Origin of the sequence: Mucilaginibacter sp. Mucisp86 (assembly GCF_047324315.1) — a bacterium.
Lineage (GTDB): Bacteria > Bacteroidota > Bacteroidia > Sphingobacteriales > Sphingobacteriaceae > Mucilaginibacter.
Genome location: NZ_CP168503.1, coordinates 3,629,704 through 3,745,046 on the forward strand (window position 1 = coordinate 3,629,704; position 115,343 = coordinate 3,745,046).

General features: G+C 42.3%; 88 protein-coding genes, 2 tRNA genes and 3 rRNA genes (2 of these 93 only partly in view). 45 read left to right on the forward strand and 48 right to left on the reverse strand.

Annotated elements, in window-relative coordinates; translation table 11 throughout:
• A protein-coding gene (locus ACEN9X_RS15375) for a hypothetical protein (RefSeq protein WP_413665981.1) crosses the window boundary here: on the reverse strand, positions 1–84 show its 5' end (the start). 1,719 nt of this gene lie to the left of the window's left edge; the window shows 84 of its 1,803 coding nt (coding positions 1–84); the start codon lies at positions 82–84; its stop codon lies beyond the left edge, outside the window.
• Between the two features lie 242 nt (positions 85–326).
• On the opposite strand from ACEN9X_RS15375, the gene ACEN9X_RS15380 reads away from it, so the two are divergent.
• The 6 genes from ACEN9X_RS15380 (at position 327) to secG (ending at position 6,453) form a co-directional block, all read left to right on the forward strand.
• The gene (locus ACEN9X_RS15380) at positions 327–1,178 is read left to right on the forward strand and encodes a hypothetical protein (RefSeq protein WP_413665982.1); all 852 of its coding nucleotides are present in this window, start codon (positions 327–329) and stop codon (positions 1,176–1,178) included.
• A gap of 152 nt (positions 1,179–1,330) precedes the next feature.
• The gene (gene miaB, locus ACEN9X_RS15385; protein WP_413665983.1) at positions 1,331–2,794 is read left to right on the forward strand and encodes a tRNA (N6-isopentenyl adenosine(37)-C2)-methylthiotransferase MiaB; all 1,464 of its coding nucleotides are present in this window, start codon (positions 1,331–1,333) and stop codon (positions 2,792–2,794) included.
• A gap of 105 nt (positions 2,795–2,899) precedes the next feature.
• Entirely contained in the window at positions 2,900–4,159 is a 1,260-nt protein-coding gene (locus ACEN9X_RS15390) for a sigma-54 interaction domain-containing protein (protein WP_413665984.1), read from the forward strand.
• A 98-nt stretch (positions 4,160–4,257) separates the two neighbouring features.
• On the forward strand, positions 4,258–4,689 hold the full coding sequence (locus tag ACEN9X_RS15395; RefSeq protein WP_413665985.1) for an LptE family protein: 432 nt from the start codon (positions 4,258–4,260) through the stop codon (positions 4,687–4,689).
• A gap of 21 nt (positions 4,690–4,710) precedes the next feature.
• The gene (locus tag ACEN9X_RS15400; protein ID WP_413665986.1) at positions 4,711–6,075 is read left to right on the forward strand and encodes a hypothetical protein; all 1,365 of its coding nucleotides are present in this window, start codon (positions 4,711–4,713) and stop codon (positions 6,073–6,075) included.
• Between the two features lie 9 nt (positions 6,076–6,084).
• Complete coding sequence (gene secG, locus ACEN9X_RS15405; protein WP_413665987.1) at positions 6,085–6,453, forward strand: preprotein translocase subunit SecG; 369 nt, start codon at positions 6,085–6,087, stop codon at positions 6,451–6,453.
• Positions 6,454–6,765: 312 nt separating this feature from the next.
• Here the strand turns inward: secG and ACEN9X_RS15410 are convergent, their stop codons facing one another.
• From ACEN9X_RS15410 to galB, 6 genes are all read right to left on the reverse strand, one after another.
• Entirely contained in the window at positions 6,766–7,104 is a 339-nt protein-coding gene (locus ACEN9X_RS15410) for a hypothetical protein (RefSeq protein WP_413665988.1), read from the reverse strand.
• Positions 7,105–7,193: 89 nt separating this feature from the next.
• Entirely contained in the window at positions 7,194–8,063 is an 870-nt protein-coding gene (locus ACEN9X_RS15415) for an aldose 1-epimerase family protein (protein WP_413665989.1), read from the reverse strand.
• Positions 8,064–8,174: 111 nt separating this feature from the next.
• Positions 8,175–10,622 carry a bifunctional YncE family protein/alkaline phosphatase family protein gene (locus tag ACEN9X_RS15420; RefSeq protein ID WP_413665990.1) on the reverse strand — a complete coding sequence of 816 codons (2,448 nt, stop codon included), beginning with the start codon at positions 10,620–10,622 and terminating at the stop codon, positions 8,175–8,177.
• Positions 10,623–10,727: 105 nt separating this feature from the next.
• On the reverse strand, positions 10,728–11,618 hold the full coding sequence (locus ACEN9X_RS15425; protein WP_413665991.1) for a helix-turn-helix domain-containing protein: 891 nt from the start codon (positions 11,616–11,618) through the stop codon (positions 10,728–10,730).
• 360 nt (positions 11,619–11,978) lie between these two features.
• Entirely contained in the window at positions 11,979–12,797 is an 819-nt protein-coding gene (locus ACEN9X_RS15430) for an SDR family NAD(P)-dependent oxidoreductase (protein WP_413665992.1), read from the reverse strand.
• 241 nt (positions 12,798–13,038) lie between these two features.
• Positions 13,039–15,468: a beta-galactosidase GalB gene (gene galB / locus ACEN9X_RS15435; RefSeq protein WP_413665993.1), complete on the reverse strand. Its 2,430-nt coding sequence runs from the start codon at positions 15,466–15,468 to the stop codon at positions 13,039–13,041.
• A 412-nt stretch (positions 15,469–15,880) separates the two neighbouring features.
• On the opposite strand from galB, the gene ACEN9X_RS15440 reads away from it, so the two are divergent.
• Positions 15,881–16,204 carry a hypothetical protein gene (locus ACEN9X_RS15440; protein ID WP_413665994.1) on the forward strand — a complete coding sequence of 108 codons (324 nt, stop codon included), beginning with the start codon at positions 15,881–15,883 and terminating at the stop codon, positions 16,202–16,204.
• A gap of 313 nt (positions 16,205–16,517) precedes the next feature.
• Here the strand turns inward: ACEN9X_RS15440 and ACEN9X_RS15445 are convergent, their stop codons facing one another.
• Together ACEN9X_RS15445 and ACEN9X_RS15450 are read right to left on the reverse strand one after the other, a co-directional pair.
• The gene (locus tag ACEN9X_RS15445) at positions 16,518–16,808 is read right to left on the reverse strand and encodes a putative quinol monooxygenase (RefSeq protein ID WP_129568643.1); all 291 of its coding nucleotides are present in this window, start codon (positions 16,806–16,808) and stop codon (positions 16,518–16,520) included.
• Positions 16,774–17,412, reverse strand: coding sequence for an NAD(P)H-dependent oxidoreductase (locus ACEN9X_RS15450; protein ID WP_413665995.1), 639 nt, complete (start codon positions 17,410–17,412; stop codon positions 16,774–16,776). Before ACEN9X_RS15450 ends, ACEN9X_RS15445 begins: the two co-directional genes overlap by 35 nt.
• Positions 17,413–17,512: 100 nt before the next feature.
• On the opposite strand from ACEN9X_RS15450, the gene ACEN9X_RS15455 reads away from it, so the two are divergent.
• On the forward strand, positions 17,513–18,415 hold the full coding sequence (locus ACEN9X_RS15455; protein ID WP_413665996.1) for a LysR family transcriptional regulator: 903 nt from the start codon (positions 17,513–17,515) through the stop codon (positions 18,413–18,415).
• Between the two features lie 465 nt (positions 18,416–18,880).
• On the opposite strand, the gene ACEN9X_RS15460 is transcribed toward ACEN9X_RS15455, so the two are convergent.
• Together ACEN9X_RS15460 and ACEN9X_RS15465 are read right to left on the reverse strand one after the other, a co-directional pair.
• On the reverse strand, positions 18,881–20,017 hold the full coding sequence (locus ACEN9X_RS15460; protein WP_413665997.1) for an acyltransferase family protein: 1,137 nt from the start codon (positions 20,015–20,017) through the stop codon (positions 18,881–18,883).
• A gap of 81 nt (positions 20,018–20,098) precedes the next feature.
• Positions 20,099–21,760, reverse strand: a complete 1,662-nt coding sequence (locus tag ACEN9X_RS15465; RefSeq protein WP_413665998.1) for an alpha-L-fucosidase — start codon at positions 21,758–21,760, stop codon at positions 20,099–20,101.
• Between the two features lie 869 nt (positions 21,761–22,629).
• On the opposite strand from ACEN9X_RS15465, the gene ACEN9X_RS15470 reads away from it, so the two are divergent.
• Positions 22,630–23,430, forward strand: coding sequence for a CPBP family intramembrane glutamic endopeptidase (locus ACEN9X_RS15470; protein ID WP_413665999.1), 801 nt, complete (start codon positions 22,630–22,632; stop codon positions 23,428–23,430).
• 681 nt (positions 23,431–24,111) lie between these two features.
• Here the strand turns inward: ACEN9X_RS15470 and ACEN9X_RS15475 are convergent.
• The gene (locus ACEN9X_RS15475) at positions 24,112–24,504 is read right to left on the reverse strand and encodes a DoxX family membrane protein (protein WP_413666000.1); all 393 of its coding nucleotides are present in this window, start codon (positions 24,502–24,504) and stop codon (positions 24,112–24,114) included.
• A 115-nt stretch (positions 24,505–24,619) separates the two neighbouring features.
• Between ACEN9X_RS15475 and msrA the strand changes: the two genes are divergently transcribed.
• From msrA to odhB, 5 genes are all read left to right on the forward strand, one after another.
• Entirely contained in the window at positions 24,620–25,165 is a 546-nt protein-coding gene (gene msrA / locus ACEN9X_RS15480) for a peptide-methionine (S)-S-oxide reductase MsrA (RefSeq protein WP_413666001.1), read from the forward strand.
• A gap of 142 nt (positions 25,166–25,307) precedes the next feature.
• A complete protein-coding gene (locus ACEN9X_RS15485; protein ID WP_413666002.1) occupies positions 25,308–26,114 on the forward strand; it encodes a 5'-nucleotidase, lipoprotein e(P4) family in 807 nt (268 codons plus the stop codon).
• 255 nt (positions 26,115–26,369) lie between these two features.
• On the forward strand, positions 26,370–27,665 hold the full coding sequence (locus ACEN9X_RS15490; RefSeq protein ID WP_413666003.1) for a DASH family cryptochrome: 1,296 nt from the start codon (positions 26,370–26,372) through the stop codon (positions 27,663–27,665).
• Positions 27,666–27,837: 172 nt separating this feature from the next.
• Complete coding sequence (locus ACEN9X_RS15495; RefSeq protein WP_413666004.1) at positions 27,838–30,654, forward strand: 2-oxoglutarate dehydrogenase E1 component; 2,817 nt, start codon at positions 27,838–27,840, stop codon at positions 30,652–30,654.
• A gap of 61 nt (positions 30,655–30,715) precedes the next feature.
• Positions 30,716–32,272: a 2-oxoglutarate dehydrogenase complex dihydrolipoyllysine-residue succinyltransferase gene (odhB, locus tag ACEN9X_RS15500; RefSeq protein WP_413666005.1), complete on the forward strand. Its 1,557-nt coding sequence runs from the start codon at positions 30,716–30,718 to the stop codon at positions 32,270–32,272.
• A gap of 142 nt (positions 32,273–32,414) precedes the next feature.
• On the opposite strand, the gene ACEN9X_RS15505 is transcribed toward odhB, so the two are convergent.
• From ACEN9X_RS15505 to uvrA, 5 genes are all read right to left on the reverse strand, one after another.
• Positions 32,415–34,055, reverse strand: coding sequence for an ABC transporter substrate-binding protein (locus ACEN9X_RS15505; RefSeq protein WP_413666006.1), 1,641 nt, complete (start codon positions 34,053–34,055; stop codon positions 32,415–32,417).
• A gap of 89 nt (positions 34,056–34,144) precedes the next feature.
• Complete coding sequence (locus ACEN9X_RS15510) at positions 34,145–34,942, reverse strand: Fic family protein (protein WP_413666007.1); 798 nt, start codon at positions 34,940–34,942, stop codon at positions 34,145–34,147.
• A 90-nt stretch (positions 34,943–35,032) separates the two neighbouring features.
• Positions 35,033–35,626 carry a glycoside hydrolase family 19 protein gene (locus ACEN9X_RS15515; protein ID WP_413666008.1) on the reverse strand — a complete coding sequence of 198 codons (594 nt, stop codon included), beginning with the start codon at positions 35,624–35,626 and terminating at the stop codon, positions 35,033–35,035.
• A 189-nt stretch (positions 35,627–35,815) separates the two neighbouring features.
• Positions 35,816–38,104 carry an IPT/TIG domain-containing protein gene (locus ACEN9X_RS15520; protein WP_413666009.1) on the reverse strand — a complete coding sequence of 763 codons (2,289 nt, stop codon included), beginning with the start codon at positions 38,102–38,104 and terminating at the stop codon, positions 35,816–35,818.
• Between the two features lie 214 nt (positions 38,105–38,318).
• A complete protein-coding gene (gene uvrA / locus ACEN9X_RS15525; RefSeq protein ID WP_413666010.1) occupies positions 38,319–41,213 on the reverse strand; it encodes an excinuclease ABC subunit UvrA in 2,895 nt (964 codons plus the stop codon).
• Positions 41,214–41,717: 504 nt separating this feature from the next.
• On the opposite strand from uvrA, the gene ACEN9X_RS15530 reads away from it, so the two are divergent.
• From ACEN9X_RS15530 to recA, 4 genes are all read left to right on the forward strand, one after another.
• Positions 41,718–42,302, forward strand: a complete 585-nt coding sequence (locus ACEN9X_RS15530) for an RNA polymerase sigma factor (protein ID WP_090534404.1) — start codon at positions 41,718–41,720, stop codon at positions 42,300–42,302.
• 263 nt (positions 42,303–42,565) lie between these two features.
• Positions 42,566–42,760: a hypothetical protein gene (locus ACEN9X_RS15535; protein ID WP_413666011.1), complete on the forward strand. Its 195-nt coding sequence runs from the start codon at positions 42,566–42,568 to the stop codon at positions 42,758–42,760.
• A 250-nt stretch (positions 42,761–43,010) separates the two neighbouring features.
• Positions 43,011–43,769 (forward strand): endonuclease III, encoded by a 759-nt coding sequence (gene nth, locus ACEN9X_RS15540; RefSeq protein ID WP_413666012.1) that lies wholly within the window; start codon positions 43,011–43,013, stop codon positions 43,767–43,769.
• 140 nt (positions 43,770–43,909) lie between these two features.
• Positions 43,910–44,929 carry a recombinase RecA gene (recA, locus tag ACEN9X_RS15545; RefSeq protein ID WP_091219222.1) on the forward strand — a complete coding sequence of 340 codons (1,020 nt, stop codon included), beginning with the start codon at positions 43,910–43,912 and terminating at the stop codon, positions 44,927–44,929.
• A 118-nt stretch (positions 44,930–45,047) separates the two neighbouring features.
• Here recA and ACEN9X_RS15550 read toward each other — a convergent pair whose 3' ends face one another.
• Together ACEN9X_RS15550 and ACEN9X_RS15555 are read right to left on the reverse strand one after the other, a co-directional pair.
• Entirely contained in the window at positions 45,048–45,605 is a 558-nt protein-coding gene (locus ACEN9X_RS15550; RefSeq protein ID WP_413666013.1) for a hypothetical protein, read from the reverse strand.
• Positions 45,598–46,953, reverse strand: coding sequence for an AAA family ATPase (locus ACEN9X_RS15555; RefSeq protein WP_413666014.1), 1,356 nt, complete (start codon positions 46,951–46,953; stop codon positions 45,598–45,600). Before ACEN9X_RS15555 ends, ACEN9X_RS15550 begins: the two co-directional genes overlap by 8 nt.
• 245 nt (positions 46,954–47,198) lie before the next feature.
• Here ACEN9X_RS15555 and cfa point away from each other — a divergent pair, with 245 nt between their 5' ends.
• The 4 genes from cfa (at position 47,199) to ACEN9X_RS15575 (ending at position 51,641) form a co-directional block, all read left to right on the forward strand.
• Positions 47,199–48,314: a cyclopropane fatty acyl phospholipid synthase gene (gene cfa / locus ACEN9X_RS15560; RefSeq protein WP_413666015.1), complete on the forward strand. Its 1,116-nt coding sequence runs from the start codon at positions 47,199–47,201 to the stop codon at positions 48,312–48,314.
• Positions 48,315–48,442: 128 nt separating this feature from the next.
• On the forward strand, positions 48,443–48,802 hold the full coding sequence (locus ACEN9X_RS15565; protein WP_413666016.1) for a Bor/Iss family lipoprotein: 360 nt from the start codon (positions 48,443–48,445) through the stop codon (positions 48,800–48,802).
• A 2-nt stretch (positions 48,803–48,804) separates the two neighbouring features.
• On the forward strand, positions 48,805–50,313 hold the full coding sequence (locus tag ACEN9X_RS15570) for an FAD-binding protein (protein WP_413666017.1): 1,509 nt from the start codon (positions 48,805–48,807) through the stop codon (positions 50,311–50,313).
• 14 nt (positions 50,314–50,327) lie between these two features.
• Positions 50,328–51,641: a hypothetical protein gene (locus ACEN9X_RS15575; protein ID WP_413666018.1), complete on the forward strand. Its 1,314-nt coding sequence runs from the start codon at positions 50,328–50,330 to the stop codon at positions 51,639–51,641.
• Here the strand turns inward: ACEN9X_RS15575 and ACEN9X_RS15580 are convergent.
• Complete coding sequence (locus ACEN9X_RS15580; RefSeq protein ID WP_413666019.1) at positions 51,638–52,117, reverse strand: DinB family protein; 480 nt, start codon at positions 52,115–52,117, stop codon at positions 51,638–51,640. The genes ACEN9X_RS15575 and ACEN9X_RS15580 overlap by 4 nt on opposite strands.
• A 150-nt stretch (positions 52,118–52,267) precedes the next feature.
• Between ACEN9X_RS15580 and ACEN9X_RS15585 the strand changes: the two genes are divergently transcribed.
• The 3 genes from ACEN9X_RS15585 to ACEN9X_RS15595 all read left to right on the forward strand — a co-directional run bounded on the left by ACEN9X_RS15585 (position 52,268) and on the right by ACEN9X_RS15595 (position 55,906).
• Positions 52,268–53,989 carry a glycosyltransferase family 39 protein gene (locus tag ACEN9X_RS15585; RefSeq protein ID WP_413666020.1) on the forward strand — a complete coding sequence of 574 codons (1,722 nt, stop codon included), beginning with the start codon at positions 52,268–52,270 and terminating at the stop codon, positions 53,987–53,989.
• 10 nt (positions 53,990–53,999) lie between these two features.
• Complete coding sequence (locus tag ACEN9X_RS15590; RefSeq protein ID WP_413666021.1) at positions 54,000–55,025, forward strand: hypothetical protein; 1,026 nt, start codon at positions 54,000–54,002, stop codon at positions 55,023–55,025.
• A 155-nt stretch (positions 55,026–55,180) separates the two neighbouring features.
• Positions 55,181–55,906 carry a DUF2490 domain-containing protein gene (locus ACEN9X_RS15595; RefSeq protein WP_413666022.1) on the forward strand — a complete coding sequence of 242 codons (726 nt, stop codon included), beginning with the start codon at positions 55,181–55,183 and terminating at the stop codon, positions 55,904–55,906.
• A gap of 351 nt (positions 55,907–56,257) precedes the next feature.
• Here the strand turns inward: ACEN9X_RS15595 and ACEN9X_RS15600 are convergent, their stop codons facing one another.
• The 7 genes from ACEN9X_RS15600 to ACEN9X_RS15630 all read right to left on the reverse strand — a co-directional run bounded on the left by ACEN9X_RS15600 (position 56,258) and on the right by ACEN9X_RS15630 (position 65,341).
• Positions 56,258–57,097: a DUF2911 domain-containing protein gene (locus ACEN9X_RS15600; RefSeq protein WP_413666023.1), complete on the reverse strand. Its 840-nt coding sequence runs from the start codon at positions 57,095–57,097 to the stop codon at positions 56,258–56,260.
• A gap of 54 nt (positions 57,098–57,151) precedes the next feature.
• Positions 57,152–58,177, reverse strand: a complete 1,026-nt coding sequence (locus ACEN9X_RS15605; RefSeq protein ID WP_413666024.1) for a proline iminopeptidase-family hydrolase — start codon at positions 58,175–58,177, stop codon at positions 57,152–57,154.
• A gap of 175 nt (positions 58,178–58,352) precedes the next feature.
• The gene (locus ACEN9X_RS15610; RefSeq protein WP_413666025.1) at positions 58,353–59,096 is read right to left on the reverse strand and encodes a head GIN domain-containing protein; all 744 of its coding nucleotides are present in this window, start codon (positions 59,094–59,096) and stop codon (positions 58,353–58,355) included.
• 274 nt (positions 59,097–59,370) lie between these two features.
• Complete coding sequence (locus ACEN9X_RS15615; protein ID WP_413666026.1) at positions 59,371–61,035, reverse strand: M1 family metallopeptidase; 1,665 nt, start codon at positions 61,033–61,035, stop codon at positions 59,371–59,373.
• Between the two features lie 12 nt (positions 61,036–61,047).
• On the reverse strand, positions 61,048–62,718 hold the full coding sequence (locus tag ACEN9X_RS15620; RefSeq protein ID WP_413666027.1) for a M1 family metallopeptidase: 1,671 nt from the start codon (positions 62,716–62,718) through the stop codon (positions 61,048–61,050).
• Positions 62,719–62,736: 18 nt separating this feature from the next.
• Positions 62,737–63,363, reverse strand: coding sequence for a M949_RS01915 family surface polysaccharide biosynthesis protein (locus ACEN9X_RS15625; RefSeq protein WP_413666028.1), 627 nt, complete (start codon positions 63,361–63,363; stop codon positions 62,737–62,739).
• Between the two features lie 121 nt (positions 63,364–63,484).
• On the reverse strand, positions 63,485–65,341 hold the full coding sequence (locus tag ACEN9X_RS15630; protein WP_413666029.1) for a CocE/NonD family hydrolase: 1,857 nt from the start codon (positions 65,339–65,341) through the stop codon (positions 63,485–63,487).
• Between the two features lie 454 nt (positions 65,342–65,795).
• Here ACEN9X_RS15630 and ACEN9X_RS15635 point away from each other — a divergent pair, with 454 nt between their 5' ends.
• The 5 genes from ACEN9X_RS15635 (at position 65,796) to ACEN9X_RS15655 (ending at position 69,949) form a co-directional block, all read left to right on the forward strand.
• A complete protein-coding gene (locus ACEN9X_RS15635) occupies positions 65,796–66,722 on the forward strand; it encodes an outer membrane protein assembly factor BamD (RefSeq protein ID WP_413666030.1) in 927 nt (308 codons plus the stop codon).
• A 30-nt stretch (positions 66,723–66,752) separates the two neighbouring features.
• The gene (locus ACEN9X_RS15640; RefSeq protein ID WP_090529735.1) at positions 66,753–67,085 is read left to right on the forward strand and encodes a DNA-directed RNA polymerase subunit omega; all 333 of its coding nucleotides are present in this window, start codon (positions 66,753–66,755) and stop codon (positions 67,083–67,085) included.
• A gap of 128 nt (positions 67,086–67,213) precedes the next feature.
• A complete protein-coding gene (gene coaBC / locus ACEN9X_RS15645) occupies positions 67,214–68,407 on the forward strand; it encodes a bifunctional phosphopantothenoylcysteine decarboxylase/phosphopantothenate--cysteine ligase CoaBC (RefSeq protein WP_413666031.1) in 1,194 nt (397 codons plus the stop codon).
• Positions 68,404–69,297 carry a DUF4835 family protein gene (locus tag ACEN9X_RS15650; RefSeq protein ID WP_413666032.1) on the forward strand — a complete coding sequence of 298 codons (894 nt, stop codon included), beginning with the start codon at positions 68,404–68,406 and terminating at the stop codon, positions 69,295–69,297. Before coaBC ends, ACEN9X_RS15650 begins: the two co-directional genes overlap by 4 nt.
• A 58-nt stretch (positions 69,298–69,355) precedes the next feature.
• Positions 69,356–69,949 (forward strand): hypothetical protein, encoded by a 594-nt coding sequence (locus ACEN9X_RS15655; RefSeq protein WP_413666033.1) that lies wholly within the window; start codon positions 69,356–69,358, stop codon positions 69,947–69,949.
• 5 nt (positions 69,950–69,954) lie between these two features.
• On the opposite strand, the gene ACEN9X_RS15660 is transcribed toward ACEN9X_RS15655, so the two are convergent.
• Together ACEN9X_RS15660 and ACEN9X_RS15665 are read right to left on the reverse strand one after the other, a co-directional pair.
• The gene (locus ACEN9X_RS15660) at positions 69,955–71,625 is read right to left on the reverse strand and encodes an ArnT family glycosyltransferase (protein WP_413666034.1); all 1,671 of its coding nucleotides are present in this window, start codon (positions 71,623–71,625) and stop codon (positions 69,955–69,957) included.
• Between the two features lie 32 nt (positions 71,626–71,657).
• Positions 71,658–72,638, reverse strand: coding sequence for a glycosyltransferase (locus tag ACEN9X_RS15665; protein WP_413666035.1), 981 nt, complete (start codon positions 72,636–72,638; stop codon positions 71,658–71,660).
• 665 nt (positions 72,639–73,303) lie between these two features.
• On the opposite strand from ACEN9X_RS15665, the gene ACEN9X_RS15670 reads away from it, so the two are divergent.
• A complete protein-coding gene (locus tag ACEN9X_RS15670) occupies positions 73,304–73,855 on the forward strand; it encodes a hypothetical protein (protein ID WP_413666036.1) in 552 nt (183 codons plus the stop codon).
• A gap of 5 nt (positions 73,856–73,860) precedes the next feature.
• Here the strand turns inward: ACEN9X_RS15670 and ACEN9X_RS15675 are convergent, their stop codons facing one another.
• The 3 genes from ACEN9X_RS15675 to lpdA all read right to left on the reverse strand — a co-directional run bounded on the left by ACEN9X_RS15675 (position 73,861) and on the right by lpdA (position 76,437).
• A complete protein-coding gene (locus ACEN9X_RS15675; protein ID WP_413666037.1) occupies positions 73,861–74,301 on the reverse strand; it encodes a sterol desaturase family protein in 441 nt (146 codons plus the stop codon).
• A 2-nt stretch (positions 74,302–74,303) separates the two neighbouring features.
• Positions 74,304–74,924, reverse strand: coding sequence for a TlpA family protein disulfide reductase (locus tag ACEN9X_RS15680; protein ID WP_413666038.1), 621 nt, complete (start codon positions 74,922–74,924; stop codon positions 74,304–74,306).
• 109 nt (positions 74,925–75,033) lie between these two features.
• Positions 75,034–76,437 carry a dihydrolipoyl dehydrogenase gene (gene lpdA / locus ACEN9X_RS15685; RefSeq protein WP_121234164.1) on the reverse strand — a complete coding sequence of 468 codons (1,404 nt, stop codon included), beginning with the start codon at positions 76,435–76,437 and terminating at the stop codon, positions 75,034–75,036.
• Positions 76,438–77,609: 1,172 nt separating this feature from the next.
• Here lpdA and ACEN9X_RS15690 point away from each other — a divergent pair.
• The 8 genes from ACEN9X_RS15690 to ACEN9X_RS15725 all read left to right on the forward strand — a co-directional run bounded on the left by ACEN9X_RS15690 (position 77,610) and on the right by ACEN9X_RS15725 (position 86,959).
• Positions 77,610–79,130: ribosomal RNA gene (locus ACEN9X_RS15690) — 16S ribosomal RNA — on the forward strand.
• A 232-nt stretch (positions 79,131–79,362) separates the two neighbouring features.
• Positions 79,363–79,437, forward strand: a tRNA-Ile gene (locus ACEN9X_RS15695).
• Between the two features lie 95 nt (positions 79,438–79,532).
• Positions 79,533–79,606, forward strand: a tRNA-Ala gene (locus tag ACEN9X_RS15700).
• 287 nt (positions 79,607–79,893) lie between these two features.
• Positions 79,894–82,771: ribosomal RNA gene (locus ACEN9X_RS15705) — 23S ribosomal RNA — on the forward strand.
• 325 nt (positions 82,772–83,096) lie between these two features.
• Positions 83,097–83,208 (forward strand): 5S ribosomal RNA (gene rrf / locus ACEN9X_RS15710).
• The 16S, 23S and 5S rRNA genes sit together here with 2 tRNA genes alongside, the layout of an rRNA operon.
• A 613-nt stretch (positions 83,209–83,821) precedes the next feature.
• Positions 83,822–84,061, forward strand: coding sequence for a hypothetical protein (locus tag ACEN9X_RS15715; RefSeq protein WP_091212647.1), 240 nt, complete (start codon positions 83,822–83,824; stop codon positions 84,059–84,061).
• 399 nt (positions 84,062–84,460) lie between these two features.
• Positions 84,461–85,528, forward strand: coding sequence for an AAA family ATPase (locus ACEN9X_RS15720; RefSeq protein ID WP_413666039.1), 1,068 nt, complete (start codon positions 84,461–84,463; stop codon positions 85,526–85,528).
• A 699-nt stretch (positions 85,529–86,227) separates the two neighbouring features.
• Positions 86,228–86,959, forward strand: coding sequence for a hypothetical protein (locus tag ACEN9X_RS15725; protein ID WP_413666040.1), 732 nt, complete (start codon positions 86,228–86,230; stop codon positions 86,957–86,959).
• A gap of 218 nt (positions 86,960–87,177) precedes the next feature.
• Here the strand turns inward: ACEN9X_RS15725 and ACEN9X_RS15730 are convergent, their stop codons facing one another.
• From ACEN9X_RS15730 to ACEN9X_RS15750, 5 genes are read right to left on the reverse strand one after another with little or no spacing between them, the layout of a single operon-like run.
• Positions 87,178–88,653 (reverse strand): N-6 DNA methylase, encoded by a 1,476-nt coding sequence (locus tag ACEN9X_RS15730; protein WP_413666041.1) that lies wholly within the window; start codon positions 88,651–88,653, stop codon positions 87,178–87,180.
• 11 nt (positions 88,654–88,664) lie between these two features.
• On the reverse strand, positions 88,665–89,120 hold the full coding sequence (locus ACEN9X_RS15735) for a hypothetical protein (protein ID WP_413666042.1): 456 nt from the start codon (positions 89,118–89,120) through the stop codon (positions 88,665–88,667).
• The gene (locus ACEN9X_RS15740; protein WP_413666043.1) at positions 89,113–90,270 is read right to left on the reverse strand and encodes an AAA family ATPase; all 1,158 of its coding nucleotides are present in this window, start codon (positions 90,268–90,270) and stop codon (positions 89,113–89,115) included. The genes ACEN9X_RS15735 and ACEN9X_RS15740 overlap by 8 nt, the downstream gene beginning before the upstream one ends.
• 58 nt (positions 90,271–90,328) lie before the next feature.
• Complete coding sequence (locus tag ACEN9X_RS15745) at positions 90,329–92,176, reverse strand: restriction endonuclease subunit S (RefSeq protein WP_413666044.1); 1,848 nt, start codon at positions 92,174–92,176, stop codon at positions 90,329–90,331.
• Between the two features lie 11 nt (positions 92,177–92,187).
• On the reverse strand, positions 92,188–94,986 hold the full coding sequence (locus ACEN9X_RS15750) for a DEAD/DEAH box helicase family protein (protein WP_413666045.1): 2,799 nt from the start codon (positions 94,984–94,986) through the stop codon (positions 92,188–92,190).
• 28 nt (positions 94,987–95,014) lie between these two features.
• On the opposite strand from ACEN9X_RS15750, the gene ACEN9X_RS15755 reads away from it, so the two are divergent.
• Positions 95,015–95,407, forward strand: coding sequence for a hypothetical protein (locus ACEN9X_RS15755; protein ID WP_413666046.1), 393 nt, complete (start codon positions 95,015–95,017; stop codon positions 95,405–95,407).
• Between the two features lie 329 nt (positions 95,408–95,736).
• Here ACEN9X_RS15755 and ACEN9X_RS15760 read toward each other — a convergent pair whose 3' ends face one another.
• From ACEN9X_RS15760 to ACEN9X_RS15775, 4 genes are all read right to left on the reverse strand, one after another.
• Positions 95,737–97,305 carry a hypothetical protein gene (locus tag ACEN9X_RS15760; protein ID WP_413666047.1) on the reverse strand — a complete coding sequence of 523 codons (1,569 nt, stop codon included), beginning with the start codon at positions 97,303–97,305 and terminating at the stop codon, positions 95,737–95,739.
• Positions 97,302–99,155: a glycosyltransferase family 2 protein gene (locus tag ACEN9X_RS15765; RefSeq protein ID WP_413666048.1), complete on the reverse strand. Its 1,854-nt coding sequence runs from the start codon at positions 99,153–99,155 to the stop codon at positions 97,302–97,304. Before ACEN9X_RS15765 ends, ACEN9X_RS15760 begins: the two co-directional genes overlap by 4 nt.
• A gap of 196 nt (positions 99,156–99,351) precedes the next feature.
• Positions 99,352–101,439, reverse strand: coding sequence for a cellulose biosynthesis cyclic di-GMP-binding regulatory protein BcsB (locus ACEN9X_RS15770; RefSeq protein ID WP_413666049.1), 2,088 nt, complete (start codon positions 101,437–101,439; stop codon positions 99,352–99,354).
• Between the two features lie 12 nt (positions 101,440–101,451).
• Positions 101,452–102,798 carry a sensor histidine kinase gene (locus tag ACEN9X_RS15775; RefSeq protein WP_413666050.1) on the reverse strand — a complete coding sequence of 449 codons (1,347 nt, stop codon included), beginning with the start codon at positions 102,796–102,798 and terminating at the stop codon, positions 101,452–101,454.
• A gap of 111 nt (positions 102,799–102,909) precedes the next feature.
• Here ACEN9X_RS15775 and ACEN9X_RS15780 point away from each other — a divergent pair, with 111 nt between their 5' ends.
• Positions 102,910–103,983 carry a glycoside hydrolase family 5 protein gene (locus ACEN9X_RS15780; RefSeq protein ID WP_413666051.1) on the forward strand — a complete coding sequence of 358 codons (1,074 nt, stop codon included), beginning with the start codon at positions 102,910–102,912 and terminating at the stop codon, positions 103,981–103,983.
• Positions 103,984–104,038: 55 nt separating this feature from the next.
• Complete coding sequence (locus ACEN9X_RS15785; RefSeq protein WP_413666052.1) at positions 104,039–105,019, forward strand: acyl-ACP desaturase; 981 nt, start codon at positions 104,039–104,041, stop codon at positions 105,017–105,019.
• Positions 105,020–105,462: 443 nt separating this feature from the next.
• Here ACEN9X_RS15785 and ACEN9X_RS15790 read toward each other — a convergent pair whose 3' ends face one another.
• Together ACEN9X_RS15790 and ACEN9X_RS15795 are read right to left on the reverse strand one after the other, a co-directional pair.
• The gene (locus tag ACEN9X_RS15790) at positions 105,463–107,073 is read right to left on the reverse strand and encodes a mechanosensitive ion channel family protein (RefSeq protein ID WP_413666053.1); all 1,611 of its coding nucleotides are present in this window, start codon (positions 107,071–107,073) and stop codon (positions 105,463–105,465) included.
• Between the two features lie 643 nt (positions 107,074–107,716).
• The gene (locus ACEN9X_RS15795) at positions 107,717–108,043 is read right to left on the reverse strand and encodes a hypothetical protein (protein WP_413666054.1); all 327 of its coding nucleotides are present in this window, start codon (positions 108,041–108,043) and stop codon (positions 107,717–107,719) included.
• A 304-nt stretch (positions 108,044–108,347) separates the two neighbouring features.
• Between ACEN9X_RS15795 and ACEN9X_RS15800 the strand changes: the two genes are divergently transcribed.
• Positions 108,348–109,367 carry an aldo/keto reductase gene (locus tag ACEN9X_RS15800; protein ID WP_413666055.1) on the forward strand — a complete coding sequence of 340 codons (1,020 nt, stop codon included), beginning with the start codon at positions 108,348–108,350 and terminating at the stop codon, positions 109,365–109,367.
• A 192-nt stretch (positions 109,368–109,559) separates the two neighbouring features.
• Here ACEN9X_RS15800 and ACEN9X_RS15805 read toward each other — a convergent pair whose 3' ends face one another.
• From ACEN9X_RS15805 to ACEN9X_RS15815, 3 genes are read right to left on the reverse strand one after another with little or no spacing between them, the layout of a single operon-like run.
• On the reverse strand, positions 109,560–110,318 hold the full coding sequence (locus tag ACEN9X_RS15805; RefSeq protein ID WP_413666056.1) for a DUF4846 domain-containing protein: 759 nt from the start codon (positions 110,316–110,318) through the stop codon (positions 109,560–109,562).
• The gene (locus ACEN9X_RS15810; protein ID WP_413666057.1) at positions 110,315–111,040 is read right to left on the reverse strand and encodes a M23 family metallopeptidase; all 726 of its coding nucleotides are present in this window, start codon (positions 111,038–111,040) and stop codon (positions 110,315–110,317) included. The genes ACEN9X_RS15805 and ACEN9X_RS15810 overlap by 4 nt, the downstream gene beginning before the upstream one ends.
• Positions 111,041–111,083: 43 nt before the next feature.
• Positions 111,084–111,650 (reverse strand): pentapeptide repeat-containing protein, encoded by a 567-nt coding sequence (locus ACEN9X_RS15815; protein WP_413666058.1) that lies wholly within the window; start codon positions 111,648–111,650, stop codon positions 111,084–111,086.
• A 106-nt stretch (positions 111,651–111,756) separates the two neighbouring features.
• Here ACEN9X_RS15815 and tnpA point away from each other — a divergent pair, with 106 nt between their 5' ends.
• Together tnpA and ACEN9X_RS15825 are read left to right on the forward strand one after the other, a co-directional pair.
• Positions 111,757–112,044, forward strand: a complete 288-nt coding sequence (tnpA, locus tag ACEN9X_RS15820) for an IS200/IS605 family transposase (RefSeq protein ID WP_413666059.1) — start codon at positions 111,757–111,759, stop codon at positions 112,042–112,044.
• Between the two features lie 528 nt (positions 112,045–112,572).
• Positions 112,573–112,941 (forward strand): hypothetical protein, encoded by a 369-nt coding sequence (locus ACEN9X_RS15825; protein ID WP_413666060.1) that lies wholly within the window; start codon positions 112,573–112,575, stop codon positions 112,939–112,941.
• On the opposite strand, the gene ACEN9X_RS15830 is transcribed toward ACEN9X_RS15825, so the two are convergent.
• Both ACEN9X_RS15830 and ACEN9X_RS15835 read right to left on the reverse strand, forming a co-directional pair.
• On the reverse strand, positions 112,942–114,048 hold the full coding sequence (locus ACEN9X_RS15830) for an acyltransferase family protein (RefSeq protein ID WP_413666061.1): 1,107 nt from the start codon (positions 114,046–114,048) through the stop codon (positions 112,942–112,944). It abuts the gene before it with no gap.
• 163 nt (positions 114,049–114,211) lie between these two features.
• On the reverse strand, positions 114,212–115,343 hold the 3' portion of the coding sequence (locus ACEN9X_RS15835) for a beta-galactosidase (protein WP_413666062.1). It continues 953 nt past the right edge of the window; only the last 1,132 of its 2,085 coding nucleotides appear in the window; its start codon lies beyond the right edge, outside the window; it ends in the stop codon at positions 114,212–114,214.

The window sequence follows — 115,343 nt, forward strand, 5'->3', positions numbered from 1 at the left end:
CAGTAGTAATATTGCTATAACCGGTATCAGCACAAATTTAAATGTCCTTTTTTGCCACTTGTGCTTTAAAAAATTTAGTGCCATTTACCGGTGGTTACTTTTTACTTGTGTTTTAATGCTTTAACAGCAAGTTAGTAACTTTTGTTATAGTGCGGTGGCGGTGTATGTTATTTTTTGTTAAAACTCATACTTGATTCATCATCGACAGGTTTATATGTTGATGTTTAACTTAAATAAAGGTTTTCCTTAACTGCAAAGCAACCCCGGGGAAAATGATGGCGTTATATCTGTACATAACCATTATTAACATCTAATTCAGACTCCCGATGAAAACAAAAATGTACTTAGCCCTGACGGGCGCAATTGTGTTTACTTTATTAACGGTATCGTGCAAAAAAAATCACGATAACAATCCAAACACACCTAAAGCTGTTACCGGCGTACAGCTTACCTCAAACGCAACCTTTGGCAGTATCATAACAGATAATAACGGTCGCGCGCTTTACTTTTTCTCTGATGATGCAGCTAATGTTTCAACCTGTACAGGAGGATGTGCTGTGATTTGGCCTGCCTTTTATAAAGAAAATCCATCCATAGGCACCGGCTTATCTGCAACTGATTTTGGTGTTATCACCAATGCCGACGGCAACAAGCAAACCACTTATAAAGGCTGGCCCTTATATTACTATGCAAAAGATGTTGCTGCTACCGATGTTAACGGCGATGGCGTTGGCAAATCATGGTTTATAGCAAAAGCCGATTATACGGTAATGGTTTCTTACGCACAGCTGATAGGGCACGACGGTAACCAGTATACCAGCAAAGGAATAGCCGGTACTGAAAACTCACAGTACATTACAGATGCCAACGGGCGCACCTTGTACCTGTTTACTAAAGACGCCTCTAAAACAAATAAGTTTAGCACCGGCGTGGCTGCTCATGACGCCAACTGGCCAATTGATGGGGTAACAACAGTTCAAAGTGTTCCATCTGTTTTAAACAAGGGCGATTTTGATGTGATCACCGTGTTCGGGCAAACACAGTTGGTGTACAAAGGGCACCCGCTGTATTACTTTGGCCAGGATAACGGCGTTAAAGGCAATACCAAAGGTGTTAGCTTCCCGACGCCGGGCGCGGCTATATGGCAAATCAACAACACCAGTACTGTGGCTTTGTAATAAACTTAAAACTGAGACCGGATTTAATGGACGGGTAATACAACTGTATTGCCCGTTTTTTGTTAAGTAGAGCATGTTTTTATTTAATACTGACAATATGTCATTTGGGTATTTAAATTTTGTTTATTTTTGCAAACTAATTTTTTATATAAATGATGGATTTGCTTATTCCGGATAAAACACATGATGAGAGCAGGCAGGGTGAGGCGCTAATGTTAAAAGCCGAAACAGCTAAAAATAATGGCCGTAAGCTTTATATTGAAAGTTATGGCTGTGCCATGAACTTTTCTGATAGTGAGATTGTGGCTTCTATTTTGGCCGAACGTGGTTTTGAAACTACGCCCGATTATAGCATTGCCGATGTTATTTTCATCAATACGTGTTCTATCCGTGAAAACGCTGAGCAACGTGTGCGTAACCGTTTAAAGGAGTTCACCGTTGCTAAAGTGAAAAATCCGGGTTTGGTGGTAGGTGTGTTGGGCTGCATGGCCGAACGTCTGAAATCAAAATTCCTGGAAGAAGAAAAATTAGTAGACGTTGTTGTTGGCCCGGATGCGTACCGCGATTTGCCAAACCTGATTGATCAGGTTGACGATGGTCAAAAAGCGGTTAACGTATTGTTATCGCGCGAGGAAACTTATGCCGATATAAGTCCGGTACGTTTAAACAGTAACGGCATTAACGCATTTGTATCAATTATGCGTGGGTGCGATAACATGTGCTCGTTTTGTGTGGTGCCATTTACCAGGGGGCGCGAACGCAGCCGTGATCCGCAATCAATTGTAGCCGAATGCCAGGACTTGTTTGATAAAGGTTACCGCGAGGTAACTTTGTTAGGCCAAAATGTGGATTCATATAAGTGGAAGTCGAAAGCTGAAGGTTCTGAGTCGGATGCCATAAGTTCAGTATCAGAAGCTGAAACTAATTTCGCCAACTTGTTGGAGATGGTAGCCTTGATCAGCCCTGATCTGCGGGTTAGGTTTTCAACCTCGCATCCAAAGGATATTACCGATGAGGTGCTTTATGCTATCAATAAATACGATAACATCTGTAATTATATCCACCTGCCGGTACAATCGGGCAACAGTCGTATTCTTGATCTGATGAACCGTACATATGATCGTGAATGGTATATCAACAGGATCGACGCTATCCGCCGCATCATTCCGGATTGTGCAATTTCCACCGATGTAATTACTGGTTTTTGCAGCGAAACAGATGAGGAGCACAAGGAAACCGTAAGCATGATGGATTATGTGAAGTATGACTTTGCCTACATGTTTAAGTACAGTGAAAGGCCAGGAACTTTAGCTGCAAAACGTTATGCCGACGATATCCCGGAAGAGGTAAAGCAGAAGCGCTTAACCGAAATAGTTGCCAAACAACAGGAGTATTCTTTTTACAGGATGCAGGCCCGTATTGGCAGGGTAGAGCGCGTACTGATAGAAGGTTTCTCTAAAAAATCAGACAAAGACTATTGCGGCCGCAGCGATCAAAACGCGATGGTGATTTTTCCGGTTGGCGAAGGCTACAAACCAGGAGAATACGTTAACGTACTTATCGAGCGCAGCACAACGGCTACTCTAATCGGCAAAGTTATCCCCCAAACCCCCTAAAGGGGAGTTACATCCTGATGGATCGGGGTGTAGCATACAAAGGGGATATGATAAACAAGAATTATAAACATTTACAATAACTCCCCCTTTAGGGGGCCGGGGGGCATGGAAGTACAGGAAATAAAACAACGCTTCGGGATCATTGGCAATTCGCCATTGCTTAACCGGGCTATAACTATAGCAAACCAGGTTGCACCTACTGATATCTCGGTATTAATTACCGGTGAGAGCGGTAGTGGTAAGGAGGTTTTTTCGCACATCATACACCAGATGAGTCCGCGTAAACATGGGCCTTTCATCGCGGTAAACTGTGGTGCCATACCTGAAGGTACTATCGATTCGGAGCTTTTCGGTCACGAAAAAGGTGCCTATACAGGTGCAGTTGGCGAACGAAAAGGTTATTTTGAGACCGTAAATGGTGGTACTATATTTTTAGACGAAATTGCTGAAATGCCGCTGGGTACCCAGGCGCGTTTGCTGCGGGTGCTTGAATCAGGGCAGTATATTAAAGTAGGTTCATCTAAAGTAGAAAAGACGAACGTACGCGTTATAGCTGCCACTAACGTTGATGTATATGACGCGGTGAAGAACGGGAAATTTCGTGAAGACCTTTACTACCGTTTAAATACGGTGCCCTTAAAGATCCCGCCATTGCGCGACAGGAAGGAAGATGTATTTCTGCTGTTCCGCAAATTTACGGCCGATTTTACCGATAAATACCGTACGCCACCTATTCAACTGGATGATGACGCCCAGCAGGTATTGACAAATTATTCGTGGCCGGGTAACGTAAGGCAGTTGAAAAACATGGCCGAACAGCTGGCCGTACTTGAGCGCGACAGGATCATTACTGCTCAAACACTGCTTACCTATATACCGCATGAGGCTGGTGCCCGTAACCTGCCTATGCGCCTCGAAAATCAGCCTAAAGAAGATTTTTCGGAGCGTGATATCCTGTATAAAGTATTGTTTGATATGAAGCGTGATATGGTTGAGTTGAAAAAGCTCGTAGCCGATATTATTGAGCATGGTGGTGTTTCACCGCATTATGCCAACAATCCGCAAACTTTAAACCAGCTTTATCGCGATATTGAACTGCATGGTAACAACGACTCACAATTTACCTTGCAACAACCCGTTAATACCGTTACAAACAGCAGCGGTAATAACAACAGCACTATCGATGGTTTTAATATAACGCATGATGCTGAAGAGGTTGAGGAATCACTTTCGCTGATTGAAAAGGAATCGGACCTGATCCGTAAGGCTTTAAAGAAGCATAAAGGCAAACGCAAGCTTGCTGCAAATGAATTAGGGATTTCTGAGCGTACGTTATACAGGAAAATAAAAGAACTAAACTTATAAAATTGATGAAAAAACTTTTGGGAATTATTTCAGTGTGTGTGCTGGTGCTTATGTGTCCATCATGTTACACTCTCAAAAATCAATCAATCCCGCCCACTTTGAAGACCCTCAATGTTCAGTTCTTTGAAAACAATGCTGCGCTGGTGGTTAATAACCTGAGCCAAACCTTCACCGAAGCGTTAAAAGACAGGGTCCGTACACAAACCAGCCTAAGCTTAGTCCGCGGCGAAGCCGATGCAACCATGTCGGGCGCTATTACCGGTTATTCTATTGCTCCGGCATCTATTCAAGCCACTTCAAATAATGTGGCCCCAATTGCTGATGCTAACAGGCTTACTATTACCGTTCGGGTTAAATTTTCATTTGATGCCGCGAAAACTCCGGCAGATAAAAAACTAAGCTTTGAAGAAAGTTTTACTAAGTTTGCTGATTACCGGGGGGATATTTCTTCGCAGGAACAGAACCTGATACAGCAAATTAATAAGCAGTTAATAGACGATATTTTTAACAAGGCCTTTTCTAATTGGTAGGCAATTTGTATTTTCAACCACGTGGATCAATATTTGAATAGCAGGCAGTACGAAATATTAGATGAGCTGTTGGCCAATCCGGCCGAGACAGGTTCGTTTTATGGTTATAACCTGCAGCAGTTGGTTGATGCCTATCCGCAGAGCGGTATTTTGCGTGCTTTGCTTGCCCATGCAGGTTCAGCTAAAGATGTGCAAAAGGCAGCCGTTTATTACAAACCTGTTTTATTACACAAGCTAATTCACGAACCGGAGGGCTTAGGTCAGGTAAATGCATCGCAGTTAATCAACCTGCTTGACCCTGCAGTTGTAAACAATACTCCGGCTCCCGAAAACTATTTCAATATAGGCCCTGCAGTTGATGAGGTTCACGATACTTTGCCGCCTGTTCCGGAAGGTTTAACTATTGGCGCGGATCAGGAAAAAGACAGCTTTGATTTTATCGCTACCGATGACTATAAGCCTGAAACTACAGATGCAGAACTGATAGCCGGGGTTATTGATCATGAACCATCAACTACAGAGCCTACCACGGAAGCAGTGACATCTACCCATGATATTGAGGATGAGGTTTATGATGAAATTGTTGGCATTGAAAATATAAGTATAAGTAAGGCTGATGCTAATGAGCATGTTGCTGATATTGATACGCTTCCTGAAAACCATGAGGTTACCCCATCTTCGGTTAGTGTTAACGAAGCTGAGGACGTAAAAGACGATGTAACTGAAAAATGGATTATCAGTAACATTGCTTCAACCGATTATTTTTTGTTTGATAATTCTGTTGCGGATACACGAACTGAAGATAAAAATGCCCTGCAGGAACCTGATTTACTACAGGCAAAAAGTGAGATTGCCGAGCAGCACGAGGTATTATCGAAGTACAACGACGAGAAAATGCCTTATACCTTTATGTGGTGGCTGGATAAAACCCGTAAAGAATATGCATCAACTTATCAGCCCTATAATATTGAAACAGTAGCTCCGCAAGTTGCGCCTGATACTGCTGATAACCAAACTGCCGATGCTTTACAGCATCAGTATTATGAAAATATCTTCCATTCGCAATCTCTTGAGGAGTTGGAGAAAACACCTCAGCCCGATGTACCGGAGATAAAAAGAAAGGAAGACCTCATTATTGATAAGTTTATCAGGGAAGAACCACAGATCAGGCCGCCATCTATTGATAAGCTCGATAATGAAAATAAAGCAAAGAAAAGTTCGGAAGACAGAAATGACTTGGTAAGCGAAACTTTAGCGCAGATTTACATCGATCAGATGTTATATCACAAAGCTATTGCAACTTACAAAAAATTGATCTTGAAATTCCCGGAAAAAAGCCGTTACTTTGCGAGCCAAATTGAGCAGTTAGAAAAGAAAACTAATTAATATAAAGAAATGTATATCGTTTTAATCATTGTTACCGTAATTGTATGCGCTCTGTTAGGGCTTATCGTACTTATCCAAAACCCTAAAGGCGGTGGTTTGGCATCAAATTTTTCAAGCTCATCACAATTAATGGGTGTACAAAAAACCGGCGATTTTTTAGAAAAAGGTACCTGGGCATTAGCTATCACCCTTATGGTATTGTCATTAGCTATTAACGTAGCTGTAAAAGGTGGTTCATCAACAAATGCAGATAACCCTGCATTACGTGAGCAAATTGAAAAGGCTTCAAAACCAACTAACTCGGTTCCATCGGCAACTCCGGCATTAACGCCGTCTGCTACACCGGCACCTAAAGCAGCTGATAGCAGCAAAAAATAATAAAATAATTAATTAAGATATATTGAAGGCCTCCGGAATGATCCCGGGGGCTTTTTTGTTTTAAATGGAATGAAAAAAAATGTCATTTCGATAGAGCGGGGATAGTCACGAGCACAGGGGCGAAAGAGAAATCTTATACACCATGCAAGCCGCTATGTAGGGTGTATAAGATTTCTCTTCACTTCTCCCTCGCAGCCCCGGGCTGTTCGTCGAAATGGCAACGCTGTTATTATTCAAATAATAGAAGATAACCCCAACAAAAAACGCCCCCGATTTTCGTCGGAGGCGTTTTTGTTATACAATGTGCCCGGATTATAATATCAGGATCAATACCAAAATAATAATGATGATAGCGCCTACAGAAAGGTAAATACCACCACCGCCAAGGGCATTGGCCTCTTTTTTCATTGATTTTAATTCGGTACGCAATTCTTTTCGCTCAGCTTTTGTAAGCTCCGATTTATCCATTGCCTTAATCTCATTAACACGGGCTTTGATCTCCTCAACACGGGCTTGTTTTTGCTCGGTTGTCATGGTTGCTATTTCTTCCTTGCTTAGCGGGGTAAGCGCGTGGGTGTCGGCAGCAAAAGTATTTAACGCTGTAAACGACAGCAACAAAGTAAGAGCTAATAAATAAACTTTAGTTTTCATAGTTTTAATATTTAAGTGATTCTTTCTATGAAAGAGAAAAAGTGTGAAAAATGTTTTACCTAAGTATAAAATTATTGTAACCTAAATGTTTATAAGCAAACAAAATAAGCCGATTCAAAAACATGCCCCACGCTTAATTTCAGGATAGCCTCTTTTTCTTTAATATCTACATGTTTGCCCTGCGTGTCGGCGCAGCCAAGCCATGGTTCTATGCAAACAAAATCGGCTCCTGGTTTGGCCCATAAACCAACATAATTGAAATGTGGAAACTCAAGTGCCAGGGTTTGATCATGCCTGTCGCTTTTAATGGTTATCATGCGCGATTTTAAATCTTTAAAAACCAGGGCATCGTCATTAAACAGATCGCGGGTTAAATAAAGTTTTTTATTAGGAGTTGGTACGGGATGTGTTACGCCGTTAAAAAAACCATCTTTTGATAAAAGATGTGTATCAAAATGTTCTTCAGTTTCAAACTCCAGGTAATAGTCCTCATAGTTTTCGCCTTTGTTAAAAGGAACATTAAAGGCCGGGTGTCCGCCAACAGAAAAATATATCGATTTTTTATCAAGGTTGATCACTTTATAGGTAATGCGGAGCGCATTATCGATAAGATGGTACAAGATCTGGAAATCAAATTTAAAGGGATAAACCTTGAGCGTATTCTCGCAGTTGGGTAACGAGTAACTTGCCGATGTTTCATCCGACTCCAATAAAAAAAACTCCGACTGCCGGGCAAACCCATGCCGTGACATCGCATATTTTTCACCATCAACTAAAAGCTCATTATTAATTAAGCCGCCAACTATTGGAAAAAGGTTTGGAGCATGCCATGGCCAGATCTTTTCATCGCCCTGCCACATGTGTTCAATGCCTGTGGCCTTATTGATAAATGAACTAAGCTGCGCGCCTCTGGTGTCGATAGCTACTTTAATGTGCTCGTTTTCTAAATGAGTGATCATAGGAGTATAATTAATGTGAAAGCCCGGCTAAAAAAAAAAATAGCCGGGCTTTAAACCAATATATAAAGGATTCGTTAATTGGACAACTTCCGGTTAAACGAAGTTAACAAATCAATCATCATCCTGTTCTTTTTTAGGTTCTAAAATTACAAATGCACTCCTTTTTGGCGCGGGCATGACAGATGATTCGCCTTTTACGTACTTCCAAACCACTTCATTCAGGTCGATGTCGGGTGCTGCATCTTCTTTAGCAAAATTGAATAGTTCAGAACGTTTGCTGCTTTCATTTACTGCTATGTTGCGCTGTTCTAAATCAACCTGTGCCGGTTTGGCTGTATAGGGTGTAAGGTCGGGTTTGCTGGTAAAGCAATCATATAGCGGCATGGCGGCGGCATCATACTGGCTCATCGGCGGAAGGCCTAAAATAAGCTCCATGGTACGCAAAACGCCGGATGTAGAATACATGCCATGGATCACCGCGTTGCGCTTTACATAAGGGCCAGCTACAAATACCGGTGAGCGGTGCGCGTCGATATGATCGGGCCCGTTTTGGGCATCATCTTCCAGGATAAACACTACGGATTCTTTCCAGATAGAGCTATGTGACAGGTGCTCGATAAACTGACCTATGGCAAGGTCATTATCGCCAACAGCTGCAATAGGAGATATTGCGCCCTTGCGCTGTCCGCTGGTATGATCATTTGAAATACGCACTGTATTAAAATGCGGTACAGCATTTATAGTCAATAACGAATCAAAATCATGCGCCCAGATCTCAGTACGTTTTACATCTTTAACGCTTAAATCAAAGCCCGGCGATTGCTGGCAAAAATGTCCTTCAAGCGATTTTAAGTTTGCCTTGCCGGGGTTATCATCACTTACAAATTCACCATAAGTACGGTAGCTTACACCGGCGCGTTTACAATAATCCCATATAAAACCATCGCGTGGGTAGGCTGCTTTACGGGTTCCTTCAAAATCATAATTACCCCCACGGCCGCCATAACTGGTTGGCCATGTTTTTTCCACAAAATCGGTAGCGTAGGCGGCCATGCTCCAGTTGTGCCCGTCGGCACTTACTTCGGCATCAACGTAGAAGTTATCAAGCAACACAAATTCGTTGGCTATGGCGTGGTGGTTAGGTGTTACCTTATTACCGAAGATACACAGTGAAGTATCGCCGTTGCCCTGCGGCATATCGCCTAAAACCTGGTCGTAAGTGCGGTTTTCTTTAATAATGTAGAATACATATTTAATTGGCGATTTTTCGCCTACCCGGCGGGGGATAGGATTGCCTTCTTCGCCTTTGGCTGTTTTTTCAACTTTAGCAGTAAACGGTGTGTTGGCATAAACCTGTTTGGTATAAGTTTTCAGTTCCGCATCAGTTGGTGTATTGATAAATGACAGCGTACCTTTAAATAAGCCGCCGATATATTGCTCACGGCTGTTGATGGCACCTTGTTTATATCCGCTGTTATCGGTTTTTTTAACCGGCTGCGGGCCTCTTGGGTTGGCCATTGATGAAAAGCCCTTGCCATTTGACACCAGGATTTTATCGCCCAATACTTTTGCATTGGTAGGGTACCAACCTACGGGGATAAAACCTTTGCTTTTGCTGCTGCCCGGTACCGTTACATCAAATACAGCAAGGCAATTGTTGTCGGCATTGGCTATGTACAATGTTTTTCCGTTTTGCGATAGTGCCAACCCATTACTGGTTGAACCGGTAAGGCGGGTAGGGTAAAGGGCTGTAGAAATAGTTTCTATTATTTTATGCGTAGTAGTATTTACTACCGATACTGCATTGTCATTAGCATCGGCCACATACAGGAATTTTCCTTTTTTATCCAAAAGCAGCTCATTAGGATGGCTGCTGGTTTTGATAGTGCTGAGTGTTTGTTTTTCAATGTTGTAAAAGCCGAGCATATCTCCTCCCCACAAAGAAATGTACAGTGTTTTTTCATCGGGCGATAAAATACAGCTGTAAGCTTCGGCAGGTAGTTTTACCTGTTTAAGGACGTCTTTTTTTTCAGGATCGATAATATAAAGGGTGCTGTCTTCTTTAGTAACCGAATAAAGACGACTGTTGCTTTTGTTGGTTACCATACCTGTGGGGCATACCTTATTTTTAGGCCATGCATTTGGGGCTAACTTAATGGTATCGGGTGTGCCGAGTTTGTTATTGGCGATGTTAAATACCAAAATCCAGTTGTCATTGCCGCCTGATGCATACAGTTTTTTTTCGTCGCGGCTGAAGGCAAGTCCGTACCACGATTTTTTAACTATTACCTCATCAAGCAGTTTTTCGCTTTTAGGATCAATTAATTGAACCGACTGGGTGCTTTGACCGTTGTTAGTAACAGCTAACAACTTACCTGATGATGAAAGCTGCATATTAAGCGGCAGATCGCCCAGAGGTAAAGATGTTCCGGCCGGACTAAGTTTCCATCCGTTAGGCAATAACACCCGTCCTGTTTGCTCGATTTTACCCGGAGTTTGGGCGAAGGATTGTAGCGCAGCACTTAGAAATGCAATGCCGGCGATGAGTTTTAGTTTCATAAGAAAACGATTGTAGTCAAAATTACAAAAACGTTTTATCCTGAAAGGTGTGTTAACGGAAACTTAATATAGAATTGGACTTTTCCGTGTTAGGTTATCCGATTGTTAATTAAGCAATTGCTTTTTGAACTGGTTGGGGCTGATGCCTGTTTCCTTTTTAAACAACCGCGAAAAATACGGCAGATTTTCAAAGCCGAGTTCATAGGCTATTTCCGAAACGCTTTGATAATCACTTTTAAGGCGGTTTTTTGCTTCGTTTATAAGGTAAATGTGTATCAGTTCTATAGCCGTTTTTCCTGTTTCCTGCTTAAGCATGTCGCTCAGGTAACGGGGTGATAAATTAAGCTGCGACGCTAATGCATTAACAGAGGGCAATCCCTGGGTTAGCAGCAACCCGTTTTTAAAATAGGCGGCCAACACTTCATTAAATTTCGATACCGTTTTACCCGAAAGCTCCATACGGTTAATAAACTGGCGTTTGTAAAACCGTTGCGAGTATTTCAAGATCGAATCAATATGGGTGAGCATAATATCGCGGCTGTATTCGTCGGTATTATTGTGGTATTCGGCCTCTATCTTATAGTAAAGGTCCCACATGATCTGCTCTTCCGACGGCGAAAGGTGCAGCGCCTCGTTGGCTTCGTAATCGAAAAAGGCGTATTTATTGATTTCGTTATGCAAAAAGTGACCATTCAGGAAATCCTCGTGAATGAACATGATAAACGCGTCCTCATCATACTCCACACTGTTAAACTGGATAACCTGTCGGGGCTTGATGAACATCATACTGCCGTTATCATGGTCATATTTGGTACGACCATACATGATTTGGCCGGCTTTAAGTTTTTTAAACCCGATCATGTAAAAATCAGATGTAAACTCCCTGTCGCCAAATCCGCAGGTATGGGTGCACCTGTACAAACTGAAAAGCGGGTTCTCCGGCATTGGGAAACCATTAGACCGGTGCATGTCGGCCAAATTTTTAAAATGCTGCATGATTAATAAAGTTAAACAAATCTACGCCGGATTGCGGCGTAGATTATGTCAGTAGAATACCATTTATTATAGAGGTTAAAAGCAAAATGCACAAAGCTTAAAGCCAATAACTAAGAGGCTCTATATATGGTATTAATTATTTACCCTGAGTTCGGGATAGAAAAATTATCTTAATAATAAAAAATGTCATTTCGATAGAGCAACGGGGACTGAGGTATGGAGCGAAAGAGAAATCTTCTACGCATGCAAATTGACTATGCATTAGTTAAACATGGCGTTGAAGATTTCTCCTCACCCTTCTTTCGCAAACCCTCCTTGTTCGTTCGAAATGACATCGTTTTTTCTTATCCTAAACTCACATTATTTACCATGTGCAGCGTTAGCTACTTCGCTCCAGCTATCCCATTCGGCAGCACGGCCTTCATAGGTTTGTTTAACCCATGGGTGTGCATATTTTCCCAGGAATAAACGTAACGGAGGGTTTTCGCTGTCGATCAATTTAAGCACGGCATCTGTAGTTGCTTCAGGTACACCGAAAATTTCATCAGTTAAACCAGCCTGGAAAGCGGCACGTACACCGTCATATTCAGGCATCGCAGTGGTTTGCGCGGCAGAAGCACCAGCCCAATCAGTTGCAAAGCCGTTTGGTTCAACCAGGGAAACGTTTATTCCGAAGCCTTTTACTTCGGCGGCCAGGGTTTCACTTAAACCTTCTACCGCAAATTTAGATGCGTTATAGATACCCAATACAGGCAGGGTGATGAGGCCCAATACGCTCGAAAGCTGGATGATATGACCATAGCCTTGCTCACGCATTACAGGTAAAACAGCTTGTGATAGCCATAATAAGCCAAAAAAGTTGGTTTCCATTTGTTCGCGAGCTTCTTTTTCGGTGGTCTCCTCAATACTGCCGAATAAACCGTAACCTGCGTTATTGATCAGTACGTCAATACTGCCGAAGTGTTCTTTTGCTTTATTAATTGCTGCAAAATCCGCAGCGCGATCGTTTACGTCCAGTTGCAGTGGTAAAATATTGTCGCCATATTTATTTACCAGGTCATCCAATGTGCTCAAATCACGAGCAGTTGCTACTACTTTATCGCCTCTTTGCAATAATGCTTCGGCCCATAATTTACCGAAGCCACGTGATGCACCGGTAATGAAAATTGTCTTTGCCATTTTTGTTGTTTTTAAATGATAAGACAAAATTAGCGGGCCTTATGCAAGGCGATTTATACAGAAGTAGGGAACACTGATACATTTTTACGCTGAGGCTTGTAATTGGTAATCAGCGTGTCATTAGAAATAAAATGTCGACAGAAATTCGTTATACATTAAAAAATAAAACCCACCTCAAGGAGGCGGGTTTTATTTGTATATACTTCAAACTCCCTCTCCAAAGGAGAGGGCCGGGGTGAGGTTACTTGCTTTTCAATACTAATGTACTGCTTTGTAAACCATCAGCCGAAGCGGTTAAAGTTATCGTTCCGGCTTTTTCTTTTGCCTGAACAATGGCTAAGGCCAGGCCGTGGAATGCTTTGCGGTAATCTGCTTTGAACGGATCATGACTAACCGGATCGCCGTTATCAACGCTGGCGATGAAACCTTCGCCGTTGATCTTGAAGTTTACCTTATTATTCGCATCCGGCACAACGTTACCGTCTTTATCCAATATTTTTATGGTAACGAACGAAAGGTCTTTGCCATCGGCCTTGATTTGCGAACGGTCTGCCGTAAGTTCAATTTTTGCAGGGGCACCTGCGGTATGGATCTCGCGGGTTAATACTGTTTTGCCGTTTTTGCGTGATATTGCTTTTAAGGTGCCCGGTTCATATTTTACGCGCCACATTACGTGCAGGTCGTCGCCTGTTTTCTTTTGGATACCTAATGATTTACCGTTCAGGTATAGTTCAACTTCATCGGCATTGTTGTAGTATGCCCAGATATCAATCATTTTGCCTGGTTCCCAGTTCCAGTGCGGGAAAATGTGGAGCACATCTTTATTGGTCCACTCGCTTTGGTACATATAATATACATCCTTAGGGAAGCCGGCCAGGTCAATGATCCCGAAGTAAGAACTGCGCGATGGCCATGAATATGGAGTAGGCTCGCCAAGATAATCGAAACCTGTCCAGATAAACATGCCCGAAAGAAAATCATACTTTTTCATCACTTTCCAGGTCATTTCATGGGTTGATCCCCATGGTGGTCGGGTGTTGTCATATGCCGAAACGTTGTTGCCTTCCCTTACAAAAGGTTTATCATCGTTGGTAGGCCAAACCCTGATGCTATCTGAAGGCATTTCATAATAACCACGAGTTTCCAAACCCGAAGTAGTTTCGGTTGCAATGAACTTTTTACCCGGGTAGCGGTCATGAAATTTAGCATAATCAAACTGGTGATAGTTATAACCAATCAAATCAATAGCTCCCGATTTTACAATTTTGTTTGTGGTATCCGGGCGATCATTAGCCGTAGTAAGCGGGCGGGTTTTATCCAAGCTGTGAACAATGGCAGCCAGTTCGGGCGCAATACGCAATGCGCTGCTATCGGCCTGTTGAGGGATCTCGTTGCCGATACTCCAGATCATAATACTGGGGTGATTGCGGTCACGTTTTACCTGGTCTTCCAGATCGCGTTTATGCCATTCTTTAAAATACAGGTGATAGTCATAAGTAGCCTTTTTCCATTCCCAGCAATCAAAAGCTTCATCCATTACTATGAAGCCCATTTTATCGCAAAGGTCAAGCAGTTCGGGGGCCGGGGGGTTGTGCGAGGTGCGAATGCCATTACAGCCCATCGCCTTTAGCATTTGCAGCTGGCGTTCAAGCGCTCGCGTGTTAACAGCAGCACCAAGGCTGCCAAGATCATGGTGATCGCAAACGCCTAAGATTTTCATTGGCTTGCCATTCAAACTGAAACCTTTATCAGCATCAAAATTAAAATAGCGGATGCCTACGGTAGTAGTGTATTCATCAATCACATTTTTGCCTTCCAGAACTTGTGTTACCGCTTTATACAAATAAGGTTTCTCAACCGACCATAACACAGGATTTTTCACCGTAAGCGCATTATCAGTTGTTAGTACAGCGTTTTTAATCCGTGCTTCCAATGTAGCTTGTTCGCTGATTGCAACAATTTTACCGGTGGCATCATAAAGTTTAGTGCTGATAAATAATGATGGCGAAACTTCATTATTACGCAGTTGTACCTGTACATTAACTTTAGCTGATGATGCGCTTACATCGCTTGTAGTTACATAAGTACCCCAATGATCAATAGCGATTTTGTTGGTGGTTTCGAGCCACACATGGCGGTAAATACCCGAACCTGAATACCAGCGCGAATTTGGTTGTACAGAGTTGTCGACTTTAACAGCGATAACATTGCTACTGCCAAAATTCAGGTAAGGCGTAAGCTCGTACCTGAAAGAGATATACCCATTTGGCCTGAAGCCAAGGTGATGGCCGTTGATCCACACATCACTTTTTTGATATACGCCATCAAAATCAATATAAACCAGCTTGCCTTTTGACGAGGCCGGAACAGTAAATGTTTTACGGTACCAACCGATGCCGCCTGGTAAGGCACCGCCCTCGGGAGTGGCAGGATTATCTTTTGAAAATGTGCCTTCGATACTCCAGTCATGGGGCAGATTAAGCGCGCGCCATTTACTATCATTCAGCGTTACCTTTTCGCCGTTTTCAACAGCGCCAAGGTTAAAGCGCCAGCTTTTATCAAAATCGAGTTTTTGGCGGGTTTGGGCAAAGGGTTTTAGTGTAGCCAGCATCAGGATAGCCAGCATTGCATACTTATAAACCTTAGCCCCGGGTGATTTTATTGATGACATAATATCGTTTTGGGATTAATTGTATTTTGGACACTAAATTATAAATAATAGCTCAAAAGCAAAGGAATGCCGTAAATAAGTAGATGCGAAAACTTAATCCCTAAACAGGGAAATTAAACTTATGAGTAGCAACTCCATAGCCGTCAACTTAGCCAGCGGCGAGTGGGGTGATAGGGTTAACATAAATTCGATTATTTGTTTTTATATTATTGACAATCAATTTATTAAATATCTGATAAGGTTGCCTGAATCCGCGCTTAGTTGACCGGGTACCGGGTTTAATTGAACAATATGAGCAGGCTATTGATATGCTGAAGGATGAATAGTGGCCGGATGGAGGTTTATGTATAGTCGAAAAATTAATTTCAAATCATCTCATACTATTTTCGCAAATATTCCGTTTCAGGATTCAATGAAAGCAATCGCCTTTATCATGTTAATTTTTATGGTGCTCATTTCCACTATACAAGGGAAAGCGGAGCCAATGAATAACATGTCGAAAGAATGCTGTCATCATATGGCTAATATGCCGCAGAAACACCATGGCGGGCAAAAAGGATGTGACGGTGGTATGTGCATGACCATACTGTCATGCAATAATTGCTGTTTCTTAAAAGCTGAAACTATCAGCGCTGAGGTTGTTGCTGTTTCTGTTAATAGCAAAGCCGCTTTGCCTTACCTGGTGGGCAATTTATCCGATTACGCAAACGCCTGCTGGAACCCTCCGAAAGTTTGATAAAAAGAACATCTGCCTATTTTCAATAGTGTATCTTTTTATTAAACATTCAATTTAAAAATCATGAAAAAATTTCTTTTCATCACTACTGTGATGTTGTTTACTATATGTAATATTTCGTTTGCTAATACGCCTTGCTGCAATAACAAAATGAACCACTGCACTAAATGTGCTAAGTCATGCACCAAGCCAACATGTTTAGATAATTGCAGCAAATCATGCAAAGCCTCGGGCGATTGCAATAAAACCTGCAGTAAATAGCAAAAACTGCCCCGGGGTGAAAACCGGGGCAGTTTTTGTTAAACAGGTGTTTTTAATGAACCCTATCCGTTTTATATATTCCAAGCGGGCCATCTATAATATCAGCTATTTGCTTACTGAATAGTTGAAAATGCTCCTGCTTAACGTGCTGATCAAGCCCCTCCTGACTGGCCCAGGTTTCGTGAAAAATAAACTGGGTTTCATCTGTGGTTGATTGATACAGCTCGTATTGTAAACATGCTTCTTCCTGGCGGGACGCTGCTACCAGCTTATCCAAAAAATCTTTCATTTGGGCAGTGGTGCCGGCCTTACACTTCACTAAGGCTGTTAAGTAAATTTTCATGGTTTGGGTTGTTTTGAGTAAACAGATTATTTAAATGTTCCTGGTAGCGTTGCAGGTTCTCCTCAATATTAGCGTTTTTCATCACATCATAAAAGTGGATACTTTCTAAAGGTTGCATGCCGGTAAAAGCATTCATGCGATGAAAACCAAACATCGGCCCTTCGTCAACACTATGCTCATTGAAAAATTCGCCTGGTAGGGTGAAAGCTGTAAGCGGTGCATTCCACGAGGTTGTAAGCATATACTTTTTGCCGTGCATCAGTCCGCCGGTGCCATAATTAATACCAGGGTTTTCGGCAGTACGGCCGTCGCTGCGGTAGATACCGTTTTGATAGCCTGCGGTGAAAACCTCATCTATATACTTCTTTAAAGCATGTGGTACCTGGAACCACCAAACCGGGGTATGGTAAATGATCACATCGGCCCATTTATAGTTTTCGGCCTCCTGCATAGGATCATAAGCGTTATTAACATCTGTTGAGCGTACCTCAAAATCGGGGTGTTCAGTGAAATATTGTACAGTGGTATCTAATAATGTTTTGTTAAATTTTCCGCCGGAGTGGCCGAAGATCTGCCCGCCGTTTATTACAAATATGTTTGTCATTTATTTTCGTGTTTTAATTTTTGTCAAAATTACTGCTGGATTATCTACTATTAAAATAGTATAATTTATACTTTTGTATTATAATTATAATAGATTGGCTATGATTAATTTTGAATGGTTCCGTACGTTTAAGGCGATATATGAAACTGGTTCGCTAACCGGCGCGGCCGAGGCCTTGTTTATTTCTCAGCCGGGAGTGAGCCTGCATTTAAGCTCATTGGAAAGCTATGTAGGCTATAAACTGTTTGATCGTACTTCGCGCAAAATGGTATCTACCGAGCGGGGAAAGATCCTGTACAATTATATCCAGGAGTCTATCAGCAAGTTGGAAGAAGCCGAGCGGCATTTTCATAAAAGTACCGAAAAGGATGTGCCTACCATAAGTATAGGCATGTGTTTTGAAACGTTTCAGTTTACGCTTGAATCCTATCTGCCCACGCTGCCTTTTAATGTGATCATTAAATTTGGTGAATATCCCGAAATGCTGGCCGACCTGGACGGTGGCATCCTGGATATGATTGTAACACCGCATAAAGGTGATTATAAGGGGCTTGAATATAAGCCTTTCTTTAAAGAACGGATAGTGGTGCTGGCCGGGGCACAAACGCCCACCGATGAATTTAATGAACTTTTGAAAACTAAGGACCTTAATCAGATTCAAACCTGGCTCAAAGCTCAAATCTGGTATGGCTCATCGGGCGATATGGAACACCTTCGGCGCTTCTGGCACATCAACTTTGGCAAGAGGCCCGATTTTAAACCCAATTTTATTGTGCCCAACATGGGGTCAATTCTGCGCTGCCTGAGCGACGGTAAAGGAATTGCAGTGATCCCTGATTTTCTTTCAAGAAAAGAGCGGGATAGCGGCAATATCAAATTGCTTTGGGAGGGATATAATAAGATAGAAAATACGTTGTACTTCGGCACCCGCAAAAAATCAATTTATGCAGAACAGATAGCCATGGTGCAGGAGATTTTTGAACGGGAGATGGGGCCGCGTTAGGGATTGCAGCGGAAAACCCACAGCCCGCTCAGGCCTTCGAGCGCAGTGCCGGGGCGAGGATTTGCAGCGTAAAGCCCGGGCCGCAGGCAACGCCCATGTTTATAAATCGATCAAAGAAAATATACTTAACAATCAATGATTTGCAATTACGTTGCCATAAGCGTGGTGCGGCAACCTCGTAGCCAGTACATACCCGCCCTGTATAGCTACGGGATTGCCGCGTCGCCCCAAGTGCTTTTGCCGATGCCGCTCCTTGCAATGACATGGATTTTTTGACCAGGATTTCCAACCGATCTTCATCTTCCGAATACCTGTAGGCACCACCCACAAGCAAAATCTTCTATAACGCTGCCCATGGCAAGTAGTCGAATCCAGACTTACGAAGTTTTTAAAACTTCGTAAGTCTTTTTCTGCTTTGTCATTTCACCCTTCAAAGTCCGCTGGGTTTTATTATTTGCGATGGCGTTAATCCCTTGACGGAATGATCGTAAATCTCTTTTTTATTCGCAGAAACGGTTTTTCGAAAAAATTATATGACAATAGTGATATAATAACCGTTACAAGAAATGCGATAACGAAACCAACGTTGTTTTTCCATTCGTATAAACCAATCATGGTGCTAAAAGAAGCAAGTTCATCTTTAAATACCTGATACACCAGCCAAAAAATAGTGATGTGAAACACATACATCCCGTAAGATATGCGACCGAGGTACGCTAACGGGGCCGGCATGTTTTTTGGCTGGCTCCCATACAAGGAAAAAAAGAACAGTATAACGCCGGCAAGGATCAACAGCCAGCCACCTATTGCCTGCGGAATGGTTTCGAGGTGCGGCGAATCCGCATGAACTTCGCATACCATTGAGGCCAACAGCCAGCATATGAGCCCGGTTATAAATAAGGCAACCCGTGCAACCACATGCAATTGAGGCTGCCAGCCTTTTAAATAAACGGATAAAAGGATTCCTGCCGCAAAAAATTGGAATTGCACAAAACTGTTTGTCCATTCACCACTAAATCCGGCTGTTGGCTTTTGCGCATAATAGATAATAGTTGAGTAAGCTGCCAAAAGTGCAAGAAATGAAAACAATTTTAGCCCTCGTTTGCCGGTATAAAATACCAGCAAGGGGAGTAAAATATAAAGCTGTTCTTCGAAAGAAATGCTCCAGAGCGGGTTAATAGGATATGATGGAAGCCAGCCATTGAAAGTAATATACCAGTTACCGGAAAATAAACTAAATGCCATTTGAGTGCCTGACGAAATATACCCGAATTTATCTGAAAGGTGGGTAACTAACACCATTCCAAAAAAGAAGGTAAAGTACAATGGCCAGATACGAAGTATTCTTCTTGTGTAAAAAGCTTTCACATTAATTTTACCCGAATATTCTTGTTCCCTTGAAAGCAATTCTGTTATTAAAAATGCGCTCAGAAAGAAAAATAGCGGGACACCAAATACTCCAACTAAGCTTAAGTGATAAGCCCAATAGTTTTTCGCGGGATCGATGGGGGCAAGATCCATTCGGTGAGTAAAAAAAACGAAAAGAAAGGCACAAAGCCGGAGTACGTCCAGCTCTGGCTTATAATATCGTTGTGGTGTCATAAAAGCTTTTTATTCCTTACCTGCAGTTAACAGAGATCACTCGTTCAGCGTATTTTATGCTATGTAGTTAGTTTAAATGCTTCACGAAAAAATCTTTACCGCATTTGCGTAAGTTAAATCATTAGCTGTTTTTTCGGGCAAAGAAATAAGTAAACCATTTTCATTTCTTTCAAAGTTTAAAGATTGTTTTGTTGGCAACCATTCTATCTTTTGAATTTCCTTTGTAAAACGACTGCTGCCTTTTGCCAGGCTTTTAATTACCAGTTTTCCGTCTTCAGGCCAGCCCATCGCGGTAGCATAAAGTATATCGCCTTTGGTTGCAAAGCGAATATCTTCATGTGTAAACTGTTTCCCCTTATCTTCATTGAAACCCTGGTCGCTCAGGTGGGCTGCCTCTTCCAGCGCCGGTCCTTCACCAAATATTTTCCATGGTCTTGTAGCAAAAATGCTTTCACCGTTTACTTTCATCCACCGGCCAATATCTTCAACTATTTTTCTTTCTTTTTCATCAATGGTACCATCACCCCTTACCGGAATGTTTAGCATCAGGTTTCCATTTTTACTTACGATATCAACCAACGTTTGAACGATTGTTTTGGCTGATTTGTATCCGTCGCGTTCATACAATGCCCGATCATAATGCCAGCCGCCAATGCAGGTATCGGTTTGCCATGGCAAGGGTTGAATTTGGTTGGCTTGCCCTCTCTCAATATCCCAAACCATCGCTTTGCGTTGTTTTTCATTTAGCTTTTTTCCGTTAAGGACTGCGCGGAGGTCTCCGTGTTCTTTAATGCTTTTATTGTAAAGATGAGCAGCAATGCGTAAGCCGGTATCACTAACCGGCCAAAGCGGAAGCTGGTCATCATCGAAATAAACAACATCCGGGTTGTACTTATCGATGAGCTCTATAGTACGGTTATAAAATTTTTCGATATATGCATTGGACGGCGGACATACGCCATTGGTCCAGTCCCATTGCTCAACGTTGAAATTATCGTCTAAACTATCCTTGCTCAACGGGTGATTTTGTGCGTACAGTTCCTGCGGGTCCAGGTCATCCCACCATTTTCCTTTTCCACTTGCTTTTGTGAGCTTTCCGTCATAAGGAATATCCTTGTAGGGGCCCGCCTTATCTGAGCGTTGTGCCACTTCATACCAGCGCCATGCGTGCGAGGCATGGACACTTACTCCAAATGGCAGTCCGTTATTTCGCGCAGCCTTTGCCCATCCGCCAATCAAATCTTTTTTTGGGCCAATTTTAGTTGAGTTCCAATACGCTTGATATTTACTATCGTATAAATCAAAATTGTCGTGATGATTGGCAAGCGCCATAAAATATTTTGCACCTGCGCTTTTATACAAACTCACCAATTCTTCGGGATTCCAGTTTTCAGCCTTCCACTCATTGATCACGTCTTTAAATCCGAATTTTGAAGGATGTCCGTATTTTTCAAGATGAATTTTATATTGCGGCGACCCTTCCTGATACATGTTTCTTGCATACCAGTCGCCGGCTTCGGGCTGGCATTGAGGCCCCCAGTGTGCCCATATGCCAAACTTGGCATCACGAAACCAGGTTGGGGTTTTATAATTTTGCAACGATTCCCATGTGGGTTTGAACGGGCCATTTGCGATTGGTTCATTTAAAGGCTGGCCTTCAAAAAAGCTATTGCCTAATGCCCGCGTTAACCATAACGATGGTAGAGTGGTGGCCAGTCCTTTAATTAATGTTCTGCGTTTCATTCTTAAAATTATGTCGGTTTATAGAAGCCCGCCTGGCGGATTCGGCTTTATGTATTATTAAAATCTACTGTCACACATCGCAAGTCATTACAACAATTGCGGAACTGCCGCATCAATTGTTTCCATCCTGATGATTTTTATAATAAAGTCAGGTTTATGTGTAAGTTGCTGATTAGTATTTTAAAGTTTCGAAGATATTGTTATCAGAATGGATATTTTTTACATTTAACGACCAATTTTTGTACATAACAGACTTTTTAACGGTTATAAGCCTGTTTCAGCCTATAACCCGGCCACAAATTAAAATGGTTTTAGGAGCTGCTAATTCAGACAAAAAAGGACGGGGATATGCGATCCCCCTTTCTTTCGAGAGTTTAAGTTTGCCCATAAAATTTATCAGCCTGAAATTTCAATAGAAGGCACCTGCCGAAAAACGTGCCCTTTTAGAGTTATAAACACGTGGCCCCGCTGGGGCCGGTAATATTTATAATATAATCAGTATGCCCGGTCTGCCATTAGGCTTCAGAGAGGCCTCCTGTTTATAGATAAAATTTAAAGAAATAGTCGACTCCAGCGAAGTCTCCTAATCGTAAACTTTTAGTGTGTATTTAGACTTTGCGGATTAACTTAAGCTCTTGAGAGGGGTGGAGGGGCGTGTTTAATAGTGCGATAATTAACATAGCCACAGGTTAAAATGAAAGTTTTTTGTAACAATTGATTTTATCCGGAAACTAATATAAGTGCAAAATAGTTTGTGATGCTGTTCAAACAATATTTGAGAAAAGTATTTAGATTCGTAACGCCAGACGCAGTATTTATCTTGTCAGGACAGGGATCCAAAGGTATAATAAATCAATAATTTACTGCCTGTGAAACACAAAGAACAATACCCCAAAAACTGGAAATATACACTGTTAAGGGCAATACTGTTCTGCGTTTTCTGTGCGGCTATTCTTATCATCTGCTCTATCCTTTTTAAGGGGATTTCGGAGCCTTGGGGCAATATTTTGCTAACAGGCACGGCGTCCGTTTGGGTCTTTTTAATAACAATCCCTTTTTCAAAATGGGAAAAATTATCACTTAGCAATATAGGTGTAATCCCTTCTAAGAGATCATTTTTTAAAGTTGTGCTGGGATTGATAATTGGATTGTTGATTTCCGGACTTCATATGGCTACTGTTGTTTTTTTTAGCCACATCTCGTTAAGACCACTTAAAGGCGCCTCGTTTGCTATAGCAATAGCCATGTTCCTTTTGTATTTATTGATAGCCCTTCGTGAAGAACTTGCGTTCAGAGGCTACCCCCTGCGCAGTCTTGCCTACTCTATTGGCAATTGGAAGGCCCAGGCGATTATTGCTGTATTTTTTACTTTAGAGCATTTGGCCGGGGGATATACTTGGGTACAGGCAATTTTTGGTGCTGCCATAGGCGCTATATTGTTTGGTATTGCTGCCCTTCGATCCAAGGGTATCGCACTGCCTCTTGGGATACATACGGCCTGGAATTTTAGTCAATGGTATATGGGGTTTAAACTTGAAAAGGGGATGTACAACGCCATAGTTCCGGAAGCATTTCAATCTTCAAATCAAATGGTAGTTCAGGTTTCGTATGTAGCAATTATGTTAGTAGCCATAGCAGCCTTTTATTTTTATAAATCACCTCAAAATTAAATTTAACCCCTTTTGCATTGAATCCCTCGTAAAAAAGACAGGCAGGGATTCACTTGCCTTTATTTGAAAACATATTCACTTTTATAATTATCTATAGCGATAAAGTAGTTCAGATAATCAATCATTCAGCGGGAGGTCAGCGTGATAGTGCCGCCCCCGCTAAATGCAATGTAAACAATCTCTGGAGTTTTTGCTTGTGGTTGGTGTTATTCACTGCATCAGTTGGCCGGAACTTTTATAAAAAAGCGAATTTACCTCTCTCAGGTTGATTGCTTTAATTACGAAGCCAAATCAAAATAATGGTGGCACCGTGCTGTCAGTACAATGATCACCAACAGTGTGTATTTCGAAAAAACTCAAAAAAAATCACCAAAAAGCAAGTAAAAAAATCCAGATAAAATGCCTGGATTTGAAACGTTGAATTTATGCTCAAAAAAACTTTTATTGCTTGATAATCAGTTGTTTAATAATGTTTCAGGTGCAATTTTAAATTGCTGATTACCAGTATGTTTCATAATTTATCCGTTTCGGTGTTTCACACTCAAAAAATGGAACACTTTTCATTTACAGAAAAAGAAACACCGGTGCTTTTTTTATTTTTTTTCGGGAATCAAAAAAATGGGACACACGCTTTGTTACATTGGATATTGTTGTTTTGAGCCTTTAGTGCTTAATTAGTGCTTAAACCGTTGGCTTAGCTGTAAAAATGCTTGTGTAATATTTACGGTAAGCAAACAACAAAAACACCTGTAAAACCATCACCGCCAATCCCAAAGGTATACCCGCTGGTGCCAAAATGGCATGGAACAGGAATATATTAAGCGAAATAGGCAGTAGTATCAATACAAACAATGCAGTATAGCGATTTATAAGCAGGAAGAGACCACTTGTTATTTCTATCACTTTCATATACTGGAAAAAATAGCCTGAACCAAATAACCCGCCGCTAAATGCCTGGGCCTTATCGGTCATGGGCGGTTGAGCCATGTGCAGAAACTGGAAAAAGAAGTTTAAACCAAATACCACGAAGATGAGGCCCAGCAAAACGCGGGCAATTAATGCTGCAATTCTCATAATTAATAGGTTTAATATAAGGTTAAACACTAAGTTTAGTAATTTAATTGACATATTCAAATCGGCCTCATACCTAACCGTTTAAACAGGCATTACTTTTGATAAAACAGGACATATGAACATTCAAAAAATAACTTTCGGCAACGGTTGCTTTTGGTGCACCGAAGCCGTTTTCCAATCGCTTAAAGGTGTAACATCGGTAACTTCCGGTTATATGGGCGGTAAAGTTTTAAACCCAACTTACGAGCAGGTTTGTACAGGCGCTACCGGTCATGCAGAAGTGATCCACCTGGAGTATGATGCCGATGTGATCTCATTTGATGAATTGTTATTGGTTTTCTTTAAAACCCATAACCCAACTACGCTTAACCGCCAGGGTAATGACATAGGTACACAATATCGGTCGGCTATTTTTTATTATAATGATGAGCAAAAGCAGGCTTCAGAAGCTATGATCAAAACGCTTACCGCTGAGCATGTTTATGACGATCCGATTGTTACCGAAATAACCCCTGCAAGTGAGTTTTACAGTGCCGAAGATTATCATCAGAACTATTTCAACGATAATCCTAACAAGTCGTATTGCGCGTTTGTTATCCAGCCAAAACTCAATAAATTTGCCAAAGAGTTTAAGGATAAAATAAAACCGGAGTTGTTGTAAAGTATATAATGGTCATCCCGAATTTATTTCGGGATCCCATTTGCTAAGTCAACGCTATGGCTGATGGGCGTGTAGGGTGCTGAAACAAGTTCAGCATGACATATAGTTTAAGTTTATCCGGAAACATCTCCCATCAACCAACATGAAAAAAAGCTATAACTATCTACTATCGGGCCTGTTATTATTGAGCGCTTGTGCACCCGTTAAAAAAACAGCAAGTTCAAATACCAGCATCACCAACGATGGAAAGATCTGGGCCTCATTATGGCAGCAGCGGGCGGCAGAATACAAAGCATTATGTTTTCAGGCCTATAACATAGCTAAGCTGAGGGTTGATGAAGGAATTAAGAATCCGGGTGATAAGCCCTTAGCTATTGTGACCGATATTGATGAAACCTTACTGGATAACAGTCCATATGATGTTCATCGCGCTTTACAAAATTTAGATTACAGCGATGCCACCTGGAAACAGTGGACAGACAAAGCCGTAGCCGATACGGTACCGGGAGCCCCTGCCTTTTTTAAATATGCAGCATCAAAAGGGATCACTATATTTTATATTACTAATCGTAATGAAAATGAGCGGGCCTCTACACTTAAAAACCTGCAGCTGTATGGTTTGCCCAATGCTGATGATGAGCACCTGCAGTTGAAAACCACCTCGTCAAGCAAAGAGGCACGGAGGCTTAACGTTTTAAAAACACATAATATTCTGCTGCTTTGCGGCGATAACCTGCCCGATTTTGACCTGCTATATGATAATCACCCGGCCGAAGACAGCAGGATCGCGACTACCCAAAAGCTCCAAAAAGAATTTGGCAGCAGGTACATTGTTATTCCTAATCCCTCATACGGAGATTTTGAAGGTGCCCTATTTCAATATAATTACAAGCTTGCCCCGGCTCAAAAAGATTCGGTGATCAGAGCAAAGATTAAAGCAGATCAATAAGATTTTCTGTTACTGAGCGGTTGATAAGGAGTTGGCAGGGGAAGGATATGCAACTTAATTGCCTGTATTTGCGTATATTTACATGATAATACCTCCGCTGTTTTAATTGTTTTTTTGGCTAAAAGGTTTTTTACTTAGTTTAATAAAATAATTAAATGTTTGGTCGGTGTCATAATGTTGTGGCAAAATGTGCATAAAACGCAAATAAATTGCAAATTTGCATACTGCATTATTCAGTTAACCCCCTGTTTAACTATGAGTGATAGAACTATTCTGGTTTGGTTTAGAAATGACTTGCGTATTCATGATAACGAAATATTGTTAGAAGCCGTGCGCAAGGCTGATAAAGTACTGCCGGTTTATTGTTTCGATCCTTACTACTTCCAGCACACCGAAACAGGAGCTTCAAAAACGGGGAATTTCAGAGCGCGGTTTCTGTTAGAGGCCGTTGCTGATCTCCGCAAAAATTTACAGGGCTTTAACGCCGAACTCATCATCAGAATAGGTAATCCGGCAGAAGTTATTCCTCAGCTTGCCGAAGAATACCATGTAAATGAAGTTTATCATCATCGTGAGGTAGCCTATGAAGAAACCAGGATTTCTGAGGAGGTTGAAGCCGCACTTTGGAAGATGAGGCTTAATCTTAAGCATTTTATCGGGCATACCATGTACCACAAGGAGGACCTTCCTTTTCCGATTAAAGATATTCCTGATAGTTTCGCAGTTTTTAAAAAGAAAGTTGAACGCGACAGTAATGTCAGGCAATGCGTACCAACACCCGATCACATCACCGTTCCGGAAATTGCTGATGCCGGCGAATTGCCAACTTTACAGCAATTAGGTTTAAATGAACCTGTTGATGATATGCGCGCTACCGAATATTTTCAGGGTGGCGAAACCGCGGCTTTGGTGCAACTGCATAAATGTTTTGCCAATATTGACCAGGTGACTAAGCAAAAAAATGCCCGCAACGGCGTTGATTGCTCTTCAAAACTTTCTCCCTGGATCTCGATTGGATGTATTTCGCCCAGGCAGGTTTATTGGGAGATTCAGAAATATGGCAATAACGGCAACCTGTTAAAGCTTGAATTGCTTTGGCGCGACTATTTCAGGTTTATGTTTAAGAAGCACGGGCAAAAATTTATCAAAGCTAAAGACGCAGTCCAGGACCTTGCTCCGGATGCCGACCTGCTGCTACAAAAATGGAAAAATGGCGAAACCGGGGTGCCCCTGATAGATGCTGCTATGCATGAGCTTAACGCTACGGGCTTTATCAGCAATCAAAACCGGCAAATCGTGGCGGGCTATTTGGTAAATACCCTTAAAGCCGACTGGACACAGGGGGCTGCTTACTTTGAAGAAAAACTGATTGATTATTCACCGGCCAGTAACTGGGGCAACTGGGCTTTTATTGCCGGTGTTAACGATGCCAAAGAAAGCAAATATACTATAGCCACCAGGCTCCCCAAAGAGCTTGAAGCCAAAACCGATTTTGTGAATACCTGGCAGCCATCATCCATTGATGAGGCGGGGGATTTGGTTAGGGCTTAAATATTATCAGCACTAAAATATTTTGTATCTGCTGTAAAACAACAACCGATAATTTGAGTTTTCACCTCAATGGGTAAAATAAGCCTAATAATGGTTAAATTTCTTTACAATTAATTATGAAGTATATAGCGGTATATCATTACTTTTGTACCGTTTTAAAGATCAGTTTCACATGGATCGTCTCAATTATATAAATAGCGGAAACGCTGCCTACATATCTTCCCTATACGAACAGTACAAACAGGAACCGGAATCGGTTGATTACGGATGGCAAAAATTCTTTGAAGGATTTGATTTTGGCAAGGATGCTGACGCCGCCGGAGCAATTGCGCCTGCTGCAGTTGGTGAAGCTACTCCTGAACATTTCTTAAAGGAGATCAATGTATTAAACATGATAGATGGTTACCGCTCGCGCGGGCACTTGTTTGCAAAAACAAACCCTGTTCGCGAACGCCGCCATTATTACCCAGGCAAGGAGCTCGAAACTTTTGGGTTGAGCGAGGCCGACCTTGATACCGTTTTTAACGCTGGTGTTGAAGTAGGCCTTGGCGCTGCCAAATTGCGCGATATCCGTCAGTTGCTTGAAGATACTTATTGCCGTTCGATAGGTACCGAATATAAATACATTCGTAACCCCATTAAAATAAAATGGTTTGAAGAGCGGATGGAAAGCCATCGCAATACACCTTCTTTTACACTTGATGAAAAGAAGGAAATGCTTAACAAGCTAAATGAAGCTGTAACTTTCGAAAACTTTTTAGGTACCAAATTCCTTGGTCAAAAACGTTTTTCATTGGAAGGAGCCGAAGCCCTGATCCCATCGATGGATTCGGTAATAAAAAAAGGTGCCGATTTGGGTATCGAGGAGTTTATCATCGGTATGGCGCACCGTGGTCGTTTGAACGTATTGACCAACATCATGGAGAAAACCTATAAAGAGGTATTCTCTGAGTTTGAAGGTAAAAATTATGATTCTGAATCACCTTTTGGTGGCGACGTGAAATATCATTTAGGTTTTTCAACCGATGTGCAGACTAAAAGCGGTAAAAAAGTTCACCTGAGCCTTTGCCCTAACCCATCGCACCTGGAGGCTGTTGACCCGGTTGTAGAAGGTATCACCCGTTCAAAAATCGACTTTAAATATGGTGGTGATCATTCAAAAATCGCTCCTATCCTGATCCACGGCGATGCTTCAATAGCAGGCCAGGGTATAGTATATGAAGTTTTACAAATGGAAAAACTGGATGGCTACCGCACTGGTGGCACCATTCACCTGGTTATCAACAACCAGATAGGTTTTACCACCAATTATAAAGACGCACGTTCAAGCACCTATTGTACCGACGTTGCCAAAACTGTGCTTTCGCCGGTTTTTCACGTAAATGGCGACGATGTTGAAGCTTTGGCTTATGTTGTAAACCTGGCTATGGAATACAGGCAGGTATTTAATGAGGATGTATTTATCGATATCCTTTGCTACCGCCGCTATGGACATAACGAAGCAGATGAGCCTAAATTTACCCAGCCGTTGTTGTACAAAGCCATCGATGCACATCCCAACCCGCTTAAAATTTACAACCAAAAACTGATAGATGAAGGCAGCATTGATGCTGAATTCCTGAAATCTATTGAAAAGGCCTTCAAAGATGAGTTACAGCAAAAGCTTGACGAAGTAAAATCTGAAGAAAGGTTTACCGATACCATTGCCATGTTTGAAGGTGCCTGGAGCGGATTGCACCTGGCCAGCCATAAAGAACTGGTAAAAGCTATTGATACTTCTGTAGCCGAAGAAACCATATTAGAGATTGGCAATAAGATCACTGTGTTGCCGCCAAACAAAGAGTTCTTCAAAAAAATTGAAAAACTGTTTGAAGACCGCAGCGCTATGGTGAACAAAACCAAAGTGTTTGACTGGGCTATGGGCGAATTGCTTGCTTACGGTACTTTATTAAAAGAAGGCTACCCGATAAGGTTAAGCGGTGAGGACGTAAAACGCGGTACTTTCTCGCATCGTCACGCGGTATTAACGCTGGTTGATTCGGAAGATGAATTTACGCCGCTTGCTGCTATTAATGCCGATGTTAAACTGAGCATCTATAACTCTTTATTATCTGAATATGGTGTTTTAGGTTTTGAATATGGCTATGCCCTTGCAAACCCTAACGCTTTAACCATTTGGGAAGCCCAGTTTGGTGACTTCTTTAATGGTGCCCAGATCATTGTTGACCAGTACATTGCCAGTGCCGAAACTAAATGGCAACGTGGTAATGGTTTGGTAATGTTATTGCCTCACGGTTATGAAGGCCAGGGCCCTGAGCACTCGTCTGCACGTGTTGAGCGTTTTATGGAGCTTTGCGCCGATGATAATATCCAGGTAGCTAATTGTACAACTCCTGCTAACTTCTTCCATATTTTAAGGCGTCAGATGCACCGCGATTTCCGCAAGCCATTGATCATCTTTACACCAAAGAGCTTGCTGCGCAGTCCTAAATGTGTATCGCCAATTGAAGATTTTACAAACGGTAAATTCCATGAGCTGATAGACGATACCTACGTTGATCCTAAAAAGGTAAAACGCGTGTTACTATGTACCGGTAAGGTATATTATGACCTGCTTGACAAACAACAAGCTGATAACCGTAAGGATGTTGCTATTGTGCGTGTAGAGCAGCTTTACCCTACTCCGGTTACTCAAATCCTGAAAATTAAAGCTAAATACGAAAAAGCTGAATTTATCTGGGTACAGGAAGAGCCTGAAAACATGGGTGCATGGCCATACATTTGCCGCAAGTTCCATAACGATAAATTGATTAACCTGAGCGTTATATCAAGGATTGAAGGTAGTAGTACTGCAACCGGTTTTGCTAAACAGCATGCCGCTCAACAGTTATACATAGTTTCAAAAGCTTTTGAAGCTCCTGCGGGTAAAACGGTTAAAGAATCGGTTAAAAAAACAACAAAGAAGATGGCTGATGCCGGAGCTGATTGATTTATCAATTAAAGATCCTGGCATAATCCATTAAAAAATATAAAATCTACAATACTACAATATGAGCTTAGCGATTAAGGTGCCTACCGTAGGCGAATCAATTACTGAAGTAACCCTTTCGAGCTGGAAAAAGAAAGACGGAGACCACGTTGAAATGGACGAGGTTATTGCCGAACTTGAGTCAGACAAGGCTACTTTTGAGCTTACTGCCGAAAAAGCCGGTACTTTAAAAATCGTTGCCAATGAAGGCGATGTACTATCAATTGGCGCTATTGTTGCCAATATTGAAGACGGAGGCGCTGAGGCTGCTGTACCAGCAGCACAACCACAGCCAGAAGTTGTAGCAAACACTCCTGCTCCGGCCCCTGTTGCTGCCGCATCAGCATCTGTTGAAATTAAAGTACCACCTGTTGGTGAATCCATCACTGAGGTTACTTTATCACGCTGGATAAAAAAAGACGGCGAAGCTGTTACTATGGATGAAGCCATTGCCGAACTGGAATCAGATAAAGCTACTTTTGAACTTACTGCCGAAAAAGCAGGTACATTAAAAACAATCGCTAAAGAAGGCGATGTATTAGCTATTGGTACCGTAGTTTGTACTATTGAAGGTGCTGGCGCTTCACAGCCTGCTGTTACCCCGGTAACCCCGGCTGTAGTTAGTGCTGCCGATGAATCACCGCGTGGTGGTGCAGTTGCCGAAAGTGCTAAAACTTATGCATCTGGTACACCGTCACCGGCTGCTGCCAAAATATTAGCTGAAAAAGGTGTTGATCCAAAATCAGTATCAGGTTCAGGCGTTGATGGCCGTATCACTAAAGGCGATGCACTTGGCGCTCAGGCTCCTGCAGCTAAACCTGCTGCGCCAGCTCCGGCTGCTCAAAATGCTGCTCCGGTAGCGGTTGCCGCAAGTGGTGTCAGGGACGAGAAACGCGAAAAAATGACTTCGCTGCGTAAAACTGTTGCTAAACGTTTAGTATCGGTTAAAAATGAAACGGCTATGCTTACCACCTTTAACGAGGTTGATATGCAGCCGATCATGGAATTGCGCGCTAAATACAAAGATAAATTCAAAGAAAAACACAACGTTGGCTTAGGCTTTATGTCGTTCTTTACCAAAGCTGTTACTGAGGCTTTGAAAGACTGGCCAGCTGTTGGGGCTCGTATTGAAGGTGAAGAGATAGTATACAGCAATTTCGCTGATATCTCCATCGCTGTATCTGCTCCTAAAGGTTTGGTTGTTCCGGTTATCCGCAATGCTGATAGCATGAGCCTTGCCGAAATTGAGAAAGCTATTGTAGTGCTTGCAGGCAAAGCTCGCGAAAATAAACTGACCATCCCTGAAATGACCGGCGGTACATTTACCATTACCAATGGTGGTGTGTTCGGTTCAATGTTATCAACACCGATCATTAATGCGCCTCAATCGGCCATTTTAGGTATGCATAATATCATTGAGCGTCCTGTTGCAGTAAACGGCCAGGTTGTTATCCGCCCGATGATGTACCTTGCCCTGTCATATGACCACCGTATCATTGACGGCCGCGAATCGGTAAGCTTCCTGGTAAGGGTTAAACAATTGCTTGAAGATCCTGCAAGGTTGTTGTTAGGTGTATAACCCTGCAAAAACTTTATAAAAGAGATCCCGGTTGGTTTTCCCTCCGGGATTTTTTTGTGACTGATATTTTATCAGAATCAAACCATGAATGGGGTGATAATAAGCAGTTGAAGGACTTGTATATAAACCTAACCTCTAATCTCTAAAACGAACTCTTCACCACCCTTTTAAGCACCAACAGGTTTTGCCCGTTGAGGCTGTAACCGCTGATGTTGTTTTGATATAGATTTACCAGTTTATCGTAATATAACACCACAACCGGCGATTGTTCCATCATCAGGTTATCCATTTGGCGGTAGATGGCAAATCGTTTTTCATCATCTTTTACCTGGTAGGTTTGTTCAAAAAGTTCATCAAACTTTTTATTGTTGAAGCCGGTGTAATTGGGGCCGAAAGGGATCTTGTTTTTGGAGTAAAAAACTGAAAGATAATTTTCAGCATCGGGATAATCGGCTATCCAGGAGCCATAAAAAAAATTGATGCCATTTTTGGAGATCAGCTCGCGTAAGCTTGCTCCCTGGGTTATCTCCACATTTGTTTTTATGCCGATGCGTTCCAGCTGGCCTTGTACATACTCAATTAAGCTGCGGTAACCAATAGTTGTAGCCAGCGTAATTTCGGGCATGTTTTTACCGTTTGGATAACCTGCGTCACGAAGCAGGCAGCGTGCTTTTTCAGGATCGTAAGTATAGCCTTTTACGCCTGTGCCGTTAAAGCCGGGCATGCCTTCGGGCACAAAGCCTTCGTATCCCGGTGTGCCCATGCTGTTGCGCAGGTATTTGATCATCTTTTCGCGGTCGATAGCGTAATTGATGGCTTGCCTGATTTTTAATAGTTTTAAAGGGGATTTTTTTACGATGGGCAAGGTGGTATCCACCAGCATGCCCAGGTAAATGGTGTTTAGGTATGGCGCGGTATTCAGTACGAACTTTCCTTTATATTTTTGAGTTATTTTGCCGGCCTTGGTAAGGATATCATCTCGATAGCTGCCATCTATATCGTTCAAAAAATCGATATTCTTTTTTACAAACTCCAGGAACGAGGTTTGCTTATCTGCAATAAAGGTAGAGCGAATAGCATCAAGATAGGGGAGGCGGTTACCTTTCTGATCTTTTTCCCAATAATGGTCGTTTTTTAAAAATACCAGTACTTCGCCCTCTTTCCAGTATTTAAACCTGAAGGGGCCGGTACCTACCGGATGACTCCTGAAATCCTTGCCGTAAAATTCAACTACTTCTTTGGGTACTACAGAGCAATATTGTGCTGTAAGCAGACTTAAAAATGGCGCGAAAGGTTGTTTTAGCCTGATTTGAAAAGTACTGTCATTAATGGCCGTGAACGCGCTTTTGTCTTTCACTTTATCGCTGAAGATCCATGAGCCGGATGATGCTACTTTAGGATCGATCAACCTGCCAAAACTATAAACAAAGTCTGAAGCAACTGCCCGGCGACCTGTACCGTTTGCAAAATGAGGGTCGTCATGAAAATAAACATCATTGCGCAGGTGAAAGGTATAAAGCAAACCATCTGCCGATGTTTCCCAGCTTTTGGCGATACAGGGGATGGTTTTTAAACTATCGTTGATCTGCACCAGCCCATTGTAAAGCTGGTTATCCATCCATATGGTATAATGGTTACGGCAAAAAGCAGGATCAAGCGAAGTAAGGCCTTCTTCCAGGTTGATGTTAAAAACTGTTTTATGCTGATTGGAAAAGGTATCGGTATGGCAGGAACAAAGCTGAATGGAGTATAGTACAAAAAGGTAAGTGATCAGCTTATTCATTCATGCTAATATATCAATTATTGAAGTAGCAGGATAATTGAATAGCTGATTATTGCGCAGGGATGATTGATTACCGGCTATAACTAAAATTAAAACAGGAAAGTAAAACCATTTCCTTTTGATGGCTTTTTCATTTCTTCAAATTTCCCAATTTCCTGGTTGAGTAAAAAAGCGTATTCGCCGGCCATGAACTCGCGGAATATATCAATGTTTTCTTGTTGGCGGGTGTCAATTAAAGCTTGAATATAAGCTGCTTTATTTTCACTTCGTACAATTGCTAAGGGAAGATTGAAATAAGCCTGGATATAATTCATTAATAACCGTGACGTCCGGCCATTGCCATCATAGTACGGATGTATGCTGACAAGATTAAAGTGAGCATCAAAGGAGAGATTCAATTGCTCAGAAACAGATAGAGGAGAGTTAATAGACTCGTTCAGTTTTTTTACGAGTTCAGTCGTTAGGCGTTCTACCTTATCAAAGTTTGGAAAATAAGAGATCCTGGCAGTGACATTGCCTTTTCTAAATGCGCCGGTACTGGAATCTATGGTGCCAAGCATGGTATTGTATACCTTACCTGTGTTTTTCATTACTAACGCGTTGATGTTTTGTAGCAGAGCTACAGATAAAGGCTTTTTTTCTTTCGCGTTTGCGATTGCGAAAAGAAGAGCTGCATGATGATCTGTTACCATCAGGCTTTCCTCTAATGGTTTTCCGTTAGGGGTACGGCCTTCGTTGATCAATACCTGGGCTTCTACCTCTGTCAATGTCGATCCTTCTATCCGCGTAGAGTGATGGTCGATAGAGATCAGGTTAAACCGGTCGTGATCTATCACATCGGCTATGCCAAGATCATTATATTTTTCTATCAGGTTAAGTATTTCCATTGTTCCTACAACGCGAAAATACTTATAAGTTTTTATATAGTGATTCAGTTGCCCGAAGCTGATAAACCTGGGCAACTGAATTTAACTTTACTACGCATCAACACCAGTCAATCCCTTATAAAAATGCTTTGCATATCCTGCTATTAAAACATCCTGGTCGTTACCATTAATGATGCGGCGGGCATTGATCCAGTCGGCATGTGTGTCGTCAAAATATTTGCCTAAGCCAACACCAGTAAACATGCCTTTGGTCATGCCGTCAATCATGATCTTTGCTGCTATATCGGGTTGCAAAGCCAGCTCCGGATGATTGAGCAGATCGACATTTAAATGTTTGCCAAAAGCTTCATAGTTCTCGTACCAGGTTAGTTGTACAAAACCGCGACCATAATATAACTGATCGGGCGTAGTGTAAGGTACCCGGTGACCGGGGCCTGCACCCATTTTAAACTTTTCGCCATAAGGATGGCCTTTGCCTTTGCCGTTTTCATTTACCGGCTGCATGGTTCCGGCACATTCATGGTAAACTGTGCCCAGCATGTAGGCTACTTTGCGCTGATCAGTAATGCCGGCATCAGCTGCGGCTTTTAAAATAGTTTCGATGCCATCAATCTGGCTTTGTGAAATGTGACCTTTAAATATGGTGTCACGAATGGTGTCATAAAATTCTTTTGTACCTGGCATAATAGTAAAAATTAGGTTTTATTAATAAAAATCAATTGCTGTAAACGAACGTTTCAGATTAAATAGGTGTAGAAGAGTTTGATAAAGATAGATATTCGTATTTGGAATATCAACGAGCTAAGGTGCTCGTAATGAGAATTAAAAGCCCTTTATAGGCTAAAGGGCTTTTAATTTTTTATGAAAGAAGAATTACCAGCTTGAGCGGAATATTTTATGTGCACCAGATGCATTATAGGCGCTGATGTAGATCCATGGGCCTAATTCTATACCGCCTAAGGTGTAACCGGCGGGCAATGCAAAGCTTTTAAAAGTAGTGCCGTCATTGGTTGATAAATTGAAAGTTCTGCTGCCATAAGCCACACGTAAGCCGGCTGTTTTTACAACATTACATGCTTCATTGCTCACCAGGGTCCAGAACTCACCTTGATACATAGATCTATACAAACGTTGATTGGCTATGTCAGGAGTTGATACAGGACTAAAAGCGCAATAAACACTATAATCAGTTATCTTGAAGAAGTCTTTGTAACCTTCGTCGAAATGATAGATCCCGGTAAAAGAACTGTTTGAAGGATACCAGGATGTCCCTTTATCAATTGACGTGTAAAATTTAGTAGCGTTGTGCGATGCGGTGTTTTTAGCAGTATCAATAGCGAACATATACTTGCTGCCGGGAAAACTAATAAAGTAATCCAATTGAGTGGATTGAGAATTGGTTGTCGCGGTCCAGACTCCCCCTGCATCTAATGAAGTGTACGTAGTTGAGCCGGAAACCAGCATAAGCCTTTCACTGGTGCTTACAATACCGGTGAAGCCTTTATCCGGGTTGCTTTTATCCGGGTTAAGTTTTATCCAGTTTATACCATCTGTTGACTTGGCTACACCAAGGTTACTGGTTACATAGAATGCCGTTCCGTCCTGGCTTAATAAGTTAATCACCAGTTTTTTACTTTTGTTAAAAGGCAGGTTGTTATAAACGTTGGTGAATGTTTGGTTGTCACTACTGTAATAAAGATAGGCGGAGTTTAAACTGCCGGTGAATAATAAACCAGTCCTCAATGAGGCCATTTGATTAATGTTTTGAAGGCTTGAAGAAGAATAAATCTCCTGCCATTGAATATTAGGATATGGCTCGTTAACAGTAAACGGCGCATTATCAGTTGATGTTTTGCCGCTAACAGTTACTGTAACCCTGCCGGAAGTAACACCCTGTGGTACAATTACCTTAAGCGCTGTTCCTGCAGCAGTAAGCACATTTGCCTGTATTCCGTTAAATCTTACAATGTTGGCAGCTGGTGTACCGGCAAAATAATATCCTTGAATAATGATCGTGTCGCCGGTCCTTCCCTGGTAAGGCAAAAGGAATTGTACCTGCGGAGTGTTCAGGTAAGTAAATACCGGGCCTGTAACCGGTGCAGACGAACCTACGGCCACCGTTACGTTACCTGTTGAGCCATCCAACGCCGCTTTAACCTTAATTTTTGTTGGAGTTGCCGAAATAACAACAGCTCCTGCATTGTTAAAGCGGACTCTGTTGCCGTCAATTGAGCTGTTGAAATTGGTCCCGTTAATGGTAACAGTATCACCGGCCCTGCCGCTGGTTGGGCTGATAGAAGTTATTGTTGCCGGCGATGAAATTGTAAATACAGGCCCGGTTATTACCTCATTGTCTTTTACTTTTAAGGTTACTACACCTGTTGTAGCCCCGGCGGGTACTATTACTTTAATAATGGTAGCTGTGGCCGATGCAACTTTTGCATCGGTTCCATTAAATTTAACAACATTGTCTGTTAAAGCGGTGCTGTAATTGGTACCAGTAATGGAAACCGTATCGGCAACGTATCCGCTTAGCGGAGTTATATTTTCAATAGTCGGTTTGCTTACAACAGGTGTTGGATCGGTGATTTGTGATTTTGGTTTTGTATTGGTTGTGAAATCGTTTATGGTGTATGAGCCGGTAGCCGTGAATGATTTACCTGCGGCGTCCATAAAAGTAACATTGAATTTTATGGTAGCTGTATTACCGCTTAAAGAAACAGTGATACTCCCCGAAACAGCATAATAAGTATTGCCCCCGGTTATATATTGCACATAGCTTTGTACTACGGAGTTAGTAACAGCATTGACTTTTAAACGAGGGTTGCCCGGATTTGATGAGGTGCCGGTTTTTTTGTTGATAACAGCAGTCCCTGATTTAAAATCGTTAACAAAAAAGATGATCTTGCTTCCATTGGTGTTTAAAGTTGCCGTGGTGAGTAGGGCCTTTATATCGTCGCCGCTTGTGGTGTAGTAAATTGAAGAAAAATTAGTAGCATCAAATGCATAATCAGTATTATCAATTTTTGCGGTAAAATCTGCTGTAGGCTTGGTTGTTATATCGTCTTCTGGTTTTTTGTATTTGGAGCAGGATACGCCTAATACAACAAGTAAAAGCAAAAGGCATGAAGCTTTGAAATAGTTTTGTAGAGATATATTCATATTTGTGATATTTCGATAATTAATAAGGGTTAGGTTGGTAAGCTTTGGGAAGATTACCGCAACTATTTAAATACAAATAGCTGATATTGCTTATGGTACGTAAAAGCGCGGTCACATGTTACAAGAGCAAAGCGTACCGAAGGTGTATTGTACGCTTTGCTCTTGTGTTTGTAAGTATATTTTACAGAAATTTAATTAAGATATAATATTGATGTTAATCATCAAATCGCTCTTTTAAGAACTTGCCGGTGTAGCTATCCTTTTGTTTCAAAAGATTTTCGGGCACACCTTCAAATACAACTTTACCGCCACGGTCGCCGCCTTCGGGGCCGATGTCTATCACCCAGTCGGCACATTTGATCACGTCCATATTGTGCTCAATAACAATGATGGTATTGCCATGATCAAGCAGGGCATCAAATGATTTCAACAGTTTTTTAATATCGGCAAAATGCAGACCGGTAGTAGGCTCGTCGAAAATAAATAACGTTTTGTTGGTATTGTTACCTTTCACCAAAAACGACGCCAGTTTAATGCGCTGAGCCTCGCCACCTGATAAGGTATTTGACGACTGTCCCAATTGCACATATCCTAAGCCAACATCAACCAATGGTTTTATTTTAGCGATGATCTTAGGCTCTTTGGCAAAAAATTCAACGGCTTCATCAATGGTCATGTTAAGGATATCCGATACATTTTTTTCTTTGTACTGGATATCTAAAATATGCTGCTTGAAACGATGGCCTCCACAGGTTTCGCAGGTAAGGAAGATATCGGCCATAAACTGCATCTCTATCTTAACTTCACCTTCGCCCTGGCAAACATCACAGCGACCGCCTTCAACGTTAAATGAAAACGCAGATGGTTTTAACCCCGCAGCTTTTGCTGCCGGTTGGCCGGCATACAAGTTCCGAATCTCATCCCAGGCTTTAACATAAGTAACCGGGTTTGAGCGTGATGAGCGGCCTATCGGGTTTTGGTCAACCAGTTCAACCTGTTCAATTTTGCCATAATCGCCATCAATAGCATCGTATGAGCCTGTTTGCTCACCCGAATAATTGCCCAATGCCTTTTGAATGGCAGGGGCAAGGATCCGTTTTACCAAACTGGTCTTACCTGAGCCAGATACACCGGTAACAACAGTTAGCACACCTAACGGGAACTTGGCATTTACATGCTTAAGATTGTTTTCGCGCGCGCCTTTTATTTCAATAAAATCATGCCATTTGCGGCGGCTTGCGGGGATGGCTATCTCCTCCCGGCCGCTCAGGTATTTGCCGGTTAAGCTTTTATCATCCTTTATAATTTCATTATAAGTGCCGGTGAAAACCAGTTCGCCACCATGGGTACCTGCTTCGGGGCCAATATCTATGATATGGTCTGCCGCCTTCATGATCTCTTCCTCGTGCTCAACAACCAATACAGTGTTGCCTACATCGCGGAGAGATTTTAATACGGTGATCAATCGTTGGGTATCGCGGGGGTGTAAACCGATACTTGGTTCATCCAATACATAAACCGAACCTACAAGGCTGCTGCCTAATGAGGTAGCCAGGTTAATACGCTGCGATTCACCACCCGATAATGTGTTGGATAAACGGTTGAGCGTTAAATAGCTCAAACCTACATCATTTAAAAAGCCAAGGCGGTTAGTTATTTCCATCAGCAGGCGTTTGCCAATTTTGGCATCGGTTTCGCTCAGTTCAAGTGATTTAAAAAACTCGAATGCTTTATCCAATGGCATCAATACCACGTCGGTAATTGATTTTTCGCTGATCTTTACGTAGGAAGCATCTATCCGTAAACGGCTACCTTTGCACTCGGGGCAGGTAGTTTTACCCCTGTATCGCGATAGCAAAACACGATACTGGATCTTGTATGTTTGCTCTTCCATCTCCTTGAAAAACTCATCAAGGCCACGGAAAAACTTATTACCAGTCCAAAGCACTCGTTGTTCTTTTTCGGTTAGCTGGTTATATTGACGATGGATAGGGAAGTCGAACTTTAAGGCATGTCTTACCAGTGCATCGTTCCATTCGCGCATTTTTTCACCGCGCCATGGGGCAATAGCACCCTCGTAAATGGATTTGCTTTTATCTGGTATTACCAAATCTTCATCAATGCCAATTACCTTGCCGTAACCTTCGCATTTTTTGCAGGCGCCATAAGGGTTATTAAAGCTGAAGAAGTTTGGAGTTGGTTCTTCAAACTTAAGCCCGTCAAGCTCAAAACGGTCACAAAAAAAGCGCTCATGCTCGGTATCTTCGTCGGGTGACTGGAAACGCACAAAGCAATCGCCTTTGCCTTCAAAAAACGCAGTTTGTATAGAGTCGCCTAAACGGCTAACGGTTTCGTCTTCCTCGTTTTTGGTAACACGGTCAACAACAATGCGTACAACGGTTTGCTGATCGGCCTCTGTAGTTTCTGCTATAGCTTTTTTTGCTTTAGTCTTTTTGATTTCAACTACGGGCTCGGCAGCCATCAAAGGAACGTTTTCTACCGTTTCGTCCTCTAACAATGATTCGATGCGTGAAAGTTTACCATTATATTCAACACGCACAAAACCTTTTTGCATCAGCACCGCAAGCTCCTCTTTAAGGCTCCGGTTATTGTGCGGGTGCAATGGGGCAAGAATAGTTACCTGGGTTTCATTGGGCAACGAAAGCACAAAGTTCACCACATCGGTAACCGAATCTTTTTTTACAATATTGCCCGAAATGGGCGATATGGTTTTACCGATACGTGAAAAAAGCAACTTCAGGTAATCGTAAATTTCGGTTGATGTACCAACAGTTGAGCGTGGGTTTGAGGTGATTACCTTTTGCTCAATGGCTATGGCAGGTGCAATACCTTTAATATAATCAACATCGGGCTTATTCATTCGGCCCAGGAACTGGCGGGCGTATGATGAAAGGCTTTCCACATAGCGGCGCTGGCCTTCGGCATATAAAGTATCGAAAGCGAGCGATGATTTGCCCGAGCCCGACATGCCTGTAACTACCACCAGTTTATTTTTGGGGATAGCCACATCAAGGTTTTTAAGGTTGTGTACCCTTGCGCCTTTTATGATAATATGTTTTTGCGGATCTTTTTCTGCTTCTTTACTCATTCTGTTGCATTAGTTCGTAGTTCATGGTTGATAGATCATAGCTTGTTTGTGGGGTTCACAACAAATAAAATACCATGAACTATGATCCGTTATCCATGAACTTTTTGCGAATGCAAAAATCCTAAAAAATTTAGCAGAATCCAAATGAGTTTTGATTGTTTATTGGATTAAACTACGTGAGATATTGGAGTTTACAGTTGGCTGACTTTTGAAAGTTTAATGTTGTTTTAACAACTACTTTTTAAAAAATTTATTTTGGTGAATGATTAAACCTTCGGTATTAAAAGTCAGTCTAAAGAGAGCTAACCAAATAAATGATTGTTTATTCACTGGTTTTGCCGATTAAATAGTAAAGTTGAGCTTTTAAAAAAAATTTTATTTGTTTTTTTGCCAATAATTTATTTTATTTGGAGAAACAAATCTTTAACCCCTAAGGAGCACGCTATAGAATACACTTTACTTTAAAAGGTTTTAACTAAAAATTAAGTTTAAGTAGTACTTTCTATGGATTTTCAATTGAAAAGTGATCAGGATCTAATCCATCTTTACGTAGCCGGCGACGAAGCCGGTTTAGTAGAATTGATAAGGCGTTACCAATCAAAAATATATACCTCAATTTACCTGCTGGTAAAAGATGAATACCTTGCTGAAGATATTTTTCAGGATGCATTTATAAAGGTGATCAATACCCTTAAAGCCGGTAAATATAACGAAGAAGGTAAATTTTTGCCCTGGGTAACCCGTATTGCACATAACCTGGTGATTGACCATTTTCGCCGTGAAAAACGTGCGCCAATGATCAGCAATGGCGATGATTTTGACATTTTTGAAGTACTTGGCAACTACGACGAAAGTACCGAAGATAAAATGGTAAGGGATCAAACCCATAAAGATCTTAAAGCGCTGATTCAGTTGCTTCCGTCCGAACAGAAGGAGGTACTCATTATGCGCCACTTTGGTGATATGAGCTTTAAAGAGATTGCCGATATTACCGATGTAAGTATCAATACTGCACTTGGCCGTATGCGTTATGCGCTTAATAATCTGCGCAAAATGATGCAGAGCAAGGAGCTTAGTCTCAAAAATTAAGGTTAACCAAGCCTATATAAAAGGTTAGGGTATTATTGTTTAGGTTAAATTGAACAATAATATGCTAACCTTATTTTTTGCACCAAATTTTGATAAGTTTTCATTAACTGTTGATATAAAGTCGCTTACTGTTGCAAAAGCGTGATCCCGGCCTCTCAGGCCTGAATTTCCCGAAATAAAAATTTCATTTAATTTTCATTTAACAAAATATTATCTTTAAGCCACCGTTATAAACCATATAAAAATTATAGTAAAATAAGCTTATGGATGAAACCTTTACAAAAACGTTGAATGCATTAGCTAACGAAGCTGAAATGAACAGGAATGCACAAGAAAATCTGGACGCCGACGAAGTGATTTTTTACAATTCAATTCGTACTGATTTAGACCTGCTGATCAGGAAACCTAAAGTGCAAACCATACACCAGATTCTGGATTATTCAAAAAGCTTACGTTAGTATTTATTGCAGATTCCCCTACTGGTTCATAGATCATAATTGTTGAGAAGGTTGCCGATGCGAATCGTAAGAGCCTAAGCCCAATGAATGATTTATGAACCTTTCTATTTTTAAGGTAGCCTATAGTTGATAGATCATAGTTCATGGTTTTTTATTGCAGTTAATATCTATACTTTTGGAAATGGATTATGATTGCATCAAGCCTGAAGTATTTTGCTATGATCCATGAACTATCAACCATGAACTAAAAATGCTAAAAGCCGAACGCTACCGCCATTTTGTTGATTATTTTTCTAAAAACCAGCCTAACCCGGTTACCGAACTTCATTATAATAACCCGTTTCAGTTATTGGTAGCTGTGATACTTTCGGCACAGTGTACCGATAAGCGAATTAACCAGGTAACACCTGCATTATTTGAGCGTTTCCCAACTGCACAGGATCTGGCGGCCGCAACATCCGACGAGGTTTTCTCTTACATCCGGTCTGTAAGTTATCCTAATAATAAGGCTAAACACCTGGTGGGCATGGGTAAAATGCTTATAGAGGTTTTTAACGGCGAAGTACCTGCCGGGATAGAAAATCTGCAGAAGCTTCCTGGTGTAGGCCGTAAAACAGCCAATGTTATTGCCTCGGTTATTTTTGAAGAACCGGCTATGGCTGTTGATACGCATGTTTTCAGGGTGGCTAACCGCATTGGCTTAACCAATAATGCGCGAACGCCGCTGGCTGTTGAAAAGCAACTGGTTCAAAATATTCCCAAAGAATACATAGCAGTGGCGCACCACTGGCTGATATTACATGGCCGGTACATTTGTTTGGCGCGTAGCCCTAAATGTGATGTTTGTCCGCTTACCTGGTTTTGCCGGTATTATGAGCGTAACAATACAGAAGCCGCGCTGCAAAGAGCCGAAGCCGCTAAAATTAAAAAAGCCAAAGAAGCTAAAAAGAAAAAGGAGCTTAATACTATAGCTAAGGAGTTAAAGAAGAGGAGTGTGGAGAATGGTTGATTAGGTGAATAGTTGCTTGTCTTTACCTATGCTAACCTGATCAACTACTCACTTAATGAACTATTCACCATAGAAATAAATTACTAAAAAAATTAGTAATTGTAAAAAATGTAATTATATTTGCTTAAGAAAATAAAACGATGGCTAATACAGATAAAAACAGCGATAAATTAAAGGCATTACAGCTTACGTTAGATAAGCTGGAAAAATCATACGGTAAGGGCACCATCATGAAACTGGGCGAATCCGTAGTGGAGCAAACTGAGGTTATATCAACAGGCTCATTAGGCCTTGATATTGCTTTAGGTGTTAATGGCTTACCTAAAGGAAGGATCATTGAGATCTACGGTCCGGAATCATCGGGTAAAACAACCCTGGCTATTCATGCTATTGCCGAATCGCAAAAAAATGGTGGTATTGCCGCATTTATTGATGCAGAGCATGCTTTCGACCGCTTTTATGCCAAGAAATTAGGGGTAGATGTGGAAAACCTGTTGATCTCTCAACCGGATAATGGTGAGCAGGCACTGGAAATTGCTGATAACCTGATCCGCTCGGGTGCTATTGATATTTTAGTTATCGACTCTGTTGCGGCGTTGGTTCCTAAAGCCGAGATAGAAGGTGAAATGGGCGATTCAAAAATGGGCTTGCATGCACGTTTAATGTCACAGGCGCTACGTAAGTTAACCGGTACCATCAGCAAAACCGGATGCTGCTGTATTTTCATTAACCAGCTGCGCGATAAGATTGGTGTTATGTTTGGTAACCCTGAAACTACAACCGGTGGTAACGCATTGAAATTTTATGCTTCGGTACGTTTGGATGTACGCCGGATCTCACAAATTAAAGATACTGATGAGGTTTCTGGTAACCGTGTAAAAGTTAAGATAGTTAAAAATAAAGTTGCACCTCCGTTCCGTGTAGCCGAATTTGATATCATGTTTGGCGAAGGTATTTCAAAAGCGGGTGAGATCATTGATCTGGGTGTTGAATATAACATCATTAAAAAGGCAGGTTCATGGTTTAGCTATGGCGAAACCCGTTTGGGCCAGGGCCGTGATGCTGTTAAGCAACTGATCCTTGATAACCCTGAATTACAGGAAGAACTGGAAAATAAAATAAAAGAAACTGTAACCGGCGAAAGCATGGAAGAAGTGTAAGCAGTGATATATATATTAAAGTGATTTAATAAACAGAAAAGGGTTTCCGATTGGAAACCCTTTTCTGTTTATCTTAGTTTTTGTATTCAAATACAATACTGTATTATATAAATTTTAATCAATTGTTATTCTTGAATTGTGTAAAATGGCAATCTACATCGTCAAGCAGGTCGATAAAATACTTAAATGATGCAGATGTTTTATACATAATTGACGGATTATTTTTTATAAATAAATCTACGCCATCAGCACGCTTGTTATAAATTCCTTTAACTTTTTTTATCATGCTTGTCCCATTTATTCCGTCTGTTTCAGAAGGCTTTTTCGACTTGTTAAGACAAAATGTTTTCCAATCTGATATAATCCAATTTTCTATCATTCTGTCCGCAACTCCTACCCTGATATCATCATTTTGAAAATCTTTCTTTAGACCAGCTGTTACTTGTGATGCAAAATCTTTGAATGAAATATCTCTGTCTTCTTTGTCAATAAGAATTACTATGGGATAGTATCTATTGTTCAGTATCCTAATTAGACTTGATATTTTTGAACAAATAGCATTAACCGTTACAGATCTACCGTTTAAATCTGTTCTTTGTACAGGACTTCCAGGACAAAGCCTCTGTACAATTTTTAATTCTGTAAAACCGTCAACTATAAATGCTGGTCTACTCATGAGCTAGGCTGTTGTTAAAATAGAAATAGCCAATCCCAAATCCGGAATTTGCTATTTCGTCTTTATAAATGGATATGTTTTTGATTCTCCGGGCTATTGTTCTGCCTTCTTTTAAATCGACAATTATTATTTCTTCCGGTTTAGCATGGTTTAATAATGACTCACTATGAGTCGTCATTAAGACAAAGGACTTAGTCTTTTTTTCGTCAATATGATCTCTCATTATGTTGGCAATTTCTGCCTGCATCCACGGATGCAAAAAATTTTCGGGCTCCTCTATTGAGAATATTGTTTTAGATGTAAGTATCCCTGTAATCAGTGTTAGCCATTTAATTGTGCCATCAGACATCGAAGATAAAGGAAGAACGGCCTCGTATTCACCTGTCTTAATACTGATTTTAGTGACCAAGGTATTATTAAAGGGATCATTGTCTACCTCTAAAGCAGTTATAGTAGAGTTTGCTAATTTTAGGAATGAGATGATTTTATCTAATGTTAGATGGCTATATTGGTGTTGATCTTCGCTGAAAAGTATATATGGGTCGTAAATGTCGACCTTTCTATTTGATCGATTTTTTTTCATCGCATATAATGTAGTAGCCAACCCTGAGCCATCCTTTTTTATCCCAGGAGGGGTGGCTGAATCTTCCAATTCCCTTACTTTGCTAGGAACAATGTTAAATGTCTCTCCACCCTTTAGGTCAGTCATTATGGCGTGTTGAAATTCACTAAACATAAGAGCGCCACGAATTAGACAGTAGAATAATGGTTTTTGATTAGTTACAAAGCTTCGGTATCTTTGTAAATCCTCGCCGGCTAGTAAGTTTTTGCTAGCAAAAATTCTTGATCTCATTTTCTTTGGGTTGTAACTCTCAATTTTTAGCGTTGTTTTCAAATCATCATCTGAAGTGAAACCGATATCCAAGTCCCATTTAGGGATGTCTTTAATTTCTGATAGATCATCGCTAAGTTTATTTGTTATATATGTTTTTACGTGTTGATTAGTGAAATACACATTGTCTTTTTCAAAAGAAATTTTTATTGTGAACGAATACTCATATATTACAAATAATCTCTTTTCGACTTGGTAAAATCCATTTACTGTGGCGGTTATTGACTTTCTATAATCCTGTTTTCCAACCTTTTGAAATATGGCTCCTGCCCCACCTACTGAGCTCACTGCTTGACCAACCTGATAATTTGCGATATAGGAAAGAAATTCAAAAAATAAAACAATATTGGTTTTCCCAGCACCATTGGGCCCTACAAGGATATTTAACCCTTGTTTAAGTTCTAAATTAAAATCACTAAGGGATTTAAATCCGTCGACTTTGATATGAGTTATCATGATTGATTTAGTTTAGAACTAAATATATTACTAAATTTTTCAACTTAAAAAATGCAATATCAGATTCTATTTCGAAACATGCAATCGGTGTTTTCACCGTATTTATCACAACTAGTAGATACTTGGCAATATCTAAGACGAAATTCTAATTATTTATAAATAAAGACCTAAAATCTTTGAGTAAATTGATATATACTATCTTTAAGCCGTCAAAATAAATCGTTTTTTAATTATTAATATAAACTATGGGATCATCGAAAGAGATTGTTACGAATACGTTTGCCGCAGGAGGTATTACCATGAATGGTACTAATCCCTGGGATGTACAGGTACACAATCCTAAATTGTATGATCGCCTGCTTGCCGGTGGCTCATTGGGTTTTGGCGAAGCTTATATGGAAGGCTGGTGGGATTGTGACGCGTTGGACGAATTCTTTTTCCGCGTGCAATATCACCGGGTTGATAAAGCAATTCCCCGCGATTTAAACACCCTTAAATATTTCCTAAAAGCAAAATTTACCAATCAGCAAACTAAGTCGAAAGCAAAAGAAGTTGCTTACAAGCATTACGATATTGGTAATGATTTGTTTGAACATATGCTTGATAAGCGTATGATGTATTCTTGTGCTTATTGGGAGAACGCTGAAACGTTGGATGAAGCCCAGGAAGCCAAGCTTGATCTGATCTGCCGCAAACTAAAGTTGGAGCCTGGCATGCGTATGTTGGAGATTGGCTGTGGTTGGGGCGGTTTTGCCAAATATGCTGCTGAGAAATATGGCGTATCGGTAGTAGGCTTAACTATCTCTAAAGAGCAGGCTGTCCTCGCGCGCGAAATCAATAAAGGCTTACCCGTTGAAATACGACTGGACGATTACAGGGATATTAATGAAAAGTTCGACAGGGTGGTATCCATTGCTATGCTGGAAGCTGTAGGCTATCGTAATTACAGAACCTATATGGAAACAGTAGCCAGGAACTTAACCGACGATGGTATCTTTCTGCTGCATACTATTGGGGGCAACTACTCTACCAAAGTTACGGACCCCTGGATTGATAAATATATTTTCCCTAACGGCATGTTACCATCTGCCGCGCAGCTTTCAACCGCCTGGCAGGGTTTGTTTGTGCTTGAAGACTGGCATAACTTCGGCGTGTATTACGACCGTACCTGTATGGAATGGCGTAAAAAATTTGAGCAAAGCTGGCCGCAGCTTAGTGCTAAATACGGCGACACCTTTTATCGCATGTGGCGCTATTACCTCAGCGCCAGCGCAGCATCTTTCCGTTCAAGAAAAAATCATTTGTGGCATATCGTTTTAACTAAACCTCAGCATTTGGGCATGTATAAATCTATCAGATAAGGCTGCCTCTTCTACATTAAATAAATGGCGTAAAAATACGTATTCAATAAACGTGTTTTTACTTACCTGAAAATCAAGTATTTGGATTTACTTTAATTTATTTCAGTAAAATCCTAAGTACTAGCCTTATGTTGCCATCATACCTAAAGTGGTCTGTCTGTTTTTGTCAAAAAGGCATACCGGTTTTATTCCTTTCATTATTATTAAGCGGCTGTTATACAGCGCGGGTTGAGACTAAAGCCCAGGCCGGCACGGAAGTATCATACCAAAATGTAAATTTCTTTTTTTGGGGAGCTATTCAAAGTCCTAAGCGGATTGTTACCCCTATATGTGATTCGCTTGGCGTTAATGGCATGGCTGAGGTTACGGTGAAAAATAACTTTGGTTATTCGCTGCTTACAGTGATCACGTTGGGTATCTGGAGCCCTGCAAGGGTTGAGTGGAAATGCGGTAAACCTTGTGCCAAAGAAGGCGTAATTGGTAAATAGCTATGAAAGTTATTAAAACAGGAGTGAGCAGCTGGGAGAACCGGCACGAAACTTTTATTGAGCAAATAAAAGATTTGTATGAACTGGGTAATGAAGACAACCTTGATGCGCTTGACAGTTACAATGATGCCACCAAAGGGTTGCAAAATATTATAAAGGAAGCGATAGAAACCGATACTCCACTACGATCATTGGGAGCAGGCTGGTCATGGACAAAAATAGCCACCGTTAAAAATGGTATAATGCTGGATACCAAACCACTTAATACAAAGTTCACTGTGGCGGACACCGCCGTAAGCCCCGCTTACGCTGGTAATAAGGAGCATTTACTTTTTGCACAAAGCGGTAACGGCATTTGGGAACTTGGCGCTTTTCTGAAAAACAGGGGACTGTCACTTAAAACTTCCGGGGCCAGTAATGGGCAAACTATAGCCGGTGCGGTTGGCACGGGAACTCATGGTTCGGCGTTTGACTTTGGCGCTACGCCGGATTTTGTGGTAGGGCTACATATTGTTGTAAGTCCCGACAGGCATATCTGGCTGGAAAGAGCTTCGGCTCCCGTTGTGGCACAACGGTTTGTTGATCTGCTGCAAACCGAACTGGTACAGGACGATGAGCTTTTCAATGCCGCGTTAGTGAGTTTCGGCAGTTTCGGGATTATACACGGTGTACTAATGGAAACTGAGCCATTGTTTTTATTAGAAACTTATGTGCAACGATTGTCCTATGACGCAGAATTGCAGGGTATGATGGAAACGCTGGATTTTAGTAACACTGATAAATTGCCACGTGGTAATGAGCGCCCTTTCCACTTTTCGGTATTACTTAACCCGTATGACCTGGATAAGGGAGCCTTTGTAACTACGATGTACAAGCGGCCTTATCGTACCAACTATCAGCCACCTGTTGATAACGCGGCGGGGATTGGGCCGGGCGATGATGCTGCCAGCTTTATAGGCACTATTACCGATGCTGTGCCTGCTTTAATTCCTGTTGTAGTTACCAAGGTATTAAATGCCAGTATGACAACGAATAGTGATCCTCACTTTGGTACGCTCGGCGAAATTTTCAATAATACCACTTTAAGAGGCAAGTTGCTAAGTTCGGCCATAGGCTTCCCGGCCGAACTTTCGCCCAAAGTTGCTGATTTGATGCTGAAGATCAATAAGGATATAGGGCCTTTCAGCGGCGTGTTTTCGTTCAGGTTTGTTAAGCAAACAAAAGCCACACTGGGCTTTACCAGGTTCGATCATACCTGTATCATGGAGCTGGATGCGCCACTGTCCGACAAAGCATACAACTTTTACACCCAGGTATGGCTGATGCTTGAGCACGAAAATATCCCCTTTACATTTCATTGGGGTAAAGCCAATGAAGTTACACCGGAGCGCATCGAAAGAATGTACGGAGAAGCGGCAACCCGTTGGATTAATGCCCGGAAAACCCTGCTCAACGCTGATTGCCAAAAAGTTTTTACCAATCAAATTACACAGCAATGGGGGCTGGCCTGACATATCGAATTTGTTTGAAGGCGGTAACCTGTTACCTGTTGTTTTCGTGCTGCACAACGGAGGGGGCGAAAGCCCAAACCACGAAACAGATCATCGATGAGATAAAGGCGATAAACAGTAAAGTAACCAATTGGCCTAATAATAACGGGCAGGGGATGCTGATCTCCAACAAGGCCATGAACATTTTCCTCTCCAATAAAGTGAGTTCTTACCTCTCGGGTAATGAAGATCTTTCTTTGTACAAAAACTATGTTGTTATCAATGCCGCCGAAGGTGCGATCAGCATCAACCACAATTTTCATCAGCCGGTGGATAGTGACGATTGGGTGAGATCGTTTGTAATAGTAGGTGCACGGGTAAATATTGCAAACGCTTATTCGGCAAAAACTGCCAACAGGTATTATGATAATCAGTTGGGTTTTACCATTCAGAAAACATGGATGGGAAAACCCAGAACTTACTATGCCGCCAATGGCAATTTTAAAAAAGAAATGGACGCTGCCCGCGCGTTGATAGTAAATACACTTGCCCAAAGTGTCAATAAAAAAGCTGAAGAGTTTGAGCGATCCCTTAGTGCTTTGAAACAGGATGACGTGCCGGGACAAAATATCAATGAGGTTAAAAACAAACTCCGGAAAACTTTTTATGCATCGCTCCGGGCAGATTATCTGCAGCAGTTTTCCGAACAGCAGTCGGAGCTGATGGTTAATACCGGCAATTATAATCTGATAACCGATAACTGGACAAGCTTAGGCATTTACATCCCTGTTATTCCACAAAAGTATATGGTAAGCGATGATGTTAACGCGCGGGTTAACAAACATTATAACTACCCGTTCGAATTATTTGTAAGTCATACCCGCTTTTGGGAAAGCCCTAAATTAGGCAGGTTATTTTTAACTTTTGCCGGTAAGGGCTTTGTTAATAATTCAGTACAAAGCGGGTCACTATTCAGCGCTGATGTAACAGGGGAGCAGGGAATGGACGGAGCAAATACGGTCACCATCAATAAAGGTGACCGGTACGTAGGCCAATATAAAAACTTTGTGACACCTGTTGCGTCAGGTAAGCTGGTGTATATCCCTTCAACATCGCATGTTGGCATCAGTTTCCGCATCGAAAAAAACTGGGGGACTTATAAAACGTTAAACTCTATTATAGGCATCCCCATTGTTTTGATAGATAAAAAAGGTGTGCCCGCCATAAATTTTGAGGCACAACTCTTACTTCAGGACATGAATAATTCCTTAAAGGATACCCGCCTGCCTTATAATAAAACAGCAATCGGGTTAACTGTGGGGATTCCGTTTAGTAAAATAGTTTATTAAACCGGTTTGCTCATCTCCTCCAGCACCGCTCTTTTTAATGCCCAGATATAGCCGGTATGCAAGCCATCATGAAATGGAACAAAACGGACGGCTTCTTCAATATTACTAAGTGTGACACCATAACGGGTAGTCATTGGTTGATAATTTGCGAAAACGCCTGCGTGGTAATCTTCTTCTAACTTATCGATAGTTGAAATAAGCAGTTCTTTAACCTCGGCAATATCATCGGCATTGACAAAGCCCTGTGGTTTGGTTTCGGGGCGGTAAGGAGTGTAATATTTGTCATCTACCGCGATAGGTACTCCCGCACGGGTATAGCAAATGCCCTGCTGGCCCGAAATCATATGCGCCAGGTTCCAGATTAGGTTGTTGACATATCCGGTAGGGATATAGTTAAGTTGTTCGGGGCTAAGGTCTTTTATAACGTCAAGCAGTGTCAGACGTGGTTTTTTAATAACCTCAAATTCTTGTTTCATTTTATATTGGAAGGGTTAAGGCTTTACAGCTGCGCTAAATTATGAAGATTGTGGTATGTTTTTCGTCAAATTATCACATCGCAACCGTCAACGTTTTATGGCTTATATCTTTTATTATACCTTTGCCCATTCATTTACTCATCCATTTTAATGCAGGATACCTCTTTAAATACCGCGCCGGTAAAATATAACAAACCCATCATTTATTTTTTACTGTTGTGGGCTTTGCTAAATGCCGTACAGGCTTTTACGCTCGAGATTCATGCCGATGAAGCTTACTACTGGGTTTACTCGCGTTTTTTAGATTGGGGATATTATGATCACCCGCCTATGGTGGCCGTTTTCATTAAAGCAGGCTACAGCCTTATGCATAATGAGTTTGGTGTAAGGCTTTTTACGGTAATCAGCACCACGGCATCCTTGTACCTGATGTGGATGATGTTAAAGCGTTACAGGGTTGATGCAATTAGCTTTATACTGGTGGTTTCGGGCATCTTTGTATTCCACATCTATGGCTTTACAACCACCCCGGATGCGCCATTGCTTTTTTTTACTGTACTGTTCCTTTATTTTTATCAGCAATATATTGAAGAGGATAGTTTAAAACTTGCCCTTATTTTGGGTGTTGTGATTGCCTGCCTGCTATACAGCAAGTATCATGGCATTTTACTGGTTGCTTTCACGCTTGCATCTAATATTAAATTACTCAGGCGCGGGTCTTTTTATGGGATCGTGCTGCTGGCGCTGGCTTTGTATGCGCCGCATATTCTGTGGCAGGTAAACCACGACTATCCTTCAATAAGCTATCACCTTAGCGAGCGCTCGGCTGACGATTACCAATTGGACAACACTTATCTATATCCATTGGGGCAGTTGATAATGGCCGGACCGCTGATTGGCTGGTTTCTTTTTTATAAGGGGTTTACGGCCAAAATACAGGATGTTTTCACCCGCACCCTGCTCGTGAACAGCATCGGCATTTTAGCATTCTTTTTCCTTACTTCCTTTAAAGGCGAAGTACAGCTTCATTGGACACTGATTGCCTATGTACCACTAAGTATGCTGGTACTTATCAGTTTTGCCAGGTCAGCGGGCAAACCTTTATGGTTTAATCGTTTGGCTGTTATAAATGTAAGCCTGATTTTGCTTGTACGTATCTGTATTATCTGGGGGCCGCCCTTTTTGCTGAAGATTGATGCCATGAAAAGCTTCTTTGGCTTTAAAGACTGGGCACACCAAATTCAAAAAAAGGCGGGGGATAATTATGTGATATTTTATGAAGGTTTTCAGGATCCTTCCAAATACAATTTTTACAATAATACTACTCGCGGGCTGGCCTATGATTCACGCCATTATCGCCGTACCCAGTATGATATATGGCCTATAGAAGACAGCCTTCAGCATAAAAAAACTTATTATGTGCTGGACGTCTGGCTGCCAGGCGTTACAACCGACTCGATCAATGTATTTGCCGGCAAATGGTACGGAGGCTGGGTTGATGATACGCGCACCTATCAGCGGGTTGAATTTGAGACGCTTGCTCCTAAAGAAGCCGTTAGTCCGGGGCAAAAAATAGATTTCGATCTTACGGTTAAAAACCCTTATCCATTCGCCATTAATTTCAGCAATAAAGATCAAAAGCACCCTGTGTTTTTTGAAGCCTGCTTTTTTAAAAAGACCGATCAGATCACTATTCAAAAAGCAGACGAATCTTTTCACAATATTTCGCTGAAGCCGGGCGAAAGCACTCATTTTAAATTTAACGTAACAGCACCAGAGCAACCTGGCAGATATCAACTCATTTTTTCATTGCGTACCGAACCTTTTTTTGGCGGACGTAACAGTAAGAGCATCAACATTACAGTAAAATAATAAATCAACTATGTTTAAACGGATATATCTTTTAGTCTTTTTCTCGATCATAACCACCGCTGCTGCTCTTGCACAGGGCAGTCTTGATATTCATTTTAATGGCTTAGGTTTCATGGATAACCGTGAGTACAAGGATTTTGTTGCCCGCTCGCGTACTTATTCGGGCGTACGTACAGCGCTTGACCTTGGCCTAAACGTGGATAGCCTGAACCACTTCATTGTAGGTGTTAACGGTATTCACGAATTTGGCGCTAAACCATATTTTTTAAAAGTGAACCCGGTAGCCTATTACAGTTTTACCGGCAAAAACTGGCTATTCAATGCCGGTGCCTTTCCGCGTGAAGGTTTGCTGGATGATTATCCACGGGCCTTATTGAACGATACTTTACGCTACTATCGCCCCAATGTTGAGGGCTTGTTAACACGCTTTCATAATGATCATTTTACAGAAACTGCCTGGATTGACTGGGTGAGCCGCCAAACAGTTACCGACCGTGAACAGTTCCTGTTTGGTTTTTCGGGTAAGTACCGGCCGAGCCTGACCGGGCCGTTTTATGTATCGCATTACTTTTTATTGATGCATGATGCCGGGGCGGAAGTATTGCTGCCTAATGACCATATTCAGGATAACGGCGGCGGACAAATAAGATTAGGTTTAGACTTCAGTCATAAAACCATTTTAGATTCGTTATCTATTGAAGCGGGTGCCATGACATCATTTGAGCGGGTTCGTGGTGTTGATGGTTTCAGGACACCAACCGGCTTTGTGGCCAATGCCTATTTAAGCTGGAAACGTTTTGCGTTGTTTGATGAGTTTTATAAGGGCCAGGGCAGCCATATTATTTATGGCGACGCGTTTTTTGAAAAGAAAACTTATAACCGTTTGGATATTATTTACACGCCGTTTTTATACAAGCGTGTAAAAGGACAGTTCATATTGAGCCTGCACCAAACGCCGGGCTACAGTAGCAACCAGGAAGCCTTCAGGGTAACGGTTGACCTGGGCCGGCAGACTTTGGTAAGGTTTAAAGATTAGTGAGTGGAGAGTAGGTTGATTAGGTGAATGGTTGCCTGTCATCTGCTACTCGTAAGTATTTTTAAAGGACAGATCCTGCAACTTCTGTCCTGAAGGAGACGCATGTGATGCGTCTCTACAATAATGTTAACCTTTATAACACACATATATCATCCATGCAATTAAAAAAACAACTATTAATTTTTGCAGTACTATTGCTTGCGGCACCTGCAAAGCTGCTTGCACAGGACAACCAGTTTTCGGGCTGGGCGGCTATTTTCCACAGCCAGAAATTATCCGAACATTGGGGCTATTCGTTCGACGGGCAATTGCGCTCACACGATGAGGTAAGTTATCTGAAACACATCCTGCTTCGCCCTTCGGCTAATTATTACTTTGCTAAGAATAAGGTAGGGGCATTAGGCTATGCCTACATAGCTACCTATGGTCGTACTCCTGACAATGAAACAACTTTTCGTCCGGAGCACCGCATCTGGCAGCAATATACCTACACCCATAAATTGACCAAACATATACAACTGGCACACCGTTTAAGGCTGGAGCAGCGCTTTTTAGGAAACACAGCCGATAATAAGAACGATCGTTATTTCGCCCAGCGTTTCAGGTATTTTGCCCGAGCGGTGATCCCTATGAAACCAGATTCGGACGTGTTTACTGAAGGTACTTTCCTCGCCCTGCAAAACGAGGCCTTTGTAAATGTGCAAAACAAAAACAAAGTGAATAAACACTTCTTTGATCAAAACCGTGCTTATGTGGCCGTTGGGTACCGCTTTAGCAAAGCATTTGATGCAGAGGCGGGATATTTGAATCAATATATAAAACAAGCCGATGCCTATGTGGTAAACCATGTAGCACAGTTGGCTTTTTATACAAGGTTTTAACCTCAGCTAAATCCTCTCCAAAGGAGAGGACTTTAAAAAGTCGGTCAAAGGATTGCTTGACAAACAAGAAAACCCCTCGTGAGAAATTATTGTGTAAACGCCTTAAAAAGAAATGTCATTTCGATGAACCAGTGGGAGGGTTTGTGCGCCGGAGGTGAGGAGAAATCTTCTACGCCCTGCTTTTACAAGTATAGTTATAGAGCCGGATGTAGAAGATTCTCTTTCGCTCCATCGCTCAGCCCACACTACTCTATCGAAATGACATTTTTTAAGATGTATGCATAAAAAAACCTTGCCAATATCACTGGCAAGGTTTTTTTGTGAACAATGATGGGCGAGGCGATTAACACATCATTTCTTCGCCTGCGCAATTACCTCGTTATTTAAACGAACATACTCATTTGTTTTCATATCGGTGGCCATTTTTACACCTTCCTGGGCTGTGGTTATGGCAGCAGCTTTATCACCTTTTCTTAATAGGATCCGCGCTTTCCATAATTTAGGGACAAACGGAGGGAAATTCTTGTCTTTCTCCAGTTCAGTTGCCCAGGTTAAAGCTTTGTCCATGTCTTTATTGTTGTTGTAATAATAAATCAAAGCTTCATAGTATGGCTTTTTATCTGTATTCATGGCCGAATCAATTCGGGCCATTACTTTGGCATCGATATCGGTGGTCATGTGAACCGTGAAGCCGCTATGCTCCCACATCATTTGTAAATCGCAGGTTGTTGTTGTTACGTTTGTAAAGGCGAGGGTCATGGTTTCTGTTAAAGCCTTAAGGTGTTCGGTTTTAACTTTGAAACGCACAAAGTCATCAGCTTCTTTATACATGTACGCGCCCCATTGCTTAGGCTGTTTGCTGAGGATGATTGTCCACTCGTTTTCGCCGGGGATGCTGAACAGGCCGTACTCGCCTGCCGGTATTTTGTTGCTTTCCATACTTACATCATCGGTAAATTTAATTACCGTGGCCGAATTAGCACCCGTGCGCCAAACTGTTCCGTAAGGCTCCATGCCTCCAAATATTTTGCGGCCTCTTACATCGGGGCGGGAATAAGTCAGGCTGATTTTTCCGAGGCCAAAGTCCTGTACAATACTTTGTGTTGAGCTGGGTTGAGGGGTTAACTGCGCATAGGTATTCGTCGCAGTAAGGGCCATCATGGCGATGGCACAGATCAGTAACTTTTTCATGATTTTCGGTTTTAGTGGTGGTGGAATATAAAACGCTGTATTATAATTGGTATGCTATTTTTTATCTGCGGTAAATGTGCCTGCGTCAACATCCTTCAAAAAGGCGATGAGGTTCTTGAAATAATTTTGCTGATCATCATACATGCTCATATGGCTACCGTTGGGGCACAGGTAAGTACGGCTGTTAGGCAATAAACGGCCCTCTTTTTTCATATCTTCCGGGTTCATTTCATCATGTACCCCGCCTAAAACAAGGATTGGGGTTTTTATATCCTGCAGTTTGTCCCAAAATTCCCATCCTTTAAAATTGCCGGTTACGTGAAACTCGTCAACGCCCTGCATTTGTATGTATATGGTATGGTTAGCTTTTTTAAAGGCACGCCATAGTGGTTCCGGCCATTTATCTAAAGGAATCCGGCAGATCACCTGCGAATATAGCTTGTTCATGAGCAGGTCATTGTATTGCGGCGAGTCGTATTGTTTAAGTTTATCCAACGAATCAAATACTGCGATATCGCGCTGGGTGAAGAATTTCTTTTTCAACGCTGCAGCATAGGTAACATAGCCTTTAATTCCGGCTGTCATGTTTGATAGCACCGCTCCCTTAACGTGCGACTGGTATTTATGCAGGTATTCCATAGCCAGCATACCACCCCATGAATGGCCAATGAGGTAAAAATTATCCAGTCCCAAACCCTTACGCACTTCCTCCACCTCCTCAACATAGCGGGGAATGTTCCATAAAGAGGTATCGGCAGGTGCATCAGAATTACCGCAGCCCAACTGATCATAGTAATAAAACTCGATACCTTCCTTGGGCAAAAAGTCTTCATAGCATTCCATATAATCGTGCGAAAAACCCGGGCCGCCATGCAATAGCAATACTTTTATTTTGCCATCGCCAACTTTTTTCGTCCATACATTATATTTTCCGGCAACTTTGATCATTTTACTGCCCCCGGTTTTTACTTCGTAGGGAGTGTTTGATGGTTCGGCGGAGGTGTCTGCCGCTGTTGGTTTTGATGGATTATTGCATGCGCAAAAGCAAGCAGCAATCATAATGAAGAATAGCTTTTTCATGGTTAGCGATAGGAATGGTGGAGTGTTTCTTTTGTATAAAGATACTAAGAAGCGGGATAAAAATAGTTTCACAAATACTGTAAAATAAAAAGCGTCATTGCTCTGTTACTGCAATGACGCTCCCTATTATTTTTTAATTGTTTTTACTTTCTGCCGGATAGAATTTAGCCGGAATCTATATCCTCTCAATATCCCCGCTGCCGGCTTTTGAGCTTGAAATATTTTTAGCCCCGCCGGTATAATGAACATCGCCTGAGCCACTTACTGAAGCATCAATTTTATTGCTGGCGTTGATGGTAGCATCGCCCGAACCGGCTATGTGTACCTCGGTATTAATGGTGATCAGGTCGCGGGCGGTGAAATCACCCGAACCTACAACATTTACTCTTGAATTATCCGCACGGCCCGAAAGTTTCATGTCACCAGAGCCCGAAATGCTGCTATCCAGGTTTTTTACGCTTAATTTGCCCAGCATATCACCCGAGCCAACTACTTTTAGTTTTAATGAATTGGTGGTGATCCCTTCTTTAAAATAAACATCGCCCGAACCGGCAACGTTAATGCTGGTCATATCTTTAGCTACAACGTGAACAATCATTTTGCGGTTGCGGCCAAAACTCCAGTTATCCCAACTGGTGCCTTTTTTACTGTATATCTTCAATACGCCGCCCTGCACTTCGGTAATGATCTTGTCGATAACATCTGAAGGCGCCTCAACTTTTACCGATTCATTTGATCCCTGCGTAAAGTAAACATCAAATGAGCCGGCCAGGTCAATAGCGCTGAAGCCAGATAAATGACGGTCTTGCGTGGTTTGATCAGCATGTTTAACAATTGGGTGTGATGGTTTCGCGATGGTGTAACTTGTGGTTGCTGCTGCCAACACTGTGGCTAATAATATTTTTGAAATCGATTTCATGACGGTTGTTTTAGTTTCGTTTTCAAATTAGACGCCGGTGGGGTACGGAAAGTTGCACGGGATTTGGATTTTTTTGTGGAGTTGGTTTCGGTGAGTAGTTGATTCGGTTGATTGGGTGAGTGATTGGTTTGATTAAGTGAGTAGTTAAAGCGGACACCGGCTTTACAGATCAACCTTAATAAAAACAAAAGACTTCCGAAGTTTTTAAAACTTCGGAAGTCTGAATTCTAAAATTTCTCATTCGGGTAAACCAACCACTCACCCAATCAACCATTTACTCAACTTTAATATAATAATTGAAAGTATCCACCTCCACATTGTCCTTGGTTATACCGTCAATCTTAACCGGAGTAAACTGGGTAGTTGGTTTAATAAAGATATACCCGCCGCCTTTAACGCGTACCTTTACCGGCATGTTAAAGCCTTCGGCATTGGCGATCCATTTGGAATAAAGCTTGCCGTCTTTAACTACAAACTGCAGGGTGGGGATATCTTTATAGTGCAGGTACTGATCAAATACCGGGGCAAGGTTCATACCTGCCTGTTTGCAGATGTATCCTACGATATCATCGTAAGTAACCGTTTTATGGTAGAAGGTTTTGTTTAGTCCGCGGAGGATGCTGCGCCATTTATCATCGTTGTTGATGATGGTGCGTACCATGTTTAACAGGTTGCCGCCTTTATAATACATATCGCCTGAGCCTTCCATGTTTACACCATATGGGCCTACAATTGGCTTATCATTACGGATGTTTTTACGGGTACCATTCACATATTCCTGCCCGGCTTGTTTACCATAATAGGTTTCAATGAACAATGATTCGGAATAGTTAGTGAAACTTTCGTGGATCCACATATCGGCCACATCTTTTGACGTGATGTTATTGCCAAACCACTCATGCCCGCTTTCGTGTACTACGATGAAATCCCATTTCAAGCCCCAGCCCGTACCTGAAAGGTCGCGGCCCAGGTAGCCGTTTTTATAGTGGTTGCCATAGGCGGTGCCGCTTTGGTGTTCCATACCTAAATGTGGGGTTTCAACCAGTTTGTATCCATCTTCATAAAAAGGGTAGGGGCCAAACCAGTATTCAAATGATTTAAGCATCCGCGGTGCATCAAGCTCCCATTGCTTTTTGGCTTTATGAACGTTGTAGCTTAAAGGCCAGTAATCAAGCGTAAGCGGACCTTTTTCGCCCTGGTAGGTGCCTTCAAAGTGAGCGTAATCGCCAATGTTGGCTTCTATATCATAATTATTAATAGGGTTGGCTACAAACCAGTCGAACCGGGTGTAACCGTTATTCAGGTCGGTCACCTTGCGCAGCCTTCCGTTTGAAACGTCTTTTAAACCATTAGGTGCGCTGATGCTGATCAGGGCGCTGTCCACTTCGTCGTACTGATGATCTTTAGTAGGCCACCAGATGCTTGCACCAATACCCTGGCAGGCAGTTGCCACCCATGGTTTGCCTAATGAATCGGTAGTGTAAACTACGCCGCCATCCCAGGGGGCACGTTTGGCAATGGTTGGGTTACCCGAGTAATAAACGATAAACTCATCTTTACTGCCTTTTTTTATGGTTTTAGGAAAGGTTACAAACACCGCGTTAAACTCGCGGGTAAAAGGTATTTCGGCGCCCTCGTAAACTACTTTCTCTACTTTTAAATTGTCAAACAGATCAAACTGAAGTTTGGTGAAATTTTGGGTAGCCGTAAACTTGAACAGGTTGCTGCCGCTAATAAATTTTTTATCGATATCAAACTTCACATCAAGGTGATAGTAATTGATATCATAACAAGTGCGTAGTGGTGTTAAGCTGCCTCTAAGCGAATCGGCACGGGTAAACGTTTGTCTGTTGGTGCCTAATTGCGCCTGTGCGGTTCCTAAGCCGGTTATTGTTAACCCTAAAGCAATTGCGCAAATATTTAAAAACTTATTTTTCATTTATATTGGGGATTAATCCATGAGCGCACCCACGTAGTAGTTTAAATAGTCAATTTCAATATTATCCTTAGTAGCTCCGGGAATTTCAACGGGGCTCAGCTGTCTTGTTGGGGTGATGAATTTATATTCGCCGCCCTTTACGCGCACCCTGATGGGCATGTTGAAATCTTTAGCCTCGGCAATCCAGCGGCAATAAAGTTTGTTTTCGTGGCTGGTAAATTCCAATACCGGAAGGCTACGGTAATGCAGGTACTGATCAAATATTGCCGAAAAGTTCATGCCCGATTGCGTATTGATGAAACCTACCACATCATCATAAGTAACCGTTTTATGGTAAAAAGTTTGGTTGAGCCCACGCAGGATGCCGCGCCATTTTTCATCGTCGTTAATAATCGTACGGATCATATTAAGGAAAACAGCGCCCTTGGAATACATATCGCCGGAGCCTTCTTTATTTACATTGTAAATGCCAACTATAGGGCTGTCATTATTAATGGTGAGCCTTAAGCCGTAATTATATTCCTGCCCTGCTTTTTTACCCCAGTTATCCTCAACAAAAAGCGATTCGGAATAACAGGTAAAGCTTTCATGGATCCACATATCGGCAAGGTCTTTATCGGTTATGTTATTGCCAAACCATTCGTGCCCGCTTTCATGAACAATGATATAATCCCATTTGCTGCCCCAGCCTGTGCCTGATAAATCATAGCCCATATAACCATTCAGGAAGTGATTGCCATAGGCTACTGCGCCCTGGTGCTCCATACCTAAATGAGGTGTTTCAACCAGTTTGTAGCCATCCTCATAAAAAGGGTAGGGGCCAAACCAGTGTTCAAAGGCTTTCAACATTGGCTTGACATTGGCTGCAAATTGTTTTTTAGCCTTCTCAAGACTGGTTGGCAACACCCAATAATCGAGGGTAAGTTTTCCCTTTTCGCCCATATAGGTATCTTCAAAATGGGTATAATCGGCAATGTTGGCAGCCACATCATAGTTGTTGATTGGGTTGGCCACAAACCAGTCGAACCGGGTGTAGCCATCCTTTAGCTGGGTTACTTTACGCAGGCGACCGTTCGAAACGTCTTTTAACCCTTTAGGCGCGCTGATACTGATCATCATGCTGTCCACCTCATCAGCCAGGTGATCTTTAGTCGGCCACCAGATGCTTGCACCGACACCCTCGCAGGCCGTTGCCACAAAGGGCTTGCCTAAGGAATCTTTTTTAAATACCAAGCCACCATCCCAGGGGGCATTTTTAGCTATGGTTGGATTGCCTGAATAATAAACGGTAAATTCATCCTTACTGCCTTTGCTTATGGTTTGCGGAAAGTTGAGGAATACCGCGTTTCCATCGCGGGTGAAAGTAAGCTCTTTGCCTTTGTAAACAACTTTGGCGATACTAAGATTAGCAAACAGATCGAATTGCAGTTTATTGAAATCCTGCGTGGCGGTGAATTTAAATTGGTTGCTGCCGCTGATGAACTTTTTATCGATATCAATCTTAACATCAAGGTGGTAATAGTTGATATCATAGCAAGTGCGTAAAGGTGTAAGCATACCACGAAGCGAATCAGCACGGGTAAACTGCTCTTTTTCTTTCAGGAGCTGTGCCTTCGCCGGCAGGGCAATTGTTGCTGTGCTTAGTAAGGTAAGCGCTGCAAGATATAGTTGTTTTATTTTCATGTACTTAATTGTGTCAGGTTAAAAGGTATCCATGATATTTTTCTTCCATGTATCGGCAGCATATTTTCGGAATGTAGCCGGCGCGGCCTTAAAGGCTGCGTCAAAAGTATAGGTACCGCCAATGTATTCTTTTTCGGATAGTTTGACTTTGCTGGTGCCGCGAACGGCATATTTTTTATCAGCCTCGTGCATAATGATCTTCATTTCACTTGGACTTACATCTCCACGGCACGCGGTGCGGTAAACCAACCAAACTTCGGCGATGCCATTATTATCCACATCGGTAACAGCGAATGTACCCGGAACGTAATTTGCCTTAATATCTACATTGCAGTCTGAAATGAAATCATACGTTTGCCAGCTTAGCTCAAGCTGATCGGAGCCCGTGATATCGTAATGATAGGCATATAAGGCGGCATCCCGGCCATCATCGGTTGCGCTTTTCTTTGCCGGCGTTTCACCGGTTTCGGTAGTGAACACTATGTGATCGCCCGTTTTGTCGGTATATTTTACCGCGTTTATGATATGTCCTTTGTAAGTAATGGATTTGGGGATATCTGCTTTGCTAAGCTTAAGTACTTTGAGTTGAGCAACAGAGACCTGGGTAATAATGATTAGCAATGTGATGGTGAAAGATAGTTTCATAAACCTAAGTTAAAGCTTATTTATAAAACCATTGGCCGGAATTAGAAAGTCCGGTCAATGGTTTAAGGAAAGCGGGGGCAAAACCCTAATCTCTTATCTCCAACCTCTAATCACCAATCTCTTACTTCAAAACCTGTACATCAATATAGCTATCATTATAAACTGTTTCGGTTGCCTTGATGTAATCACTTTCATCTGCTTTATACGGGTTCTCCACAAATTTTTGTGGGTTACGAGCCACAATAGGGAACCAGGTGCTTTGTACCTGGATCATGATGCGGTGACCTTTTTTAAAGGTATGCAACACATCCTGCAGGCGGAAATTCACATCTGTTTTTTGATTGGCTACCAATGCTTCTGGTTTTTCAAAGCTGTTGCGGAAACGTGCCGGCATTACTTCCGAACGTACCATTTGCCAGTAGTTGCTCAGGATGATGTTTTTGTTTGGCATGTATGGATTGTTAGGTTCATCAGGTGGGTAAACGTCAATCAGTTTTACAACAAAATCAGCATCGGTACCCGTTGTGGCAATTTTAAGGTGCGCCATGATCTCGCCGCCAAGGGTAACATCATCATTTAATACTTCACTCTGGTAAACCAATACATCCGGGCGGCGACCTGCAAAACGCTGATCCTCGCTCATATAATTGTGAGGGGTGAAGCCCATGGTTGTAGTGTTATCTTCAGTATAAGGAACCGGTTTGAGCGGATCGCTTACATACGAAACTGAACCGGCAGATGCGGCTTGAGTAGTTGAAAGCTTGCCGTCGGCCCCTAAAAACATTTTTTCGTGTACAGCATTTGCAGCAGGCCATTTGTCAAAAGTGGCCCATTCTTTTTTGCCGGTATTAAACATGTAAGCATTTGGTAAGCCGGAGTTTTTATCGCCATTGCCCTTCAGGAAATGGTTAAAGAATTTAGCCTCGATATTTTTTTGATAGAAGGTAGCCACGCTATCGCCAAAGTAAACATTGCTGTGCATGGTATGCCCCGTTTCGCGCGACCATCGGCCATGACCGAATGGCCCCATCACAATAGTATTGTAAGCGTTCGGATCGGTTTTGTTAATGGTTTTATAAATAGCCAGCGGACCGGTTAAGTCTTCGGCATCAAACCAGCCGCCAACCAGCATTACTGCAGGCTTTACTTTGCCGTAGTGTTTTAGCAGGCCGCGTTTTTGCCAAAACTCATCATAGTTAGGGTGGTTGATGGTTTCCTGCCAGAAAAAGTTATCATGATAAAACTTATCTGCATTTTTAAGCGGGCCCAGATCTAACAGGTATTGATAACCATCTTTGCTGTCGGGTTTAAGCATGGTATACCAGGCTTTGCTTGTTGTATCTGTTTTTTGAACACCAAATACCGGGAAGGTGAAAAAGTAACCTTCAATAAAAGCACCGTTGTGGTGGAAATCGTCAAAAAAGAAATCGGAAATGGGGGCCTGAGGAGATGAGGCCTTGAGCGCGGGGTGGTTGGACAGGATACCGGCAGCGGTATAAAAGCCGGGGTAGGAGATGCCATACTGGCCAACCTTGCCGTTGTTGTTGGCTACGTTTTTAACCAGCCAGTCGATGGTGTCATAGGTATCAGAACCTTCATCAACATCTTTTTTACTTTTTTTGTTGTCGATAACCGGGGTCATGTTGGTCCAGGTGCCTTCACTTTTCCAGCGGCCGCGTACATCCTGGTAAACAAAAATGTAGCCCTCTTTCATCATAATTTCAGATGGTCCAAGTCTTTGAGGGTATTTGTCCTCACCATAAGGGGCAACGCTGTAGCAAGTGCGCTGCATCATCATCGGATACTTGTTTTGTGGCGAAGCATCCTTTGGAGTATAGATGGATGTGAACAGTTTTACACCATCGCGCATGGTGATGTACACATCTTTTTTGGTAAAATGCTCCTTTACGTAGCTACTTTGAGCATTAACGCCGGTGTATAGTAACACCAGCACAAAAAATAAGTTAATTTTCTTCATGAGATCAGTCGTGTTAATCGGCTAATTTAATAAACAGTTCAGGATAAACCGACTTATCAACGGTTCTGTTACAAATGGGGTAAAATGCAGGGTGTTTAGGGTAATTTTTAAAGGGCAGATTAAGATAGACCGCCCCCGATATAATAGTCGGGTTTATAACGACTGGTGCAGCTATCATTTAAACAGCAAGCATTCGCAATCAATCCTGCAAATTACATAAACCTGCTGCGGTTTAACCTGTATAACTTTTCATTTAGTAAGTTTTAAAAAATCCGGAATAATATAAGAAACAGCCATTTCAACCGTATTAATTTAACCAGCACATTATGCCTCAACCGGCAATAGTTAAAAGATGTTAAATACACTATATACATAGGTAGCGAGCCAATGCCTCGTTATATATTAGCGGCTAAATAAAAATTGATTGATTTATATTATTAACTATCTTTGCAGAATGTTTAAAAAGCAACTAACGTTATTAGCCAGTGTTTTAGCTATCGTAATTATTACGCTTGGCAGTTGTAAAAGCAAATACGAAAAGTTAAAAGCCAGTAACGATTACGCCAAAAAATACCAGGAAGCTATTAAGTACTATAACAAAAAAGATTATAACAAAGCTTTAGGTTTATTTGAGGTGCTGGTTGAACGTTATCGCGGTCGTGAAGGTGCTGAGGATCTTTTTTACTATTACGCGTTCACATATTACAAACAAAAAGATTATACGTCGGCCAGGTATCACTTTAAAACATTCGCAGACACTTATCCTTCAAGCCCAAGGGCTGAGGAATGCCGTTTCTTTTCGGCTTATTGCTACTACCTTGATTCGCCTATATATTCGCTTGACCAGGATAACACGTTAAAAGCTATCGATGCTTTACAGTTGTTTATTAACCTTTATCCCAAAAGCGACCGTGTGGCAGAAGCCAGCAAGCTGATCCAGAACCTGCGCGATAAACTGGAAACCAAAGCTTATGCCAACGCTAAACTTTATTTAACTATCAGCGATTTTCAATCGGCAGTGATTGCGTTTAACAACGCTTTGCGCGATTATCCTGATACCAAATACGGCGAAGAAATGGAATACCTTATTGTTAAAGCGCAATATCAGTATGCTTACCATAGCTTTGAAACCAAACAGGAGGAACGCTTTAACCAGGCTATAGCCTATGCCGACCAGTTTGCTGAAAAATATCCAAACAGCAAATACCTGCACGAAACGCAAACTTATGTAAAAGACAGCCAGCAAGGTATTAAACAAGCTCAACGCCTTATTGCCGAAGCAATGAGCAATTCAAAAGTTGCCAAAAAGCTTGCATCTAAAGATACTGTAACAACTACAGCGCCGTCTGAAAAAAATCAGCCGCAAAAAATACCATATTAATTAAGATATATTAAAGAGTTAAATTAAGATATGACAGCTAACAACAGTAATAAACCAGCAGCAGCCAGCAGCACTGTAACCCGCGATTTACGCGAGCTGGATACCAAAACAGAGAACATCTATGAGTCGCTTGTGATTATGTCAAAAAGGGCTAACCAGATTTCGAACAACATTAAAGAAGAACTTCACCAGAAACTTTCTGAGTTTGCATCATCAAATGACAACCTTGAAGAAGTGTTTGAAAACCGTGAGCAAATTGAAATTTCAAAATACTACGAAAAATTACCTAAACCATCATTAGTTGCGGTTCAGGAATTTTTAGACGGTAAGGTTTATTACCGTAACCCAACTAAAGAAGTTTAGCCCCCCGGCCCCCTGAAGGGGGAGCATAGGAAATTATTCATGATACAACAAAAGACTCCCGTATGGGAGTTTTTTGTTACTTTTAATTTTATAACATAGCATTCCCCCTTTAGGGGGTTAGGGGGCATATGAAAAATATTGTTTTAGGAGTTTGCGGTAGTATTGCAGCCTACAAGTCGGCACTACTGGTAAGGCTGCTTGTTAAAGCAGGAGCTAACGTTAAAGTGGTGATGACAACAGATGCAACACATTTTATTACACCGCTCACACTTTCTACCCTGTCAAAAAATCCAACGCTGGTTGATTATTTTAAGGAAGATACCGGCGAATGGAACAACCATGTTGAACTTGGGCTTTGGGCCGATATGATGGTTATTGCCCCAGCAACTGCCAATACTCTTGCTAAAATGGCCAATGGCCTTTGCGATAATTTGCTTAGCGCTGTATATCTATCGGCCAAATGCCCGGTTTATTTCGCCCCGGCCATGGACCTTGATATGTGGTTACACCCTGCTACACGTCAAAACGTAAGCAGGTTGCAGTCGTTCGGTAATATTATGATCGCACCCGGAAACGGCGAGCTGGCAAGTGGTCTGCACGGCGAAGGACGGATGGCCGAACCTGAAGAGATTGTTGCCTTCCTGGAAGCCGAATCAAAAAAAAAGCTCCTTTTAACAGGTCATAAAATATTGGTAACCGCCGGACCAACCTATGAAGCTATAGACCCGGTTAGGTTCATCGGCAATCATTCATCAGGTAAAATGGGGTTCGCTATCGCGGATGTATTGGCATCGATGGGGGCCGATGTTACTTTGGTGACAGGGCCTACCGCTCAAACAAGTAAACAACAAAACATTAAACGGGTAAATGTTACTTCGGCGGCGCAAATGCTTGAAGCTTGTCTGTCTGTTTACAGTGATGTAAAAGCCTGCATTATGAGTGCTGCCGTAGCCGATTATGCCCCGGCAGATGTGGCCACTCAAAAGATCAAGAAACAGGATGGCGGTTTAACCATCGAGCTGAAGAAAACCACCGATATATTGAAAAAACTGGGCGAAGCTAAAGGTGCAGGGCAGATATTGGTTGGTTTTGCGCTGGAAACCAACGATGAGGAAATGAACGCAATAACCAAGCTGCAAAAGAAAAATCTTGATTTTATTGTACTAAATTCGCTCAATGACGCGGGTGCCGGTTTTGCGGGCGATACCAATAAAATAACCATTATTGATCGGGAGCTTAAACAAACCTCTTTCGATTTAAAAACTAAAGAAGCTGTAGCCCGCGATATTTGCGATAAAGTTGCCCAAATGATAAACGGATGAAAAAACTGCTGCTTTACACGGTACTGATGATTGTTTGTGGCCAGGCTATGGCCCAGGACCTGAATGCCCGTGTGCAGGTTTTATCGCCCAAAATACAGGTTGCCAATAAACGAGTTTTCCAAACCCTGGAAACGGCGATGAAGGACTTTCTGAACGGCCGCAAGTGGAGTGCCGACCCAATTTTGCCACAGGAAAGGATAGATTGCAATTTTGTGCTGAACGTTACCAACTGGGATGGCAGCAGCAATTTTACCGGCGAACTGCAAGTACAATCGTCAAGGCCGGTGTATGGTTCATCTTACACATCTACCTTGTTAAACCTCAATGATAAAGATATCAGCTTTAGCTATACCGAGGGTCAGACCATCGATTACACTGATCAAAACTTTCAGGGCAATTTAAGCTCTATCATGGCTTTTTATGCCAACATTATTATCGGGCTTGATTATGACAGCTTTTCTAAATTTGGAGGAACACCTTATTTTTTGGCTGCCCAAACTATAGTAACTAATGCTCAGACATCATCGTATAGCGGCTGGAAAGCTTTTGATGGCAATGTGAACCGTTATTGGCTATCCGAAAATCTGAATAATAAATTATATAACCCGCTGCGCAGCTTTTTGTATGATTATCATCGCAACGGGCTTGATTTAATGGCCGATAATGTAAGCAAAGGCCGCAAAGCCATTGATGCCCTGCTACCTCTGCTACAGCAGATAGACAGGCAGCGCGTAGGAGCTATGCTACCGCTCATATTTTATACTGCAAAAAGTGATGAGCTGGTTTCCATTTACAGCAAGGCCGATAACCAGGAACGCCTAACCGCCATGAACCTGTTTTTACAGCTTGACCCTGCTAATGGGAATAAGTATCAAACATTGCAGAAATAAGTAAAGGTGCTTTTATTTAAAAGCTAACCTTTCTATCTTAACCTCAAACTTTATCGCGATGCAACTAAATCTTAATTACAGGAAAGCTATTCTTTTACTGATTCCGTTTGTCGTAGCATTGGTACTTATGACTATGACGCTCAACCAAGACAATCGGCGAGTTATTTCAGAAATAAGTAACTATTTATTGATAATAGGTATGCTTATCCCAACGGCCTGCCAGGCTTACATGCTTATTGGTTTTATTAATGCGACGGGCAAAAACGATCCATACTTTAAAATCAATGCATTGATACCTGTGTTTTTTTTAATTGTCCATGTGTTTTATCTTATTTTTCTTTCATTCAAGGCACACGGCCACGCAACTTCACAATACCATGTACAACCAAAATCAGGACCGGTAACAGCAGCAGAAATACATGGAGTAAATTTGGTGATCATGTTATTCCTGATCTACACATTCATCAACTTCATTTTTACAAACAATAATTATGTATCCTGGCAGATAAAGAAAATAGCAGATACAAGTAAACAGGCCGAATTAAGAAATAGCTATTTAAACCCGATGAGGATATTGGTGAGAACGGCACTCTATATATTCGGAGGCTTTGTTTTAATTACAGCGATCGGCGATGTCTTACGATTTGTTTAACGCCATTATTTACCCAACCTGATCAAATAAAACTGATCTAAAGTAGCAGCTCTCTTCTTTTTAATAATAAATGGCAGGCTCAGATTTTCATGAGGAAAATCCTGAAATGCTTTGACCGTATTATAGGTAATTCCCTTTGCTTTTAATTCAGCTACCGCTTTTTCGTCGGCTACAATGATCCGGCTTTTCAGACTGTCTGTTTTTAAGATATCATCAACATTAGTATAAGTCGCTTCACCTTTGTAGTAAAAATCGAAGGTGTTTGATAAAACCGCCGCACTTACTTTCTGCTGGGGATAGTTTTGATTAAGGTATTCGGCTGCTGAAAGATCTCCGCGGTAGTCAACAATAATAGGATAAGCAACGGTTACGAGGTAAACATTCACCAGAACTGATACGGCACAGGTAAATAAAAATACTGGCTGGTAAATCTGCGCCGGTTTTTTATAAATGTAGATAACCAGGCCAATGAATCCTATAATCAATACAGCAAATACGGGCCAGCACTCCGGCGCAAAAACGAAGTTAAGCGCTATAACAGCAACCAATAAAAGAGACGTAATGATGTATTGGGCGATCTTGAAAAACTTAAATTCTGCATCAACTTTTAATGAACTAATAAAAGCCGCTGTTATAATAGCAAAAAACGGGAACAGGATATTGGTATAAAATGGCAACTGAAACTTCGATGCCGAAAAGATTAGCAACATTAAAACTCCACCGGAGATACACAGATATTCGGGCTGGGCAATACGCTTAACCATTTTCCTGATGGTAGCATAAAGTGAGTAGAACAGGATAATAGCCCAGGGCGCGAAAGCCCAAAGCAGGGTGTGCACAAAAAACAGCTTATCGCCGTGGGTATTGGTAATGTATCCGTTATTGTTAAAACGCCCGAACTGGCTATCCCATAAAAACCAGTGGATTCCGGAAATCCCGGTACGACCAAAAACAACTTTTTCGGGGTGAAGGTCGAACTGCATGTATACCGAATATATTTCGGGCAAAGTAAATATCACTACCAGGATAAACGACAACAGCCATTTCCAGTGGAAAACACCCTTGATATTTCCTTTAAACAGGTAATCGCCAATGATGGATCCCCCTATCGGGATAAGCAGGTAAATACCTTTGGTCATTACAGCACATGCTGTAAATATGGAAGCCAGTAGTATATCGGCAATGCTGATACGCTTTTTTACTTTATAAAAATGGTAAACGGCGCCCATGAGCAGCCCCATAATATAAGGCTCGGCACGTACATCGGTATTTGACATTAGGCTGTGTTGGGCTGTAAGCAATATCAGGATAGCGATAATGGCTGTTTCATCACCATAAAACTTTTTGGCAAGCTTGTAAGTGTACACCACCGACATGAAAAAGAACAGCAAGGCCGGCAATTTATAGGCAAAAGTATTGATGCCGAAAATCTTAAAACTGATAGCGATAATCCAGAAAGGGAAATGCGGCTTATCGAGCCAGTCGGCACCATGATATAACAGGTCGGTAAAGTTATTGCTTTGCGCCATGCTGCGCGCGAGGGCCGAATACAAAGCCCCATCATCGGTAAAAAATTTGATGCCGATACCGGCTACATTAAGCACGATAGTTAATAACAGCACAATAAAATAAGGCCGTTTTTGTGATGAAAAAATTGAAGCTGCTGTACTATCCACTAAAAATTTTTATGCTCAAAAATAGCTGAATTTTAATTATTCCACGGCAGGTATTTGGGCTGATCGCGATTGATCAGTTCGGGTTTGACCAAATTCAACGCACGCCCGTTTAAAACTTGTTCGTATAACGCCAGGTAAGCCGCAGCCATTTTGCCAATATTAAAGTTATCTGCCGCGTACTGGTGGCAGTATTGCTTGTTGAAGCTGTCAACGTTTCTGAGTCCGGCGGCTAATTCAGTTTTACTTGCCGAAAGCAAGCCAACCTCTGCGGGTACCAGTTCGGGTAATGATCCGTAAGGTGTGCCGAAAACAGGGCAACCAAAATAAAGGCTTTCAACAATAGCTATCCCAAATGGTTCATGCCACAACACCGGGAAAATCAAAGCCTTCGAGCTGTTCATCACTATCGATTTTGCTTCATCCCCAACCATTCCCTTAAAACGTACATTAAGATTAGGCGTAAAACGCAAACCCATTTTCAGGTTAAGCCGGGTGCCGCCAAGCACTACTAATTTATTACCACTCATGGTAGCTACATCAATAGCCCCTTTTACATTCTTTACGCGCCAGGCAGCTTTAGCTAAAAAATGCGCGTACATTCGTTTATTATTAAGGTCTGGCTTTGGGTAGTCGGCAGTATCTATGGTATTATGTACAAACACCCTTGAGCCATACCTTTGCGCATGATTGGCCGACACAAATACCGAGTTACGATCCAATTGCGCCCCACCCGGGTTATTATGCACAGTAACTATATAGGGCTTTTTAGTAAACCCACTCACCTGGAACTGAAAATGTACCACATCTATATCATCGGGCACCTGCTGATCCAAATCTTTAGTCGGATCATAGATTAACACCTTTGCAAACGGACAGCTTGATCCCTCGCTTACCAGGTAAGTGATTTTGTGACCAAGACGGTTTAACTCGCGGCCAAGCCACCAGATAATACGCTCGGTGCCGCCGTATTTAGTTGCCGGGATTGGGGTATTGTTGACGATGAGGATGTTCATAGGTGTTTGGCAAAGGTAATAATCTACCTATTCTATTTTACAGTTTAATAAATTGCATTAATAGTTTTAAGAGATTAGTATATTCACTCTAAAATCCATTCCTGTCACAATGAAACTTAAGTTAACTTTTTTACTGATGGCTGTTGTCTGCCTCATACCTGGAAATAGACCGCTTGTATTTTTAAGATCCTTTATTACTTATATTACAACCTTAACCTTATCATCCCATGATTAGCAATTTCAATACACGGTTTAAACTTTTTGTTAGTGAATATGCAGGGATTTTATTAGGCGCATCTTACGGATTGGGGTTAAGGCTGGCATTTAACCTTCCCGGAAGTAATTTTAGTTTTACCGATCTCTTTTCAATAACGTTTGTGTGGATAGTTCCTTTCGTGATAGGAATGGTTCCAATGTTTTTTGCATCCGATCGCCAGTTGAGTAAGTCTGGTTATAGAATATTTACGCCTTGTTTAACGGTTCTTTTATTCTTTCTATTTTGTTTCACCTCCAGGGCCGAGGATTTTATATGCATATTGATCATATCGGCCCCTTTTCTACTAGCTGCCATGATTGGCGGTAGTATTATTGGCATCTTGCTACTAAAATATCGGCAAAATAAAAACACATTATATTCTGTTCTCCTCATTCCATTTATTTGCGGAATGGTGGAGGAGCAATTCAAAATGCCCACAGGCATCTACCATGTTAATACGGTTACCATTATTAACGCTACTCCGCAAAATATATGGCAGCACGTGGTTCGGGTTGACCAGATCAACATCACTGAATATCACAAAGGCTTCTTTAATTATGCAGGCATCCCCCAGCCGTTATATGCTGAACTTAATAAAGACACCATCGGTGCCACAAGGATCGGACATTTTGAAGGAGGACTAAAGTTTATAGAAACAGTTAATCACTGGGAACGGAATAAAAAAGTTTCATTTAATATAGCTGTATTGCCATCAACTATCAGGAACACAGTATTCGACAAGCATATTTTGATGGGCAATCACTTCAAGTTTATTGATGCATCTTACACGTTGAAAAAGATCAACAATAACCAAACAGAGCTCTGCCTGTCATCATCATACAGGCTGGATACCCGGATCAATCAATATGCTACACTTTGGGGGAATGCCTTATTATCCGATTTTCAAGAGCGACTACTGACAGTTATCAAGTTAAGATGTGAACAAAAGGCTGACAATTAGGCCCCTCATTTCTTAAACCATTTCCTGCTCGCTACCAATAACCCAAACTCTTCTGATGGATATTTCTCCGTTGATTTATGATGGATCTTATGCGCCCTGCGGATCCCCGCCAGGTAGCGGTTATCGCTTTTAAAAGCTTTAAAGCGGTTATGGATAAACCAGTCGTGAAAAATGAAATAAATGATCCCGTAAATGCTTATCCCTGTACCTATCCAAAATCGGTAATCCAAACTTAAATGCCCAATCCACATCAGCCATAAGGCAAAAGCAGCAAAACCGATGCTGAACAGGTCGTTTAGCTCAAACCAGCCATGCCTTTGCTGATGGTGTGTTTTGTGGATAAACCACAGCGGGCCGTGGAAAAGGTATTTATGCATAGCCCAGGAGATGAGTTCCATCAATGTAATCGTTGATAGCACAATCCCTATGTCTGTCAATGCTTTCATGATCATTTAGCCGCTATGCTCCGTTCAATTAGGTTTTTCATTTTTAGGTTGTTTTCATCTTCGTGATCACCATAGCCGGTTTTCTCAAAAATCAGCTTCCCTCGCTTATTGAAGATAATAACCGTTGGATATCCTCTAAAACCAAACTGCCTGTCGGGACATTTGGTTTTGTCATCGGGCGTATATTTAGCTAAAACTTTGCCTGTATAAATTTTCTCATCGCAACCGGGTATAAAGTAAACAGGTAGCTTAAAATCCTGCCGCTTACTAAAATCCTTATACATTCTAACAAAATTATCTATCGATTTATCCTGCGCAATAAACCGCTTAACTATGCCGCTATCGGTTTGGCATAGTGTTATAAAGCAAAAGTTCTTATTGTCCTTGTACTTAGCATAAAGTTTATGCAACATACCCATCTCGCGAAAACAGGGCGGACAAGGCACAAACCAGCAATCAATAAACAGCACTTTATTTTGCCCTAATTGTTTTAGTGTAGTATGCTTTCCGTTGATATCATAGACCTCAATATCAGGTACCGATTTAATTTGTTTGGTTTGCGCATTAACCGTAAAGCCGATCAAAATTAAAAATGTGAATAAGGGGTAGGTTATCACTTTCATAACAGAAGTATTTACCACTAACTTAAAACTAAAAAAGCGGCTATCAAATGATAACCGCTTTTAAATATTTCAAATTAAAAATCCGAAATCGAAAATCCCAATTCCGAAATTAAATATGTATCGCCCTGTTTTCAGTAGCTGCTAAACATGCTTCGCGCATAGCTTCGGTATACGTTGGGTGAGCGTGGCTCATGCGCGAAATATCTTCGGCACTTGCGCGGTACTCCATAGCTACAACAGCTTCGGCTATCATATCGGCAGCACGCGGACCAATCATGTGTACGCCTAAAATTTCGTCGGTAGTGGCATCAGCCAATACTTTTACAAAACCATCAAGGTCGCCGCTTGCACGGGCACGACCGCTCGCCTTGAACGGGAATGAACCTGTTTTGTATTTAACACCTGCAGCTTTCAATTGCTCTTCTGTTTGACCAACAGCAGCAACTTCCGGCCAGGTATAAACTACTCCCGGGATCAGGTTGTAATCGATATGTGGTTTCTGACCTGCAATAATTTCAGCAACCAATGTACCTTCATCTTCGGCTTTGTGAGCAAGCATAGCGCCTTTAATTACATCACCAATAGCGTATACACCTTTAACTTTTGTTTCCAGGTGCTCGTCAACCGTGATTTTACGACCGCGCTCCTCAACGGTAATGCCTATGTTCTCTAATCCTAAACCATCGGTATAAGCAATACGGCCAACAGCTACCAGGCAGTAATCGCCTTTCAGTTCTTTCTTTTCACCTTTAGGGGTATCGAAGCTAACGGTTACTTCTTTGCCTTTTACAGCAGCTCCGGTAACTTTATGGCCCAGGTAAAATTCCATACCCAGTTTGGTCAATACTTTCTGCAACTCGCGACCTAAGCCTTTATCCATAGTTGGGATAATGCCATCCATAAATTCAATTACAGATACTTTGGCGCCTAAACGGGCATAAACCGAACCCAGCTCCAAACCGATAACGCCGCCACCGATCAATACCAGGTGTTTAGGCACTTCGCTCAGGGTTAAAGCCTCGGTTGAAGTGATAATGCGTTTTTTATCAATAGGCAAAAATGGCAGTGCCGATGGTTTTGAACCTGTAGCAATGATCACATTTTTACCGGTGATCTCAGTAACAGTACCATCGCTCTTTTTAACGGTGATGGTATTTTTATCTTTAAATGATCCTACACCAAAGTGAGTGTCGATCTTGTTTTTCTTCATCAGGTAGCTGATACCGCTGGTATTGGCATCAACAACTTCCTGTTTGCGTTTGATCATCTGCCCAAAATCTATCGAAAGATCTTTAAGGTTGATGCCATGTGTTTTAAAAGCATGGGCAGCATTGTGGTAGTGTTCAGACGAATCCAACAACGCCTTTGAGGGGATACAGCCTACATTAAGGCAGGTACCGCCAAGGGTATTATATTTTTCAACAATTGCGGTTTTTAAACCAAGCTGGGCACAACGGATAGCGGCTACATAACCACCGGGGCCCGAACCTATAACTATAACATCATATTGCATAGTAGTGTGTATTTTATGGTGGGCAAAGTTAAGGATTATTAAAGGTGTAATAAACAGTATTTTGTTAAAGTTGAGATAGTGATTGGAGATTCGTTGTATGAGCTTGAATTCATAGAATTAAAGAATGGTCATCTGGAGTTAAGACAAAAAAATCTCTTTTCGAAAATGCTTACAAATCCCTGCTCAGAAATTATGGTGTTGCCTGCGGCCCGGGCTATCCGTTGCAAGTCCTCGTCTTTCTTGCGCACAAACCCAACCCGCACTGTGGGCTTTTCACTGCTATCCCTAACACGGGTACTACAAGGGAGTAGCCTTCTGTTGTCAACAAGTTGTGGTCAATTATCCTGATGCTATATAATATAAGTGCGTTAGTCACCTGTAAGAAATATGCAATTGATATAATGCCAAACTAACGAAACGCGGGTAGCGGTACATTATAAATGTTATTCATATAAATATTGAATGATAATATAGAAGTAGTGATGCGGGTTAAATAAGGTTCGGGGAAAGCTTTAAGTGGCTTGCTTTAAACTTTTTCTTATTGAGGAATAGTGAGTTATAGGGAATGGGTTAAAAATGGGTAAAAATAATTTGGATAAAAAGGAAAAGTGTCTACCTTTGCAGCCCGCAAACGAGGGAGCGGGGATAGTTCTTTAAAGGTTGAGAGTGAGTTAGGGAAGAGGAGAAAAAAGATAAAAATCTTTTTGTGGAATTGGGAAATAATTCACACCTTTGCAGCCCGCAAACGGGGAGAAAGAGAGAGGGAAGCGGGTCTGAAACTTAGAATAAAAAAAATAAAAAAAAAGTTTTGGAAATAAAGAAAAGGTTTCTACCTTTGCAGCCCCAAGCGGGACAGAAGTTTAAAGGCTTCTAAAGAAAAGAGGATGAGGGCTTTAGGTTCTCGGAATCAAAGCGGAAAGAGAGCGATTCTCGCCGGATAGAAAATGACAAATCAGATCAGGTAATCCTGATAGATTATATAGCAGAACCGTGAAGGGGAGGCGAAAAAGTTCTTTTAAGAAATGGAAATCATGTAGCGTAACGGGAGATCGGAAGGGGCTGAGGCAACGGAAGATTGAAGAGTTACAAACAAAATGAGAGACTGTATAAAGATATAATAATACAGATTCTATTAATTAATAATAGGGTCAGAGATTAAAACAAAACATTTTACAATGGAGAGTTTGATCCTGGCTCAGGATGAACGCTAGCGGCAGGCCTAATACATGCAAGTCGGACGGGATCGGGGAGCTTGCTCCCTGTGAGAGTGGCGCACGGGTGCGTAACACGTATGTAACCTACCTTAGTCAGGGGGATAGCCTCTCGAAAGAGAGATTAAGACCGCATAACATTATGATGTGGCATCGCATTATAATCAAATATTTATAGGACTAAGATGGGCATGCGGAACATTAGCTAGTTGGTAAGGTAACGGCTTACCAAGGCTACGATGTTTAGGGGATCTGAGAGGATGACCCCCCACACTGGTACTGAGACACGGACCAGACTCCTACGGGAGGCAGCAGTAAGGAATATTGGTCAATGGACGGAAGTCTGAACCAGCCATGCCGCGTGCAGGAAGACGGCCCTATGGGTTGTAAACTGCTTTTGCAGGGGAATAAACCTCGATACGTGTATCGAGTTGAATGTACCTTGAGAATAAGGATCGGCTAACTCCGTGCCAGCAGCCGCGGTAATACGGAGGATCCAAGCGTTATCCGGATTTATTGGGTTTAAAGGGTGCGTAGGCGGCCTGTTAAGTCAGGGGTGAAAGACGGTAGCTCAACTATCGCAGTGCCCTTGATACTGATGGGCTTGAATGTACTTGAGGTAGGCGGAATGTGACAAGTAGCGGTGAAATGCATAGATATGTCACAGAACACCAATTGCGAAGGCAGCTTACTAAAGTATGATTGACGCTGAGGCACGAAAGCGTGGGGATCAAACAGGATTAGATACCCTGGTAGTCCACGCCCTAAACGATGAACACTCGATGTTGGCGATATACGGTCAGCGTCTAAGCGAAAGCGTTAAGTGTTCCACCTGGGGAGTACGCCCGCAAGGGTGAAACTCAAAGGAATTGACGGGGGCCCGCACAAGCGGAGGAGCATGTGGTTTAATTCGATGATACGCGAGGAACCTTACCCGGGCTTGAAAGTTAGTGAATAGAGCAGAGACGCTCTAGTTCTTCGGAACACGAAACTAGGTGCTGCATGGCTGTCGTCAGCTCGTGCCGTGAGGTGTTGGGTTAAGTCCCGCAACGAGCGCAACCCCTATGTTTAGTTGCCAGCATTTAAGGTGGGGACTCTAAACAGACTGCCTATGCAAATAGAGAGGAAGGAGGGGACGACGTCAAGTCATCATGGCCCTTACGTCCGGGGCTACACACGTGCTACAATGGATGATACAGAGGGCAGCTACCTGGCAACAGGATGCCAATCTCATAAAGTCATTCACAGTTCGGATCGGGGTCTGCAACTCGACCCCGTGAAGTTGGATTCGCTAGTAATCGCGTATCAGCAATGACGCGGTGAATACGTTCCCGGGCCTTGTACACACCGCCCGTCAAGCCATGGAAGCTGGAAGTGCCTGAAGTGCGTAACCGCAAGGAGCGTCCTAGGGTAAAGTCGGTAACTGGGGCTAAGTCGTAACAAGGTAGCCGTACCGGAAGGTGTGGCTGGAATACCTCCTTTCTGGAGCAGTTTCTCAGAGTGATTCGGAACTGTTACCTACATGATATTTCTTAAAGTAGTAGATATGAGATGTGAGATAAGAGACATGAGATATCGCTATAAAATAAACGTAAAAAAGAAAACCCAGAAGATGAAGCCATCGTGTTGTGTGAACAACTGAGGCAGGATTGTAAGAGATTACGATTTACGATAAAAATCTAAAATCGTAAATCCGAAATCCGAAATAAAGAATAGTCCTGTAGCTCAGCTTGGTTAGAGCACTACACTGATAATGTAGGGGTCAGCAGTTCAAATCTGCTCGGGACTACAAAAAAGGCAATAAGTGAATTAATGAGTTAGTGAGTTAGTGAATTAAAAGAAATCGCTAATTCAAAAAAACACCAAATCACTAATTAATCTTAGGGGGGATTAGCTCAGCTGGCTAGAGCACCTGCCTTGCACGCAGGGGGTCAACGGTTCGAATCCGTTATTCTCCACGATGCAGATTAGCAAATGTGAAGATATGCAGATATGCAAATGAGAAATCATCTGCACATCTGAAATCAAACATCTGTACATCCGCAAAACGTTCTTTGACATATTGGAAGAAGTAATTGAAAACAAGAGAAAACAACAGATAGAGACGTTTTTTCAGTTCAATGGTTCATTAGTAAATTAGTTCATTGGTAGCAATACTGCTTGGACAAATGAACGAGTGAACAAGTGAACGAATCAACTAATCTAAAATAAAGACATACCTTGCGGCGCAAAAGGCGCAAGAGTAGAAGAAAGTAAGAAAGGGTACACGGGGGATGCCTTGGCTCTCAGAGGCGAAGAAGGACGTGATAAGCTGCGATAAGCACCGGGGATTTGCAAATAAGACTTGATCCGGTGATTTCCGAATGGGGAAACCTAATTATCTGAAGGATAATTGCATAAATGCGCTAACCTGCCGAACTGAAACATCTAAGTAAGCAGAGGAAGAGAAAACAATAGTGATTTCCAGAGTAGTGGCGAGCGAAATGGAAGAAGCCCAAACCTGTTATGTTACGGCATAACAGGGGTTGTAGGACCACAACATGAATATTAAAGAGAACCGGAACGGGGTGGGAAACCCGGCCAAAGAGCATGAGAGCTGCGTACGGGTAATTGATAGTAGGATAGTGGTATCCTGAGTACCGCGAGGTCGGAGACGCCTTGTGGGAATTTGCCGGCACCATCCGGTAAGGCTAAATACTCCTGAGAGACCGATAGTGAACCAGTACCGTGAGGGAAAGGTGAAAAGAACCCCGAACAGGGGAGTGAAATAGAACCTGAAACCGTGTACTTACAAGCGGTCGGAGCCAGTAATGGTGACGGCGTGCCTTTTGCATAATGAGCCTACGAGTTACTCTTCCCTGGCAAGGTTAAGTGTTTAAGACACGGATCCGAAGCGAAAGCGAGTCTGAAAAGGGCGTATAGTCAGGGGAGGTAGACGCGAAACCTTGTGATCTACCCATGGGCAGGTTGAAGGTGCCGTAACAGGTACTGGAGGACCGAACCGATAAACGTTGAAAAGTTTCCGGATGACTTGTGGGTAGGGGTGAAAGGCTAATCAAACTGGGAAATAGCTCGTACTCCCCGAAATGTTTTTAGGAACAGCCTGGCGGTTGAGTTATAAAGAGGTAGAGCTACTAATTGGGTGCGGGGGAGTCAAATCCTACCAAATCCAGATAAACTCCGAATGCTTTATAATATACGCTGGAGTGAGGCTATGGGTGCTAAGGTCCATGGCCGAGAGGGAAAGAACCCAGACCATCAGCTAAGGTCCCTAAATTATTGCTAAGTTGAACTAACGAGGTCCGATTGCACAGACAGCTAGGATGTTGGCTTGGAAGCAGCCATTCATTTAAAGAGTGCGTAACAGCTCACTAGTCGAGCGATCGGGCATGGATAATAAACGGGCATCAAGCAGTATACCGAAGCTATGGATTCATATTTAATATGACTGGTAGGGGAGCATTCTACAATCGGCGAAGCAGGAAGGTAACTGACTGTGGAGAGTGTAGAAAAGCAAATGTAGGCATAAGTAACGATAAGGCGGGAGAGAAACCCGCCCACCGAAAGACTAAGGTTTCCTGATCAACGCTAATCGGATCAGGGTTAGTCGGGGCCTAAGGTGAAGCCGACAGGCGTAGCCGATGGACAACTGGTTAATATTCCAGTACTTTTTATTACTGCGATGCGGTGACGGAGTAGTGACACTGACGCGAACTGACGGAATAGTTCGTTAAAGGCTGTAGGTATATGGTTTGTAGTTAAGTACGCAGATCATGCTGAAAGCTGATAGTACACAGAACCTTCGGGGGATGTGATAGTTCAGGTAATCAGACTTCCAAGAAAACCCGCTAAGCTTCAGGTAATAAAAACCCGTACCGTAAACCGACACAGGTAGTCGAGGAGAGAATCCTAAGGTGCTCGAGTGAATCATGGCTAAGGAACTCGGCAAAATGGCCCTGTAACTTCGGGAGAAGGGGCGCTGGCAGCAATGTCAGCCGCAGTGAAAAGGCCCAGGCGACTGTTTAACAAAAACACATGGCTATGCAAAATCGAAAGATGACGTATATGGCCTGACACCTGCCCGGTGCTGGAAGGTTAAGAGGGGATGTTAGTCGCAAGGCGAAGCATTGAATCGAAGCCCCAGTAAACGGCGGCCGTAACTATAACGGTCCTAAGGTAGCGAAATTCCTTGTCGGGTAAGTTCCGACCTGCACGAATGGTGTAACGATCTGGGCGCTGTCTCAGCCATGAGCTCGGTGAAATTGTGGTATCGGTGAAGACGCCGGTTACCCGCAACGGGACGGAAAGACCCCATGCACCTTCACTATAGCTTAACATTGATATCGGATACAGGATGTGTAGGATAGGTGGGAGACTGTGATGCTGCTTCGCCAGGAGTAGTTTAGTCAACGTTGAAATACCACCCTTTCTGTATTTGGTGTCTAACTCTACAAAGTGGAGAACATTGTTTGGCGGGTAGTTTGACTGGGGTGGTCGCCTCCAAAAAGGTAACGGAGGCTTTCAAAGGTAAGCTCAGTACGCTTGGTAACCGTACGCGGAGTGCAATAGCATAAGCTTGCTTGACAGTGAGACAGACAAGTCGAGCTGGGTCGAAAGACGGATATAGTGATCCGGTGGTTCTGCATGGAAGGGCCATCGCTCAAAGGATAAAAGGTACGCTGGGGATAACAGGCTGATCTCCCCCAAGAGCTCATATCGACGGGGAGGTTTGGCACCTCGATGTCGGCTCGTCACATCCTGGGGCTGGAGAAGGTCCCAAGGGTTGAGCTGTTCGCTCATTAAAGTGGCACGCGAGCTGGGTTCAGAACGTCGCGAGACAGTTCGGTCCCTATCTGTTGTGGGCGCAGGAAGTTTGAGTGGGGCTGACCTTAGTACGAGAGGACCGGGTTGGACTAACCTCTGGTGAATCTGTTATGCCGCCAGGTGTACTGCAGAGTAGCTACGTTGGGAATAGATAAGCGCTGAAAGCATCTAAGTGCGAAACTAGCCACAAGATGAGACTTCCATAGAGGGTCGTAGGAGACTACTACGTTGATAGGTTACAGGTATAAAGGTGGTGACATCATAGCCGAGTAATACTAATTGCCCGAAGCTTTCTTCGTGAAGAAACGTTCACTGGTTCATTTGTTCATTAGTTGATTGGTAGCAATACTGATAAGACGAGGGATAGATGAGCCGGTGAGAAACAAAACAAACAGATAAAGAACAAATGCTGTTGTTTTCTCTTAAATTCAATCACTTCTTTCAATAATATGTCATTGTTTGCTGGTTCATTAGTTCATTGGTGTCATGGGTTCATTAGTAGCCAGATAACGAAAGAAGAGAGGACAATAACAAACAAATAAAATATCGGTACAAAGGTAAAATTCTACAGTATGCTCAGACCAATGAACTACTGAACGAATGAACCGATGAACCAAAAGAAATTCAGGTGCCTATATCGGCGGTGTCTACCTCTTCCCATTCCGAACAGAGAAGTCAAGCCCGCCAGAGCCGATGGTACTGCGGTAAAACGTGGGAGAGTAGGTCGGTGCCACCCTTTATCACCTTCAATGGTGCAACATTGCAAAAGCCTTAGCTAATACCTAAGGCTTTTTGCGTTTACAGCCGTTTGGCTCCGGCATATCGACCGGAAAGCACTCACAATCATGGCCGCAGGCAACGCCCCTGATAACGCATTGTTGTATTTAACTTACATTGGCCCGCTCAGTCGCCGCGGGTTGGCTTCGTTCTTTTTCTTGACAAAAAGAACCAAGACCGAGCGTAGCGAGATAACGAACACACTCAAAAAAACAATAGTGAGTAACTCAAGTCAGCAAAAAGGTTTCTTTGCCGCACAGCCTGTCCCGATGCCCATCGCATGGGGCCTTTGCCCTGCAAAACGGGCAGAACCACGGCTGCAATTATTTTGCCCTGCTTTACCCGCGCTTTTCCTTCCCTTCTGCAAAAACTTGCTATGCCCCTGCAGCCGCACCGCCCATCATTGTTCTGCCCGTTTTCGCCCGAAACTGTTTTGCTGACGGGGAATAGGAAGTGATTGTGGTTAAACTATGGTTTGGCAACAAAAAACACAAGTTAACACACATACTTTTTATTGTGGTAATAATAACTTACAATCATTTTTTTATGTTTGCGCTTCCAAAAATAGCCCGATGGAATTTGAAAAATTAGCAGCCCAAATTAAAGCAGAAATAGCAAAACTGGATACTACACCCGAACTCGACAAGATCAACAAGGCTTTCGACGAGAAGATCCGCAAGGTGGAGGAAGCCCGCCGCGAAAAGCTGGCTACCGTACCCGATAATGCCGTTGAACGGAAAAAACTTATCGCCGCCCTCGAGGCTCTGGGCGAAAAGTATGTTGAACCGGCTAAGAAGAAAAACAGGGAATAGTTTTAGCTCAGTAAAAGAATTTTAAAAGGTCGGCCGGGTGGGCTGGCCTTTTTTGTTTATGTGCCGGTGTTCGTTTGCTGTGGTGTTCAATTTTTGAAAGTGTAAACACTTTGCGTTTTATGGGAAAATTGAACGGTTGATAGTCAGATACTTACAAAATTGCAGATCGCTCCAAAAGCCCTGTTTGAACAGATGGTATCTGATAATCAGTTGTTTGTAAAATTCATTTTAAAAACGTTGAACACCCGGTTTTTAAAAATTGAACACTGACAAAACAGTGTCACCAACGGCGGACTTTTTGGTGGGTAAATTTGAGTGCCTTTCATGATTGCCGGCAGGTTGGCGGCAAATAACGATGGATTATCCTGCTTTAGAACCGCGGGACAGGGCTTAATTTTTATGGACCATACTTCGGAGAAACCTTTGGTTATTCAAATGATTCAGGAGGATGTGAGGAAGGCGGCGGATAAGCTTGCGCGTAAGAGAGAAGTTATGATATCGGACCCGGAAGCCGTGGTGGAGGTGTTTGATATTTACCCGGCCAACGAGTGGATGACTATGGAAACCGAACACGAAACGCCGCAGATGCTGTTTGGCAACTTCTGGCTGGAGGGCGAGTTATGCATCCTGTTTGCCGATACCAATATGGGCAAAAGCCTGCTGGCTGTACAACTGGCTGACAGCATTAGCCGCGGCGAGCCCATTGCCCCTTTTACGCTTGGGGCCGAAGCCTCGCCGGTGTTGTATATTGATTTTGAGCTGAGCGGCAAGCAGTTTGAACAACGCTATACCGACGGACAAAACCGCCATTATTTTGCCACCGAATTTTACCGCGGCGAATACAACCAGTTTAACCGCGCCAACTCGCACTATCAAAAGCTGGACAAATATGTGATTGATGCTTTAACGCGGGGCATTAAACGTACGGATGCCCGGGTGCTCATCATTGATAACATTACCTGCCTGCGCAACGGAACCGAGAGCGCCGGGGCCGCCCTCACCCTCATGAAAGAACTGAAAAAGCTTAAAACCCGACATGGTGTAAGCATCCTGGTGCTGGCCCATACGCCCAAGCGTAACCCCCGCCTGCCGCTGAGCCGCAATGATTTGCAGGGCAGTAAAATGCTCATCAATTTCTGCGACAGCGCCTTTGCCATGGGCGAAAGCCACTCCATACCCGGCCAGCGCTATTTGAAGCAAATTAAGCAGCGCAGCACCGCCGAAACTTATGGCGCCGATAATATATGCCTTGCGCAGCTTGAACGGCATAAGGGCTTTTTAAAGTTTGTTTTTACGGGTAACGATTACGAGAAAAATCACCTGCGCGATACCTCCAGGCAGGAGCGCGAACGCATGAACCGCGAGGCCAAAAGATTAAGCGATGAAGGTTTGAGCCAGCGGCAGATAGCCGAACGGCTTGGCCTGAGCGCGGGCAGCGTGAACAGGATGCTGAATCACCCCCTCTAAATCTCCCCCGAGGGGGAGACTTTTAAGCTTAAGCTGGCGCACGCGTGTCGCGTGTGTCTTATCCGTATTGAAGGTATTGCCTTTTGTTTTACAGCTGAATGACTATCAAAACAAAAGATTGTGAGTTTTGTGATGATGTAGACTTAGCATACGGATCACGCGTTAAGCATGCGCCAGCGAGGAGAGCTATCGTGTACCCATATCTTTTTGTTAAAGAAAATGTCATTTCGAACGAGCCAGCGCAGGAAAAGCTGGGCGCGAGGAGAAATCTTATACGCCATGAATAGCGGGATGGCTGCTTGCAGAAGATTTCTCCTCACCACCGGCACACAATCCCGCTTAGGGTTCGTTCGAAATGACAAAACTTTTGTTTAATCAGAAGGTTTGATAAGATGTAGGGTAGCCCAGAGGCGGAGACTTTGAAGCTTTAGGCTGGCGCACGTGTGTCTTATCGGCATTGGATATATTGCCTTTTCTCTTTATGGCCGAATGATTACCTGAATAAGAGATTGTGAATTTTGTGATGATGCAGACTTAGCGGCATACTGGACACACGCGTCACGCGTGCGCCAGCAAAGGGGGTTTTTGTTTGGGTTTGAGCAATATCGGTAAGTTTAAAAAGTTAATATGAAAATTTAACTTTGAAACCTCTGATCAAATTTAGGGCAATCTATAAACCTGGTCTGTTATCACCTTATCATGAAAAGATTAATTTTGTTGTTTATGCCTTTTTTGTTTTGTTGCGCAAGCATGGCGCAGGAAAAAATTAAAGGGCAAATTTTTGAGGGTACTACTAAAACAGCGCTGGCCGGGATAAGCATCGAAAATTTAAACACCCATGTAAAAGGGGTATCTGATGCTAACGGTTTTTTTAGTATAGATGCTAAAGTAGGTGATCTCTTAGCTTTTTGGAGTTCCAATTACGAAGCGGATACGCTTTACATCACTTCAGGGAAGAAACTGCAAATTTTGCTTTCATTAAAAACCCGGTTGCTAAATGAAGTAAAGGTTAGTGCTCAGGAAATAGCAACAGACAAATTCAAGACTACGCCAATAACCGGGCCATTCAACAGCCAGGTGGTTCATTACCAAACAAATGATAGTGGCCGTAATGTTGGAGGTGTTAAGATTGTGATTAGGAATTTGGGTAACCATGCCAACAAGAAAAATAAAGCGCAGCATTTCCTGGAAAACGAGCAAAAGAAAGAAGAAATATCAAAAGTCTTTAGTCCCGAAAATCTAAAGACTTATCTAACCATCCGGGATCAGGAACTCCAAAATTTCATCACGCTTTACATCCCGGATGTAAGGGAATACACCGCCGGCAATTTTGATTTGATTATATACTTAAATGACTGCTATAAAGAATTCGTAAAAATTCCCATAAAAGAGAGGCAATCAAGGGATTTCCTGAAACTATGGAATAAATAATGATGGATCACATTGTGAGGTACAAAGCAATCGCGAACTGTATGGGAATCAAAACTACCTATGATGCCCGCAAGCGTCCTCGCTTGTGGGCATCATGCTAAGCTATACAAGCGGCTCGTCATGTCGTAGACCTGAACGCGGGCGACTTTGAAGCCTTTGATTGAGGTCAAGGGTGCGCCGGGCCTTCGACGGCATTGCATACCCGCGCCTATTGAGGTTTATTGCAGCTGTCTGATTATCGATTTGAAATTTTCTAAGCCAGCTTCCAAATTTTCCATAATATCTAAAGCTAACTCGTCTGGGTCTGGGAGATTATCTAAATCGGCAAGGGATTTATCTTTAAGCCAGGTGATATCCAAACTTGTTTTATCGCGGGCTATAATTTCTTCGTAGCTGTACTTTCGCCAGCGACCTTCCGGGTTGGTTTCGGCATTATATGTTTCAGTACGTTTGTGGCGATTGGCAGGCTGATAACAATCAATGAAGTCTTGTAAGTCAGCCAATTTAAGTGGATTCTTTTTTAAGGTATGGTGTATGTTGGTACGATAGTCATAGTACCAAATTTGTTTAGTCCATGGTTCTTTTGCAGAAGGTTTTGCATCAAAGAAAACGACGTTAGCTTTAACCCCGTTGGCGTAAAATATGCCGGTAGGCAAGCGTAGTATAGTATGCAGATCGGTTGTTTCTAATAGCTTTTTGCGTACCAGTTCGCCCGCGCCTCCTTCAAACAAAACATTATCGGGTAGTACTACAGCAGCCATGCCTGTTGTTTTGAGCATGGTACGGATGTGTTGGATAAAGTTTAGCTGCTTGTTACTTGTGGTAGCAAAAAAATCCTGGCGATTATAAGTAAGGTCTTCCTTTTCCTGTTCGCCTTCTTCATTGGTGAAGGTCTGGCTGCTTTTTTTACCAAAGGGCGGATTTGCCAGCACATAATCATAAGTTGTGCTACTTTGAGCTATAAGCGCATCAGCTGGCGAAATGTTATTGTCACTGTCGATATCTCCGATGTTATGTAAAAACAAGTTCATCAAAGCCAGGCGTCGGGTACTGGCTACAATTTCATTACCGAAGAAAGTATGATATTTTAAAAAAACGTTTTGCTCTCTATCTAACTTGTTATTATCAACTATATAATCATAAGCTGCCAAAAAGAACCCGCCGGTGCCACAAGCTGGATCGGCGATGGTTTTATTGGGCTCGGGACGAATACAGGCAACCATAGCCCGTATTAAAGCCCTCGGCGTAAAGTACTGCCCTGCGCCGCTTTTGGTATCCTCCGCATTTTTTTCGAGCAGTCCCTCGTAAATATCGCCTTTTACATCAGTCCCCATCATGATCCAGTTTTCACGGTTGATCATGTCTATCAGCTTGTATAATTTAGCAGGGTCTTGTATTTTATTTTGGCTTTTGGTAAATATTTGTCCAAGCACTCCTTTTTGTTGCCCCAACTCACGTAATAACACAGAGTAATGTAGTTCCAATTCAGCCCCGCGTTTTTCGGTTAAGCTGTCCCAATTATATTCTGCCGGGATGGTTAATTTGCGGTTGTATGGCGGTTTGCTGTGCTCATCAGCCATTTTTAAAAACAGCAGGTAGGTAAGTTGTTCTAAGTAGTCGCCGTAGCTAACGCCGTCATCGCGAAGAGTATTACAAAACGACCATACTTTGGATATAATTGCAGATGATGTCATTGAAATTTTTTTTAAGATAATCGTAACAACGGAATTGGTTTTATTCCAGCCTGTGCCACTTTTCTTGCCTGTTTTGAATTAGGCAATATTGCTCCCTTGCCAGATTGTACCCAATAATAAGGCGAATCAGCTTTAAGGCTATTTAGCCTCGGAGCGTTATTCGTTAACCATGTTTTTAACCATTCAAGCTTTTTTATTACGACGTCAACCTCGCTTGTATTGGCGGGATGCACTTCAATAAAATAAGCTTTATCATTATAGCCAAAGCTGTAATCCCAACGGTTTGCATTTGGATAGTTAGTGGCTGTACACGAATCAATATCAACACTTCCGTTTAATAAACGCGTATTAACAGGATTTATCTTGGTACTATTTGCGCCTAATGCCAATAAACCTGGCTGGTAACAGTTTGTAATATCGAGAGTTGCTTCAACAGCCTTCTTATACACGTTATCCGTTTTAGCCATTGTTAGCAGCTATTGTTGATACAATATCGTTGGCTTTTGCACTAAATGAGGATAGCCCTCCCCACTCGGAAATTGAAATATCTTCGCTCCCGGCATCTAATGAACTGATGTCTTTTACGGAAACTTCATTATTACACCGCTCAAAATAATATGTATTAATGATTTTGTCTTTTAATTCTCCCTCAAAAATGGATTTTGTCTGGTCGGTTTGCTTTAAATCAAATAGTTGATCAAACGCTTTACTATTAGCTTTAGACTGTTTTAGGAAATTATAAGCCCATGCAAACTCGAGTAGCACCGGCGAATGCGTTGACACGATTACTTTATACCCTCTTGTTAATAAATCCATCATTTGAAGAATTACCGATTTTACGGCTTGGGGATGTAATCCCATTTCCGGTTCTTCAATAATGACATATCGAATCCCCTTACGCCTGCCAAACTTATTTGGTGGACAAAGCCAGTAAAAGCTTAAAAGTAAAGGCATAAATTCCTTTTGACCGGCGCTCCAGGTCATAAATGGTAAACTAACGTCATTTATATTTAGCTTAAGCCTTTTTTTTGCCGTCTTTTCAATAATTACTTTGCCGCCATGAAATATACTTTGATCGAAAGAGTCATTCAATTGTGACTTTAAAAAGTCAGTTTGCGGAAATATGGAACTTTCGTCGTCTTTTAATCCGGAATCTAAATATTGTCGAAGGGTCTCACTAAATTCTCTTAAAACAAACGGAACTGAATCTTCAAAATCTAAAAAAAACCTCGGCCAACCATAATTCAAGCAAATAACTCTTTGCGCCGGGACGTAGAATACGCGATCTCTGAAATCCGTTAAGGCTTTTAATTTTTCTGGTAACAGAAAATCAATTGGGAATGGATTTCCATCGGATTCTATTTTGGTTTCGTTTGTCCAAATACCAGACATTCCCTCGCCAAAAAACCTGTCTAAGTTATCTTGTTCATTGTTTCCCCAAATAAATCCATATTGTCCCAACGTAATTTCAATATTCTCCTTGTCGTTGAGCAATTTAATCAACTGCAGTAAAATACTTTTGCCGCTTGCCTGTGGCCCTACAAATAAAGTCAGGTCACCGAAATTAATGTCAGCTTCTTTGATGGGGCCTAACGACTTGATTTTTATATTATCCATTTACAAACCTTGTTGTTCAAATATAACGAGTAATAAAGTATTTTACTCATTTACCTTATTATGCCCGTTTATCAATTACAGTCCCGAAGCCTACAGGTACTAATCCGGCTTCTTTCATCCATTGCCAGGTAGATGTTATAAGGCTTTTATTAAATTTGATTTTGCTGTCGTCCCATTCATACACTTCTTTTGTCAGGAGTGTATCATCAAGTTTTTGTTTTTTGATGATGTAATTATTCCAAACGGCGTAAACTGTCGCTATCAGCTCGGCAGTATCTGTGTCGGTATCTCTGAGCAGTTTGATAACAAAATTGATATTGTCACTATTTGAACGGAAGTACTTAGGATAATCAATTGTAAGTTCAGATATCGATGTTGATGGCTCATATTTAAAGCCATTACCTACGGGCGTTTCGTTAATCCAGTTTTTTTGCTTACCCTCGTTTAAAAAGGCGTACAAAAATCTTGAATCCAAAGGCCCCGCCGCCTCTTTTATATAATGGGTATCAAAATCCAACTGGGCGTGCTGTTCGCACAGGTATAATATTTTTTGAAGCTTGGTACGCCCGATATAACCACCTTTTTGAAATGCATAAATGATATGGCCCGCCAATACTTTACGTTGCCAGTTATCATTATTGTCAATTGAAATTATCTTAGCTTCTTCACGTTGCTTATCAATTTTTACCAGTTTACCCTCAAAAGCCTTTTTCAAAATGCTTTGCCTTAAGGCTTCGGCTTGTTGCAGGCTGGTGGTTATAGTTTCTTCTATTTTATCGCAGACGCTTAGACGGCTTTCTATTTCTAAAATTACCTTCTTTTGTTGGATTGTCGAGCAAAACGGAAATGGAATGGTTTTTATTATCCCCAGATTTAAAACGTCCATTGTAGTTCCTTGTGCTTTTGAGCTATAATGTGATTTTACGGTCGAACTCTCAAAGTAATATTTGAAAAACTGAGGTATATATTTAGATTGATCTAATGTTATTTTTATAAGCCGCGGATTAATTATTCCTTCTTTACTATTTTCAGGTAAAACCAAAACCTTTCCAACTGTACCAACTAAGCTTATTAATATATCACCAACTTTTACTTTGTTTGAAAGTAACTCTTGATATTTACTTTCGTCAATAAAATAATCGCCCATAAATGGATTACCGCTAATGACCTGCTCTTGTCCATAGACTTTATAACCATTTGGTACATAAAATTCTTTTTTCAAAGAGGATCCAAATGGACCAGCCTTTAATGAGTTCTTTTCAGAGGATACTAAATCGGTAATTCTAACCCACTTCCACCCCTCCGGCAACTCCCCATCCTTAACATTTTCATTTGTTAACCTACCCTCAAAAGCCCATTTTAAAACAGCCTGCCTGTAAACCTTAAGTTGCTCTTGTGCTGTTTTTAAATTTTCAATGCCTTTATCAAGTTCGCTGAAAAGCTCTTCTATTTTTTGAACGATTTGTTGTTGTTCTATAAGCGGTGGTAAAAAGATTTTTGTTTTTTCAAACTTCCCCTTAGTAATATGCACCATACCCGACCCATGAGCTTTTCCATATAGTTCAGCAACAGTATTTTCTAACGTGTAGAATAAAAAGAGCTTATCACAATTCCCTTTAGGAATTACTTTAAATATGTGTTGATTCAGCCAAGCATCTTTACCTTTCCATATATAGGTACCTAATGAGGCAGACCAAGCAAATAAGAGATCGCCATTTACAACTTTATACCTGTTTTCAAAAGCTTTGTTGGTGTAATTATAATTTGAATTAGGCTTATTTAAATTTTGTATTCGGATTATTGGCAAGCCTGTGTTTTCCCATTCAGTTGGTTTAAACGCACGGCCATTTAAATAATCTGCAACATCACCTAAATTGACAATCTTCCATCCTTCCGGCAATTCCATATTCTTATCCATTATGCCGCTAATACTTCGTTCAATTCATTAATTATTTCGCCGGTATTATTGCCAAACAGTTGCCACATTTTACCCAGTCCGCCTTGCTTGTTAAAAGGGTCAAGCTCAAAATCATCCTGTTCTACATGAAAACTGGATGCTATATAATCCTTAATCATACGCAGCCATTGCATCTGTTCTTCGTTAAATTTAACAGCCGCACCGGCCTGTTTGCTAAATACCCATTGTTGAAAGTTAATGTCAACCATCTTATCATAGGTTGTCAATCTCTCATCTATCCCGCTTATTTTACGAAGCAGCGAAACTAAGGCTATTAATTCATTTTTTGGTTGGTCATTCACTTTTTCCAGTTGAGCATAGGCGCGCCATATAGTTAGCGGAGCTAATAAGGGTTTACTTACTTTTATGGTTTCGGCTAAATCCCTGATCATTTTATACGTAAGCGTACGCCTTTGGTAAGGTTGTCCGTAAAATAATTGAAGGGCGGTTATCTCAGTTTTATTATCCTCTATCCACGTTTTAAAATCCTGCACCAAGCCCTCGGCTATCGCGGTATTGTCCTTTACCCAGCCTATGTTTAACAGTTCGTCGGGGTTAATGTGGTCAATTACCTGGTCGTACTGTTTACGGATATCAATAATATAATTACGTAGCTCAAAACTGTTAAACACCTGTGTTGCCTGTTCAATTAAGGCGTTATGCTGAGCATTAAAGGCAGCTTCTTTATCAGCAGGTGCCGCGCCGGACATTTGCCTGTCAATTTCGCGGCGCATATTCTCCAGTGTATCGGCATCATGCGCATTAAGCAGTTGCTTAACCACATGGGTAATAGTCTGGCCTTCTGCCTTTTCAGCAAAAGCTATTTTTTCTTTTTCATTGATCAGTTTATCCAAACGGATGAGGCGGTTAGCCAGCGTGGTGAGCATATCCTCATCGGTGTTGCCCATATATACGCTTTCAATCACTTCTTTTAGCGATAAACCCGGCTTTTTCTCTAAAGGGCGGCTGTCGGTTTTCTGGCTTTTTTCTACACCAATGGCATCTATAATAACAAAATGATCTTTAGTGAATTTGGCTGCCGGTGTGCCGGTTAATCTTAATTCTTCAATACTGCAGGTACGTGTACCCCGGCCTTTCATCTGCTCATAATAGCTTTTGCTTTTTACATCCCGCATAAATAGCAAAACTTCCAGCGGGCGTATATCGGTACCGGTGGCTATCATATCAACAGTAACGGCAACACGCGGGTAGTAACTGTTACGGAATTGCTGCAAAATGCTTTTCGGATCTTCCTCGCTGCGGTAGGTTATTTTTTTGCAAAACTTATTTTCCTCGGCGAATTCTTCACGTACGATATTAATAATATCATCGGCATGGCTATCGCTTTTAGCAAATATGAGCATTTTAGGCACCTCGAAAGTTTCGGACGCAGTGGCAGTAGCGGGGGTAACCCTGTCGGGAAACATTACCGGCAATTGCTCTTTTACTGCTTTAATAATTAACCGAAGCTGGTTCGGGTTAACCACCTTATCGTCCAGTTGTTTGGCGCTGTATTCTACATCTTCATCAAGCGTATTCCAAAATTGTTTGCGGGTAAGTTTTTCGCGCCTGCCTATGTATTCGCCAAGTTCAATTTTTGAGCCTTGCTGTGTTATTTTAGTTACAATTTCAAATACGTTATAAGGCACCAATACGCCATCTTCAACGGCTTTTTGATAGCCATAATCGCAAACCAGGTTTTGGTTAAAATAACCAAAGGTACGGTTATCAGGTGTGGCAGTTAAGCCTATTTGAAAGGCATCAAAGTAATCCAACACCTGTTTCCAAAGGTTGTAAATACTGCGGTGACATTCATCAATAACCACAAAATCAAAAAACTCCATTGGCGTTTTTTCGTTGTAAACGACAGGCAAGGGTTCTTTAGCTATCCACTTTTTTTCGTTCGGGTTTTGCTCTTCGTCGCGCTCATCCAACTCGCTTCCTCTTAAAATGGAGTAGAGGCGCTGTATAGTGCTGATGTAAACCTGGCTATCATTAGGAATAAATGAACTACTTAGGCGGGTAACACCGTACAACTCGGGGAATAAACGGTTATCATCCTGTGGCTGATAACGCTTAAATTCCTGCTCGGCCTGTTCGCCAAGGTTTTTAGTATCAACCAAAAATAAAACCCGTTTGGCCTTGGCATATTTTAGCAGCCGGTAAATAAATGATATCGCCGTAAATGTTTTACCCGATCCTGTAGCCATTTGTATGAGGGCTTTGGGCCGGTTTTCTTTAAATGATTTTTCAACCCCGGTTATAGCGGTTACCTGGCAATCGCGCAGTCCATCGGTTTCCAAAACCGGCGTATCATGTAAGCGGCTGCGCAAAGTGCGACCTTCCTTTATCCACTGTTGAAAAGTTTCGGGTCGGTGGAAGGTAAACACAGGCCTCGACCGGGGTTTGGGATCGCGATAATCCGTAAAGCGGGTTAATTCGCCCGTGCTTTCATAAACAAAAGGCAGAGGATCGTTATTAAGGTATTTAAGTTTGGCCTGGGCGTATTCGGCAGATTGCTCTTCGGCAACAATCAACTTATAACCTTCGTCTTCGCGTTTAGCTTCAATAACGCCTACCGGTTTTTTGTCAACAAATAATATATAATCGGCAGGGCCGGTTTCGGTTTGGTATTCTCTTATGGCTACGCCAATGCCCGCACTAATATTACTTTGTTTTTTACCCTGTACTATCCAGCCGCAAGCTTCTAATTGCTTATCAATATGATCTCGGGCTATCTGTTCAGGATTTTGGTTCATTAGCTAAATTAGGATTTATAAATATATAATGATTTTTATAAATAGCGATATTGAAAATAATACGGCCCTGAGCGCAGGCCGCGTTAGGGATTGCAGCGGAAAACCCACAGCCCGCACAGGCCTTCGCGCGGAGGCCGGGGCGAGGATTTGCAGCGTAAAGCCCGGCCCGTTAACTAACGGGAACGCCATTGTTTTGATTTCGGAATTGGGATTTTCGATTTCGGATTTAAGGTTTTGGGGATGTTTTTTTCGTCATGTTGAACTTGTTTCAACATCTCATTTGCTAAACCGTGTGCAGGGCAAAGCGTTTTACTTGTCCTGTGGGGGGCCGAAACAAGTTCGGGATGACGATTTAGAGGGGCATGTTGATTACTTGTCTAAGCCGGATGCTGATCAAGGCGTTTCCCCATCGCGCGTGTAAACTAAATGTAAAAGCGGCGCGTATAAGATTTCTGCTCAGCTCCGGCGCACAAATCCCAGGCCTGGTTCGTCGAAATGACATTCTTTTTTATTGATGATAAAATTGAAAAGATGCGTACTCAGGGTTACCTTTCCGGAGGGGCGTATGGAATGTGTTTGTTTATATGTTAATTAACCATGATGCAGCTTATCGCGCGTATAAACACACCCCTGCTGCCGCGCATTTCCACCGCGCCCCCTCTCGAGAGGGGAATTTTTGTCCACTGCTACTATCACTGCCGCTAAAAAAACAACTGCCCACTGCAAACCGCAAACTGCCCACTGAAAAAACTACTGCAACGTCACCACCTTATACAAAATCCAGCCGTCGGTTTCATACGCCCGTTTGTAGTTTACACCGCTGTTGAGGCGGCGGATTTCGGGGATATATTTGTCGCTGAGCTGGGTGTAGCCGGCAAAGGGGTTTTTGGCGGTGGCTACCAGGATATAGTCGTCATATTTATAGGGGGTTTCAATGGCTGATAGAAACGAGTCGAGCTGGTAGGGCAGGGTTAGCTTTTTGATATTATTGGTAAAGGCAACAATGGGGTATGATACGGCATCGTCCATGAGGATGTGCGTACCATCGGGCAGGCTGTTGATGTAGGCCGCTATTTCCTTGCTTTCGCTTTGATCGGCATTGGGCTCCAGTCGGTTAAGGGTGGTGATGAAACGGCGTTCGTCGGTTATGAGCGAGTTTGTTAAAAACGTGTAGCCGGTGTACAGTTGCAGTACAATTACGCAGGCCAGGCCCACTTTAACGGCCAGCTTATTTTTGATGGTATGTACCTTAAATATGATACACAGCAGCGCCACAAATAAAAATATAAGATAATATTGATAGGTGAGGAACAGCTTATCATACTTGATATGCAAAAACTCCACAAAGGCAAACAGGGTAATAACGGTTAGCACGTGGTAAGTGCTTTCGCGCAGCAGGTACAGGCCAAACAGTATCAGCGGACAAAAATAAATCACCCTTAATGATACCAGGATGCTGAGCTCAGGCAGCTGGTAGTTTACGGCGGTTACGGTGGTATCGTAATTAAGCTTGTCGACCAGTACGTTCCAGGTGGCCAGCGGGCTTTCCATAAAGTAGTTGTAGTCGCTGGCGTGGGTTTGGTTAAGCAGCTTGTAGCAAATGAGCGATACTACGGGGAGGATGAACAGGATGATGTAAATGGCAAAGGTTTTATTAATGAGCTTACGCCTTAACGACGGACTGTTAAAGCTCATGAACAGCCTGAAGATGGATTCCTTTTCGCCCAGGTTAAGGCTGGCCAGCGTTATTGAAAGTACCAGCGGAATAAAGAACAGCGTAAGCCAGATAAAACGGTAATCGCAAAAAATAAGCGTTACCAAACACATACTGGCTATGGATATGTGAAACGTGGTGTTTGAGCGGTAAAACTTGAGCAGGTTAAGGAAAAACAGGTATACACAAATAACCACCAGGTATATGGCTTTGCCCGAGCAGGCCATATAAATAATACCGGGATGCAGCACAAACAGCACGGCTACCATAATGAGGTAAAAATCATCCTTAACACGGATGAGGAAGGAGCGCGAAATAAGGTAGAAAAAGCCTGCCGTACCCAGTGCCGATGCTATTACCGGGGCCAGGTAACTGTTTACCGACGAAAATATAAGCGACGAGTAAAAAGGCAGCAGCGGCGCTGTGAGGCCCATCACCTTTAGGCGGTTGCCCAGCCCCTCGAACACGATTTTTGTTTTTTCGATATAAAAAAGGCTCTCCTGGTTATAATAGCCCAGCTGGTTAAGGTAGATGCCAATGAAAAGGTACCAGGCTGCCAGTACCAGGGTAAATATAAACAGGTATGTACTTTTGGCAATTTTCATTTAATGACGTTTGTGGGGTTATTAACCTTACTTAAACCGTGATTGGTTTTTTCCCAGTAAAACGGATTGGTGATAAGCTGGTACAGGCCCATATAAGCCGCCACCGAGTGCATAAGCCAGTAAACGGGATTGGCTATGGCAAACAAAATGAGCTCGAAATAGCGGCGTTTAAACACGGCCATCATGTTAATATAGATCATGAGGATATTACCCACCATGAGGTTGAATATAGACATGAACAGCACCCAATCAGGAAACAGATTGCGGATGGTTGAAAAATCAAATATCAGGTAACAGATAAAAATAAGCAGCAGCACCGGGTAAATGAGGAATGTTGCCGATGTAGCGCCGATGAAAAAGTTAAAGCCCAGGAAACCGCGAACCCCTATCTTTTTAATAAGGGCCGCGGGGTTGCGCATGTGCACCAGGTAGGTTTGCATGTAACCTTTGATCCAGCGCGAGCGCTGGCGGATCCAGTTCCAGAAGTTGTTGTTGGCTTCTTCGTACGTGGTGGAGTTTACTATGGCTACCTTATAACCTTTGGCATAGGCACGTACGCCAAGGTCGGCATCTTCGGTTACGTTAAAGGGGTCCCAGGCGCCAAGCTCAATCAACACATCCATTTTAAAGTGGTTGCTGGTGCCGCCAAGCGGGATGGGGATATCCAGCGTATCCAAACCTGGCAACATATAATCAAACCAGTACGAATACTCGAGGGTAAACATCCGGGTAAGGAAGTTCTCGTTGCGGTTAAAGTAGTTTAATGCACTTTGGATGCAGATATAATTTTCGGGCAGCTTTTGAAACAGGGCCACTACTTTTTTAAGCTGATCGGTATCGGGGATATCCTCGGCATCGTAAATAGTAAGGTATTGCCCCCTCGAAAAATGCAGCCCATAATTACAGGCCTTGGGCTTGGTTTTAGGCATGTGGAAAGGCACCACAATAACTTCAAACACGGCGGGGAAGTCGAGGTTTTTTACTGCGCCGAGGGTTTTGCTGTCGTCTTCCTCAATAAGCAGTTTGATATCCAGCTGCTCGCGCGGATAGTCGAGACTTTGCAGGTTCCAGATAAGTTTTTTAATCAGTTTATCTTCCTTATAAACAGGCAGCAGTATGGTATAAACGGGCAGCTCATCGTTTACGATAGCCCGCAGGTCATTTTTGGTAACGGCCTGGTGCAGCTCGAACCGCGAACCCACCAATGCCAGGAACAGCTTAAAGATAATAGCCACCAAAAAAAACGAGCTAATGACCAGGTTAATGCCGATGGATACGGTTTTAAAGTTAAGGAACAGGCCAACGGCGGTAAGGCCCCACAAAATAAATATAAAAGCAAGCTGCGGTGCGGTAAAGGTTGTTGAGGCGGAGCTTTTAGGGTCGCGCTTAAGGAGCTCAAAAACGGACGACTTAACATATTTTTGCCCGGTAAGCTTGTGGCTCAGCCAGGTGATCTCCAGGTCGGATGCCACGATAACTTCGGGTTCCAGGTCGTAAGTAAACCTTACAAAATCAAGGAAAAGGGTGTTGCTGGGGTCGGCCATGATGGTAACCACTTTATTGTTTTCGATGCGGAGGGGCAGGCCCAGCTGGTCGTTGGCAAATTTAAGGTCAACCTGGTCGAGGATTTTTTGGTCGAAGGCTTCACTGCGGATTTCGGCAAACTGGTAACCGGCGTTGCCTAATGAGCGTTCATAGTTTTTGCGGGAAACATAGCCGAAGTTAAGGGCTATTTTAAGGTATGACATACCCGATCTTTCCGAAAAAGCATGGATCTTTTCCTGGTCGGCCGGCGAAATAAAACCGTCGGCAACCAAAATATCAGGAATTGAAATACTCAATGTATCCATATTAGGTGTTTAAATAACCTCACCCCCCGCCCTCTCCGAAGGAGAGGGAGCTTTTTTTAAGTTCTTTCCAGAGAGGGCTCCGGTTTGTCACTGTATTTATGATGATGCCTTAGCCTCACCTAAATCCTCTCCAAAGGAGAGGACTTTAACTTCATTTTACTTAAACCCTCTCCTTTGGAGAGGGCAGGGTGAGGTTTTAATCGTTAAACAAATCCTGCGATTTCTGAACTTTTGAACGTACATACAGGAACGAAAGCAGGATCAGGATCAGGATGCCTAACAAAATGTACAGGTTATAGCTGTCCCAGAAACGGGTAAGGCCGCTCTTGGTATCAATGTACTCCAGGTTTTCGCTGGATTTGTTGATGTTAAACAGGTATTTGTTTGAGTTAACATCCGAGATACAAACATTGCTCGACAGGGTTGAAAGCTGCTCGGTAATGGATTTGGATACTGCCAAAAAAGCTTCGGAAACATGCGTGCCGGTAGCAGTAAGCACTAAAGTTGCATTATTGCTTACTCCGTAAAAAATTTGCGCCAGGCCGTTTGATACCGTATCCGAAAGGGAATAAACCGGTTGGTTGTTATCAGTGTTGTAAAGCCTGAAGTTCCTGTCGAACTGGATAGGGGCATCGCGAAACTCCTTAAGTATTTTATCATCTTTTGATAACAGGGCTATGATATTATTTTGCTTCAGATCAATTGGCTTCAAATCTTTCGAGTAAACAAACTCGGGGAAGTTATTGGCGTTGATGTTATTGTTAAGCTCGTAAATGATCTCGCCCATAGCACCGGCGGCATATTTGGCGTATTCCTCGCTTACTACAATTTTGGTTGTGCCCTTGTTAAATGCCTCGGGATACTGGTAAAAGCTCAGGTCGCTGGTAATGAAAGGGTTTTTTGATTCGAGGTATGATTTATCAACGTCAACCTCGGCAAAAAAGTTGGTGAAGCTGTTGCGGCAGTTACCGTTGGTAGGGTAAAACCTGAATTCGGCCTCCAGCGTGTTGTATTTATGGTGCTGATAACGGTTAATGGTGATACTGCTGTTCAGCTTGCCCGATGCATCCAGTTTTTCGCTGCTGATAAGCAGGCCGTTAAGATATATGTTGAAAAAACCGCGGTCGCCAGGGGCAAGGCCGCTGTAGTTGGCAACAAAACGGATCTCCACCTCTTTAGGGGTGAAGCTAAAATCGCTGTTCTTAAAGCTGTAAGCACTTTTTAACGAACCAATACCCGACAGGAAGTCGCTCACGCCACCAATTTGTTTTAATGATAGCTTTGAACGGTTTTCGTCGATAGTTTTAAAGAAGGTGTTTTCGGCCTTATTAATAAGCAGGTAATCGCCATAGGTTGAGTTAAGCACGTTCATGTTGCCCAGTGCGGTGATGGCTTTTTCATAGCCTGTATCATCGCCGCCGGTAATAAACAATACCTCTTTGGGCGACTGCTCCTGCGTTACGGTTTTAACCGGTACCAACCGGCCTTTTACATCAACCATATGCACAATGGTATCTGTAAGCAGGCTTACCGATTTGTGCAGATAAAATAAGCCCTGGTTAGCTTGCGGGGTAACTTTTACCAATGCACGCGCATCGGCAGGTAATTTGTCAATGGCACCTACCCTGATGTAGTTACGAACACTGTCGGGTAGTTTGCTTTCTTCATAAACTGCAATTTCACGTGTTTGGGTCTTTTTTAACCTCGAATAAGCCCAGGCTACTGCCTTAAGGTCATGCAGACTTGGGTTTGAAGGATAAACGATAGCTTTTTTTGAATCGAAGCAGTTGCTGATATTTACGTTATCAAAAAAGTTTTTATTGCTTTTAACCAACGACAGGTAGGAGTAGTTTTTGATCTTTAACCACATAGCCGGGTTATCCAGATCCTTACACTGATCATCGGTAATGGTGAGCAGGGTTTTGATCTGTACTTTCAGGAACTTGTCGGGGCTCAGATCGGCACGGCTCAGGTTAAGGGTGATCTTCTGGATTGAATCGGGGCCTAAACGGCTGCTGTATGCCGGTTTATTATTAATAACCAGGTTAATGTATGAATGCGATTTTATCAATGCCTGCGACGGTTCAAAAAACAAAACCAGTTTACTGCCATTCATTTCAACCAAAGGAGTTATCTTGAAGTAAAATGAAATAGCGCCGCTCATGCCGTATACCACGTCATCTTCATGGCCATAGGATTTGAAGGATACAATGCTGTTGCCCTGTGCCTGCGAAGCCGTGTTGAATAATAGAATAAAGGCTAATAAGGTAAAAAACTTATTCATTGATTATAAATATTAATTTATTACGTAAAATTCTACTCTGAAATAATTGCCGCTGTCATCACTGCGATAGCTGAGCTCGCCGCCCATTTCCTGGGTCATGAGCTTGGCAATTGATAAACCCAAACCTAAGCGGCTTTCGGTAACGCCCGATGTATCGTTAAGGGTTTTAAGCTTGTTAAACATCATTTCCAGCTCCTGCTGGCCTATTGCTATACCTTCGTCGATGATCTCAAAAACAAAGCGCTGACGTTGCAGGCTGGTTACCACCTTAATGCTATTATTGGTTTGCGAAAACTTAATAGCGTTTGATAACAGGTTCTGGAACACCTGGCCTGTAAACACCTTATCAAGCCTTACGTTGAGGGGCAGCTTCAGGACATTATCAATGAGGTGGATGTTTTTCATGAGAGCCGTTTCATACAGGCCTTTAAAAACATGCATCACTTCAACGTTGATATCAAAGATCTCCATGTTGAACTTCATATCCGGCGATTCGATCTCCTTAACATCCATCAGCTTGTTAAGCATGTACTGCATCTTATCGGCCGATTCGGAGATGTAGCCAACAAACTCTTTCTGATCATTGCTGAGCCTGAAATCCTCCTCCTTGATCATGTTATTGCTCATTACAATAGAGCCAATAAGGTTTTTAAGATCGTGCCCGGCAATATTGATGAAGCTGTTCTTTTGGCTGTCAAGTTTGCGGAGCTGCTCATATTGCAGGTCGATAAGGTTGTTTTTTTCGGCGATATCCTTGTTTTGCTGTTTAAGCTGTTCGTTTGATTTTTCGATCATGATCTGCGAGCGCACTTCACGCTGGATCACTTTATACCTTGCACTGGGGATCAGGCAGGAGATACCGGCAATGATAAAAAAGATTTGCCCGCCGTTGCTTAAAACCAGGTCGAGATTGTATTCGCTTAGCAGGTTAAAGAAAATAGCAAGCAGCAACAATGCCATTAAGGTTTGGATAATGGAGTTTAATGGTTCCCAAAAGGCCTGCAGGTTAAAAAACAGCAGGGTAGTGGCAAACAGCATAAAGTAAATGGTTAAAAACTGGATGTTTACCAGGTTGCACAATACCGCCGCCGTTACCGAAAGCATAAAGAAACTTATATGCAGCAATATGCGGTAACTGAACTGTTTATGCTGAAAATAGCTGAACAGGCCATATATAATAAGGATAGTTATAATGCGGATGATGAAAAACTGCAGCCAGAAGTTTGTGGCATAAATAAAATCAACAATACTAAAAAGAGGGTACAGGAATATAATTGTCCAGATTATGTTATTGGTTTGATACCACGCCTTTTTTGAGGTCTCTCTAATTAATTCTTCTTTAGTAATTTGAACAAACATTATTTGTTATCTTGAATTGTAATTAAAAATTAAGGCCGCTGTTTAAATTAATTCAGTTAAATATTGCTTGACAAAAATATTTGTTATACGATAATCCAAACAGGTTTGTTATTGCTGTTATTAACAGTAATTGCTCCTGTTGCAAAAAGCCGTCCAATTCCTCAGCAAGCCCGGGCTGCTGCTTTTAAACGTGCCCGAAGTTTAAACAATGGCATCAGTATTTCATGGCTTGAACAAACCTGGGCCGAAAACTCACTGCCCCAAAACGCCCTTAAAAAACCCGATTTTCTGCTGCTCAAAAAATTGGGTTTTAAAAGCATCAGGCTGCCGGCTGCTTTTACTTCCTTTAGCCCGGCAACAACCGCGCAGCTATTTACCTATGTAGATAAAGTTGTTGAACAATGCCATACTTATGGATTTAGGTTAGTGATAGATTATCATTACGGCAGCTTAAATGATAATAATTACCTTACAGAAACACCCCGGATAATTGATTTGTGGCTAAAAATAGCTAAAAGGTATAAAAACGCAAGCCACGATAACCTGTTTTTTGAGATCTATAACGAGCCGCCCCATATCAGCCCCAAAGTGTGGAGGGATGCCGCATACAATATTGTAACTGCAATCCGTAAAATTGATAAGCAACGCACGCTTATTGTAGGGGCATCAAACTATAACAGTATCTACGAGTTAAGCAGGTTTGAAAGGCTGGCCGAGGATAATATTATTTACACCTTTCATTTTTACGAACCTTTCTTTTTTACCCACCAGGGGGCAAGCTGGGTGGGCGACCAGGTAGCTACCACCGGGGTATCATTTCCATACAATGCGGAAAATTTTCCTGCACTTAATCCACAAGCAAAAAATACCGCCGGCAAAAGTAACTACCATATGTACCCGCGCGATGGTAACGAACAGTCAATAAATGATAAACTGCTAATTGTAAAAAACTGGGCGTTGAAATATGATGTTCCTGTTATATGCGGCGAATATGGAGTTTACAACAAGTATGCCGATACGGATAGCAGGTGCCGGTATATTAAAGCGGTACGCAAAGCTTTAAAGAAACTCGATATTCCTGGCATGATTTGGGATTATAACAGTAATTTTTCGCTGTTTAACGGCAGCCCGGCTATTGAAAATTTACCCTTGTGTATGAAAGACGCAATTAGCAGTGCTCAGTGAAAATTTAACTATTAATGTTACAAATTTAGTTACCTTTGCTCACTAATATACAGTTATGAGATTTTTTGAAGAAAAGCGCAGAGAAGTAATGGTGCACATCGAAAAGTTCATGTTAGAAAAAATACATGAATACCTGAAACCGATTGACACCATTTGGCAGCCGTCTGATTTTTTGCCCGATTCTTCAAGGGATTCTTTCTTTACCGAGATTAAGGAATTGCAGGAAAGCGCCGCAGGCCTTTCGTACGACCTGATTGCCGTTTTAATTGGCGATACCATTACCGAGGAGGCTTTGCCTACTTACGAATCATGGCTTACCATGGTTGAAGGTGTATCTGACAATGAAGAAGGTGGCTGGATGAAATGGACCCGCCACTGGACCGGCGAAGAAAACCGCCATGGCGATTTGCTTAACAAATACCTGTACCTGTCTGGTCGTGTGGATATGCGCATGATGGAGATCTCAACCCAATACCTTATTTCAGATGGTTTTGATATCGGTACCGGTCATGACCCTTACCGTAACTTTATATACACTTCTTTCCAGGAGCTGGCAACCAATGTGTCGCACCGCCGTGTAGCCTCACAAGCCAAAAAATACGGCGATCCGCTGCTTTCAAAAATGTGTGGTGTAATTGCGTCGGACGAGGCCCGTCATGCTAAAGCTTACAAATACTTTATCGAAAAAATATTTGAAGTAGATCCAAGCGAAGCCATGATCGCTTTTGAAGATATGATGCGCAAAAAGATTGTAATGCCTGCCCACTTCCTGCGCGAGGTTGGTTTAAAGGTTGGTCAAACTTTTGGCCATTTTACCGATGCTGCACAGCGTTTAGGTATTTACACCGCTATCGATTATGTGGATATTTTGAAAGAACTAATAACCGACTGGCATATTGAAAGCGTAACAGGTTTGGACGAAGCCGGCGAAAAAGCCCGCGATTACGTTATGAACCTTCCGGCCCGCTTACTGCGTGTAGCCGAGCGCATGAAAAACCCAATGCTGGAGTACAAGTTTACCTGGATAAACGGGTAACCGATCAATCAAATTTTAAAGAGGAACTCTGTCCACGCGTCATTGCGAGGTACGAAGCAATCGCGAGCTGTACAGGGCGGACCTGGAAATCGGGGATTATTAATAATTATAATTTGTTTTTATAGGTATTAATGAGCTCCCTACGGTCGGTTGTCTTCGTATCTTATAATGACGTGATCGTAAGTTATTGATTATTAAGTGTGTTTCTTTGAGTGAGTTTTATAATATGGGCGTTGCCTGCGGCCCGGGCTGTACGCTCATACTGCACAAGGCCTTAGCCACAGGCCGGTATCCGCTCCCATCCCTAACGCAACCCAGCGCACCATCTCTAAAAAGTATCTTGCACGTCATTACGATTTTTTTCAGGATTTCCCTGATGGTTACTCGCAATGACGTCTTTTTTTATCTTTTTTCTGTTAAAACAAGCGCAATTCAATTTGCATTTACTCTTCCCGCTCTATCTTATACCCCGGCTTTTTATATCCATCGGTAACGTAGTTTTCCGGGATTTGGATATGGCTGCCATCGCGTATTGCAGTGAAATGCGGCGACATGATCTCCATCCCTGCTTCATTAAACTTATCCTGTATGTTTTGGTATAGCCTTGAATAAATGGCAGCCATTTTATCGGGCTGATCTGTATAAGCATTGATCTGGTAACTCACGTTAAAATCATTCAACGCTGTTTGCAGTACAAAGGGTTTGGGATTAGCGAGGATCCCATCCGTAGCTTCTGCAGCGTTGATGAGCAGGTTATGGATAGTTTCCCAGGGCGCGTCATAACCAATGGTAACACTGGTGTTCAATATCAACCCTAAAGTTTTTGATGACGAGGTATAGTTAACTGTAGCGCCGCTTAAAATAGAAGCATTGGGTACGGTTACGTCTTCGTTTTTAATGGTACGTACCCGGGTAACCAGCAGGTTTTTCTCAATGACATCGCCCATAATTTCGCCAACCTTTATCCGGTCGCCAATTTTAAAAGGGCGCATGTAAGTGAGCACAATGCCCGATACCATATTGGATATTGCCGAAGATGATCCAAGCGAAAACAGCACACCAATAAAAACAGTTACCCCCTGAAATACTTTCGACTGCGAGCCTGGCAGATAAGGGAATATCACCACAAACATAAAAGCATACATCAATACACGGATGATGTTGTAAGTTGGAATAGCCCATTCGGGGTAAAAACCTTTTAGGGTGATGGCGCCATTAGCGATTTCGGTGGCTATAAATTTTACCAGTTTTACAATGTATCGCGTAACCAGATAGATAACCGTTATGGTAAGCAGGTTGGGGATAAAATGTACAACAGCCAGCAGGATGCTTTTCAACGGATCAACCACAAAGCCGATGAGTTGCGTAGCAATAGGCTGCGACGAAGGGAAAATATAAAATAACACCGGCAAAGCGAGGTAAACGAGCAGCAGGATGATGAGCAACCGGCCAATATTGATCAGTCCGCTGATAAACTGAAGCAGGCGCGAGGCGTAGGCTACCGGTGCGCCTTTGTCTGCCAGTTTTTCAACACGGCGTTCCCAACCCTGTATGATTTTTAGTTTTATCCACCTGAAACCTTTATTTACTACCCAAATCAGTACAATAAGCAGTATAATGACGGCAACGGCTTCAAGTACGTTGGTCATTAATTGTTTAGGACTGTTGCTTTCAAAAACGTTGCCCAGTTTGTTTTTTAATATGGATAGGTAGCTTGCTGCCAGTTGGGGCCGGTTAAGTTCGGAATAGGATGCATCGGTATTGTTAACGCCCATGATCATCTGGCCGTTATAGGTTATTATCGATACGGAAGTGTCGTTTTTAAGGGTTAGCGAATCGGGATTAAAATCTATCCGGCTCATTAGGGCCTTAATACGCTGGGTAACAATCCCGGCGCGCTCTTTCGGGTTAAACAATCCCTGCGGGGCGTAAAATTTAAACAGGGTATCCTGGTTAATAATTACCGGTTCGCCGTTTTTAGCGGGAAGTTTTTGTGCCTGTGAGGTAAATGCAGCAAACAGAAAGAGGATGAGCAGGCTATAAATTTTAGGCATAGGGATGTTTTTCTGTTAAAGCTAAAAAATATTTGGCGGAAATAAGATTTTGTAAAGTGCTGACCTTTCAACGTGCCAACTCACCCCGACGTCGCTTCGCTTGTCACCCCTCTCTGTGCAAGCGCAAAGAAGGGGGATTTTTCTCAGAGGCTGTTTTGTTTAAGATGTTTTTATGTGGAGGCGCATCACATGCGTCTCTCATAGGTTTAAGTTAACCCACAAAATCAATAGTGAAATTGGGTAATGTGCATAAGTTGAACCCCTCTGGGGTTCGGGAAAGGGTGTTATGTTATTTTCTACAAACCTTTCCCCCCTCTGGGCAATGTCATTAAGTTAAGAAAATCCCCCAGAGGGGGAACAGGTTTGTAGCATAAAAATATATAGAAATAGCCCTTGCCCCAGAGGGTCAAAACAAAACGCCTTGCTAATTAAACGACAAACAATTTGTGGGTTAACTTAAACTTATAGGACAAGCCGCTTTGTAATCGTTAACTTCAGGAATTGCATGGGGGAGGCGCATGTGATGTGCCTCTACATTTTAAAACATTAAATTAAACAGCTTCTTGCCCTCTTTATCCGAAGGATAGAGAGGGTGGTCCAGCGAAGCGTAGACCGGGTGAGTCAACTATGCGTTATGTTAAATTTACCCCTCCTGCACCAAATCCGTCCCCAAATCACCGGCAATATTGCTGAACAGCTCGTTCATGATCGATTCGACAGTGAGTGAATTTACATCATCAACATAATGCTCATTACGGGTTATCCACAGTTCGTGACCATTAATTACGATGCTGAATAATACGCCGTCGTAAACAGCGGGTAACGAAATTTCAACGATTTCATCTTTACGTTCAATCGTGAAGTTTAATTTGCTTTGTCGTTGTTCATGAAACAAAGGGTTCAGCTTTTCATGAAGCAGGAGGTATAATTGGTTTATGTCGATATCGGTATGGAGGGTGATGATTTTCATAATTTGGTATATTAGCGATGTATTAAATAGTACAAAACAGAGCTGGGGATTGTTTGAAGTTATAGTGCGCAGGCCAGCGTTAGGGATTGCAGTGTAAAGCCCACAGCGTGTGTCGGGATAGGGTTGGAAAAGCGAGGACTTGTAACGGAAAGCCCGGCCCGTTAGCTAACGGGAACGCCCCAATTAACAGCAACGCTTCTGAAAAATATAATCAATAACCAGCAACTTACATTACATCATTATAAACGTCACACTTCACCCGCGATAACACATTTAAGTAATAACACACCAAACATCACTACATATGAATTACAAATTATTGGGCCGCTCGGGCCTTAAAGTTTCTGAACTGTGCCTTGGCGCAATGGGCTTTGGTACCGAAGGTGGCTGGGGAGCCGAAAAAGATGCCAGCTTTGCCATTATGGATGCCTTTGCCAATGCCGGCGGCAATTTTATTGATACCGCAAACGTGTATAAACTGGGCACCAGTGAGAAGATCATCGGCGAATATTTGACTAATCACGATCGCGACTATTTTGTACTTGCTACCAAATACACTTTAAAAGATAATACCACCAACCCCAATGCATCGGGCAATAACCGCAAAAATATGATGCGGAGTGTTGAGGAAAGCCTTAAACGCCTCAAGACTGATTTTATTGATGTACTTTACCTGCACATTTGGGATAACATAACCCCGATTGATGAAGTGCTGCGCGGATTGGACGACCTGATAAAACAAGGCAAAGTAACCTATGCTGCCATTAGCGATACGCCAGCCTGGATAGTATCAAAGGGAAACACGCTTGCCGAACTGATGGGCTGGAGCCAGTTCATCGCCTTGCAGGTGGAGTACAGCCTGCTGGCCCGTACTGCCGAACGTGAGCTGATCCCGATGGCGAAACATTACGGCATGACGGTTACCCCGTGGGCCCCGTTGGCCGGTGGCGCTTTAACAGGTAAATATCTGCGTGGAGAGCAGGGGCGTGTAAAAGCCGAAAGCAACCGTCGCAACAACAGGGCGCAAACTATTACTGAAGCAGTTGTTGATATTGCTGCTGAATTGGGTGTATCCGAAAGTCATGTTGCATTGCAGTGGATGATGGACAGGGATTTTAGCTGCATCCCGATTGTGGGCGCTACTAAAATAGATCAGTTGAATGATAACCTCAAAGCCATTGACACCAAATTAACCCCTGAGCATTTCAAAAAGCTCAATGAAGTTAGTGCTATTGAATTAGGTTTTCCTGGTGATTTTTTCAATGAGGATGCCGTAAAAATGAACAGCTTCGGCGGGTTTTATGATAAGGTGGAGAAAAGGTAGAAAAAGGCGTCATTTATAAAAATTGTCATTTCGATAGAGCAAGGGCGGGCTCGAGCATTGAGGCGAAAGAGAAATCTTATACGCCATATTAAGCATTTTATAGCATGGCGTATAAGATTTCTCCTCACTCCTCCCGCACATCCTCTTATCGATTCGTCGAAATGACATTTTGTTTATTAGTTTGCTGCCGTCTTAAAACTGCTTCAGGTAATTTTTACTGATCAGCTCGCCATACAGGATACCAATGTGCTGGTCCATAGCAAACCAGGGCGAGCCATATTGAAGTACCTGGATATTTTGTGCCGGCATAAAACTCTGCGCCAGCAAAAACTGTTTCTGATGAGCAGCATTTTCTACAACATCGAGCACGATGAAACAATGCCCCGGCGAGCCGCCACGGATAAATACATCACCCGGTTTTACGTTGTTGGGGTCGGTTACTGTTTTTAATTCTTTTTGAAGAGATAGTGTGCCGGCATAGCTGAACACCAGGTTCATGTAGTTTAAAAACGTTTTGTACGAATAATCGGGTTTGGATTTTAATACCCAATGATCGTTTTTGTAACGATAGCCTTTGGCATAATGCTCATAATCGCATTTAAAACCGTTGGTGAAGTTGAATGAAATTTGACTGTACTTTTTTTGCTGAAAAAGGTATTCGCCACGTAAACGCATTACGGCATCGGCACATTGCTGCAGGTCCTGGTTACCTACACTCATATCAATAACCGCTGCGGTGTAAACATCGGTACGGGCAACATCGCCGTTATAGGTTTTAGTTGGCGTACCCACCGGTTTTAACGGTAAGGCCTGTAACCATGCCCCGAAACTACCGGGTGCAGTTGTTATGCGATGATAGCCTGCCGGCACTGCAAATCTTTTAACAACATTATCAGGTGGGATAATATTTGTATTCAAAAGCAACAGCAGGCAGGCGATCAGGGCTTTCATAATGTTTTGGCTTGTTTTAACTGTCCATAAGGGTTATAAGGTACCGGGATCCCATCTACCAGTTTAAACGCCGAAAAGTGCAGATGTGTTGGCGAGCGTTTTTTATATGCGTTATAACCTGTACGGCCAACCTCGGCAATTTTCTGCCCCTGCGTAACATAACTGCCCGGTTTAACAAAAATGGCGCTGTTATGGGCATAATAAGTAAAAACAGCGGCCTTAGGATGATAGATCCAGATGAACTTGCCGCCCCGCATAGCACTGTTTGATTCCCATTCGTTACAGCAGGCTATCACCCAACCATCGTCGACACTAAGCACATCAACAGGTTTTTGTGTACGGTCATCGATACAATCCTGGTTTTTATCGTTAATAAAAATATCATGGGCAGGATGAGCACCGTGTTTATTGCCGTCGAGATAGCGATAACCTTTGTCAAAATAACCATTCCCGTGTGTACCGCCTATCGCGCTGCTGTTATATCCTTTAAGTGGGAATACCCATTGGAGTTTTGGCTGAATGCGCTCGGCCCGTATCATTTCCAGTAAACCAATTCGTTTTAATACCATATCGAATTGCTTTTGCGCCTCCGCTTTTTTTATGCCGCCGTTTAAAACCGCGTTATTAAAGCTGTTGAATTTGGTAAAAGCAGCCGTATCTCGTTGAGCGAAAGCCCCCGACCCTATCAGTACGAAAAAACAAAACAGGATAAGTTTTTGCATAAGGTTTATAATCAATAACATTAACTAATAAGTCGCCAAAATATTATCCTATCCGGATATCATATTTGGCAAGCAAACCCGGTAAACCATGAAGAGAGAATTTGGCCTTTTTAATGATGTTATCATCCGGATCGATAATGAAATTAAAAGAAGTGCTCAGATCTGCGTTTTTTAATACAGTACGACTGAAAAAAGCGTTTTTGAGATTGCAGTTATTGAATTTACAGTCACTCAGATCGGCTTCGGTAAGGTCGGTCTCGATCATGGAACAATCGGTATAGGTAGCCTTTTTGTTCTTCTTTTTATAAAAAACGGCATTATCTAAAATGCAATCCTCAAAATGAACCTCAAACAAAAAGTCGTTGGCTTTGCCAAAGTTTACGCCGCTTATTTTGCAGTGTTTAAAGCGGATGTTTTGCAGGCCGGTATTGCCTAACTCTGCAAGGAGCAGGTTACAGGTATCAAACACGCAATCAACAAAGGTGATGCCTGCTAGCTGGGCATGAGAAAAATCGCAATTGATGAATTTGCAGTTTTCGTAAGTGGTGCCGGTAAGTTGACCGCTGGTTATTTTGGTGAAAGTTTGGTCTTCGTAGAGTAGGGTTTGCATGATAACAAATGTAAGGTTTAACAGGATTATGTGCGAAAGAGAGGCCGGTTGGTAGAAAAAATGTATGTTTAAGTCTTTAACTTAACTAATTAACCTTATCAAAAATATGGGAAATACTTATACCCAATTATATATCCACTTTGTATTCGCCGTAAAATATCGTGCATCTTTAATCGATGAAACATGGGGAGAAAGGTTGCGGCAGTATATAACTTCTATTGTTCAGAAACAAGAACATAAATTGATTGCTATTAATAATATGCCAGATCATCTGCATTTATTTGTTGGATTAAATCCTAATCAGGCAAGCTCTGATTTAATAAGAATACTCAAAAGTGATTCTTCTGAATGGATCAATAGAGAAGGATTAACACGCAGTAAATTTCAATGGTAACAGGGATACGGAGCCTTTAGTCATAGCAGGTCGCAGGTAGATAAGGTAATAAATTATATCGCAACTCAACAAGAACATCATAGAAAGAAGACATTTTTAGAGGAGTATCAGCAGATGTTAAAAGATTTTAATATTGAGTTCGATGAGCGATACATTTTTAAATTACCAGAATAGAACGTTTTATAAGTGGAGCTCCTACGGAGCTCTAAGATAGTTGCTTTATATGTTGCTACAAATCTGTTGTCCCGATGGGACAGATATTCCAGTTTACTTTTTAGCTATTCAACGGGAATAAACCTAATGCTTGCAAGGGCTTTCGATGGTAATGTCAATAAGCTAAAACTTTGATGATTGCGCCGTAGGTGCAAAAGGTTTGTAGAATAATGTGAATTTAATTTTAGCGTGCCGTAGGTACGCAACTCCCGCTTTTCTCATCGACGCTACAGCTCATCATTGCATTTTAATAAAACGATTCCCCATCACTGGCACAGCTATTGTTTTAACTACCCTGCATCAAAACTATACGCTATGAAATCATTAAAAATAAAGCTGGCCATGATGTTACTGGGATTAACGCTCGGAGCTGCTGCACCGGTATTGGCACAGTCATCAAAAGATACTTCATCATTAACTACAAAGGCCAACGGCGCCGGGGCCGGAAATGGGGCCAGCCAGGGAGCGCCTGGTACAGCTACGGTATCCGGTACCGGGACTGGCACCTTGCAGGATAGCGATAAAGCCAGCGTTCCCAGCGGCGATGCCAGTATAAAACAGAACACAGATCAAAAAATGGTAAACCCTTCGCAATCGGCCGGATACTGGATATTGGGAGCGTTTAGTTTGGTTGGACTGATCATGTTGATCATATTACGCAGAAAGAGGCATGTAAATCCATGATCAGGTATGATGCTGACTATTAGCTTCGCGCTCTTTGATAATGCGGTAGCCAAATTTTTGAGCAGGCAGCTCAATAAAGTGATGTAAAAATGTGGAAATAAGCATGCTGGCCGATAACACTATTATTAATCTTATGATGTAATTGGCTATGGCGCCGGCTGGGCCTTGCACCGGCAAATAGTCAATTATATGAAAACGGGTTAGCCAATGCAGTACAGCAAAATGGCTTAAATACATGCTGAAACTTATTTTGCCGGCATAGGCAGTAAAGCGGTTAACTAAAATTTTGTATTCGTGCCTGCTTAATGCAAGTGCCAGCACAAAAAACGCGATGGTACAAAATACATGATCAGGAAGAAGCACTACACCCAGATATTGTGTTAGTAAAAACAGTGCAGCAATCAGTATAGTATAGGGCTTAACCCTGGGCTGGTAATTATCTTTAATGATAAAATAAAACAGTATGCCCAATGCAAATACGGGCAACTGGGATGGCAGATAAAAATAAAGATAGTTATACCACAACATATCATTTTGCATCAGGTGAAAGCGGCGTAGTATGATATCGAGCACAAAACGAAGAACAAGTGTTAAAAGAAAGAATACCGTGGCCTGCTGGGTGTTTTTGATTTTATAAAATAAAAAAGGGATGGTGAGATAAAAAAGCATCTCAACAGCAATTGACCAGCCGCCAGGCACAAGGCTGTTTATCCAATAAGCATTAAACCCGTGTATAAAAAATACATTGCCGGTTATATTGCCGATAGTTACACCCAATGCATCGCCTAACCAAAAACGCGGGCCGAAGCCGTCCTGCCATAGGTAATAAATTATGGCGATGTAATACATTGGGGCAATCCTAAAAAAACGGCGGATGAAAAAATTGCCCGTAAAATATTTTTCCTTTTCATATCTCGCATTTACAGAAAGAAACAGCGTGAATGCACTCACAAAGAAAAATAGCTGCACTCCGTTTATACCGCGGCTTATTGCATGAACAAGCATAGCCGGCAACAGTGTATTGTTACCAAACTGCGAAGTATGGGTAATTACAACTGCTAAAATAGCCAAGCCTCTTAAAGCATCAATATATCTTAATTTTAGCATGCCCGCGCGTATAGTAAACTACTCATCTTCATTTCAGAGGGCCTAAAAATGTAAAAAAGATAACAGAATATAAAGGCTGAAAGCATAATGCATAAAGCCCAAAGCTAATAAATTGATTATTAATTAGCTTCAGGCTTTATATAACTTGTTTTCTTTGCGGTTATTAGTTTACCTCTATGATCTTAACACCCCATGGTTCCAGCTTTAAACTGGCATTTTTATTAACGTTATCACCCGATAGCAATTCTTTACCATTGCCGTAAGGGTAGGTGAGGCTGGTTTCACTGGCCGAATAATTAAAATAATAATGTTCCGTTTTGCCGCCCTGGTTTACCCCTTGTTTGGTAATAACCGGCCAGGCTATCTGCTGATCGGCTCCCCATAAGCCAATGGATTTTACTTCATCGGCGAGTAGTTTATCGGTAACGGCGCCGGTGGTGAGCGTGCCTATATAGGTAGCTACACCTTTACCATATTTGTTTTGGGTGATAGCAGCGTATTTACCCCAAACCGGGTGATCGTAATAAGCCAGTACCTTGGCCGTGGTTGGAGTAATGAGCTCCATCCAGGTGTTTAGTCTTTTATCTTCGGGTTTCAGGTTCCAGTCGTCGGCTTTTAATGCGATATTGCCTGGTTCGGTGAACTGGCTGTAGTAAATACCACAAGCTTCGTCAATAATGCCCGGCTGATGCGTGGTGCGTACCTTTACGTTTTCATCGGCGAAGCCACTTTTGAAGGTATAAATGATATGTCCGCCGTTTTTAACGTAGGCATTAAGGCGTTTCAGCAAACTATCCGGTGCTGCATACAGCAAAGGCACTACCAGCAGTTTATAATCTTCAATATTTTTACTTGTCGGGTCTACAAAATCACAGCCTACGTTCATGTGGAACAGGCCATCGTAAAACTGTCGCAATATATCGTTGTAGCCGGTTCGTGTTCCCCAGCCAAAGCCAAAAGCTTTAAAACCGGTAAGGGCTTCGTTGCTGAACAGGATGGCTACATCGTTTTTCTTTTTCAGGTTGATGAGCTTGCTGCTTAACCTGTCGAAATCTTTGCCGATGGTTTTAGCTTCGTCATAAACCGGGTTGGGCTCAAAATCATGACTTAGCAAACCTTTCCAGTAAGTTTCGGCAGAGTTATGGATAGAATGCCATGGCCAGTAGCTCACCATATTGGCGCCTGATGCCAGGTGACTAAAAGCCTGCAACCTTAGCTGACCGGGATAAGGTACCCATTGCGGAAAGCCCTGCGCCTCTGTTTCGATAGTAAGATAATTTTTACCGCCTTTCATA

What these genes read in the sequence shown, in the direction of transcription:
- ACEN9X_RS15380 (WP_413665982.1), top strand. Translation starts at nt 327, where the DNA reads ATGAAAACAAAAATGTACTTAGCCCTGACGGGCGCAATTGTGTTTACT.
- miaB (WP_413665983.1), top strand. Translation starts at nt 1,331, where the DNA reads ATGATGGATTTGCTTATTCCGGATAAAACACATGATGAGAGCAGGCAG.
- ACEN9X_RS15390 (WP_413665984.1), top strand. Translation starts at nt 2,900, where the DNA reads ATGGAAGTACAGGAAATAAAACAACGCTTCGGGATCATTGGCAATTCG.
- secG (WP_413665987.1), top strand. Translation starts at nt 6,085, where the DNA reads ATGTATATCGTTTTAATCATTGTTACCGTAATTGTATGCGCTCTGTTA.
- ACEN9X_RS15410 (WP_413665988.1), bottom strand. Translation starts at nt 7,104, where the DNA reads ATGAAAACTAAAGTTTATTTATTAGCTCTTACTTTGTTGCTGTCGTTT.
- ACEN9X_RS15415 (WP_413665989.1), bottom strand. Translation starts at nt 8,063, where the DNA reads ATGATCACTCATTTAGAAAACGAGCACATTAAAGTAGCTATCGACACC.
- ACEN9X_RS15420 (WP_413665990.1), bottom strand. Translation starts at nt 10,622, where the DNA reads ATGAAACTAAAACTCATCGCCGGCATTGCATTTCTAAGTGCTGCGCTA.
- ACEN9X_RS15425 (WP_413665991.1), bottom strand. Translation starts at nt 11,618, where the DNA reads ATGCAGCATTTTAAAAATTTGGCCGACATGCACCGGTCTAATGGTTTC.
- ACEN9X_RS15430 (WP_413665992.1), bottom strand. Translation starts at nt 12,797, where the DNA reads ATGGCAAAGACAATTTTCATTACCGGTGCATCACGTGGCTTCGGTAAA.
- galB (WP_413665993.1), bottom strand. Translation starts at nt 15,468, where the DNA reads ATGTCATCAATAAAATCACCCGGGGCTAAGGTTTATAAGTATGCAATG.
- ACEN9X_RS15440 (WP_413665994.1), top strand. Translation starts at nt 15,881, where the DNA reads ATGAAAGCAATCGCCTTTATCATGTTAATTTTTATGGTGCTCATTTCC.
- ACEN9X_RS15445 (WP_129568643.1), bottom strand. Translation starts at nt 16,808, where the DNA reads ATGAAAATTTACTTAACAGCCTTAGTGAAGTGTAAGGCCGGCACCACT.
- ACEN9X_RS15450 (WP_413665995.1), bottom strand. Translation starts at nt 17,412, where the DNA reads ATGACAAACATATTTGTAATAAACGGCGGGCAGATCTTCGGCCACTCC.
- ACEN9X_RS15455 (WP_413665996.1), top strand. Translation starts at nt 17,513, where the DNA reads ATGATTAATTTTGAATGGTTCCGTACGTTTAAGGCGATATATGAAACT.
- ACEN9X_RS15460 (WP_413665997.1), bottom strand. Translation starts at nt 20,017, where the DNA reads ATGACACCACAACGATATTATAAGCCAGAGCTGGACGTACTCCGGCTT.
- ACEN9X_RS15465 (WP_413665998.1), bottom strand. Translation starts at nt 21,760, where the DNA reads ATGAAACGCAGAACATTAATTAAAGGACTGGCCACCACTCTACCATCG.
- ACEN9X_RS15475 (WP_413666000.1), bottom strand. Translation starts at nt 24,504, where the DNA reads ATGAGAATTGCAGCATTAATTGCCCGCGTTTTGCTGGGCCTCATCTTC.
- msrA (WP_413666001.1), top strand. Translation starts at nt 24,620, where the DNA reads ATGAACATTCAAAAAATAACTTTCGGCAACGGTTGCTTTTGGTGCACC.
- ACEN9X_RS15485 (WP_413666002.1), top strand. Translation starts at nt 25,308, where the DNA reads ATGAAAAAAAGCTATAACTATCTACTATCGGGCCTGTTATTATTGAGC.
- ACEN9X_RS15490 (WP_413666003.1), top strand. Translation starts at nt 26,370, where the DNA reads ATGAGTGATAGAACTATTCTGGTTTGGTTTAGAAATGACTTGCGTATT.
- ACEN9X_RS15495 (WP_413666004.1), top strand. Translation starts at nt 27,838, where the DNA reads ATGGATCGTCTCAATTATATAAATAGCGGAAACGCTGCCTACATATCT.
- odhB (WP_413666005.1), top strand. Translation starts at nt 30,716, where the DNA reads ATGAGCTTAGCGATTAAGGTGCCTACCGTAGGCGAATCAATTACTGAA.
- ACEN9X_RS15505 (WP_413666006.1), bottom strand. Translation starts at nt 34,055, where the DNA reads ATGAATAAGCTGATCACTTACCTTTTTGTACTATACTCCATTCAGCTT.
- ACEN9X_RS15510 (WP_413666007.1), bottom strand. Translation starts at nt 34,942, where the DNA reads ATGGAAATACTTAACCTGATAGAAAAATATAATGATCTTGGCATAGCC.
- ACEN9X_RS15515 (WP_413666008.1), bottom strand. Translation starts at nt 35,626, where the DNA reads ATGCCAGGTACAAAAGAATTTTATGACACCATTCGTGACACCATATTT.
- ACEN9X_RS15520 (WP_413666009.1), bottom strand. Translation starts at nt 38,104, where the DNA reads ATGAATATATCTCTACAAAACTATTTCAAAGCTTCATGCCTTTTGCTT.
- uvrA (WP_413666010.1), bottom strand. Translation starts at nt 41,213, where the DNA reads ATGAGTAAAGAAGCAGAAAAAGATCCGCAAAAACATATTATCATAAAA.
- ACEN9X_RS15530 (WP_090534404.1), top strand. Translation starts at nt 41,718, where the DNA reads ATGGATTTTCAATTGAAAAGTGATCAGGATCTAATCCATCTTTACGTA.
- ACEN9X_RS15535 (WP_413666011.1), top strand. Translation starts at nt 42,566, where the DNA reads ATGGATGAAACCTTTACAAAAACGTTGAATGCATTAGCTAACGAAGCT.
- nth (WP_413666012.1), top strand. Translation starts at nt 43,011, where the DNA reads ATGCTAAAAGCCGAACGCTACCGCCATTTTGTTGATTATTTTTCTAAA.
- recA (WP_091219222.1), top strand. Translation starts at nt 43,910, where the DNA reads ATGGCTAATACAGATAAAAACAGCGATAAATTAAAGGCATTACAGCTT.
- ACEN9X_RS15550 (WP_413666013.1), bottom strand. Translation starts at nt 45,605, where the DNA reads ATGAGTAGACCAGCATTTATAGTTGACGGTTTTACAGAATTAAAAATT.
- ACEN9X_RS15555 (WP_413666014.1), bottom strand. Translation starts at nt 46,953, where the DNA reads ATGATAACTCATATCAAAGTCGACGGATTTAAATCCCTTAGTGATTTT.
- cfa (WP_413666015.1), top strand. Translation starts at nt 47,199, where the DNA reads ATGGGATCATCGAAAGAGATTGTTACGAATACGTTTGCCGCAGGAGGT.
- ACEN9X_RS15565 (WP_413666016.1), top strand. Translation starts at nt 48,443, where the DNA reads ATGTTGCCATCATACCTAAAGTGGTCTGTCTGTTTTTGTCAAAAAGGC.
- ACEN9X_RS15570 (WP_413666017.1), top strand. Translation starts at nt 48,805, where the DNA reads ATGAAAGTTATTAAAACAGGAGTGAGCAGCTGGGAGAACCGGCACGAA.
- ACEN9X_RS15580 (WP_413666019.1), bottom strand. Translation starts at nt 52,117, where the DNA reads ATGAAACAAGAATTTGAGGTTATTAAAAAACCACGTCTGACACTGCTT.
- ACEN9X_RS15585 (WP_413666020.1), top strand. Translation starts at nt 52,268, where the DNA reads ATGCAGGATACCTCTTTAAATACCGCGCCGGTAAAATATAACAAACCC.
- ACEN9X_RS15590 (WP_413666021.1), top strand. Translation starts at nt 54,000, where the DNA reads ATGTTTAAACGGATATATCTTTTAGTCTTTTTCTCGATCATAACCACC.
- ACEN9X_RS15595 (WP_413666022.1), top strand. Translation starts at nt 55,181, where the DNA reads ATGCAATTAAAAAAACAACTATTAATTTTTGCAGTACTATTGCTTGCG.
- ACEN9X_RS15600 (WP_413666023.1), bottom strand. Translation starts at nt 57,097, where the DNA reads ATGAAAAAGTTACTGATCTGTGCCATCGCCATGATGGCCCTTACTGCG.
- ACEN9X_RS15605 (WP_413666024.1), bottom strand. Translation starts at nt 58,177, where the DNA reads ATGAAAAAGCTATTCTTCATTATGATTGCTGCTTGCTTTTGCGCATGC.
- ACEN9X_RS15610 (WP_413666025.1), bottom strand. Translation starts at nt 59,096, where the DNA reads ATGAAATCGATTTCAAAAATATTATTAGCCACAGTGTTGGCAGCAGCA.
- ACEN9X_RS15615 (WP_413666026.1), bottom strand. Translation starts at nt 61,035, where the DNA reads ATGAAAAATAAGTTTTTAAATATTTGCGCAATTGCTTTAGGGTTAACA.
- ACEN9X_RS15620 (WP_413666027.1), bottom strand. Translation starts at nt 62,718, where the DNA reads ATGAAAATAAAACAACTATATCTTGCAGCGCTTACCTTACTAAGCACA.
- ACEN9X_RS15625 (WP_413666028.1), bottom strand. Translation starts at nt 63,363, where the DNA reads ATGAAACTATCTTTCACCATCACATTGCTAATCATTATTACCCAGGTC.
- ACEN9X_RS15630 (WP_413666029.1), bottom strand. Translation starts at nt 65,341, where the DNA reads ATGAAGAAAATTAACTTATTTTTTGTGCTGGTGTTACTATACACCGGC.
- ACEN9X_RS15635 (WP_413666030.1), top strand. Translation starts at nt 65,796, where the DNA reads ATGTTTAAAAAGCAACTAACGTTATTAGCCAGTGTTTTAGCTATCGTA.
- ACEN9X_RS15640 (WP_090529735.1), top strand. Translation starts at nt 66,753, where the DNA reads ATGACAGCTAACAACAGTAATAAACCAGCAGCAGCCAGCAGCACTGTA.
- coaBC (WP_413666031.1), top strand. Translation starts at nt 67,214, where the DNA reads ATGAAAAATATTGTTTTAGGAGTTTGCGGTAGTATTGCAGCCTACAAG.
- ACEN9X_RS15650 (WP_413666032.1), top strand. Translation starts at nt 68,404, where the DNA reads ATGAAAAAACTGCTGCTTTACACGGTACTGATGATTGTTTGTGGCCAG.
- ACEN9X_RS15655 (WP_413666033.1), top strand. Translation starts at nt 69,356, where the DNA reads ATGCAACTAAATCTTAATTACAGGAAAGCTATTCTTTTACTGATTCCG.
- ACEN9X_RS15665 (WP_413666035.1), bottom strand. Translation starts at nt 72,638, where the DNA reads ATGAACATCCTCATCGTCAACAATACCCCAATCCCGGCAACTAAATAC.
- ACEN9X_RS15670 (WP_413666036.1), top strand. Translation starts at nt 73,304, where the DNA reads ATGGTGGAGGAGCAATTCAAAATGCCCACAGGCATCTACCATGTTAAT.
- ACEN9X_RS15675 (WP_413666037.1), bottom strand. Translation starts at nt 74,301, where the DNA reads ATGAAAGCATTGACAGACATAGGGATTGTGCTATCAACGATTACATTG.
- ACEN9X_RS15680 (WP_413666038.1), bottom strand. Translation starts at nt 74,924, where the DNA reads ATGAAAGTGATAACCTACCCCTTATTCACATTTTTAATTTTGATCGGC.
- lpdA (WP_121234164.1), bottom strand. Translation starts at nt 76,437, where the DNA reads ATGCAATATGATGTTATAGTTATAGGTTCGGGCCCCGGTGGTTATGTA.
- ACEN9X_RS15715 (WP_091212647.1), top strand. Translation starts at nt 83,822, where the DNA reads ATGGAATTTGAAAAATTAGCAGCCCAAATTAAAGCAGAAATAGCAAAA.
- ACEN9X_RS15720 (WP_413666039.1), top strand. Translation starts at nt 84,461, where the DNA reads ATGGACCATACTTCGGAGAAACCTTTGGTTATTCAAATGATTCAGGAG.
- ACEN9X_RS15725 (WP_413666040.1), top strand. Translation starts at nt 86,228, where the DNA reads ATGAAAAGATTAATTTTGTTGTTTATGCCTTTTTTGTTTTGTTGCGCA.
- ACEN9X_RS15730 (WP_413666041.1), bottom strand. Translation starts at nt 88,653, where the DNA reads ATGACATCATCTGCAATTATATCCAAAGTATGGTCGTTTTGTAATACT.
- ACEN9X_RS15735 (WP_413666042.1), bottom strand. Translation starts at nt 89,120, where the DNA reads ATGGCTAAAACGGATAACGTGTATAAGAAGGCTGTTGAAGCAACTCTC.
- ACEN9X_RS15740 (WP_413666043.1), bottom strand. Translation starts at nt 90,270, where the DNA reads ATGGATAATATAAAAATCAAGTCGTTAGGCCCCATCAAAGAAGCTGAC.
- ACEN9X_RS15745 (WP_413666044.1), bottom strand. Translation starts at nt 92,176, where the DNA reads ATGGAATTGCCGGAAGGATGGAAGATTGTCAATTTAGGTGATGTTGCA.
- ACEN9X_RS15750 (WP_413666045.1), bottom strand. Translation starts at nt 94,986, where the DNA reads ATGAACCAAAATCCTGAACAGATAGCCCGAGATCATATTGATAAGCAA.
- ACEN9X_RS15755 (WP_413666046.1), top strand. Translation starts at nt 95,015, where the DNA reads ATGATTTTTATAAATAGCGATATTGAAAATAATACGGCCCTGAGCGCA.
- ACEN9X_RS15760 (WP_413666047.1), bottom strand. Translation starts at nt 97,305, where the DNA reads ATGAAAATTGCCAAAAGTACATACCTGTTTATATTTACCCTGGTACTG.
- ACEN9X_RS15765 (WP_413666048.1), bottom strand. Translation starts at nt 99,155, where the DNA reads ATGGATACATTGAGTATTTCAATTCCTGATATTTTGGTTGCCGACGGT.
- ACEN9X_RS15770 (WP_413666049.1), bottom strand. Translation starts at nt 101,439, where the DNA reads ATGAATAAGTTTTTTACCTTATTAGCCTTTATTCTATTATTCAACACG.
- ACEN9X_RS15775 (WP_413666050.1), bottom strand. Translation starts at nt 102,798, where the DNA reads ATGTTTGTTCAAATTACTAAAGAAGAATTAATTAGAGAGACCTCAAAA.
- ACEN9X_RS15785 (WP_413666052.1), top strand. Translation starts at nt 104,039, where the DNA reads ATGAGATTTTTTGAAGAAAAGCGCAGAGAAGTAATGGTGCACATCGAA.
- ACEN9X_RS15790 (WP_413666053.1), bottom strand. Translation starts at nt 107,073, where the DNA reads ATGCCTAAAATTTATAGCCTGCTCATCCTCTTTCTGTTTGCTGCATTT.
- ACEN9X_RS15795 (WP_413666054.1), bottom strand. Translation starts at nt 108,043, where the DNA reads ATGAAAATCATCACCCTCCATACCGATATCGACATAAACCAATTATAC.
- ACEN9X_RS15800 (WP_413666055.1), top strand. Translation starts at nt 108,348, where the DNA reads ATGAATTACAAATTATTGGGCCGCTCGGGCCTTAAAGTTTCTGAACTG.
- ACEN9X_RS15805 (WP_413666056.1), bottom strand. Translation starts at nt 110,318, where the DNA reads ATGAAAGCCCTGATCGCCTGCCTGCTGTTGCTTTTGAATACAAATATT.
- ACEN9X_RS15810 (WP_413666057.1), bottom strand. Translation starts at nt 111,040, where the DNA reads ATGCAAAAACTTATCCTGTTTTGTTTTTTCGTACTGATAGGGTCGGGG.
- ACEN9X_RS15815 (WP_413666058.1), bottom strand. Translation starts at nt 111,650, where the DNA reads ATGCAAACCCTACTCTACGAAGACCAAACTTTCACCAAAATAACCAGC.
- tnpA (WP_413666059.1), top strand. Translation starts at nt 111,757, where the DNA reads ATGGGAAATACTTATACCCAATTATATATCCACTTTGTATTCGCCGTA.
- ACEN9X_RS15825 (WP_413666060.1), top strand. Translation starts at nt 112,573, where the DNA reads ATGAAATCATTAAAAATAAAGCTGGCCATGATGTTACTGGGATTAACG.
- ACEN9X_RS15830 (WP_413666061.1), bottom strand. Translation starts at nt 114,048, where the DNA reads ATGCTAAAATTAAGATATATTGATGCTTTAAGAGGCTTGGCTATTTTA.